Annotated in this window: 97 protein-coding genes (2 of these 97 running past the window's edge); 31 read left to right on the top strand and 66 right to left on the bottom strand. The window is 62.2% G+C overall.

Annotated features, from left to right (window positions below; translation table 11 throughout):
• From AC1DYW_RS07455 to AC1DYW_RS07500, 10 genes are all read right to left on the bottom strand, one after another.
• On the bottom strand, positions 1–872 hold the 5' portion of the coding sequence (locus tag AC1DYW_RS07455; protein ID WP_457155044.1) for an alpha/beta hydrolase family protein. Its footprint begins 706 nt before the window's first position; 872 of the gene's 1,578 nt are visible here — the first part of the coding sequence; the start codon lies at positions 870–872; its stop codon lies off the left edge, out of view.
• Between the two features lie 9 nt (positions 873–881).
• On the bottom strand, positions 882–2,819 hold the full coding sequence (locus tag AC1DYW_RS07460; RefSeq protein ID WP_477225663.1) for a RiPP maturation radical SAM C-methyltransferase: 1,938 nt from the start codon (positions 2,817–2,819) through the stop codon (positions 882–884).
• The gene (locus AC1DYW_RS07465; RefSeq protein ID WP_457152877.1) at positions 2,803–3,375 is read right to left on the bottom strand and encodes a hypothetical protein; all 573 of its coding nucleotides are present in this window, start codon (positions 3,373–3,375) and stop codon (positions 2,803–2,805) included. Before AC1DYW_RS07465 ends, AC1DYW_RS07460 begins: the two co-directional genes overlap by 17 nt.
• A 73-nt stretch (positions 3,376–3,448) precedes the next feature.
• On the bottom strand, positions 3,449–3,994 hold the full coding sequence (locus AC1DYW_RS07470) for a hypothetical protein (protein WP_095080443.1): 546 nt from the start codon (positions 3,992–3,994) through the stop codon (positions 3,449–3,451).
• Positions 3,987–5,072, bottom strand: coding sequence for a hypothetical protein (locus tag AC1DYW_RS07475; RefSeq protein ID WP_477225664.1), 1,086 nt, complete (start codon positions 5,070–5,072; stop codon positions 3,987–3,989). The genes AC1DYW_RS07470 and AC1DYW_RS07475 overlap by 8 nt, the downstream gene beginning before the upstream one ends.
• Positions 5,069–6,112 (bottom strand): hypothetical protein, encoded by a 1,044-nt coding sequence (locus AC1DYW_RS07480; RefSeq protein WP_477225665.1) that lies wholly within the window; start codon positions 6,110–6,112, stop codon positions 5,069–5,071. Before AC1DYW_RS07480 ends, AC1DYW_RS07475 begins: the two co-directional genes overlap by 4 nt.
• A gap of 176 nt (positions 6,113–6,288) precedes the next feature.
• Positions 6,289–7,500: a radical SAM/SPASM domain-containing protein gene (locus tag AC1DYW_RS07485; protein WP_477225666.1), complete on the bottom strand. Its 1,212-nt coding sequence runs from the start codon at positions 7,498–7,500 to the stop codon at positions 6,289–6,291.
• Entirely contained in the window at positions 7,497–8,843 is a 1,347-nt protein-coding gene (locus tag AC1DYW_RS07490) for a radical SAM/SPASM domain-containing protein (RefSeq protein ID WP_095080450.1), read from the bottom strand. Before AC1DYW_RS07490 ends, AC1DYW_RS07485 begins: the two co-directional genes overlap by 4 nt.
• Positions 8,844–8,855: 12 nt before the next feature.
• The gene (locus AC1DYW_RS07495; RefSeq protein WP_477225667.1) at positions 8,856–9,401 is read right to left on the bottom strand and encodes a hypothetical protein; all 546 of its coding nucleotides are present in this window, start codon (positions 9,399–9,401) and stop codon (positions 8,856–8,858) included.
• A gap of 43 nt (positions 9,402–9,444) precedes the next feature.
• On the bottom strand, positions 9,445–9,963 hold the full coding sequence (locus tag AC1DYW_RS07500) for a hypothetical protein (protein ID WP_477225668.1): 519 nt from the start codon (positions 9,961–9,963) through the stop codon (positions 9,445–9,447).
• Between the two features lie 369 nt (positions 9,964–10,332).
• On the opposite strand from AC1DYW_RS07500, the gene AC1DYW_RS07505 reads away from it, so the two are divergent.
• Positions 10,333–10,950: an SdpI family protein gene (locus AC1DYW_RS07505; protein ID WP_477225669.1), complete on the top strand. Its 618-nt coding sequence runs from the start codon at positions 10,333–10,335 to the stop codon at positions 10,948–10,950.
• Between the two features lie 151 nt (positions 10,951–11,101).
• Here the strand turns inward: AC1DYW_RS07505 and AC1DYW_RS07510 are convergent, their stop codons facing one another.
• The 11 genes from AC1DYW_RS07510 to AC1DYW_RS07560 all read right to left on the bottom strand — a co-directional run bounded on the left by AC1DYW_RS07510 (position 11,102) and on the right by AC1DYW_RS07560 (position 23,725).
• Positions 11,102–12,535: an APC family permease gene (locus AC1DYW_RS07510; RefSeq protein WP_477225670.1), complete on the bottom strand. Its 1,434-nt coding sequence runs from the start codon at positions 12,533–12,535 to the stop codon at positions 11,102–11,104.
• A 95-nt stretch (positions 12,536–12,630) separates the two neighbouring features.
• Complete coding sequence (locus tag AC1DYW_RS07515; RefSeq protein WP_477225671.1) at positions 12,631–13,797, bottom strand: LysR substrate-binding domain-containing protein; 1,167 nt, start codon at positions 13,795–13,797, stop codon at positions 12,631–12,633.
• Between the two features lie 6 nt (positions 13,798–13,803).
• Complete coding sequence (locus AC1DYW_RS07520; protein ID WP_477225672.1) at positions 13,804–15,144, bottom strand: glutamine synthetase family protein; 1,341 nt, start codon at positions 15,142–15,144, stop codon at positions 13,804–13,806.
• Positions 15,134–15,823: a TetR/AcrR family transcriptional regulator gene (locus AC1DYW_RS07525; RefSeq protein WP_477225673.1), complete on the bottom strand. Its 690-nt coding sequence runs from the start codon at positions 15,821–15,823 to the stop codon at positions 15,134–15,136. The genes AC1DYW_RS07520 and AC1DYW_RS07525 overlap by 11 nt, the downstream gene beginning before the upstream one ends.
• Entirely contained in the window at positions 15,820–17,109 is a 1,290-nt protein-coding gene (locus AC1DYW_RS07530; RefSeq protein ID WP_477225674.1) for an alpha/beta fold hydrolase, read from the bottom strand. Before AC1DYW_RS07530 ends, AC1DYW_RS07525 begins: the two co-directional genes overlap by 4 nt.
• Positions 17,110–17,115: 6 nt before the next feature.
• The gene (locus tag AC1DYW_RS07535) at positions 17,116–18,426 is read right to left on the bottom strand and encodes an acyl-CoA dehydrogenase family protein (RefSeq protein WP_477225675.1); all 1,311 of its coding nucleotides are present in this window, start codon (positions 18,424–18,426) and stop codon (positions 17,116–17,118) included.
• Positions 18,427–18,443: 17 nt separating this feature from the next.
• On the bottom strand, positions 18,444–19,496 hold the full coding sequence (locus AC1DYW_RS07540; protein WP_457154006.1) for a 2,5-dihydroxypyridine 5,6-dioxygenase NicX family protein: 1,053 nt from the start codon (positions 19,494–19,496) through the stop codon (positions 18,444–18,446).
• A gap of 229 nt (positions 19,497–19,725) precedes the next feature.
• On the bottom strand, positions 19,726–20,478 hold the full coding sequence (locus tag AC1DYW_RS07545) for a maleate cis-trans isomerase family protein (protein WP_477225676.1): 753 nt from the start codon (positions 20,476–20,478) through the stop codon (positions 19,726–19,728).
• 43 nt (positions 20,479–20,521) lie between these two features.
• Entirely contained in the window at positions 20,522–21,553 is a 1,032-nt protein-coding gene (locus AC1DYW_RS07550; protein ID WP_477225677.1) for a carbon-nitrogen hydrolase family protein, read from the bottom strand.
• Between the two features lie 119 nt (positions 21,554–21,672).
• Positions 21,673–22,593: a fumarylacetoacetate hydrolase family protein gene (locus AC1DYW_RS07555; RefSeq protein ID WP_477225678.1), complete on the bottom strand. Its 921-nt coding sequence runs from the start codon at positions 22,591–22,593 to the stop codon at positions 21,673–21,675.
• 10 nt (positions 22,594–22,603) lie between these two features.
• Positions 22,604–23,725 (bottom strand): cupin domain-containing protein, encoded by a 1,122-nt coding sequence (locus AC1DYW_RS07560; RefSeq protein WP_477225679.1) that lies wholly within the window; start codon positions 23,723–23,725, stop codon positions 22,604–22,606.
• 133 nt (positions 23,726–23,858) lie between these two features.
• Between AC1DYW_RS07560 and AC1DYW_RS07565 the strand changes: the two genes are divergently transcribed.
• From AC1DYW_RS07565 to AC1DYW_RS07575, 3 genes are all read left to right on the top strand, one after another.
• Complete coding sequence (locus AC1DYW_RS07565; RefSeq protein ID WP_477225680.1) at positions 23,859–24,533, top strand: GntR family transcriptional regulator; 675 nt, start codon at positions 23,859–23,861, stop codon at positions 24,531–24,533.
• 108 nt (positions 24,534–24,641) lie between these two features.
• Complete coding sequence (locus AC1DYW_RS07570; RefSeq protein WP_477225681.1) at positions 24,642–25,229, top strand: TetR/AcrR family transcriptional regulator; 588 nt, start codon at positions 24,642–24,644, stop codon at positions 25,227–25,229.
• Positions 25,230–25,522: 293 nt separating this feature from the next.
• Complete coding sequence (locus tag AC1DYW_RS07575; RefSeq protein WP_477225682.1) at positions 25,523–26,110, top strand: DUF308 domain-containing protein; 588 nt, start codon at positions 25,523–25,525, stop codon at positions 26,108–26,110.
• Between the two features lie 112 nt (positions 26,111–26,222).
• On the opposite strand, the gene AC1DYW_RS07580 is transcribed toward AC1DYW_RS07575, so the two are convergent.
• A complete protein-coding gene (locus AC1DYW_RS07580; protein ID WP_477225683.1) occupies positions 26,223–26,870 on the bottom strand; it encodes a helix-turn-helix domain-containing protein in 648 nt (215 codons plus the stop codon).
• A 433-nt stretch (positions 26,871–27,303) separates the two neighbouring features.
• Between AC1DYW_RS07580 and AC1DYW_RS07585 the strand changes: the two genes are divergently transcribed.
• On the top strand, positions 27,304–29,727 hold the full coding sequence (locus AC1DYW_RS07585) for a phosphoketolase family protein (RefSeq protein WP_477225684.1): 2,424 nt from the start codon (positions 27,304–27,306) through the stop codon (positions 29,725–29,727).
• A gap of 10 nt (positions 29,728–29,737) precedes the next feature.
• Positions 29,738–30,931, top strand: a complete 1,194-nt coding sequence (locus AC1DYW_RS07590; RefSeq protein ID WP_477225685.1) for an acetate/propionate family kinase — start codon at positions 29,738–29,740, stop codon at positions 30,929–30,931.
• Between the two features lie 98 nt (positions 30,932–31,029).
• On the opposite strand, the gene AC1DYW_RS07595 is transcribed toward AC1DYW_RS07590, so the two are convergent.
• The 6 genes from AC1DYW_RS07595 to AC1DYW_RS07620 form a co-directional block, all read right to left on the bottom strand.
• On the bottom strand, positions 31,030–31,416 hold the full coding sequence (locus tag AC1DYW_RS07595) for a hypothetical protein (protein WP_477225686.1): 387 nt from the start codon (positions 31,414–31,416) through the stop codon (positions 31,030–31,032).
• A gap of 84 nt (positions 31,417–31,500) precedes the next feature.
• A complete protein-coding gene (locus AC1DYW_RS07600; RefSeq protein ID WP_477225687.1) occupies positions 31,501–32,754 on the bottom strand; it encodes an MgtC/SapB family protein in 1,254 nt (417 codons plus the stop codon).
• 10 nt (positions 32,755–32,764) lie between these two features.
• A complete protein-coding gene (locus AC1DYW_RS07605; RefSeq protein WP_477225688.1) occupies positions 32,765–33,211 on the bottom strand; it encodes a pyridoxamine 5'-phosphate oxidase family protein in 447 nt (148 codons plus the stop codon).
• A 12-nt stretch (positions 33,212–33,223) separates the two neighbouring features.
• Positions 33,224–33,958 carry a phosphoribosyltransferase gene (locus AC1DYW_RS07610; RefSeq protein ID WP_477225689.1) on the bottom strand — a complete coding sequence of 245 codons (735 nt, stop codon included), beginning with the start codon at positions 33,956–33,958 and terminating at the stop codon, positions 33,224–33,226.
• Positions 33,959–33,960: 2 nt separating this feature from the next.
• A complete protein-coding gene (locus AC1DYW_RS07615) occupies positions 33,961–34,398 on the bottom strand; it encodes a DUF2267 domain-containing protein (RefSeq protein WP_477225690.1) in 438 nt (145 codons plus the stop codon).
• A 107-nt stretch (positions 34,399–34,505) separates the two neighbouring features.
• Entirely contained in the window at positions 34,506–34,760 is a 255-nt protein-coding gene (locus AC1DYW_RS07620) for a lipoyl domain-containing protein (RefSeq protein ID WP_477225691.1), read from the bottom strand.
• 170 nt (positions 34,761–34,930) lie between these two features.
• Here AC1DYW_RS07620 and AC1DYW_RS07625 point away from each other — a divergent pair, with 170 nt between their 5' ends.
• The gene (locus tag AC1DYW_RS07625) at positions 34,931–35,155 is read left to right on the top strand and encodes a hypothetical protein (protein WP_457155418.1); all 225 of its coding nucleotides are present in this window, start codon (positions 34,931–34,933) and stop codon (positions 35,153–35,155) included.
• Here AC1DYW_RS07625 and fixJ read toward each other — a convergent pair.
• Positions 35,152–35,766 (bottom strand): response regulator FixJ, encoded by a 615-nt coding sequence (fixJ, locus tag AC1DYW_RS07630; protein WP_477225692.1) that lies wholly within the window; start codon positions 35,764–35,766, stop codon positions 35,152–35,154. The two genes, AC1DYW_RS07625 and fixJ, sit on opposite strands and share 4 nt — an antisense overlap.
• Entirely contained in the window at positions 35,753–37,267 is a 1,515-nt protein-coding gene (locus AC1DYW_RS07635) for a PAS domain S-box protein (RefSeq protein ID WP_477226404.1), read from the bottom strand. Before AC1DYW_RS07635 ends, fixJ begins: the two co-directional genes overlap by 14 nt.
• Positions 37,268–37,502: 235 nt before the next feature.
• On the opposite strand from AC1DYW_RS07635, the gene AC1DYW_RS07640 reads away from it, so the two are divergent.
• The 3 genes from AC1DYW_RS07640 (at position 37,503) to AC1DYW_RS07650 (ending at position 39,450) form a co-directional block, all read left to right on the top strand.
• Positions 37,503–38,315: a universal stress protein gene (locus AC1DYW_RS07640; protein WP_477225693.1), complete on the top strand. Its 813-nt coding sequence runs from the start codon at positions 37,503–37,505 to the stop codon at positions 38,313–38,315.
• Between the two features lie 146 nt (positions 38,316–38,461).
• Entirely contained in the window at positions 38,462–38,740 is a 279-nt protein-coding gene (locus AC1DYW_RS07645) for a DUF6455 family protein (protein WP_477225694.1), read from the top strand.
• A gap of 161 nt (positions 38,741–38,901) precedes the next feature.
• Positions 38,902–39,450: a hypothetical protein gene (locus AC1DYW_RS07650; RefSeq protein WP_477225695.1), complete on the top strand. Its 549-nt coding sequence runs from the start codon at positions 38,902–38,904 to the stop codon at positions 39,448–39,450.
• Between the two features lie 70 nt (positions 39,451–39,520).
• Here AC1DYW_RS07650 and AC1DYW_RS07655 read toward each other — a convergent pair whose 3' ends face one another.
• From AC1DYW_RS07655 to ccoN, 9 genes are all read right to left on the bottom strand, one after another.
• On the bottom strand, positions 39,521–40,216 hold the full coding sequence (locus tag AC1DYW_RS07655) for a CBS domain-containing protein (protein ID WP_477225696.1): 696 nt from the start codon (positions 40,214–40,216) through the stop codon (positions 39,521–39,523).
• Positions 40,217–40,304: 88 nt separating this feature from the next.
• Positions 40,305–40,457, bottom strand: coding sequence for a cbb3-type cytochrome oxidase assembly protein CcoS (ccoS, locus tag AC1DYW_RS07660; protein WP_457153287.1), 153 nt, complete (start codon positions 40,455–40,457; stop codon positions 40,305–40,307).
• Entirely contained in the window at positions 40,454–42,742 is a 2,289-nt protein-coding gene (locus tag AC1DYW_RS07665; protein ID WP_477225697.1) for a cation-translocating P-type ATPase, read from the bottom strand. The genes ccoS and AC1DYW_RS07665 overlap by 4 nt, the downstream gene beginning before the upstream one ends.
• Entirely contained in the window at positions 42,739–43,236 is a 498-nt protein-coding gene (locus AC1DYW_RS07670) for a FixH family protein (RefSeq protein ID WP_477225698.1), read from the bottom strand. The genes AC1DYW_RS07665 and AC1DYW_RS07670 overlap by 4 nt, the downstream gene beginning before the upstream one ends.
• Positions 43,233–44,792 (bottom strand): cytochrome c oxidase accessory protein CcoG, encoded by a 1,560-nt coding sequence (ccoG, locus tag AC1DYW_RS07675; protein ID WP_477225699.1) that lies wholly within the window; start codon positions 44,790–44,792, stop codon positions 43,233–43,235. The genes AC1DYW_RS07670 and ccoG overlap by 4 nt, the downstream gene beginning before the upstream one ends.
• Positions 44,793–44,978: 186 nt before the next feature.
• Positions 44,979–45,842: a cytochrome-c oxidase, cbb3-type subunit III gene (gene ccoP, locus AC1DYW_RS07680; protein ID WP_477225700.1), complete on the bottom strand. Its 864-nt coding sequence runs from the start codon at positions 45,840–45,842 to the stop codon at positions 44,979–44,981.
• Between the two features lie 2 nt (positions 45,843–45,844).
• Positions 45,845–45,994: a cbb3-type cytochrome c oxidase subunit 3 gene (locus AC1DYW_RS07685; protein ID WP_477225701.1), complete on the bottom strand. Its 150-nt coding sequence runs from the start codon at positions 45,992–45,994 to the stop codon at positions 45,845–45,847.
• Between the two features lie 12 nt (positions 45,995–46,006).
• Positions 46,007–46,738 (bottom strand): cytochrome-c oxidase, cbb3-type subunit II, encoded by a 732-nt coding sequence (ccoO, locus tag AC1DYW_RS07690; RefSeq protein ID WP_477225702.1) that lies wholly within the window; start codon positions 46,736–46,738, stop codon positions 46,007–46,009.
• Between the two features lie 12 nt (positions 46,739–46,750).
• Positions 46,751–48,361 carry a cytochrome-c oxidase, cbb3-type subunit I gene (gene ccoN / locus AC1DYW_RS07695; protein ID WP_477225703.1) on the bottom strand — a complete coding sequence of 537 codons (1,611 nt, stop codon included), beginning with the start codon at positions 48,359–48,361 and terminating at the stop codon, positions 46,751–46,753.
• Between the two features lie 87 nt (positions 48,362–48,448).
• Between ccoN and AC1DYW_RS07700 the strand changes: the two genes are divergently transcribed.
• A complete protein-coding gene (locus AC1DYW_RS07700; RefSeq protein WP_477225704.1) occupies positions 48,449–49,030 on the top strand; it encodes a hemerythrin domain-containing protein in 582 nt (193 codons plus the stop codon).
• Between the two features lie 104 nt (positions 49,031–49,134).
• On the opposite strand, the gene AC1DYW_RS07705 is transcribed toward AC1DYW_RS07700, so the two are convergent.
• Positions 49,135–49,863: a Crp/Fnr family transcriptional regulator gene (locus tag AC1DYW_RS07705; RefSeq protein WP_477225705.1), complete on the bottom strand. Its 729-nt coding sequence runs from the start codon at positions 49,861–49,863 to the stop codon at positions 49,135–49,137.
• A 158-nt stretch (positions 49,864–50,021) separates the two neighbouring features.
• Here AC1DYW_RS07705 and hemN point away from each other — a divergent pair, with 158 nt between their 5' ends.
• Positions 50,022–51,371, top strand: a complete 1,350-nt coding sequence (gene hemN, locus AC1DYW_RS07710) for an oxygen-independent coproporphyrinogen III oxidase (protein ID WP_477225706.1) — start codon at positions 50,022–50,024, stop codon at positions 51,369–51,371.
• Positions 51,372–51,383: 12 nt separating this feature from the next.
• On the opposite strand, the gene AC1DYW_RS07715 is transcribed toward hemN, so the two are convergent.
• The 5 genes from AC1DYW_RS07715 to AC1DYW_RS07735 form a co-directional block, all read right to left on the bottom strand.
• Positions 51,384–51,815, bottom strand: coding sequence for a potassium channel family protein (locus tag AC1DYW_RS07715; RefSeq protein WP_477225707.1), 432 nt, complete (start codon positions 51,813–51,815; stop codon positions 51,384–51,386).
• 104 nt (positions 51,816–51,919) lie between these two features.
• Positions 51,920–52,177 carry a group III truncated hemoglobin gene (locus tag AC1DYW_RS07720; RefSeq protein WP_477225708.1) on the bottom strand — a complete coding sequence of 86 codons (258 nt, stop codon included), beginning with the start codon at positions 52,175–52,177 and terminating at the stop codon, positions 51,920–51,922.
• 217 nt (positions 52,178–52,394) lie between these two features.
• Positions 52,395–53,267 (bottom strand): SUMF1/EgtB/PvdO family nonheme iron enzyme, encoded by an 873-nt coding sequence (locus AC1DYW_RS07725; RefSeq protein WP_477225709.1) that lies wholly within the window; start codon positions 53,265–53,267, stop codon positions 52,395–52,397.
• A 72-nt stretch (positions 53,268–53,339) separates the two neighbouring features.
• Positions 53,340–54,443 carry a copper-containing nitrite reductase gene (gene nirK / locus AC1DYW_RS07730; RefSeq protein WP_477225710.1) on the bottom strand — a complete coding sequence of 368 codons (1,104 nt, stop codon included), beginning with the start codon at positions 54,441–54,443 and terminating at the stop codon, positions 53,340–53,342.
• Positions 54,444–54,763: 320 nt separating this feature from the next.
• Positions 54,764–55,210 (bottom strand): pseudoazurin, encoded by a 447-nt coding sequence (locus tag AC1DYW_RS07735; RefSeq protein WP_477225711.1) that lies wholly within the window; start codon positions 55,208–55,210, stop codon positions 54,764–54,766.
• A gap of 268 nt (positions 55,211–55,478) precedes the next feature.
• On the opposite strand from AC1DYW_RS07735, the gene AC1DYW_RS07740 reads away from it, so the two are divergent.
• Positions 55,479–56,162: a Crp/Fnr family transcriptional regulator gene (locus AC1DYW_RS07740; RefSeq protein WP_477226405.1), complete on the top strand. Its 684-nt coding sequence runs from the start codon at positions 55,479–55,481 to the stop codon at positions 56,160–56,162.
• Here the strand turns inward: AC1DYW_RS07740 and AC1DYW_RS07745 are convergent.
• From AC1DYW_RS07745 to AC1DYW_RS07765, 5 genes are all read right to left on the bottom strand, one after another.
• On the bottom strand, positions 56,159–56,374 hold the full coding sequence (locus AC1DYW_RS07745) for a DUF1858 domain-containing protein (protein WP_477225712.1): 216 nt from the start codon (positions 56,372–56,374) through the stop codon (positions 56,159–56,161). The genes AC1DYW_RS07740 and AC1DYW_RS07745 overlap by 4 nt on opposite strands.
• A 95-nt stretch (positions 56,375–56,469) precedes the next feature.
• Complete coding sequence (locus AC1DYW_RS07750; protein ID WP_477225713.1) at positions 56,470–56,808, bottom strand: DUF779 domain-containing protein; 339 nt, start codon at positions 56,806–56,808, stop codon at positions 56,470–56,472.
• Positions 56,809–56,874: 66 nt separating this feature from the next.
• Positions 56,875–58,392 (bottom strand): aldehyde dehydrogenase, encoded by a 1,518-nt coding sequence (gene adh / locus AC1DYW_RS07755; protein WP_477225714.1) that lies wholly within the window; start codon positions 58,390–58,392, stop codon positions 56,875–56,877.
• Positions 58,393–58,539: 147 nt separating this feature from the next.
• Entirely contained in the window at positions 58,540–59,508 is a 969-nt protein-coding gene (locus AC1DYW_RS07760) for a helix-turn-helix domain-containing protein (RefSeq protein WP_477225715.1), read from the bottom strand.
• A gap of 453 nt (positions 59,509–59,961) precedes the next feature.
• Positions 59,962–60,930, bottom strand: coding sequence for an alpha/beta fold hydrolase (locus tag AC1DYW_RS07765; RefSeq protein ID WP_477225716.1), 969 nt, complete (start codon positions 60,928–60,930; stop codon positions 59,962–59,964).
• Between the two features lie 175 nt (positions 60,931–61,105).
• Here AC1DYW_RS07765 and AC1DYW_RS07770 point away from each other — a divergent pair, with 175 nt between their 5' ends.
• Together AC1DYW_RS07770 and AC1DYW_RS07775 are read left to right on the top strand one after the other, a co-directional pair.
• Positions 61,106–62,164, top strand: coding sequence for a PdxA family dehydrogenase (locus AC1DYW_RS07770; protein ID WP_477225717.1), 1,059 nt, complete (start codon positions 61,106–61,108; stop codon positions 62,162–62,164).
• A 31-nt stretch (positions 62,165–62,195) separates the two neighbouring features.
• Positions 62,196–63,269: a tartrate dehydrogenase gene (locus AC1DYW_RS07775; RefSeq protein ID WP_477225718.1), complete on the top strand. Its 1,074-nt coding sequence runs from the start codon at positions 62,196–62,198 to the stop codon at positions 63,267–63,269.
• Positions 63,270–63,354: 85 nt separating this feature from the next.
• On the opposite strand, the gene AC1DYW_RS07780 is transcribed toward AC1DYW_RS07775, so the two are convergent.
• The 3 genes from AC1DYW_RS07780 to AC1DYW_RS07790 form a co-directional block, all read right to left on the bottom strand.
• Positions 63,355–64,698 (bottom strand): MmgE/PrpD family protein, encoded by a 1,344-nt coding sequence (locus tag AC1DYW_RS07780; RefSeq protein ID WP_477225719.1) that lies wholly within the window; start codon positions 64,696–64,698, stop codon positions 63,355–63,357.
• A 65-nt stretch (positions 64,699–64,763) separates the two neighbouring features.
• Entirely contained in the window at positions 64,764–65,513 is a 750-nt protein-coding gene (fabG, locus tag AC1DYW_RS07785) for a 3-oxoacyl-ACP reductase FabG (RefSeq protein WP_477225720.1), read from the bottom strand.
• Entirely contained in the window at positions 65,510–66,220 is a 711-nt protein-coding gene (locus tag AC1DYW_RS07790; RefSeq protein ID WP_477225721.1) for an FCD domain-containing protein, read from the bottom strand. Before AC1DYW_RS07790 ends, fabG begins: the two co-directional genes overlap by 4 nt.
• A gap of 106 nt (positions 66,221–66,326) precedes the next feature.
• Here AC1DYW_RS07790 and AC1DYW_RS07795 point away from each other — a divergent pair, with 106 nt between their 5' ends.
• From AC1DYW_RS07795 to AC1DYW_RS07835, 9 genes are all read left to right on the top strand, one after another.
• Positions 66,327–66,911 carry a chromate transporter gene (locus AC1DYW_RS07795; RefSeq protein ID WP_477225722.1) on the top strand — a complete coding sequence of 195 codons (585 nt, stop codon included), beginning with the start codon at positions 66,327–66,329 and terminating at the stop codon, positions 66,909–66,911.
• Positions 66,898–67,437 (top strand): chromate transporter, encoded by a 540-nt coding sequence (locus tag AC1DYW_RS07800; RefSeq protein WP_477225723.1) that lies wholly within the window; start codon positions 66,898–66,900, stop codon positions 67,435–67,437. The genes AC1DYW_RS07795 and AC1DYW_RS07800 overlap by 14 nt, the downstream gene beginning before the upstream one ends.
• A 157-nt stretch (positions 67,438–67,594) precedes the next feature.
• Positions 67,595–68,662 (top strand): ABC transporter ATP-binding protein, encoded by a 1,068-nt coding sequence (locus AC1DYW_RS07805; protein WP_477225724.1) that lies wholly within the window; start codon positions 67,595–67,597, stop codon positions 68,660–68,662.
• Positions 68,663–68,673: 11 nt separating this feature from the next.
• Complete coding sequence (locus AC1DYW_RS07810) at positions 68,674–69,720, top strand: ABC transporter substrate-binding protein (protein WP_477225725.1); 1,047 nt, start codon at positions 68,674–68,676, stop codon at positions 69,718–69,720.
• Between the two features lie 134 nt (positions 69,721–69,854).
• Positions 69,855–71,585, top strand: coding sequence for an ABC transporter permease (locus AC1DYW_RS07815; RefSeq protein ID WP_245330953.1), 1,731 nt, complete (start codon positions 69,855–69,857; stop codon positions 71,583–71,585).
• Between the two features lie 209 nt (positions 71,586–71,794).
• Positions 71,795–72,502, top strand: coding sequence for an FCD domain-containing protein (locus AC1DYW_RS07820; RefSeq protein ID WP_477225726.1), 708 nt, complete (start codon positions 71,795–71,797; stop codon positions 72,500–72,502).
• A gap of 234 nt (positions 72,503–72,736) precedes the next feature.
• On the top strand, positions 72,737–74,146 hold the full coding sequence (locus AC1DYW_RS07825) for an MmgE/PrpD family protein (RefSeq protein ID WP_477225727.1): 1,410 nt from the start codon (positions 72,737–72,739) through the stop codon (positions 74,144–74,146).
• Positions 74,147–74,195: 49 nt separating this feature from the next.
• On the top strand, positions 74,196–75,287 hold the full coding sequence (locus AC1DYW_RS07830; protein WP_477225728.1) for an isocitrate/isopropylmalate dehydrogenase family protein: 1,092 nt from the start codon (positions 74,196–74,198) through the stop codon (positions 75,285–75,287).
• The gene (locus AC1DYW_RS07835) at positions 75,274–76,359 is read left to right on the top strand and encodes a tartrate dehydrogenase (protein WP_477225729.1); all 1,086 of its coding nucleotides are present in this window, start codon (positions 75,274–75,276) and stop codon (positions 76,357–76,359) included. Before AC1DYW_RS07830 ends, AC1DYW_RS07835 begins: the two co-directional genes overlap by 14 nt.
• Positions 76,360–76,402: 43 nt before the next feature.
• Here the strand turns inward: AC1DYW_RS07835 and AC1DYW_RS07840 are convergent, their stop codons facing one another.
• Both AC1DYW_RS07840 and oiaX read right to left on the bottom strand, forming a co-directional pair.
• Positions 76,403–77,737, bottom strand: a complete 1,335-nt coding sequence (locus tag AC1DYW_RS07840; protein ID WP_477226406.1) for a four-carbon acid sugar kinase family protein — start codon at positions 77,735–77,737, stop codon at positions 76,403–76,405.
• 4 nt (positions 77,738–77,741) lie between these two features.
• A complete protein-coding gene (oiaX, locus tag AC1DYW_RS07845) occupies positions 77,742–78,992 on the bottom strand; it encodes a 3-oxo-isoapionate-4-phosphate decarboxylase OiaX (protein WP_477225730.1) in 1,251 nt (416 codons plus the stop codon).
• Positions 78,993–79,176: 184 nt separating this feature from the next.
• On the opposite strand from oiaX, the gene AC1DYW_RS07850 reads away from it, so the two are divergent.
• Positions 79,177–79,890, top strand: a complete 714-nt coding sequence (locus AC1DYW_RS07850; protein WP_457153140.1) for a transcriptional regulator NanR — start codon at positions 79,177–79,179, stop codon at positions 79,888–79,890.
• Between the two features lie 10 nt (positions 79,891–79,900).
• On the opposite strand, the gene apnL is transcribed toward AC1DYW_RS07850, so the two are convergent.
• The 8 genes from apnL to AC1DYW_RS07890 all read right to left on the bottom strand — a co-directional run bounded on the left by apnL (position 79,901) and on the right by AC1DYW_RS07890 (position 89,218).
• On the bottom strand, positions 79,901–81,742 hold the full coding sequence (apnL, locus tag AC1DYW_RS07855) for a D-apionate lactonase (RefSeq protein ID WP_477225731.1): 1,842 nt from the start codon (positions 81,740–81,742) through the stop codon (positions 79,901–79,903).
• Positions 81,739–82,773 carry a Gfo/Idh/MocA family protein gene (locus AC1DYW_RS07860; RefSeq protein WP_477225732.1) on the bottom strand — a complete coding sequence of 345 codons (1,035 nt, stop codon included), beginning with the start codon at positions 82,771–82,773 and terminating at the stop codon, positions 81,739–81,741. The genes apnL and AC1DYW_RS07860 overlap by 4 nt, the downstream gene beginning before the upstream one ends.
• Positions 82,774–82,775: 2 nt before the next feature.
• Positions 82,776–83,840, bottom strand: a complete 1,065-nt coding sequence (locus AC1DYW_RS07865) for an ABC transporter permease (RefSeq protein WP_477225733.1) — start codon at positions 83,838–83,840, stop codon at positions 82,776–82,778.
• A complete protein-coding gene (locus AC1DYW_RS07870) occupies positions 83,833–85,380 on the bottom strand; it encodes a sugar ABC transporter ATP-binding protein (protein ID WP_477225734.1) in 1,548 nt (515 codons plus the stop codon). Before AC1DYW_RS07870 ends, AC1DYW_RS07865 begins: the two co-directional genes overlap by 8 nt.
• The gene (locus tag AC1DYW_RS07875) at positions 85,377–86,018 is read right to left on the bottom strand and encodes a DUF2291 family protein (protein ID WP_477225735.1); all 642 of its coding nucleotides are present in this window, start codon (positions 86,016–86,018) and stop codon (positions 85,377–85,379) included. Before AC1DYW_RS07875 ends, AC1DYW_RS07870 begins: the two co-directional genes overlap by 4 nt.
• A gap of 109 nt (positions 86,019–86,127) precedes the next feature.
• Positions 86,128–87,069, bottom strand: a complete 942-nt coding sequence (locus AC1DYW_RS07880; protein WP_095080533.1) for a D-ribose ABC transporter substrate-binding protein — start codon at positions 87,067–87,069, stop codon at positions 86,128–86,130.
• A 325-nt stretch (positions 87,070–87,394) separates the two neighbouring features.
• Positions 87,395–88,222, bottom strand: a complete 828-nt coding sequence (locus tag AC1DYW_RS07885; RefSeq protein WP_477225736.1) for a phosphogluconate dehydrogenase C-terminal domain-containing protein — start codon at positions 88,220–88,222, stop codon at positions 87,395–87,397.
• 192 nt (positions 88,223–88,414) lie between these two features.
• Positions 88,415–89,218 carry a hypothetical protein gene (locus AC1DYW_RS07890; protein WP_477225737.1) on the bottom strand — a complete coding sequence of 268 codons (804 nt, stop codon included), beginning with the start codon at positions 89,216–89,218 and terminating at the stop codon, positions 88,415–88,417.
• A gap of 132 nt (positions 89,219–89,350) precedes the next feature.
• Here AC1DYW_RS07890 and AC1DYW_RS07895 point away from each other — a divergent pair, with 132 nt between their 5' ends.
• Positions 89,351–90,517, top strand: coding sequence for an FkbM family methyltransferase (locus AC1DYW_RS07895; protein WP_477225738.1), 1,167 nt, complete (start codon positions 89,351–89,353; stop codon positions 90,515–90,517).
• Between the two features lie 94 nt (positions 90,518–90,611).
• Here AC1DYW_RS07895 and AC1DYW_RS07900 read toward each other — a convergent pair whose 3' ends face one another.
• The 3 genes from AC1DYW_RS07900 to AC1DYW_RS07910 all read right to left on the bottom strand — a co-directional run bounded on the left by AC1DYW_RS07900 (position 90,612) and on the right by AC1DYW_RS07910 (position 98,670).
• Positions 90,612–92,144 carry a discoidin domain-containing protein gene (locus tag AC1DYW_RS07900; protein ID WP_477225739.1) on the bottom strand — a complete coding sequence of 511 codons (1,533 nt, stop codon included), beginning with the start codon at positions 92,142–92,144 and terminating at the stop codon, positions 90,612–90,614.
• A 155-nt stretch (positions 92,145–92,299) separates the two neighbouring features.
• The gene (locus tag AC1DYW_RS07905; protein WP_477225740.1) at positions 92,300–94,882 is read right to left on the bottom strand and encodes a tetratricopeptide repeat-containing glycosyltransferase; all 2,583 of its coding nucleotides are present in this window, start codon (positions 94,880–94,882) and stop codon (positions 92,300–92,302) included.
• Between the two features lie 11 nt (positions 94,883–94,893).
• Complete coding sequence (locus AC1DYW_RS07910; RefSeq protein WP_477225741.1) at positions 94,894–98,670, bottom strand: glycosyltransferase; 3,777 nt, start codon at positions 98,668–98,670, stop codon at positions 94,894–94,896.
• A gap of 1,115 nt (positions 98,671–99,785) precedes the next feature.
• Here AC1DYW_RS07910 and AC1DYW_RS07915 point away from each other — a divergent pair.
• The 5 genes from AC1DYW_RS07915 to AC1DYW_RS07935 all read left to right on the top strand — a co-directional run.
• Entirely contained in the window at positions 99,786–100,100 is a 315-nt protein-coding gene (locus AC1DYW_RS07915; protein ID WP_143748632.1) for a hypothetical protein, read from the top strand.
• 94 nt (positions 100,101–100,194) lie between these two features.
• Positions 100,195–105,528 carry a DUF4347 domain-containing protein gene (locus AC1DYW_RS07920; protein WP_477225742.1) on the top strand — a complete coding sequence of 1,778 codons (5,334 nt, stop codon included), beginning with the start codon at positions 100,195–100,197 and terminating at the stop codon, positions 105,526–105,528.
• Positions 105,529–106,370: 842 nt separating this feature from the next.
• A complete protein-coding gene (locus AC1DYW_RS07925) occupies positions 106,371–107,147 on the top strand; it encodes a DUF4347 domain-containing protein (protein WP_477225743.1) in 777 nt (258 codons plus the stop codon).
• 3 nt (positions 107,148–107,150) lie between these two features.
• Positions 107,151–115,028, top strand: a complete 7,878-nt coding sequence (locus AC1DYW_RS07930) for a DUF4347 domain-containing protein (RefSeq protein WP_477225744.1) — start codon at positions 107,151–107,153, stop codon at positions 115,026–115,028.
• A gap of 215 nt (positions 115,029–115,243) precedes the next feature.
• Positions 115,244–115,343, top strand: partial view of a peptidase domain-containing ABC transporter gene (locus AC1DYW_RS07935; protein WP_477225745.1) — the 5' end (the start) only. Its footprint extends 2,207 nt past the window's final position; 100 of the gene's 2,307 nt are visible here — the first part of the coding sequence; it begins with the start codon at positions 115,244–115,246; its stop codon lies beyond the right edge, outside the window.

Consider the following 115,343-nt stretch of genomic DNA (forward strand, 5'->3'; position numbering starts at 1 on the left):
CCGCGCGCATCTATCGCCAGGCTGGCTACGCCGACTTGCGCGAGCGCATCCATCGTCTCGAGTGTCTTCAGGCGCATGCCGGGCGCACCGCCCCAGCGGGTGATGGAGCCCGATCCATTCAGGAACAGGCAGGCCGGACTAGGCCCGGCGGGTTTGCGTCCGTGCACGAACAGGCTGTGCAGCGTGATATCCTCGCTTTCGATCGTAACTTCTTCGCGGTCGATGCCAGGGGGAGGCGGTGGTGGTTCGATGCTTTCCTCGGCGCCGCGAAGGGTCTCAATCGGCGCCGCGTGGAACACCGGCGTGCCCGCCCGCCCGATAAGCGTTCCCTTCTCGTCCATTCCCACGGCGGAGACCAGGGCGCCACTGGCGCTCATGTTGAGCCGTATGCCGATCGACGTCTCCCAGTCCAGCGCTCCGGCGGGCGCGACGTCGAAGTCGCGCACTGCCAGCGCTTCGGGTGAAAAGTAGTGAAGTTTGCGCGGACCTTCATCGCGATCGAGCGCGGCAAGACAGCGCGAAAGCTGAAGAAGTAAATTCTGTTGAAGCACGAGGTCGGGTGCGACAGTCAGCGCCAACTCATGCTCGTTGCCGTCGCGCAAGGTCAGGAGCGCACGGTTCTGACCGAAAACGGCGCGGTGAAGCACGGCGCCGGATGAAAACAGCGAATAGGTCGCAACCTTGCCGTCGTCACCGATTTCAATGACTGCCGCTTCTTGAACAGGCTTGGGTCCGCCAACCTTCTCGGCGTGCGTGGTCCAGTGATATTCGTCGACGGTCGACGCTACCCGCCGCCGCGCCTGTTCGACGAAGAGTTCGCCGCGAAGCAAAATTTGGAAACCCTCCATGAGAGGCAAATCGATTGGCTTCATTGCACCGGCTCAGGTCACCGCCGCTTCGTCTTGTCGGGCAAAGCGCATCGATGGCGCCGCCATATCCACGTGCTCGGCATCCTGGCTCGTGTCGGCGGCAACTTGGATCGCCAGCGCAAGGTAGAGATCGTCCTCCTGGAGAACGAGGTCGTTTTGGATGAAGCCTTGCACCGTTTTGGCCACGGTTTCCTCGTCCCATGCGCGATCGGGCGCAACGCCGCGCAAATTGGCGGTGAGAGAAGCAATGGATTGAATGCTGTCGAGGCCGAGATAGACGAGCCGATCGTCCCCGACCAATATGTAAGGGCGAACCGGGTGATCCGGCCGCAGGTCGATGATGGTAACCAGATCGGTGCCGACGATAGCGCTCAGCGCGGCGTGCCGGTGCTCCTGCTTCCAGTCCTGCGCCTCGCGCCAGGCGCGATTGATCCCCTCCAGCGTCTGCGCGTCGGTGGTCCCGCGGTAGGTGAAGAAATAGGCGATGCGCGCCCGTGCACCTGGTGAAACGCCCGGGTAGCAAAGGTCATAGGATGGGTATGGCTTGATGTCGGAAAGCCCGAAATCGTCCGGCCGGTCGAACATCGGCGAGAATCGGTCCAGCCGAAACGCAGCGAAGGACGACGGCGGGGTCAGGTGACGTATCGACCGCATGAAACGGATGGCTTCCTCATAGTCCTCCGGCCGTTCCCCAGGAAAGCCGCAGAGAACGTTCCAGGTGACCAGCATCTTGTGCTGGCGGACCCATTTCAAGGTCTGCACATTCTGGATGCCGCGAATGCCCTTGTCCATGAGCTTGAGCACATGCGTGTTCAGGTGCTCGATTCCGGGCTGCATCCAGGTCGTTCCCAGGCGTCTGAGAACCCCGATCTGGTCCTTCTTGAGGTTTGCCTTGGTCTCGTAGAACAGCTGCAGCTTGGTGCCGTCCTCCACCAGGGACGGAAACACCGTCGCGAAGTAGCGCATGTCGACAATGTTGTCGGTTGCGAAAAAGGTATGAATCCCCGTGCTGTCCCGCAGATGGCGGAACTCGGCCAGCGCGCGGTCCGCCGACTTTGCTCGGTAGCCGATACCGAGGCCGTTGAGGCCGCAAAAGGTGCAGTGGTGCTTTTCGCCCCACCAGCATCCGCGCGAGGTTTCGATGGTTAGCTCCGGTTCGATGAATTGCGGCGCCGTGGACCGCTCGAACGCGGCGAGGAAATCGCTGTGATCGGGGAAGGGGAGGCTGTCCATGTAGCGGACCGCAGCTTGTGGCACGAGGCTCTCGACGGTTTCGCCTCCCGCGCCACGATAGACGAGGCCGCCAATGGTTGACATGTCCGAACCTTTGCGAACGGCCTCGATCAACTGCGGAAAACTCGTATCGGACTCGCCGCGGCAGACCGCATCGATGAAGCTGAAGCTGCGATGCAGTTCAAGCCCCATCTCACCCTCGCAATTGGCGCCGCCGAACACGACATGCAGGTTTGGCGCGCGCGCCTTGAGCGCCTTGGCCATGGCAAGGCTCGCGAGGTTCTGCTGAAAGGTGCTCGAGAAACCGACAATGTCGACGTCTTGAAGGTCGATCGTTTCCGCCAGAGCGTCGATGTACTGGGGAGCCTGCTCCCGTGCATAGCGGATCTGGCCCAGGAAGGCGTTGGGGTAGTAATCGCCCGGCGTGGTCCTGGCATATCTATCGAAGGCCTCGTCGGGTAGCGCGTCGTGTCTCCAAAGTGCGCGGCTGAACACCCATTCCCCCGGCAGGTCGTGCGTCGGAGCGCTTTGCGCGATCCGCTGATAGAGCGGAAAGCCGATGCGGTCGGCAAAGCGGTGATTGGCGTAGAATACGTCGCATGCAATGCCTTGCTGTCGCAGACGCGCGGCAAACAGGCTTACGCCCAGCGCCGGCCTTTCGATCGGCAGGAACGGCATCACGCACAGCAGCACTTTCGAATTAGCGGCCTTTCGCATTGGCGGCCTCCGAGGCTTGCTGTGTTCGCCGATCCAGTTCGGCGAGGCGGACTTCCAGCCGCGACAGGCTCGCCAACCGGCTCTCCAGAACCGAAATGCGCGCGGCGAGAGGCTCGATCGCCTTGCCAACCGTGCTTCCAGACTTGAAGGAACCGGTGACGGCGATCGCCGTCACCGCAACCGCCACTGCCACGGCTTCGGCAATGATCGCCACGTCGACGTCGACATAGGCAAACGCCCCGGCGAGATCGGTCGGGTTGGCGATGCCGACTTCAGGATGATGCGCAAGGATGTACTCGCGCAGCCGGTCGAGTTCCCCGCGGCTATGCAGCTCGACCACCTGAGGGTCGAAGAACAGCCGGATGATCGCCTTCTCGCGGTCGCCAAGCGCAATCGTCTGGTCGGCGTCCACGCCATAGGTCCGCAACAATGTTCCGGGATGATCGCAGAAACTGTCGAGCACTCTGCGATCGGCAGCGATGTCGTCGCGCAGCCGGGCCAGCCCGACCGGTGGAGGTGCCGTCACAAATTCCCGCAACAGTTCCCTTTGCCGCATACCAGCCCTCCGGTGTCCACACGGACGAAGACACGGGGGTGAACGCTATGGGCGTTCACCCGGTGATGCCGCGTCAGCGAATGCGCTGCTCGAGACGGGTGACCTTCGCATCGAGCTTGTCGACAAGATTGACCCGAGCCTCGAGCGCCGCCACCTTGGCGCTGAGAATTCCCGCCTCGGCCTCGATCGTTGCCAGCTTGGAAAACCTGTCGGCTGCGCCCGCCACAACGATCGCCGCGACGGCCACCGCAACGGCGACGACCTCGACCTCGATAGCCACGTCGAAGTCCGCGACCGCCACTGCGTGGGTGTCGCCGGGATTGGTGATCACGATTTCCCTGTACTTGTCCGTGATGTGGGCGCGCAGGTCGTCGATCTTGCCGCTGTTGTACAATTCGATGACGCGAGGATCGGAGAACATCCGGATCATCGCCTTTTCACGGTCGCCGAGCTTGATATCGCCACTCACCGCAAGGCCGTGATCCTTCAGCACCGCTGACGGTTTGTCGACGAATTTCTCGAGCAGGCTCGGGTCGGACGCAAGTCTTTCTGACAGGTTCCTGACTTTTTCCGGAGGGTTATCGCTGACGAGTTTTCTGATGAGATCGCTATCATGCATGGTCTATGGCCTCCTGCCGGGATGAGGCGATTGGCGTATGCCGGGTGGACTGGTCCGGCCATTCTGCCTCGGGTTTTTGATGAGCCAGCCGATAACGGTAAAGGACGTCGTCGCGCCGCTCGCGCCAATGGTGGGCAAGCACGTCGCGCACCAATGCATCGTCATAGAGCGCGCGGCATGCGTCACAGTGATGATTGAAACGGTTCTCCCAGTCGATGCGTGGATCGATCGTGGAAGCCCAGGCGAGTATGTGCTCCGGCCCCTCTACCGCGAGCCATATCTTCAGGAAATCATTGCCGGCGGCCTCGGCGAGTTCCACGAGCGTAGCCTCTTCAAGCGATCCGATCTGCATTTCGGGAATCTGTTCGCGCGTCAAACCGCAGCAGGCGCCGACCTCGCCGCGCGGATTGACCACCATCGTGTCCAGCACGCTTTCACACGGGGCGCGGCGGTGAATGTTCAGGTGGTTGGTCAGGCTGGCGGGGCCATGCCGCACGGAATCGCGATCCTCCATCGCCATCCAGGGACTGTCGAACACAATGAGGTTGGGATGGTCGCGGATCGCTGCCATCTCCGGGTGAGAGAGCAGTCCCTGGGCATGAAAAGTCCGGTCCATTTCGCGTTCCACCACGACGACGGCATTCATGCCGAGCCTGATCGCTGCGGCTGCGCCATAGGCGATGCGCTCGACCGGTACGAACTGCTGATGGTGGTCGCCGGTGCTCAAGTTGATTTCACGCAGGCCAGCCCTGTAGAGCGGCTCGAGGCGTGCGTGCGCGGCTTGCACCGACTTCGCCCAATAGCCGTTGGTGACACACCGGCTGGCGAGCCCTCGCTCGGTGCAGCGCGCAACCGCCACGACAAGCTCATCTTCCAGCATGAAGCATTCCCCGCCGGAGAAGACCACAAGCCTCATCGACGGCATCTCAGCCGCCTGCTCAATGGCATCGAGCATGCGCCACAACGGCAGTTTCTCCGCGATCCCGGGATGCGACGCGAAGCAGCAGTTCTCGCAGGCCGCCGTGCATTGGTAGGACGTCAGCAAGGTCAGCGTGGTTGGTTTCCTGCCGGCGTTCATGCGTTGCCCTCCCGCATTTGTCTGATGACCGGGTCGAACATTGCGAAATAGGCCGGCTGTGCCTCGGACGCGCCAGCTATCACCAGGGCGATGCGCGCTATCAGCGGACCTGCCTCGAGCACGGTCTGGTCGGACGGCTCGCCGGCCCAGCGCCCGCGCGCGCTCGGCCGCGTCGGAATTGCCGGGTTTGCATCGGGCTGCAGCATGTGGGCAAGGCCGGCCGGAATCAGCACGTCGCGAATTCCGGCCTGGGTGCGGCAAACCTCGGACATCACCGCCTTCCATGGCGCGCTGTAGAGCGCCAGCATCATCAACGCGTCGGCGATATCCAGGCGGTCCAGTCCGTCGACTGCCGTCCGCGCTTCATCCGCCACCTGAGCTGGTTCACAATTCAGCATTTCGGTGACCGCCTCATTGGCGAACACCGTGGCGAGCAATGCCTCAAGACGGCAGCGCCGGTCGACAATGCTCCAGAACAGCCGCTGGGCAAGCGGTCGGCGCGGGGTGGGAAATCCTATGCAAAGCAGCCGCCGGACATGGTGCCGCTCGCTTTTTTCGATCGCATCCAACGCATCGAGCGGCGCCTCGACCGCATTGAGGACGGCGCGATCGCTAAGGAGACAGGATACGAGCCGAGAGACCGAATGGCGGGCAGGGATTAGCGTATCCTCGTCGGCCCCGATATCGATGATCAGCGGTTGGCGCCCCGGCTTTCTTTTCAGTTGCAGATTGATCCGCTCGCGCCCACCCGCGGCAAGCATGATCTCCATCTCCACCGTTTCGTGCCACGGGCTCGCAACATGCAGTCTGAACTTGCCGGGCGGCAAAGCCCTGAACAGCAAACCGTCGAAGGCGCGGGCGTAGCGAAGGATGCGCCATGTGCGTCCGCTGTCGAGATGGGTCAGTACCGGGAACATGTTTCCTTGCGGAAGCCGTCCGTCTTCGTCGCGTATTTCCAGCTCAAGACAGCACGCGACGGTCGACGACGTCGCTTGGTCAACTGGAGAAAGCATACTCATGGGACGCCGCTCCTGCCGCATCGATATAACCACCGATGCTCCGAAAATCCGTCGTGGCCACAGAATTACACCCGCACTAAGAAATACCGACTAAGAGATTCGAGATATATCTGTTGTGTATACAAATATAAATGCCGCACCGACTAAATATCAGCACAGGTTTCAGCACTTTTCAAGATTTTTTTATTATATGTTACTCATATTACATTTTCAAGCGATCCAGTTGAAATTTTCATATCTTCCGGCGCGCCAGGCAGTCGCCGGCCGGTGTCGAAAAAGCCGGCCGCGATCACGCCTTCCTCGTCACGCTCCGCCAGCTCCGACCGCTTCGGTTCGCTCGCGGCCGAGATTTCATCCTTCTCGAGAAATCGCTTGAGCAGCCAATGATCGAGGCGCGCGTCGACTTCCTTCGCGCACAAGCCTTTCGTGGCCGCGACGCAGACGTCGCAAATCGAGGCGTAGCCGTCAGGGTCGGAGGAGCGATCTGGGCTCATTTCCGCAATCGCCTCATGCAGTGCGCGCGGACCGAACTGATTTATGAACCGGAAATGCGTCCGCGTTTGCATCTCGTCAAACAGGTCCGCGAGCGAACGCTCACGCACGTTGCCGACCGTGAAGCTCGCGATCTTGCCGCCGGCGCAGCAGCACGCCTGAAAACTGCCGTCGGGGTAGATGACCGGTCGGTTCACCACTTCTTGGCAAGGCGTGTACGTGTAGGTGGCGAGATCCGAGCGGTAGTGCTCTTCGGGGTATTCGGCGGCGCGTCCGAGGCCGACAAGCCTGCCAAACGAGAGGTTCACCATCTGGCTCAATTCGGGTGGCACTGTATCCGTAGCCACCTGCCTGATGAACTCGTCCTCGTCGAAGAGGCGGATCTTCCCGGTGGGGATGCCGTAAAGTTGCGAGAACAGGGCGACAGGATCGCCCGGCATATTGAGGACCGTGTTGACGATGACTGGAAAGCCTGCTTCCCAGGCGATCTCGATTGCGCGACGGAATACCTCGGCCGGAAGGAATTCCAGGTGAAATTTGTCGGCACTGAAATTGAGGGAATCAAGCCCGGCGAGCTGCAGCCGGTAGAGAAGGCGCCGGCCGGTGGCTTGATTGCGGCCCCAAAAACCGTTGGTGATCACCCGTGTCGCAAATCCCAGCTGGTTGGCCACGCCAAGCAGGCGCTCCAGGTGGTGCGGGTACATCATCGGCTCGCCGCCGGTGAAGACGATCGTCGACGGCCTGGGATCGAGTGAGGCTGCCTCGGTGATGCAGCGCTCCGCCAATTCCATGGCCATGCTGTCGAAATTGTCCGGGCCGGAAAGGATGCCGCAATGGCGGCAGGCGATCGGGCAACGGTGCGTGAACATGATTCCCAGTTCGAGCGGACGTTGAACGTCTGTGCCGATCGCATTCATGGCGCGGCCTCCCGGTGACGGGGCTGCGCCGTCTTTGCCGTCGCCGCCCGCAGCCCGGCGTTCGACCAGACACCGCTGCCGGCCGCGCCCAAGAGCGTCGCGAGCGCGGCAAGCTCCTCGAGCCCGCCTTGATCGCCTTCCTCGCCATCCAGCGGCTCCTCGATGATCTCGAAGCGGCCGTAGTCGAACGGCACGCCGGGGGCACGCTCGACCAGACGGATCCGCTCGCGCAGGCCCTGGCCCGCGAGCGTCAGTGCCCGGTGGTGGCAGAACGGGTTGTTCCCGGGGCGCCCGAACAGCGCATGTGCCGTCCATGTGCAGCCGGCCTTGCAGCGATCGGCGTGTTCGCAGGTGGCGCAGAAACCCCACAGATCGGAGCGCGTCCTGGCGCCGAGGCCGCGTATACGCTCACTCGACCGCCACATGTCCTCGATAGAGCTGGTGCGCACCGAGCCCGCACCATAGTCGGCGCTCGGCAAGGAGGGACAGCCCTTCAATGTGCCATCGGCTTCAAGGCCCAGCGCAGCCTGACCCGCGAGGCAACCGCTCCATGTATGCCCGTCGGCGCCGCCGTAGCGCAGATAGGGCTCGTGCGGACCGAAATAGCCGATGTTGTTGCCAGGGAAGAGCTGGACGCCGCCCGGCTCCAGCACCGTCCGCTTGAGCCTTGCCAGCAGCGGCATCACGTTGAGCATATCGTAGGGCTGCAGCAGAAGGTCCGGGCGGTCTGCCGCGCGGCCGAGCGCGACCGTCAGTTGCACTTGCCAGGCGCTCGCGCCGATCTCGACCAACAGGTCGGCAAGCGCCGGCAATTCCGGCAGGCTAAGCCGGTTGATCTGGGTGTTGACGCTGAGGCCGATCCGGCCAGTGGCCATGATCCGTCTCGCTGCGTCGAGTGCTGCTTCGTAGCTGCCGATGCGGCCGCGAAGGTGGTCGTGCGTCGCGCCGATGCCGTCTATCGACACGCCGATCCGCCTGATGCCGGCCGCGAGCGCTTCCTGGATTCGGAAATCATCAAAGCGATAGCCGCCCGTCACCATGGTGCAGGCCATTCCGGCCTTGGTGACTGCGCTGGCGATATCGACCCAGTCATCCCGCAAATAGGCCTCGCCGCCGATGAGCGTGACCTCGCGAACGCCAAGCGCCGCAAGCTGCTTCACGGTGTCGAGGGCCTCCTCGAGCGTCAGCTCACCAGGGCGTTCAGCGCCAGCCCGCGAACCGCAATGCCGGCATCCGAGATCGCACTTCAGCGTGATTTCCCAGACGCAGACGCGTGGTGGCTCGGACGGGCCGGACCACCAGCGCACCGTCTTCGTCGGATCACCATCGTAGACGTCAAGCATTGGGGCGCACCATCACTTCACACGTGCGAGAAAGGCGGCGAGCATGTCGGCGTTCACGCCCTCGATGGCAACGCCATCCGGCCCGACGATGGAGAAGCTGAGCTTCTCCTTGGGAAAGCGAGCCAGTTCGCGCAGTGACCTCAACTGCTCGACCGATGTCATGGCCAATGATCCGGCTGCCGCCACCTGCGTAGATGAGGACGTCACCACGGAGACGCCGTAGATGACTACCGCCGAGGCAACCGACACGTCGATCCCGGGTTTGCCACCCCCGGCTGCCGAACCCTTCCAGCCGATCACGCCGAACCGCTCCCACAACTCCCCTACCGTCAACGTCTCCGGCTTGGCCCGTGCGAACTCGTCTTGCCACTCTCGCCCCGAAAACACGTGTTCGAGTTTCTTCAGCAGATCCCGCTCGTCGATGCGGTCGGGAAGCGCCAGCACGTCGGGGTTCAGCCCCTCTTCGGACAAAACGTCCTTGGGCGATTGGACAAAGCGGTGGCGAAAGTCCTTGTCCTTGCGCAACCGGTTGATGAAACTCGCCGCTTCGGTTCCCATGACAAGCTCCTTGTATTTCGCATGCTTGCGGGCGTGGGGCCGCTCAGCGCAGGCGGTCGACCAGCGCCTTGATCGCTTCGATGCCGAGGCCGTGCAGTGATCTCCCGTCCGGTCCGCTCACCGCAAAACTGAGGGCACTTGCTGGCAGCCGGGTCAATTTGCGCAACCGGCCGAGACGCGCCAACTCCACATCCGTGCGGGCTGCGCTGCCCTGCGCCGTAACAAGGGATATGACGGAGGTGGTTGCCGTCGTACCGTAGATGATGCTCGTCGCTGGGATCGACGGCGACGCAAGATCATAGTTGACGCGGATGAAATTGAACCTGTCCCACAGTTCCTGTGCCGACGCATGCCTCAGTGTGGCCGCATCCGGCGGAGCGGAGGAAATTTGCGCGTCGATACGCCGTTCCAGCGCGTCGAAATCGATCTTGGAAGGCAGGTCAAGGAGGTCTGGATCGAGCCCGCTCGCGCGAAGAATGCCGCGCGGATCATCGGCGAATGCCTGCCGGAACGCTTTGTCCCTGTGGAGCTTCTTTATGAAATCTGCATAAGGCGACACCATAGGTTCCCCCTACGCTGAGCGCGTTGGCCATGCCTCTAGAATGTGACAATCGTCAGTTTGTCAGCGTAATATTGTTTCCAAATTCGCGGCGGAAACTTAAAGATTACTACCCTATCGCCAGTTTTCAGGCAAGAAAAGTACGTTATTTAACCGTTGCTAATGTGAGTTAAGAAAGGGTTTACATTGGGCTCACATCGAATGCGAGGCCGTGTTTGGCCATGCCGTTGATCCTGGCGCCGATTCGGGGCAGCATTCCTTCGCGGTAACGCGAGCGGACGCGGCGCTGCGAACCGGCCGCCTGAACTGGCAAATGGTCGAACAGGGAGACCTCTCATTCACCGAAGGCTGATTGCGCTCATTGTGATGGTATTGAGCGGCATCGTCGCGGCACTCTTCACGTCGCCGGATGCACGCATTGCGGTTCACTGGTCGGCGTCGGGCGAAGCGGACGTCTTTGCGGGCCGCTGGGTCGCATTGCTTGGTGCGCCGGTGCTGCTCGCCGTGCTGTGGATGGTTCTGCGCCTGTGGCCGGGGCGGCAGGTCGAGAACAGGCAGGCACCCGGCGAACCCGCAAGAAGTCTTGCGCCGGACCATGCGTGGCTCATCGGCCTTTTGCTGCTCATCCTACTGCAGGCCTTCTCGATTGCTTCGGCGCTTGGATTCCAGACGAACCGCCTTCGGCTGATGCCGATCATCCTCGGCGTGATCATGATCGTCGTCGGTGCTCGAATGCCGCTCCTGCAGCCCAACCGATGGTTCGGTATCAGAACACCCTGGACTCTTGCGGATCGGGACGTCTGGACGAGAACTCACCGTTTCGGCGGCCTCGTCTTTCGGGCGGCCGGGCTGCTCACCGTGTCGCTGCCTCTTTTCGGCTTGCCGGACGATCGCGTCGGCCCGGCGGTGCTGGCTATCCTGCTGACCGCAGCACTCGCATGTGTGGCCTATTCGTGGTGGACATCCCGGCGCCAGAACGGCTCAGGGTGATACGCAGTCCAGGCTGGCCCCGATTCAGCAGTCGAAGCCACGCTTGGCTGAGGACGTCTCGCACGGGGTGTCATTCAGACGGATGGTGGCAGCGCGATTATTTCGCGCTGCCACGGTCGTCCGAACGGAATTCGATTCCGTCCATCGTTTCCTAAATCTGGTTTACTCCCATATTGGCGAAGCGGACTGGATCGGCCTTCTCCAACCGCATCGCCAACAAGTATCCCACCACGGCGGCGGCCGGGATCAATGCCGGCAGGATTATCCCGAGCACGCCACCGGTGGTGCCGGTGAGGTCGCCGAAATGCAGGAAGATGTAGACGAACAGTGCGGCCATGATGAGCCCTGACAAGGCGGGCAGGATCACGGTCGACAGCGCCGGCGCGCCGATGTGTTTCTTGCGGAAGAAGACGATGACCGCGAGCGAGGTCACGGTCATCATGCCGAGGACGCCGAGCGTGCCGACCTGGCTGATCCAGGTGAACATGTTGAGCACCGGGTCGAGTCCGAGCCCGGCGAAGATCGCCAGCACGACCAGGGCGCCGATCGTCTGAGCGACCGAGCCGATGTGCGGGCTCTGGTGATCCGCGTGGGTGCGGCCGAAGGCTGCGGGCAGCAGGCCTTCGCGTCCCGCCACGTAGCTGTATCGGGCGATGTAGTTGTGGAAGGCCGACAGCGCGGCAAATAGGCTCGACACCAGCAGAATGCCGGCGATGGTCGGCACTGGACCGCCGACATAGCGCCCCGCGAGATCGAAGAAGAGTGCCGAGGGATCGCCGTAGCCCTGGATGGTCGGCACCAGTTTCTCGGCGCCTATGCCAACGATCATCAGCCAGGTGGTGAAAACGAAGAAGATGCCGATCATCAGCACCGAAAGATAGGTGGCGCGCGGAATGGTCTTCTCCGGGTCGCGGGCTTCCTCGGCGTAGATCGTCGTCGCTTCGAAGCCGATGAAGGATCCCAGGCAAAACAGGATCGCGGCAGTCAGCGAACCTGAAAACATCGCGTTCGGATCGAACAGGTTCAGCGCCAGCCCGTGCGCGCCGCCCTTGCCGAGAATTGCAAAATCCACGATCAGGACGATCAGGTATTCGAGCGCAACGGCCACGACCAGAACCTTTGCCGACAGGTCGACTTGACGGTAGCCGAGTATGCCGACCAGCAGGACGGCGATCAGGCTCCATCCCCACCAGGGCAGGGTCAGCCCGAGTTCGCCGAAGACACCAGCGGCGATGCCCCCCAGGAGGCCGATCAGTCCAAACTGCATGGCGTTGTAGGCAACCACCGCCACGAGCGCCACGGCGCCGGCGACCCGCCCGCCGAGACCGCGCGCGGCATAGGCGTAGAAGGCGCCGGCATTGGTGACATGCCGCGACATCGCCACGTAGCCGACCGAAAAGGCAAGCATCACCAGCGTCACGAAGATGAAGGTCGCCGGAATGCCGGCGCCGTTGCCCAGCATGAACGCGAGCGGCATCGCGCCGGCAACGCCGGTAAGCGGGGCCGCTGCCGAGATGACCATAAAGGTCACTGCGATCAGGCCCAGTGAATTTCTGCGAAGTTGGTTGGTTCCTGCGGTACTCATTTTGGCAGTTCTCCCTCTGTGTTCCCCATGGCCGATTGACCGGTCCATTGTTGGTTGACGTCTGTTTTGTTCAGGCGGCCGTCCGGCCCCGGTCGTCATCGCTCTCCGTTGGCGAGATGCCCGAAGGACCCCCGGCACTTGGCGAGAAAGTGCTCGACCGACTCGCTCCTTTGATTGCCGCGCGGCGTGATCGCGATGACTGCTCCCTCGGGAAAGTCCTCATCCAGAGGTATGGCCAGGATCTCCTTGCCGTCGGGGGCGGTCCTGGTCTGCGGCGCCTGCGGGACGATGGAATATCCAAGCCCCTGGGCGACCAGACCTCGCACCATGGCGAAAGATGGCGACTGGAAGCGGATGAGCGGCTGAAGCTGGGTGCGCTTGAACAAGGCATCCGTGGCCGCGCGGACGGAAGGATAGTCCAGCAGGATCATGGGCAGGTCAGCCAGGTCGGCGAGCCGCAGACGAGACCTTGCTGCTAGCGCGTGACCGGCGCTCAACAACACATGCGGAGCCGGCGGGCAGATGAGTTCGGCGTCGAGATCAGGCTCGTTCACCTGTCCGAAGGTGATGGCAGCCTCTATCCTGCCGGCGCGCATCTGTTCGATAAGATCGTCGTGGTCTGCTTCCAGAAGGCGGATGTCGACATCCGGCTGCTGGCTTGCGAAGCGGGCGACGAGGGCTGGCACGAATTGCGGCCCAAGCGTGATGAAGAAACCGATGCTGAGGTGGTTGGCCGGGTGCGGTGGCCGATGATCGTCCGGAGCGATCGGGATGGCGCGCCGGTAGCCGCGATTGCCGTAAACCAGCGGCGAACGCTGCGCCGAAAGGTCGATGGTCTCGGCCTCCCCGATGAACAGGAAATGGGTCCCCCACAGCAAGGCTGTCTTGAGCTCGCAATCGAGCGAAACGACGGCACCATCGATGACCGGCGCGCCGGTTGCGCCGGGGTGCCAGGCGATCGCGCCGAACCTGTCGTCGTTCAGATTTTTGAGGCGGCCGGAAAAGAGATCCGAGACGAAGCTCTGATTGCCGCTGAGCACATTGGCGCAGAACCGCCTGTTCCTCTTGATCGCCTCGCATGCAGGGCTGAGGTGATGGACGCTGATGAGCAGGGAGGGCCGGCTGGTGTCGGCCGACACCGAGGTCATCGATGAAACGGTCACTCCGAAACGACCTGCCTCGCCGTCCGTGGTCACCACGGTGACGGCGGCGGCAACGCGGCTCATGCCTTCGATGAAACGGGCGCGCAGGTCAGTATCCATGGTCGTTCACCCCAGGTCGAAGAAACGTTCCAGTTCCACGTCCGGAACCTTGCGGCGGAATTCGTCGTGCTGGCACTCTCGGGTCGCCGTGAACGCCTCGACAAAGCGCGGCCCCAGCCAGTCCTTGGCGAAGCTCGATCCGCGCAGCCGTTCGATCGCCTCTGGCATCGAGCGGGCGAAGTCGCGGGCGGGTTTCTGCGCGTAGCCTGACCCGATGGTCTCGGGGTCGGGCTCGATCTCGCCTATGACACCGGCGATCCCGGCGGCGATTGTGGCCGCGGCCGAGAGATAAGGGTTGGAATCGGCGCCCGGCAGGCGATTTTCCACCCGCAGCGTCCCTGCGTCATGGCCGACCAGGCGAAAGCATGTGGTGCGGTTTTCAAAACCCCAGGTCAGGCCGGGCGGCGCGAAGGTGCCCGGTGCGAAGCGGCGGTAGCTGTTCACCGTCGGCTGGAAGACCAGCGTCATGTCGCCGATATAGGCTTGGAGACCGCCAAGGAAGTGGCGGAAGGTGCGGCTGACGCCGTTCTTTTCGTTTGGATCCCAAAACAGCGTCTTGCCGTCCCTGTCCTTCAGGCTGATGTGCAAATGGATCGACTGGCTGTCCGCCTTTTCGTTCCAGCGCGGCATGAAGGTGACGGACCGGCCTTGCCGCAACGCCAGCGCGCGGATGAAGTTCTTCAAGAGGACGAGTTGGTCGGCCGGTTCCGTACCTACGCCTGCTCCGATGCAGGCTTCCATGAAACCTGCGCCGATCTCCTCGTGCATCTTGGCGAGATCGATCTTCAGCGGCTCGCAGATTGCGGCCAGCGCCTCGTACCATTCGGTCTGGACAACCTGATAGAGGATCAGGTCGTGGCTGGCGTGAGCCGTCGCTGTCTTGAGGTTGCGGTAGCCCTTCGCCTTCGCGCTTTCCGGTGTCTCGTCGAAAAGTGTGTATTCCAGCTCCATTCCGTATTTCGGCACCAGCCCCGCTTCGCTGGCGCGGGCCAGAACCGATTTCAGGATCGCCCGCGGACATATCTGTGCCGAGGCGCCGGTGTAGTTGGAGAGGACCAGCAGGTCATGCCCCGGTTTCGACCATGGCAGGCGGCGGCCAGAATTCGGGTCGACCTGCAAGGGGTCATCGTGAAAATCACCCTTGTCGTCGTTGACGCCCGGGATGATGAGCATCACATCGGTCGGGTCCAGCGCCAGTTGCGCGGGAGCCATGCCCATGCCGTTTTTAGCAATGCCTTTCAGGCTGCTGGTCGAGACCATCTGTCCGCGCAGCAGTCCGTTGGTGTCGGTCATCGCGACGGTGGCAAAGCGGCTGGCCGGATCGGCCAGGTAATCGTCAACTGTCATGTTGCACCTGATTGAGGGAATGGGCGCCGATAAGTCGCGCGAGTTCGGTGAGATCGGTCTCGGGCTGTGTAGAATAAGCTTTGAGGAATACGCGCAGGCCGTTGTGCAGATAGCGGGCGACCTCGGCGCGCGACGGGAAACGGTCCGGCATGTAGAGGGCCTGGGTGCGCGGTGCCGAAAGGATCAGGCCCCACAGATCCTGTGCCGCCAGTTCGGCGTCGTCGAAAGCCAGTCGGCCTGCGCGCCGCTGGCTTTCCAGATAGTCCATGATGCCGCGCAGCAGGCGATCCGGGCCCACCTCCTGATAGGCGCGGCCGATCTCCGGAAAGCGCTGCACTTCGCCGATGATGAGCCTAGCCAGGGACAGGAGGTCCGGACGCAGCACCGTGTCAGCATAGTCCCAGGAAAATTCGAGGAGGTCGGCCACCATCCCGCGCGCGGAAGGATGTTCGAAGACGTCCAGCATCTGGTCGCGCTCGCCCAGCATCATGGCCGAGAACAGCGCCTCCTTTGACTGGAAGTACTGGTAAAGTGTCGGCTTCGACAGTCCCGCCTCGACGGCTACGGCATCCATGTTGGCGCCGGAATAACCGGTTTCGGAAAAGACCTTCAGCGCAGCTTCCAGGATGCGCCGCTCGCGCTCGATCTTGTTTTGCTGTCGGCGGGACAAGGCGGTCATCTCGGTAGCTTCCCCAGAAAGTCCAGCAGCATGCGGCTGTAGGCCTCGGGCTGCTCGACATTGCAGACATGGCCGGCATCCGCGATGGTCTCGTAGCGGATATCGGGCCGGGAGACCTGACCCAATATTCGCTCGGCGACACCGCGGATCTCCGATGGCGGAGCCAGCCGGTCATGTTCGCCCGTCATCATCAGCACCGGCATGATCAGGCGCGAGAAATCGAAACGCTCGGACGGATTGGTGAAACAGACGAGCGCATCGCGGTAGGTCGCCGACGGGATCGCCGCCATCGACTGAAGGAGCTGCGTCTTCATCTCATCCGAAGCGTTCGGTCCTGCCAGCACTTTCACCACCGCCGGCGCGAAGTCGGCCGGCGTCTGGCCGGCATCGAGCGGCACCTTGCGGCTGACGCGGAAGGCCTCGCGTTCCTCTGAACTGGCTTCCGACATGCCGGTGCAACCGCCCGACAGGACCAGCCCGGCCAGCATCTGTGGATAACGCATGGCGAAAGAGGTGGCGATCCACGAGCCATAGGAAAGGCCGACCAGAACCAGCCGGTCGGCGCCGAAGTTTTCCTTCACCCGCAAAATATCGGCGCAGTAGTCGTCCACCGTCGACTGGTTTCGCCCGAGCGCGCTGCCGCCATAGCCGCGCAGGTCGAGTGCGGCCGCACGCATCACGCTGCCGGCGGCCGCGAGTTGCTGCAGCCAGTTGCCACGCGATCCGCCTATGCCGTGCAGGAACAGGCAGAGCGGCCCATCGCTGTCCGGCGTCGTTGTCAGCCCGAGGCGGGGATCGCCATCGATGACGATGTCGCGCGTGGCAACAGGGGCGGGTAGAGGCGGCGGCTCCGCGCTGCGGATCTTAAGCGCTTTCTCGGAAAGCTCGGCGATGCCCATCTCGAAGATCGCTTTCGTGCCCTTGCAGATTTCCTGCAATCGCGGGGCGGCGGCGTTTACATCTGCGCTCCAGCGCACGATGCAGCCGCCCCGACCGTCGGCGGCGATGGCGATGCGGCCGTCATAGGCCTCGGCGCCGGCGATGCCTTGGAGATGCGTATAGGCGAGCGTGCGCTCGCTGTCGCTCAGCCAAGTGAGCTGCTCGCGATAGACGGTGTCCTCGCCGTTAACGGTGAAGCTGCGGACCAGCGCACCGCGCTCGTCGCGCTCCGCGCGAATGGTCGCGATGATCGGGTGCCATCGACCGCAGAAATCCGCGACGATGGACCACACCGCCTCCGGTGAGGCGGCGCAGGCGCCGATGACCTCCACCGTTTCGCGCGCCATCGGCGTCTACCGGACCGACCGCAAGGCGCCGTGATCGCCGCGCCACAGCGACATGCGGGCACCGCCTTCGTCGCCCGGAGCGGAATCGATCTCGTCCATGTCATAGAGTGCGAGGACCGAAAGGTAGTCTTCCATGATCTCGGAAGTGTAAGGCAGCATCAGCGCGCCGCAGCGGCTGTCGCGGTACATCCGCTCCAGCGGCAAGGACTTCAGCATCGACTGGCCGCCGCAGGTTCGGATCGCCATCGAGGTCATCTCTGCCGCACCCTCCATGACGTTGTATTGGGCGGCGTACATGCGCAGCACCTCGCCCTTGGTCGGGAAGCCCTTGGCTTCGCTGAAAGCCTGCCACCAGAGCGCGCGCATGTTGGCGAGCCGCGCATACATCTTGCCGACGGCGACGCGCTTGGTCGCATACATGCGCCGGTCGATGGGCGGCTGACCGGGGATCTTGCCCTTCAGGTAATCGACCATGAAGTCGAAGGCGCCTTGCGCCACGCCCATGTAGGTTGGCGACAGCGTGATCATCATATGCGGCCAGTTCGGCAGGGTCTTGCCGAAGATGCCGCGCGGCATCAGCATGTCCTGCTCGGTAACGAAGACATCCTTCAGGATGAGGTCGCGGCTGTTGGTGCCGCGCATGCCGAGCGGATCCCAGTCACCCTTGACGCTGAGGCCCGGCGCGTCCTTGTGGACGACAAACAGCATCGTGTCCTCGTGACGCGGCTCCTGGCCTTCGAACACCTCCGTGCAGACGATGGTGTAATAGTCGCAATAGCCGGCGAGCGAGGCGAACTTCTTGAAGCCGTTGATCTTCCAGCCGCCGTCCACCTTGCGGCACTGCGTCTGGTTCGGCTTCGAAGTCCAGTTCTGTCCGCCCTCGGAGATCGGCTGCGAATAGATCGCCTTTTCGGCTATGGCGCGGCGGAACTGGCGCTCGCGCAACGGCGCGAATGCAGCCTTCTCCTCCGGTGTCAGGTTCGGCATGTCGACCATGAAGCGCGACCAGGCCATGGACGAGTTGTGCATGTTGAAGGTCAGCGCGGTGGCGCCGCAATATTTGCCGATCTCGGCGCCGACCATGGCATATTCGAACATCGAATAGCCCCAGCCGCCGAATTCCTCAGGGATGCAGAGGCCGAGAAAGCCTTCGGCGGCCAGATCCTTGTAGTTCTCGACCGGGAAGGAGGCGTCATCGTCGATCCCCTTGGCGCGTCCCGCGAACTTGTCGCGGCCAAGCTCGTTCACCAGCCGCAGCTTGGCCTGCACCTCGGGACGGATGCGTGAGAGGTCGTAGTAATCAACAATATCGCTCATGGTTTTCTCCGAGGGCGTCAGGACGCCAATTCGCCTTGCAGGACGCCGTCACTGACGACGACTTTCCCGTCCAATGTGATCGTGCAGTTGCGCATCGGCAGATCGAAATGACCGAGCGTGTAGCGGCCGGCATACTGGTTCGCCCCCGTGGACCACAGGAACGATCCCGCCAGGGCGCGGAACTCCACCGCCTGCATGTCACGCTTGTCGTACATGGCGGCCGAGACCCACCTGGCGCGCGGGTGCATGCCCCAGCCGACGTGGCTCATGCCGTAGGCGTTGCGGTCGTTCCAGGCCTCCATGTATTCGCGGAAATGGATGGCATCGACGCCGTCGCCCTTGATGGCGGTGACGAAGTCGTCCTCGACGGTGAAGTCGATGCGGCTCGCAAGCGTCGTCTTGAACGTCAGGTTCATGTCGCCCACGTCCATGACGATCCGGCCGTTGACGCAGTTCTTTCCGGGAAAGGCGAGGCAGAGCCCGCCCGGCCAGTGCGCCACGGCGCCCGGCGTGGTGCCGAAGCCCGGTGTGCCGCCACAGGGCGCGTTGCGCAAATCGATGACGAGATCGGTGCCGGCCGGCGAGGTGACGCGCATCTCGCTTGCCTCGCGCAGCATACGCACGCCCAGCGCCACCTTCGGGCCAAGGTCGGCCGTCGGCTCGGTGCGCTCCAGGATCTCGGGATGCTCGTTGCAGATCACAAGCAGGCGCGTGCCGCCGGCCGCCTCGATCTCGGGCCATTCCGGAGCATGGATAAGCCCTTCGACCGTGCAGTCGACGATGACTTCGACGCGCTTCAGCGCCTCGATAACAGCGCGGTTGCCCTGGATGGCCCAGGAGGTGCCGGTGGATTTCACCGGCACAGGCGCCGTCTGGCGCGGCGTCGGCATCTGGATCATACAGAACTCGGCGCCTTGGTCGTGCAGGGCGAGTTCCGAAAGATGGATCAGCACAGGACGCGACTGCGTCTCGGACAGGATCGCGACCCTCGTCCCCTTGCCGATCGCATTCAGCGCGAAGACGCGCCGGAAGCAGTCCAGCCACCGTCCTTCGATGCGCTCTTGCAACATCGCTAAACTCCCATTGACGATCCGGCTTGTATCGGATTTCTTAACTTGTGAGTTAAGTTTTCAGTTTTGCGACGACTTGTCAACGAAATTTTCGAAGATTTTTGTATTTTCGAGAATCGGATTGAATCCTGGTCTCGGATCCAGTTGGGATCGTCGCTCGCAAATGACAGCTGAGCCGACTGCGGCGCGGCTGGCTGTCAGAGTCGTCTCTGCCAAACTCCGAATTGGTCTAGTAGCGACCGGAGAGCAGTTCGCCGGCACCGGGCGACGCGGCTTTCAAGCCAAGTCTCGACATCAGTTGAAAACCCGTACAGACGGAGGCGCTGACAACTGGAATGCCCAATGCTTGCTGAAGCTTGTCAATGATCGGCAAAGAGGGCATCTGCACACAGGCCGATGCGACAAACGCGTCGATGCCCGTCGTGTCGACTTTCCTGTAGATATCGAGCAGTTTGTCCGGATCGTGCCTGCCGACCTCGATGTTGTCGGGGATTTCAAGCGCGATAAAGTCCCTCACCGCTATTCCCTCATGCTCGATGTAGTCGACCACCAGTTGCGTGAGCGGCTTCATGTAGGGGCATATGAGGGAAATCTTCTTGGCTCCCAGGACCTTGAGGCCGTCGACCAGAGCGCCGGCACTGGTCACAACGGGAGCGGGCGCACCATTGTCCGCGGTACGCTGATGCAGCCGGGCTTCCGAGGTGCGGTGATAACCCTTGCCCATGCTCATGATGGCGACCAGACAGGCGTAGCCGAGGACGTCGACGCGAGCATCCGAAAGTTCGGTCGCGCAGCGGTCGCTGTCGCGATCCATGGCCTCGAGCTCCTCCTTGACCACCTTTTTCATTCGCATTCGGCTGGAATGGAAAGTGAAGCGTTCTGATAGGATTGTCTCGCGGCTACGGAAAATCGCCGGGATTTCCGTCTCCATGGTGGTATTGGAGGAGGGCACGATCTGTCCGATCCGATAGGTCTTCGGCATCCTTATCCGTCCTCTGGCGTGTCGCTGCTGGTGACTGTTCGGCCTATTCCTGATGACCGCGCTGCGATGCTGTTTCGGGCACGCTGGCATCATCACCGTCGAACATCTGCGCCCTTTCGATCAGCGATATCGGCTCCAATCTGCGCCGGTTTACCTTCAGGTCGAAAACGTCGAACCGGTTGTAGTGGCCGGCAATGTCATGCATCTGCTTCGGCTGGATGCAGCGTCCGAGATCAATCTCGGCATAGACGATGCCCTCTTCGTCGATCAGCGGCTTGCCAACCACGCGCCCGTCCGGACCGATCACGCCTGAGAAGGCGCTGGATTTGCGTTGCAAGCGTGCCCGTGCATCCGAAACGACACTCTCCATCGCCGTTATGATTTCCTCCGAGACGGTCGAACAGGAGACGATCGTAAAGAGCTTGCCTTCGAACGAGTGGGCCATGGCGCGCAGCTTTATGGCCTCAGCCATGTCGTAGTCGGGCGGCGCAACGGGCAGCGAAATGTAACTGGCGACATGAACCAGTTCGCCTTGTGCGAGGAGGGTGAAGCGCGCAAGGGTGTTTGTGTTCTCGCCGCAGGCAAGCGCGCCAAGAGGCCCGATTGCAGTGTCGTAAACTCTCAGCCCGGCCCCGTCACCGGGCGCCCAAGTCAGCTTCTCGGCCCAGGTTGGCATCAATTTGCGGTGCTTGCCGAGCAGGGATCCGTCGGGTCCTATGGTCAGAAGCGTGTTGTAGAGAGTGCCAACAGACCTCAGGCTGCGCTCGTTGATGCCGATCACGACATGGATCCCGGCATCGCGTGCAGCGCTGCGCAGGATGTCGACCTCCGGTCCCGGCTCGGTGATGGCGGCGCGCGCCAGTTTGTCGAACCAGGCTCCGCCCGTCACCGGATCGGTGATCCAGCTCCAGTACGGATAGCCCGGGATGAACACTTCCGGGAAGGCGATGATATCCGCCCCGTTGGCCCTTGCCTCGCGGATCAGCTCGACCGCCTTCTCCACCGTCGCTGGCGTATCGAGAAAGACGGGTGCCGCCTGCACCGCCGCGGCAACGAATTTCGGAAGCTTCAGCATGGCAACCTCCTGCTTGTGATCGACCGTCTGGGCGGGCGGTGGTGGGCTCGGCGGTGGCCATCGGATCGCCAGGAACCGAGGCCATCTGGATGACCGCCTTGAATTGCGCATTCGCGTGTCTAGTCCGGTGTCGCATCCACCACGGGGTGCCGCAGAGTGCCGATCCCTTCGACGCACGCTGTGACAACATCGCCGGGCCACATCCATTCCTGCGGGTCGCGCCCGGCGCCAACGCCTTCCGGGGTGCCGCTGGCGATGATATCGCCGGGCTCCAGCGTGATCCCCGACGAGATGTCGGCGATCAGGTGGTCGATTTTGAACAGCATGTGACGCGTGTTGGACCGCTGCTTCTCGACCCCGTTCAGCGTCAGCCACAGGTCGAGCACATGCGGATCGGGGATCTCGTCGGCCGTGACGATGCATGGCCCGAACGGCGCGTAGGTGTCCTGTCCCTTGGAGAAGATCCATTGCCCGGCGCGCCGATTGTCGCGCGCCGAGACGTCGATCATCACTGAATAGCCGAAGACATGGCTCAGCGCATCTTGCTTGCGGACACGACGGGCGGTGGTGCCGATAATGACGGCGAGTTCCACCTCCCAGTCGAGCTGCTGCGTGATCTTCTTGTTGTGCTCGATGCCGTCACCGGGTCCGATCACCGTGGTTGGCGGCTTGGAGAAGACGACCGGCTGCTTCGGCAGGTCTTTCGACGTGTCGAGCGACTTGGCGCTCTCGGCGACATGCTCGACATAGTTGAGGCCGATGCCGAAGATGTTCTTGCGTGGCCGGGGAATAGGGGCCAGCAGCTTCACATTGCCCATCGCGGTGGCGCAGCCGGCGGGGAAGCGTCCGGCGCACGTGTCGAGGCAGTCGCGCAGCGTCTCCAATCCGGCGCGTCCAGCGTCGATCAGGCCGAGCATGGTGTCGGGCAGGAGCTTTCCTTGAGCCGCGGCGAGCGCCCCGACGTCCACCACCAAACCCTCGACCAGCACGCCGAGCCTTGCCGCCCCCTCGACCGAGGCGCGATAGGTTACAAGTTTCATGATCGTTCCTTCAGAGAAGCGGCTGCAGGCCGCCATTGTCGCCGAATGCCTGCTCCCGGTAGAGCCCGAGTGCCCGCATCACCGGCAGGTCGGACAGGCAGAAGAGACAGGCGTCCTCACGATCCGAGCCGTTGACGTGCTCGTGCCAGGCCCAGGAGGGCACGCAAAAGATGTCATGCTCCTGCCAGTCGAAGCGCTGGCCGTTGATGATCGAGTGGCCGCCGCCCTTCGCCACATGGTAGAGGCCGCTGCCGGTGTGCCGGTGTGCCTTGGTGTGCTCGCCGGGCCGCAGCATCTGCATCGACGCCCCGAGCGTCTGCATGACCGGGCCGTTCGTCACCGGGTTCACATACTCCATCAGCACCCCATCGAAGGGCGAGCCGTCGGTGCAACCGGCATATTTCAGCAGCGACTCGTAGGTTGGCGCCCACTCGTATCTGAACATCGGGCTGTAACCCTTGGTCCATGCCTCGCCTGTCGGCTTCAGGCCGGGATTTCCCCAGGTCTTGGTCATGTCGTCGACCGCGTAGCCGACTGCCTGGCTCTGATCCGGATGCACCTCGTAGAAATTGGCTTCCATCGCGTTGACGAAGGGGATGTCCAGTCCGTCCTGCCAGATGCAGGGCGAACCGCTGGCCTCCACGCCGTGCTCGTGCCAGGTGCCGTTGGGTGTCAGCACGAAGTCGTTCGCGCCGAGCGTCATCTTGTGTCCGTCCACCACCGTATAGGCGCCTGAACCCTCGATGATGAAGCGGATCGCCGAGGCCGAATGGCGATGCGCCGATGCGACCTCGCCAGGGTTCATCACCTGAAGCCCGCCATAGATCCAGCCGACCGCTGCAGCCACGTCGGTGCGTCCCGGATTGTTCAGGTAGACCACACGCCGCCCGGCCTTTTCCGGTGTCACCAGTTCGACCGAGCGAAGGACATGCGCGCGCAGGTCGCGATAGCGCCAGACCACAGGCACCGACTGTGACTTCGGTTCCCACGGCTCGATCTTGTTGGCGACGGTCCACAGCGCGCCTGCCTTATGGCGCTCGAGCTCCTCGTAATAGGCAAGCAACTCCGGCGTGTCCTCGACGTTTGCCCGCCCGACGACGTCTTCGCGATGGTTTTCGCGCTCCCGTGCCATGGGATCCTCCTGGTTGGGGCTGTTGGGCTAAGCATGACGCGACATATTTTCGATTGCAATACAAATTTTCGAAAATAATTGAAATTGCCGACAAGTCCATCTATGAGGTAAGGCTGTGCGGTGAGGAACACTGATGACGCTTGCCGAAAAAGCCTACGATGCGCTGCGCCACGACATCATTCGCGGCGAACTCCCGCCTGGCAGGCCGTTGCGCCTTGCCGATCTCGGCGAGCGTTATGGCATGGGCTTCTCGCCGCTGCGCGAGGCACTGAACCGCCTGCAGGCGGAGCGGCTGGTGACGGCAGAGTCGCTGCGCGGTTTCCGCGTGGCGCCGCTGTCGCTCGATGAACTGCACGATGCCGTGTCGCTTCGCATCGTCATCGAAACGGAGGCACTCAAGGCCTCGATCAGCAAGGGCGACGACAGCTGGGCATCAGACATCGTCTCCGCCCTCTATGCCCTGAACGTCCAGGCCGCGCGCACCGGCGCCGAGGCCGATATCTGGACGCTCGAAAAGCGGCATCACGCGTTCCATCGCGCCCTGCTGGCCGCCTGCAACTCGCCCTGGACGCTGGAATTCTTCGAACGGCTCTATGCTGCAACCGAGCGCTACCGCATTCCGGTTCTGCTCGCATCGGCATTGCCGGTGGGTCGTGATGTCCAGGCCGAGCACAGTGCGCTTGCGCAGGCTGCGCTCGACAGGGACGCCGAGAAGGCCTCGGCGCTGCTCAGCCAGCATTACCTTAGAACGGTGGAAGATCTGGCGGCGGTTATGAGCCCTGAGGAAGTCAAGCTGCGCGCCTCGTGATATGGAATACGCCGCGCCAGGCCATCTGCGACAAAGCCCTCAAGGCGGATCGGCTCGCAGGTGCAAAATCCTATTGCCAATGATCCTACTAGAAGGTAGGTAAGGGCGATGAGCAATCTTGTCATGACCTCCGATCAGATCCTCTCGTCCGCGCGGAACTTCATTGTTTCGGGCGGCTACAACGGCTTCAGCTATGCTGATATCGCGGAGGTGGTGGGGATTCGCAAGGCGAGTATCCACCATCATTTCCCCAGCAAAGTCGACCTTGTTCGCACTCTTGTGGCGCGTCATCGCGAGCGTACCGAGGTCAGCATGGCAGATCTAGAAAGTAAACTCCCTGATCCGCTTGCACTGCTTCAAACCTATGCTGGCTACTGGGCAAAATGCATTGAAGACGCGAGCATCCCGTTTTGCGTCTGCGCGCTGCTTGCCAGCGAACTCCCGGCACTCCCGCCTGAGGTTGCCGTCGAGGTGCGGGCCTACTTTCGATTTCTGTCGTCCTGGTTGACCAAGGTCATGGAGCGGGGCGCTGAACAAGGGGTTCTCAAATTCGCCGGCTCTGCGGAACTGGAGGCAGAGACTTTCATGGCGACCGTCCATGGCGCGATGCTGTCTGCGCGTGCCTATGGCAGCCCTGCCATCTTTGGCGCGATCCTGACGTCGACCTTGCAGCGCTTATCGGCGAAGGTTCACTGACAAGTTATTTGCGCGGCATGGCGGCGAGCCGCCGCAACCAAATTCGCATCTCACAGGGACCGTTGAGACCTCCAGTGCATCGGTGCTGATAGTAGCAACTTAGGGTCGGCCATTTCGTATGGCCAATACGGTTCACGATCTCCGCCACCGCTTGGTTGATCGGTCGTGCCGAGCTCCGGTCGCCCAGCCCCTGCCGTCCGGGACGGCGTCGGACCGCCAAGAAAGTGGTTGACGTCACAATATCTACCTACTAGTAGGTAGATATTAATATCAAGTGCGAAGGAGAAATCGAAATGCTTGCTAAGATGACTGAAGCCAACCTGGTCCAATCCTCAACCGCGTGGCTCAAAAGCTACTATTTCACACGCTTTGCCGTTTCGACCGCCTGGGTCCTCCTGGCCTTCACGGTAGCCAAGGCAATGCCTCCCCTGGCAGCCATCATGCTGGTCGCCTATCCGGCTTGGGATGCGCTGGCCAACTTCATCGACGCCCAGCGCACCGGCGGCTTGAACCGCAACAAGACGCAGTTGCTCAACTTCGTCATCAGCATCATCACCACCGTGGCAGTCGCCATTGCTCTCGGCAAAGATATGAATACGGTGCTCGCCGTCTTCGGCGTCTGGGCGGTCCTGTCGGGCCTTTTTCAGCTTGCAACCGCGGTCAGGCGCTGGAAGTCCGGCGCGCAGTGGGCAATGGTGTTGAGCGGCGCTCAGTCGGCACTGGCAGGCATTTTCTTTGTGAAGATGGCGGGCAGTGCGGCGACGATCGACATCACCAACATCGCTCCCTATGCGGCCTTCGGCGCCTTCTACTTCCTCGTTTCCGCTGGCTGGTTGACAGTAAGTGATGCGCGGCGCAAGTCGGCTCAAGCGGCTGGCTGAAGAGCGTCAAACGCTCCTATCCTCCAAGCCCCTCAATCGAAGCGCTGCCCTGCAAGGTCGGCGCTCGCATAATGCGGCGGCGTGTAATGCCTTGTTTTGATGGAAACCGCGATCACTCGCTCATATTCTGAAGCGCATCATGTTTGATTATTTCGACGCAGCGCAGGCTGATCAAGCGGATGATGCCCTTTTCCTTCAGCCTGGTGAATATTCTTGAGACCGTCTCGATGGTGAGGCCGAGATAGTCGCCAATGTCGACGCGCGACATCGGCAGTTCGACCTGCCGAAGCCCGCCTTGGCGCTCTGCCATATCGACCAGGAACGCCGCGACGCGCTCGATGGCGTTCTGGCGACCGAGGACCAGCAGATGCTCCTGCGCCCTGGTCAGCCCCTTGAGCGCCAACGGCAGCAACTGATGAGACATGTCAGCCCCGGCGGCAATGCGGAAGACGCGGACCCCGGTCACGTTGATTGCTTCGGCGAAGAAATGATGCGTCGTGTCTGCTTCGAAGCCAAATGTCTCTCCCGCAAGATGGAAGGCGCTTATCTGCCGGCGACCATCGGCGAGCAGGCGGTAGACACGAACGGCGCCAAACTCGATTTGGTAGAAAGCTCCCGCCTTCTCGCCCTGGGCATAGATTTCCGCACCAGCGGGAAAGAAGCTAAGCGGCTGCACTGGGGCCGGGTCGAATGCCGCCGGCAGGCTCGGCTGGGCAAAATGCGACGGCAGCGAAATTTTGGAGGTCGTGTAGGCGTGCATGGCTGTTTCCCCGGTTGATCCGCGTCACAGCAGTCGCTCGAATCCGCGCCGCGCGAAATTCGGTTATGTCCCTACGGGATACTACCTAGACTCCCCTTGTCGTGACGATTTCGACAGCGTTGTCAGCTGGGAATTTTCGGCAGGGTCGGCCATAGCCAGCGAACGCATTGTGGTCCAGGCGTTCGGCCTTCGGCACCTGATACAAACGCGTTTGCGGTGGATCAAAGCTCGCACTGTTCGTCGCCACTATGAATGGCGCAAACGACCGCTCGCCATACGCCCGGTTGACGGCCACCTCGCTGCAAACTGGTCCGGCGGTCATGAACCGAATGGCGCGCGAATGCGTTGGTCGTCCGTTCACGGCGATTTCGATGAATAGCGGCGCATGTCGCGATCGAGCGGCATTCGCAAATGGGGACTATAGGAGCCAGACATGACCGAGCACACGACGACAGCAACCCCCGGCAGGCGGCTGTCCGAACGCCAGTTGCACGACATCAATGCATACTGGCGCGCCGCCAACTATCTGACGATCGGGCAGATCTACCTGCTCGACAATCCGCTGCTCCGGGAGCCTTTGCGGCTGGAACACGTCAAGCCGCGTCTGCTTGGCCACTGGGGAACATCGCCGGGCCTGAGTTTCATCTATGCCCATCTCAACCGCGCCATCCGGCTGAGGGATGCAAACATGATCTACGTCTGCGGGCCGGGCCACGGCGGTCCGGCGATGGTTGCCAATGCCTATCTCGAAGGCACTTACAGCGAGCTTAGTCCGGACATATCCCTGGACGAACAAGGCATGCGCAAACTGTTCCGGCAGTTCTCCTTTCCGGGCGGAATTCCAAGCCATGCCGCACCCGATGTGCCGGGCTCGATCCACGAGGGTGGCGAACTGGGCTACGCGCTTTCTCATGCCTTTGGCGCAGCCTTCGACAATCCAGACCTTGTCGTTGCCTGCGTTGTCGGCGACGGTGAAGCGGAGACCGGGCCATTGGCTGCCGCGTGGCATTCAAACAAGTTTCTCAACCCGGCGCATGACGGGGCAGTGCTGCCGATCCTGCATCTGAACGGCTACAAGATCGCCAATCCCACTATCCTTGCCCGCATTCCCGAAGAGGAACTGCGCGCGCTGTTCACCGGCTATGGCTACGACCCGCTTTTCGTCGAGGGCGATGACCCGACGTTGATGCACGAGCGGATGGCAACAGTGCTCGACGATGCGCTGGACCGCATCGAAGTGATCCAGAAAGGTGCGCGCGGCGGGTCTGCCGACGCGGGGTTGCGGCCGAAGTGGCCCATGATCGTGCTGCGAAGTCCGAAGGGCTGGACCGGTCCGAAGGAAGTCGACGGGCTGAAGACCGAAGGCTTCTGGCGCGCGCACCAGGTCCCGTTGTCTGGCCTTGCGGAAAATCCGGCGCATCTGACGATGCTCGAGGAGTGGCTGAAAAGCTACCGGCCGGATGAGTTGTTCGATGCCGCTGGTGCCCCTGTCGAGGCGATCCGTGCCACCACGCCGCAAGCCGCGCGGCGCATGAGCGCCAATCCGCATGCCAATGGCGGCCTGCTGCGCCGGACCCTCGATTTGCCCGGGCTGCGGGACCATGCCGTGGCCGTCGCTCGGCCCGGCGCCGTGAAGGCCGAGTCAACACGTGTAATGGGCGGTTTCCTTCGGGCTGTGATGGAGTTGAACGAGGCCGCGAAGAACTTCCGCATCGTCGGCCCTGACGAGACGGCCTCGAACCGCCTTCAGGACGTGTTCGAAGCCACCGAGCGCGCCTGGATGGAAAAGATCCTGCCCGAAGACGTTCATCTCGGCCGCGACGGCAGGGTCATGGAAATCCTCTCCGAGCACACCTGCCAGGGCTGGCTCGAAGGCTATCTTTTGACCGGGCGGCATGGCCTGTTTTCCTGCTACGAGGCGTTTATCCACATCGTCGATTCCATGTTCAACCAGCATGCGAAATGGCTTGATGCCTGCCGTGACATCCCGTGGCGGCGGCCGGTCGCCTCGCTGAACTATCTGCTGTCGAGCCATGTCTGGCACCAGGAACACAATGGCTTCAGCCATCAGGATCCCGGCTTCATCGATGTCGCCCTCAACAAGAAGGCCGACATCGTGCGCGTCTATCTGCCGCCGGATGCCAACACCTTGGTTTGCGTGACCGATCACGTGCTGCAGACATGGAACCGGATCAACGTCATCGTCGCCGGCAAGCCGCCGTCGTGGCAATGGCTGCCGATGGACAAGGCCATCGTCCATTGCCGGGCAGGGATCGGCATATGGGACTGGGCATCGACCGAGAACGGCGACGAGCCAGACGTCGTGATGGCGTGTGCCGGCGACGTTCCGACCCTCGAAACGCTGGCGGCGGTGCAGATCCTGCGGCATCACGTTCCTGAGCTCAGGATCAGGGTGGTCAACGTCGTGGACCTGATGACCCTGCAGCCCAAGGAATATCATCCACACGGCCTGTCGGACCGCGATTTCGATGCATTGTTCACCACCGGCAAGCCTGTCATCTTCGCCTATCACGGCTACCCATGGACCATCCACCGGCTTACCTATCGGCGCACCAATCACGACAACATCCATGTCCGCGGTTACAATGAGGAAGGCACGACCACCACGCCCTTCGACATGACGGTCCTGAACGGCCTCGACCGGTTTCACCTCGTGCAAAGCGTGCTTGACTGGGTTCCGCAGCTCAGGAGCGTGCAGGTTGGCCTGAAGCAGGCAATGGAGAGCAAGTTGCTCGAGCATCGAGCCTATATCCGGGCTCATGGCCAGGACATGCCGGAAATACTCGGCTGGAAGTGGGATCAGGATCCCGGTGCGGCGTCGACCGGTCGCCGCTGAGGACGAACGCATGACAGACGCTATCCTGGTCCTCAATGGCGGCTCCTCCAGCCTGAAGTTCGCCGTCTTCGAGGAACGCGACGCGCTTCCCCTGCTGTTGCGCGGCAACGTCTCGTCGCTGGCGGGGCACGCGCGGCTGCTTGTCGAGGCCACTGCGGGTGAGCCGGCGACAGACAAAAGCCTGGACGACGGACCGATCGACATCGGCAAGGCATTCGCGGCCGTCGCCTCTGTGCTTGCCGATCACGACCTCCTGCGCCGCATAGGCAGGATCGGGCACAGGATCGTCCATGGTGGCCGCAATTTCACCGGAGCGACGCTGCTCGACGGGCCCACACTCGACGCACTGCGCCTGCTCGAGCCGCTCGCGCCAATCCATCAAAGGATCAATCTCGAGCTTGTCGCCCTGGCCGCTGAGTTCCTGCCGCAAGCCCTCCAGGTCGGATGCTTCGACACGGCATTCCATTCGGCCCGGCCGGAGGTCGCCAAAATCTACGGCCTGCCGCGCGCGATGACCGAGACGGGCATCGTTTCCTATGGCTTTCACGGCCTGTCCTACAGCCATATCGCTTCGAAGCTGCGCGACCGCTACGGCGCGCGGGCTGGAGGCCGAGCGATCGTTGCCCATCTGGGCAGTGGTGCCAGCCTCTGCGCCATGGACTCCGGACGAAGTATCGCAACGACGATGGGGTTTTCGACGCTGGACGGCCTGGTGATGAGCACGCGTTGCGGTGCCCTGGACCCAGGGATAATCCTCCATTTGCTGGAGGACGGTAAGCTGTCGCCCGACGAACTGGTCACGCTTCTCTATGAGCAATCCGGCCTGCTCGGAGTGTCGGGGATATCCGGAGACATGCGCACGCTCATCGGTTCCCAGGATCCTGCCGCCGCCGAGGCGATCGATCTCTTCGTCTATCGAATCGGGCGCGAGATCGGGTCGCTGGCGGCTGCCCTCGGAGGTCTGGATACGCTGGTGTTCACGGCCGGCATCGGCGAGAACGCGCCGTTGGTCCGGGAGAAGATCGGTGCCGCGGCCGGTTGGCTCGGCGTCGGCATCGACCATGAGTTGAACCGGAGAGGCGAGGGCGTGATCAGCCTTGCCGATTCCAGCGTCAACGTGCTTGTCATTCCCACTGATGAAGAGAGGGCAGTCGCCGGTGATGTACAGGCTGCATCCCAGGCGGCATCGCTGCGCGGGACCTGACGGCTGGACCTCCCTTGCCGGACAGATGACTTGGCCCGCTCGCCCAGCTTGCGCATTTTGTTCGAGCCGCTCGCCTCGTGCTTCCAGGCGTCATATCTCTAAGGCCGTTCGACCCTTGCCACCTGATAGGTGTGCATGGTGCCGTTGCGTTCGATGGACACGTATTCGCCGGTGACGAAACGTTCGTCGCCGAGGTGGAAGCCGATCTCGTTATCGCGGTCGCCTTCTGCATAGTCGAAGTACCACTGCCCACCGGGCTTGCGCCGCAGAAGGCCGACCAAGTCTTCTTCGTCAGCGCGAAAACGGCGAACGCGGCAGGAACCCTGGTGCGACTTCCACTCGTCGGCGTCGATCCGACCGTCGCTCTTCAACGGGGCGAGCACATCATAGCCCTCTTCGCGATCGCCGCCCGGATGGCCCTTCTCGCGGGCAAGCAGCAGCCGCACATGCCGGAACTTCGGGGTAAGATCTTTCAGATCGGTCATGGCGAACTCCTTGACGAAGTTCATAGCGCGATGACCAGATCTCGCCTTGATCCGGATCAAGAGGGCCTAGTCGTTTCTGCGCGGTCAGAAGGTCGCTAGCAGCACCATGGCGCAATAACCGGCACCTGCAGCGATCAGGGTCGCCGCGGCCAATGGCAACCAGAACCTGACCGGGCCGGCAACGACCGCCAGCGAGACGCGACCGGTCGCGTTCGCCGCCAGCGCCGCCAGCACTGCCTGCCCCACGGTCTCGACAGGGACCGAATGCCTGACCAGGCGCAGCGCGCTGAGCACCGAGACATCGACATCGAACGTTCCGGCAAGCGCCGAGCTCGCCAGCAAGCCGCGCCCGCCGAATTGACCCGCCAGTGCGGCGCTGGCGGTCGAGACCACCGCAAAGAGCAGGGCAAAGAGCAGCAATGGACCAAGTTCGAATGGATTGCGCGTCAGCCCACCACCTTTTTGATCCCCGCCGACGCGCACCAACAGAAATGCGCCGCAGGCCGCGAAAGCGAATGCCGCCGCAATCGCTGGAATGCCGGCTGGGACGAATACGCTTGGCTGGATAATCAAAACCACCACGCAAACGCGCAGCGATGAGACCATCGCTGCCAGCGAAGCTGCCCCTGCCAGCGGTAGCGGATTGCTCGACGACGTCGCGTTGCGGGCAAGCGCCACGGTCACGGCTGTGGAGGAGACGATTGCACCGACGAGCGAGCTGACGAGCAGACCCCGCGTGGTTCCAAGAACGCGAACGGCGACATAGCCAGCGAACGATATCGACGCCATCAGCACCGTAAGGAACCAGACCTCCCAAGGATTGAAACCGCCCCATGGGTCCATGGTCCGGTTCGGCAGCAAGGGCAGGACAATCGCGGTCATTACCGCCAGGATCAACGCCGAACGAAGCTCGATCCAGGTCAGTCGTCGCAACAGGCCGTGCAGGACCTCGCGACTGGCAAGTACCGCCGCGAGCGCGGCCCCTCCAGCGCAAGCAACCCGATAGTCGCCGGCTACACAAAGGGCGCCGAGCGCGAACACGCCCAGGCCGGCCATGACCGAGGTGACGCTGAAATCCTGGTCATGAGCAGCTTCTCGTGCCTTGTACCATGCGAAGATCGCGGCAAAGGCGATAAACCCCCCGACCAGCACCGAAACCGCGTCAACGGCTTCGGCCAGCGCTGCCAGAATGCCACCAAGCAGGCCGGATATGCCGAAGGTTCGAATACCGGCCGTACGGCTGCGATCGGGTGCGTCCCGCTCCCGCCAGCCACGCTCCAGTCCAACGAGCAGGCCGATTGCCAAGGCGAGTCCGAGCCGGGCGATGAGCGGATCCATGGGAGGCAGTTTACTCGCCCGCTTCCCTGCCTGACACCTGCTGAATCAGAATTCGGAAGAACACAGGTGACGCGCTGTCTGAAACGGGAGGTATTGCCGGCTTGAGGGCACCGGGCTCCCACCAGTCCGCGTGCTTGCTGAGCACCGACCATGCATGGTCGCGCTCGACCTTCTGGCCGATCTGATCCGGCAATTCCTCATAGCGGCCGTCGACCACCACGCTTCTCCATCCTCGCCCTTTGCCGCGTTCATCGACCTCAACGCACACCAGCGGGTTGCCGCGCATCCACTCGACCTTCTTGCCTGGCATCGAAAACGCGTAGAGGTGATTGTCTGAATGGGCATAGTGTATCGGCACGACGTAAGGCTGGCCGTCCTTCGCGCATGCCAAACGACCGATCCGGTTGGCGGTCAGCAATTTCGTGCATTCCAAGGCAGAAAGGCTACGGATCAGCATCGGTGCGATCTCCTACTTTTTCGGGGTGGCCCCGTGACGCTGCCGCCCAGTCTCGTCTGTACGGCGGCCGGCGGGCTTCTTGAGATTCTCGCGTTGGCGGGTCGCTTGCCGCAGGGCAGCTTCGTCCATTGCGGCGACAACAGAGCTGTCGGAAAGCTGAGGGAACGACAAGTAGTGGTAGCCCAGTGCACCGAACCGCGCTGGTTGACTAAGGCAAACCACCCGGTCGGCTTCGCCAGCCAATTCCGATATCGTATCGCGCGGTGAAACAGGAACTGCTACGACGACCTCCTTGGGGGCTCGTTTTCTCAGGGCACGAATGGCAACCTTGATCGTCGTTCCTGTTGCCGCGCCGTCATCGACGATGATCGCCGTCTTCCCCGCGATCGATAAGGGTGGATGCTTTGCTCGATAGGCGAGCCGGCGACGTTCAAGCTCGGGTCGTTCCTGCGCGATCAAGGCGCGAAGTGCGTCATCATCGAGCGAGTAGGCTTCGACAATCTCCCGGTTCAGCACGATGTCCGGAGGATCGCCGTCTACGATTGCGGCAATGGCCAGTTCGGGATTTCCCGGCGCGCCTACCTTGCGCACGATAATCAGATCAAGCGGTGCCTTCAGAGCTTTGGCCACTTCGGCGGCGACCGGAACGCCGCCACGCGGCAGCGCGAGCACGACGGGCTGGCGCAATCGAAGCTTGCCCAGTTCGATGCCGAGCTTCTCTCCAGCCTCTTTGCGGTCTCGGAACATCGTCAGTCCGCCGGCCAGAGTTGATGAAGTGACTTCCTCATCGAATTCCTCACCTGGGTGATCTCGCCATGCGATATATGGCGATCGAGGAGCTTGAAAACTGCACCGATCGCAGTGTCGAAATCGACTTCGTCATCGTAGCCGAAACCGCTTCTGACATCGATGATGAAGTCTCGCTTCGTTCGCTTGCAGGCAGGTGCTTTCGTTGGCTGCCAGCCCTCGAAATAGATGCCGCGAACCAAGGCAGGGAGCTGCGCTGCAAGGTCGGCAGTTTCCGCAGGCGACAACCAGTCGCGCAGCGTATGCAGAACGGATTTCAGCAGCCGGTACGCGCTCGGCTCGCTCCAGCAGAGGTCCCTGGCGAGTTCGTTGACCCACTGCTGAGCCTGCTGCGCGGCGTGGGAAAAGCCAGAAAATGATGTGTGAGACATTTGGGTCATGTCAATTGCTCGCTTCCAATCCCGGGAGTGCGTGAGCATCGCGCCGGATCAATTTCCTGCATCCGACCCACTGCCGGCGATGCCCGATCGGTGGTCGGCATGCGCCGTCAGTCGGCCCGGATCGTATCGTCCAATGTTGCCAGAACCGATCCGGGTTCGATCACGGCATTCACGGGGGCCATGATCGTCGCGCGACCGCTTGCCGGCGACACGATCTCATGCAGCGCGTCTTCAATTCGAACCTCGGCTATTCTATCGCCAGCCTTGATCGTGGTGCCGCTGGCAACGAACCATCGTTCCACAATGCCCTCGGGAAGCATGCTGGACGCCCACAGCGCTTCATCGACCTTGATTTCGTGCATCGCGTTTCTCCTTATGAGCGAGGAAAGTAGCCCAACCGCCAAGATGGACATTGATCGCGATCAAAAGGTGCGGTTCGGCAGACGCAGGGCAGCCAGCTCGAGGCTGCATTCGGGTGTCGAAAACTGATTCAAATCAAGGCGAGGCATGCCATCTCGCGCATCCTAGGGGGATGTGGAAGCCGATCCTAAGCGCTCCGTTCGACAGCGATCTCGAACTGGCCGTCCTCGACGAGGATGGCGAGCATGCGCTTGTATTTCCCTGCATGAAGACGCGGAAAGGATGGAGGAACGCCGCGACCGGCGCCTATCTCGACATCCACCCGACCCATTGGCGCGACTGGGTGCCGGACAAGACACCGGCAGATATCGGCAACTCTATCTCTCGGTCGCCCTAGTGCTTGGGATCCACGATGAGTGCCATGCGAACCAGATGCGACAGGCTGCTCGCGGCCATCTTGCTCATGACATTGGCGCGATGGATTTCGACAGTGCGCGGGCTGATCCCCAGATCATAGGCGATTGTCTTGTTCGGCAGACCCGACACAAGTCCATCCAGCACCTGCCGCTCCCGATCCGATAGTGTAGACAGACGCCCGCGGATTTCCGCGGATTGCGGGTGCGTTGCATCTATCCTATTGCGATTGGCCAAGGCGGAGCGGATCGCGTCGATCAGCATCTCGTCGTCGAACGGCTTTTCGATGAAATCAGCAGCGCCTTCCTTCATCGCCTGGACGGCGAGTGCCACATCGGCATGGCCAGTCATGACAATAACCGGAAGCCTATGTCCGCGAGTCCGAAGCTGTCGCAGGAACTCGATGCCGTCGATACCCGGCATGCGCACATCGGTCACGATACAGCCATCAATATTGTCTGTCGTCGCGGCCAGAAAGGCTGTCGCTGATTCATGCAGGCGCACGGCAAAGTCGGCTGTGGCGAGAAGAAACCCAAGCGACTTGCGGACGTCGACGTCGTCGTCCACGACATGCACAAGATCATTGCCGGCCATTGGCGACCTCTTCCTTCTCAACGATGCGCAATGTGAACCGGAATGCTGTTCCTCCGGTGGGCATTGGCTCGGCCCAGATGTGGCCGCCATGCGACTCGACGATGGTACGGCAAATGGAGAGTCCGACCCCCATCCCTTGCTTCTTGGTTGTGACGAAGGGCTGGAAAAGTTGGGCCGAGACTTCTGGCGCAAGGCCGGTGCCTGTATCCGTCACGCTTACCTCGGCCATCCCATCCTCCCGTGCGACGGTCCTCACGTGTAACTCGCGGCGCGGTACACCTTGCATGGCTTCCACCGCGTTGCGCATGAGGTTGAGCAAAACCTGCTGAATCTGGATGCGGTCGGTCAACACCAGCTCGGCGGCGGGATCAAGCTCGTAGCTGACGCGGACATCGATCTCCCTTGCGCCGACCAGGGCGAGCGACGAAGCTTCCTCGATCAGCGCCGGCAGTCGTTCGACCCGACGCTCGCTTTCGCCCCGCGCAACAAAGTCCCTCAGGTGACGAATGACGTTTCCTGCCCGCAGGGCCTGCTCAGCCGCCTTTTCCACGGCATCGCGCAGCATAGGGGCGTTCTCTTCCGTACTCTTCTCGAGCAACCGGCGGCTGCCCTTGAGGTAGTTCGTGATGGCCGTCAGTGGCTGATTGATCTCATGTGCAAGCGTCGAGGCCATTTCGCCGAGCGCGGTAAATCGCGCCATGTGGAGCAATTCCTGCTGCTGCTCCTGTATTCTCGCTTCCGCCCGATGGCGCTCGGTCAGGTCGCGGCAAAAGCCGGTGAAGAAGCGTCCCGTTCCCGGGTGCATCTCGCCGACGGAAAGCTCCATGGGGAAGGTCGAACCGTCCTTGCGCATCCCGGTGACGGTGCGACCAAGCCCGATGATCCGGCGCTCCCCCGTCGTCAGATAGCGGTGCAGGTAGGCATCATGTTCGCCACGATACGGCGCCGGCATCAGCAGGCTGACATTCTGGCCTATGACTTCGCTGGACTTGTAACCGAACAGCGTTTCCGCGGCCGTGCTGAAGGATTGGATGTGGCCTTGTTCGTCGATGACGACCATTGCGTCTGGCACCGTTGCCAGGATCGAGCGCAGATGATCCTCACGCAACCGAAGTGCGGCATTCGCAAAGGACAGTTCGCTGACATCGGTGCCTTCGACGAAGATGGCCGTGATGCGACCATCGTCGGCCTTGATCGGCTGGTAGACGAAATCCAGGATGCGCTCTTCTGCCGGTTCGTCGTTGTTGTTGCGAAGGGCAATCTTCATGCCCTGGCCTCTGTACGGTTCGCCGGTCTTGTACACTTGGTCCAGCTGTTCGAAGAAGCCTTGACCTTCCAACTCTGGAAGGGCCTCGCGCACCGACTTTCCGATCACCCGCCTGTGGCCGATCAGCCGTTGGTAGGCAGCATTGGTCAGTTCGAAGACATGGTCCGGCTCGCGCATCAGAGCCATGAAGCCCGGAGCCTGCTCGAACATTTGCGACAAGACTGATTTCAGCATCGCGCCGCCGGCCGACAAAATAGGCGCTTCGTATTGGCTCACCTGAGATCCCTGGGCTCGATACGCCTGCAAGAGAGGCTAACTATCACTTCTCTCCGTACAGGCAAAACGGATCGAGGCCGACTTTTTTCGCACGGATGCAATTGGCGGGTTCTTTGACACGCATCAAGGCGTCGAGCGCCGATGGATGCCATTTCACCATCGTATTTCACCGGTCCAGCGAAAGGCCTCCATCATGTCCTACAAGTCAATCATCGTGAATCTTGCCGTGGATGCACCTCCGGCGGCCATGGTGAAATTGGGGATCGAGCTTGCGGAACGGTTTGGAGCCCGTCTTATCGGCCTGGCGGCAGCAGATGTCCCGCCACTGGTCGCGACAGGCGACGGCATGGTCTACGAAGGCGAGATCATGCAGATCCAGCGCACGGAGATCGAAAAACGGCTTGCCGAACTGCGTGCCGAATTCGAGGAACTGGTTCCCGCTTCGATCTTTAGCGAATGGGGCCAAGCCGTTTGCAGCCCAACCCGCTTCCTCAGCGCTTCGGCCAGAGCCGCCGATCTTGTCGTTACCGGCAGCGGGAAAGGCGAAAATGTGTTTCGCGCCGTGGATGTCGGCAGCCTCGCACTTGGAATTGGACGGCCGGTCCTGGTCGCCGCGAGCAATGTCGAGCATGTCATGGCGAAAACCGTGCTTGTTGCCTGGAAGGACACCCGGGAAGCGCGACGGGCGATGGTGGATGCATTGCCCTTCCTGGCCAAGGCCAACGAAGTTGTCGTTGCCACCATCGACACCGACCGCGACGAAAGCATTCGCGACAGTCTCGCCGACGTGGCGGTTTTTCTTGAGCATCACGGCATCATGGCACGGACCGAACTGATCGCCGGCGAGGCCGACGGCGACCGGCTGCTGGCATTCGCGCGCTCGATCCATGCGGACCTGATCGTCTCCGGCGCCTATGGTCATAGCCGTTTGCGGGAATGGGCATTCGGCGGCGTCACCCGCTCGCTGATCGAGGACAACGGCATCAATCGCTTGATGTCCTATTGAACGCGTGTCGCGTCAGCTTCTTCAAGTCGCCACACGCAGTCACAAGCTGGAACGATGGCCGAGCGTGCGTCGCGCTGTTGACCGAGATCAATGTAGTGGTCGCCAACATGGCGATGATGGCTGGGAAAGATGGCTGAGAAATAGGAGTGACCGACGTGACCTTTCTCGACTACCTGATTTCAGTGGACGCAAGGACAGCCCTGATGGGCCGTATGATGCGGAAGCTCGGCGTCGACAGACAATTGAAGATCGTCGCGGACCACGCAGCCGTTACAAATCGGGCGGTGGACCGCTGCCGCTCCTGCGGACACCAGGATGAATGCTCGAACTGGCTCGACGAACACCGGCAAGCGGATGATCCGCCGGATTACTGCCGTAACCGCGACCTGATCGCACGGCTGCAGCATGCGGCCGGCCGCCGATAGTGCTTTCAGCGCCAGACACGGGCTGGTGCGTATTTAGTGTCCTATAGCTTGCTTGCAGCAAAGAGGTCTGCGAATGCCGTTCGACGTTTGGGGCTGACGAGAGTCAACGCGTCAAACCGAGTTCTTCTGTGATACATTTGCATCCACGGGACCAGGCAGTTTTGGACACTCTATTTTTCCTGGAAGCATTTCTGCTCTTTATCGCGCCCGGGCCAACCAACGCTCTTCTGATGGCGGGGGCGGTCAAGCGCGAGAAGGCAAATACACTCCTGGTCGCACAGGCCTGCGGCTACGGGATCGCAGCGGCCTGCTGGCTTTTGCTGCGACCCTTGCTGCCGTCCGGCGCCATCCAGGTGCTCAAGCTGGCCGCAGCTGTATGGCTCGTAATTCTTGGCCTGCGTCTGATAGGCACCGACCGGGTCAACGCGTCCGACGGCGGCGATAGCCTTTCGGTTCTCGCAACCACTTCACTCAACCCGAAAGCCTTTATCTATTGTCTGGCAATCGTGCCGGTAGAAGCGGGACCGTACGAACTGGGCCTCTTCTGGATCGCGCTCCTGGTGACCACGGCTGCCACCGGGTCGATGTGGATCTTGCTCGGCAGGCGGCTGAACGGAGGCAAAAAAGTAGCAGACAGAGTCGCGGGCGCGGCGCTTGTTCTATTCGCCCTGTTGCTGCTTCGACCGTTGATAGCGGTAGCCTTGATCTAGGGTCAACGCGGACATTTCGCCTCGAATGTCGGGTCGTGCAATGCGGAGTCCGCGAATTCTTTGGTGCTAACTAAGAGACGAGCACCACCGACAGGGGCCCCGGGCAGAAAAGCCTATCCTTCACTGCCTTTACGCCGGCGACGTTTTCGGCGGCGACAATGGCCGCCTGGCGCTCGCGTTCGTCGAAGATGGCGCCGCTCAGCTCCACCACCCCTTTGTCCACGGTCACGTCGATCATGTCCTTGCCGGCCCATTTCTGCCTCGCAAGCTCGGCGATGATGTCCTGGCGGATCCGTTCGTCGTCCCTGGCTGCCGAAGGGGCCGACAGGACGGTGAGCAGCGCACGCAGGATGTCGGAACGGGTGATGATGCCAACGACTTTCCCGTCGTCGACAACCGGAATGCGTTTCACGCGATGGCACGTCATGAGCTCGACGATCTCGGGCAGCGATACGCCCGGCGATGCCGTTACGACATCCGTCGTCATCACCTCCTCGATACGGCGTCCGTTGGCTTGAACATATTCGTCAGCGGCTCTTCCGGGGCTCACAAGAAACTCCAGCCAGCGTGAGCGTTTGCGGTTGGTGCCCAGTTCTCCCCGGCGGAGGAAATCGCCCTCGCTGACAATGCCCACCAGCGTGCCATCGCTGCGAATGACGGGAAGGCCACTGAACTTCTTGGAGAGCATCAACCCTGCCGCATCGGAGATCGATGCTGTTGGTTCTATTCCGATGACCGGAGCGGTCATTATGGCTGCGGCTTGCATGTCTGCCTCCTCCAACATCTATCGGATCATTATCGGGGCCTTGTGTGAGGCATGCCTTGATCTGCGTCATCTCCGGCGTCGACGGACGTCAATTTGACTTGTCGTCCCTGTCGATGAGTATCCGTTCCGCCGCCCCGTCGAGGTCCTCGTATTGACCGCTCCTCAAGGCCCACAGGAAGCCGGCCAGCCCGAGCGCGCCGAGGAACAGCGCCACAGGTATGAGGTAGACGAGCGTCGTCATGAGGATCGTGCCAGTGCACCAAAGCCGGCGCGCCTGTCGGCCGCGGTGCTTTTTGCTGGAGTGTGCGGCCCAAAGCCCTGCAGCCGTAGCGCGTTTCCAATAACCAGCAGCGAGGAGGCGGACATGGCGATCGCCGCAATCAATGGCGTGACCTGTCCCAGGATTGCGATCGGCACGGCGACGGCATTGTAGACGATCGCGATCGCGATGTTCTGGCGTATCAGCCGCCCGGCTTTCCGCGAGACGTTCAGTGCGAGAGGCACGGCCAGAAGGCTTTCGCGCAGGAATACGAAGTCCGCCGCGTTGCGGCCAATGTCGGCTGCGGTCGCCGGTGCGATCGAGACATGCGCCGCGCTCAGCGCAGGCGTGTCGTTGAGGCCGTCGCCAACCATCAGGACTTTGTGTCCGTCTTTCGCCAGGGTCTCGATGCATTCGACCTTGCCGGACGGCAGCAGGCACGCAACGAAGTCGCCGACACCCAGAATTTTCGAGACTTCGGCGCAGGCCCCTGCGGTATCGCCAGACAGCATTTGCACCGACATCCCGACATCGTTCAATCGCTCGACTGCCGCCCTGGCGTCGGCACGCAGCGCATCCTCGAAATCGAAGGTGGCGACGATGATGCCGTCTTTCGTCAGGACCGTTCCGCCATAGCCATGCTTGCCTTCGCCGCCGGTCCGGGCCTTCCATCCGGCCCATCCGCGTCGGCCCAGCCGCCAGATAGCTCCGGAGTCGGCAGCTTCGATCCCAAACCCGGGATGCTCGGTGACGGCATCGAATTTTTGTTGCCTGCCAGGAGAGGCAAATCCGGCGATGGCCTTCGAAAACGGATGACGCGAATGCGCGGCCATGTCTGCGGCGATTGCCAGCATGGCTGGGTCGATCGACGACGCATTGACGAGCCGGGGCTGTCCAAGCGTGAGCGTTCCGGTCTTGTCGAACACCGCTGTATCGATCATCGCCAGGCGCTCCAGGGCCGAACCGTCCTTGACCATGATGCCGTTCTCGAACAGGCGCCGCGCGGCGACCACCTGAACGATCGGCACGGCGAGGCCGAGCGCGCACGGGCATGTGATGATTAGAACAGCAATGGCGATGGTGCTCGCCCTATGCCAGTCGCCGGTTGCCGCCATCCAGCCAAGGAACGTCACGAAGGCGGTCAGGTGAACCACAGGGGCATAGAGCGCCGAAACGCGATCGGCGATCCGGCGATAATGCGCCCGGCCGCCCTCGGCGGCCTCCATCAGCCGAACCATTTCCGCCAGGAACGAATCCTTCGCGGCGGCTGTCGCTTCGATCGTCAGCGAGCCGGTGAGATTGAGCGTACCGGCCTGAACCCGTTCCCCCGACGCCACCGTTTTCGGCGTGCTCTCGCCGGAAACCAGCGAGCAGTCGAGATCCGACGCCCCCTGAACGATCTTGCCGTCGACGGGTATCCTTTCGCCGGCTGCGATCAGCAGCAGCATGCCTGGTTCGATGTCGCCAACCGGCAGGTAATCGCGTGCACCATCGCTGCGCAGGACCATTGCACCACGCGCCGCCAGCTGCGAGAGGCCTTTCACGGCGGTCCGAGCACGTTCCCGCATGACATGATCCAGCGTGCGGCCGATCAACAGGAAGAACAGCAGCGACACCGACGCATCGAAATAGGCGTGATCGCCATGGTTGATCGTCTCATAGAGGCTCATGGCGTAGGCGAGCGACACCCCGACCGCGATGGGCACGTCCATGTTCATGCGGCCGTGGCGCAACGCATTCCAGGCCGAGCGGAAGAAGATGCCGCCGGCGAAGGCGAGGGCAGGGATGGCGATAAGCGCCGAGACCCAGTGGAACAGGTCGCGGGTCGCGCCTTCGGCACCAGACCAGACAGAGACCGAAAGCAGCATGATGTTGCCCGCCGCGAACCCGGCAACCGCGACGGCGCGGATCAACTCCGAAAGCATCCTGTCCTTCGCGTCGGCCTCGGGAGCGAAGAGATGCGCCTGGTAGCCGAGCCGCCCAATCGCGGCGACGAACGGTGGAACCTCGTCCCCACGCCACCGGACCGAGACCCGTTTCGTCGACAGGTTGACACGAGCGCCCTCGACGCGCTCAAGTTTTCCCAACGCCGTCTCGATCGTCTGGATGCAGGCTGCGCAATGAACCGTCGGCACGGAAAGATCGGTCAGACGAAGGTCATCGCCAAGCGATCGGCTCGCCAGCCGGATCTCCTCGCTAGATGGCAGGACCGATGTGGTGCTCGAGACATCCAGCGCCATTTCAGCGCCCGGCGCACAACAGCTCATTGCAGCGCTCCATGGGAAATCATGATCCTGCGGACGTCGCGATAGGGTTTCGCCAGACCGGCATCGGCGTCGATCTCGACGATCCAGACGCCGTCCTTCGGCATGTGCTGCGCGGCAAACTCCTGGCCGGAGGCGAGCGCGAGCGTGACGGCCTTGTCCTCTTTCTCGTAGGCGGGATGGCGAAACAGCACCTTGACGCCGTGCAAGGGAACAGGCTTGCCTGTGGAGTCGGTGAGCCCGTAGCGAACTTCGCCCCACGCGATGGCAAGCTTGCCGGTCCAGCCGAGCGCTGCCTGCGCGCGACCCTCCTCGGCCTGCTTGTTGAATTGCTGGCTCGCCACATAGGTGTTTTCGACGACAAGGCCGGTCCAGCTCGTGTTGGCGAGCGTCGCCATGGTCAGATTGACCGCGATCACCACCCCGAAAAAGGCAAGGATGATGGCCAACATGTGCCTGCCGGTGAATTCGCGGGATTTCTGCGTATTCGCGCTCATCTGGCGGTCTCCGGCGCGTTGAAAGTGGCCGTGTATTCGTCTGTCTCGAAACTCGCCTTGTCCTCGACACGGAACTTGAAGGTCTGCGCTATGCCGCGGATCTGATCGACCGGCTGGCGCACGAAGACCTTCAGCATCTTCAGGCGGTCGGGCTCGACCGGAATGGCGAAGGAACGACCTGCCGGGATGTCGTCGCCGACCACGCTCATTTCAGCCCCTGGCAAGCCTTGCATGGTGACGACGATCGTCCGTGGCTCGGGGATCATGTTGAGCAGCTTGACGGTGTAGCCGTTGCGGATCGAACCGTCGGACAGCGTGACGAATTGCGGATTGCGGTCATGCAGCACGTTGACTTCGAGCCTGTCGCGCGTCAGCAGCGAATAGAGCAGGCCCAGTCCGATCAGTGACCACAAGCCCATGTAGACATACGTGCGCGGGCGAAAGATCTTGCGAATATGGAAATGGGCCACCTTGTCGGAGAACAGGCCATCAGCGGTCCTGACCAGCGACGGATTGACTGAACCGGAGCCGCCCGCGGTCGCCAGCATCATATTGGCGTTGTAGTCGGAGAGCGTTGCGTAAGAGATCAGCCCGCGCTCCTTGCCAAGCTTGTCCATGACGCCGTCGCAGGCGTCGATGCAAAGCGCGCAGGTGATGCATTCGAGCTGCTGGCCGTCGCGAATGTCGATCCCCATCGGGCAGACAGCGACGCACGCATTGCAGTCGACGCAGTCGCCTACGGGCTGCCCTGCTGCTTGCACCTTCTTGGCGTGACGCGAGCGCGGTTCGCCGCGCCAGTCATTGTAGGTGACGGTGAGCGAACTTTCGTCCAGCATGGCTGCCTGGATGCGCGGCCATGGGCACATATAGGTGCAGACCTGCTCGCGCATCAGCCCGCCGAACGTATAGGTCGTCGCCGTCAGCACGGCGACGGTGATGTAGGCGACGGGTGCCGCAGTGCCGGTGAAAAGCTCGCCGACCAGCGTCGGCGCATCGGCGAAATAGAAGATCCAGGCGCCGCCGGTCGCCGCACCGATGACCAGCCAGATGGCGTGCTTCGATACCCGCAGCACGAGTTTGCGGGCGGTCCACGGCCCGGCATCGAGCTTCATGCGCGCGTTGCGGTCGCCCTCGATGGCCCGCTCGACGACCAGAAACAGATCGACCCATACGGTCTGCGGGCATGTATATCCGCACCAGGCACGGCCAACCGTGGATGTGACCAGGAAAAGACCGACGCCGGCCATGACCAGCAGGCCGGCCACATAGTAGAATTCCTGCGGCCAGATCTCGATGAAGAAGAAGTAGAAGCGGCGGTTGGCGAGATCGAGCAGCACGGCCTGGTCCGGAGCAAACGGACCACGATCCCATCGCAACCACGGGGTCAAATAGTAGATGCCGAGCGTGATCGCCATCACCAGCCATTTGAACTGGCGAAAGCTGCCCGAGGCTCGCTTGGGGAAGATCTTCTTGCGCGCGGCATACATCGGCTGGCGCACTTTGGCGGAGTTGACCGCCTCGGCTTCGAGCCGTTCTACCTGCGTATTGTCCAGCACATGCACCTCCACTCGCGCGGGCGGCAATCTGCCCATGCCTGGGCCGCCAGCGTAGGGAAGTCTTGCCGCAGGGCAGCGCCACGCGCGTTGATGCAAGTCAAACCGGGTTGCCGAAACAAACCGAGGCCCGGACATGCCGGGCCTCGTCGCTCGGGCGGTGAAGGGATGAGAATAGCCCCCCGCTTCCTATTCTCCGCCGCCAAGCGAATGAACGTAGACCGCCAGTTCCTTGACCTTGGTTTCGCCCAGGCGTGCGCCCCAGGCTGGCATTACCCCCTGCTTCGGCGCGCGAACCTGAGCGGCGATGGCTGTTTCGCCGGAGCCATAGAGCCATATTGCGTCGGTCAGATCTGGAGCCCCGAGTTCCTTGTTGCCTTTTGCGTTGTCGCCGTGACAGGAGACGCAGTTTTCGGCAAAGACCTTGGCGCCGGGCGCGATCAGGCTTGCGTCCTGGACCTTGCCGGAAAGGCTGGCCACGTAGGCGCTCACCTGAGCGATCTGGTCAGCGGTTATGATGTCGCCAAAGGCAGGCATTTCCGACAGGCGCGTATCCGGATCGGACGCGAAGCGGATGCCGTGCGTGATCGTCTGCTGGATCTGCTCGGCCTTGCCGCCCCAGAGCCAATCGTCGTCGTTGAGATTGGGAAAGCCCCTGGAGCCCTGGGCGCCGGAGCCATGGCATTGCACGCAATTGACCTTGAATGCGGCGCCACCGGCAGCGACCGCGAACTCGCGCAAGGTGTCGTCCGCGGCAATCTCCGAAACGCTCTTGGACTCCACCGCCGCGACATACTTGCCCTTGGCGGCTTCAGCAGCGGTCAGTTCGTTCTTGACCTCGTTGCGGCTGGAATAGCCAAGCACGCCCTTGGTTGCCGAGTGCAGCAGAGGCCATGCCGGATAGGCGATGGTGTAGCCGATCGCCCAGACGATGGTGACGTAAAATGTGACGACCCACCAGCGCGGAAGCGGGTTGTTCAGCTCCCGGATGCCATCCCATTCGTGGCCGGTGGTCGAGACGCCAGAGATTTCGTCGATGTGCTCGTCGCTCATGATCACTCGTCCTCAAGGGGAATCCGGGCGGCTTCGTCGGCCAGCTTGCGGCTGCCGGGGCGGAGCGCGAAGCCGATAGCGCCGACAAAGAACAGCGCCATCGCGACCAGACCCCAGCTGTCGGCAAACTCTCGCATCAAATTGTAATCCATGGATAAGACTCCTCAGCGGTAGCCGGCGGCTTCGTCGTAGTTCTTGAAATCGACCAGCGTGCCGAGCATCTGCAGATAGGCAACCAGGGCATCCATTTCGGTCACCTGTTGCGGGTTGCCGTCGAAGTCGCCGATCTTGGCTTTGGGATAGCGGGCTTCGAGGCCGGATGTGTCGGCGTTGGGATCGGCCTGCGCCATCAGATCGGCATTGGCGTGAGTGATCATGTCATCGCTGTAGGGGACGCCGACCCGCCTGTTGGCGACCAGATGCGTCGAGAAGTCCTTCACGTCGATCGGCGCGTCTTTGAGGAACGCGTAGCTCGGCATGATCGATTCCGGGACGACCGAACGTGGATCGGCAAGGTGCTCGACGTGCCATAAATTCGAGTAACGGTCGCCAACCCGGGCGAGGTCCGGTCCGGTGCGCTTCGATCCCCATTGGAAAGGGTGATCGTACATCGACTCTGCCGCCAGGCTGTAGTGGCCGTAGCGCTCGACCTCGTCACGGAAAGGCCTGATCATCTGGCTATGGCAGAGGTAGCAGCCCTCGCGCACATAGATGTTGCGTCCCGCAAGTTCGAGCGGCGAGTAAGGCCGCATGCCCTCCACCTTCTCGATCGTGTTGTCGAGATAGAAGAGCGGCGCGATCTCGACGATGCCGCCTACGGTCACCACAAGAAGAGAGCCAACGAGAAGAAGCGTGGCGTTCTTCTCGATGAGTGCATGTCTGTCCATCAGGCTCATTCTCTGGCTTCCTTATTCGGCAGGCTGCAGGGAGGGTGCGGAGCCCGGCATCGGCTCTTCCGCGCGCTGGTATCCGAGGATGGTCATGGTGATGTTCCAGGCCATGATCAGGGCACCGGAGAGGTACATGGCCCCGCCGATGGCGCGCATGACATAATAGGGATGCATGGCGGCGACGGTTTCGGCGAAGGAGTAGACCAGGAAGCCCTGCTCGTCGTATTCGCGCCACATCAGGCCCTGCATGATGCCGGACACCCACATCACCGCCGCGTAGACGACGATGCCGAGCGTCGCCAGCCAGAAGTGCCATGTGACCAGCCGCAGCGAGTAGAGGCGTTCACGGTTCCAGAGCTTCGGCACCATGTAGTAGATCGCGCCGAACGAGATCATGCCGACCCAGCCGAGCGCACCGGAATGGACGTGGCCGATGGTCCAGTCGGTATAGTGCGACAGCGAGTTGACCGTCTTGATCGACATCATCGGCCCCTCGAAGGTCGACATGCCGTAGAAGGCGATGGCCATCACCATCATGCGGATGATCGGATCGGTACGGAGCTTGTCCCAGGCGCCCGACAGCGTCATCAGGCCGTTGATCATGCCGCCCCATGACGGCATCCACAGCATGATCGAGAACACCATGCCGAGCGTCTGCGCCCAGTCGGGCAGGGCGGTATAGTGCAGATGATGCGGACCGGCCCAGATGTAGAGGAAGATGATCGCCCAGAAATGGATGATCGACAGCCGGTAGGAGTAGACCGGCCGGTTCGCCTGCTTGGGCACGAAGTAATACATCATGCCGAGGAACCCAGCGGTGAGGAAGAAGCCGACGGCGTTGTGGCCGTACCACCACTGCGTCAGCGCGTCCTGCACCCCGGAAAAGGCGGAATAGCTCTTGGAGCCCAGGAAGGAGGCCGGCATCGACAGGTTGTTGACCACATGCAGCATCGCGATGGTCACGATGAAGGACAGGTAAAACCAGTTGGCGACGTAGATATGCGGTTCCTTGCGCTTCAGGATCGTGCCGAGGAACAGGACGAGATAGGCGACCCAGACGATGGTCAGCCAGATATCCACGTACCATTCGGGTTCGGCGTATTCGCGGCTCTCGGTGATGCCGAGCAGATAGCCGGTCGCGGCCATGACGATGAAGAGCTGGTAACCCCAGAACACGAACCAGGCGAGATCGCCGCCGAAAAGCCGCGCGCGGCAGGTGCGCTGCACGACATAAAGAGACGTGCAAAGCAGCGCGTTGCCGCCGAAAGCAAAGACCACGCCCGACGTATGCAGCGGCCGCAAACGGCCGAAATTGAACCAGGGCTGGATGTTGAGATCGGGGTAGGCGAGCTGCAGCGCGATGACCACGCCGACCAGCATGCCGACGACGCCCCAGAACATGGTGGCTATGGCGCCGTAACGGACTGGCCCATCCATGTAAGCGGATGCGTCGATGGGAGCGGCAGCTTCAAAACTCGTGTTGCGGATGAGGACGGCGACAAAACCGAGCAGCACAAAAAACAGCACCCACATGTGCTGCCGGAAGGGCTCGTCCACACCGAAGCCAGCGGCCACCAGAGCCGCAAATGTAAAAAGGGCCAAAGCGAAGATTTGTGTGCCGAATTTCATGACATGTCCCCGACCTCGGATTCCGATGCGCGGACGCCAATCCGCCTGGACACCAATTCCTCAGCCGTAGTGTCACCGCCTTGATCCATGTCAAAGCTCAGCGCTTTCGGATTGGGCAGCGTGGTCTTGCAAACCAACCGGGGGCCGCCGTTGAGCCAGACGAAAGGACCGGGAACGTCGCTGTTCGGAGCAGGCGATGAAAATCCCTCACCAGCCGATCGATCCTGCAGAGAAGCGGTCCCGGCCGCGGTGATGAAGCGCGCGCACAGGGAAAAGCTGCAGCTCTGCGATGCCCTGGAGAGAATTGCAGACGCCTTGCCCAGGGTCGATCGTCTGAAATGTCTCGGCACGGCCAACGCGATCGTTCCGCTGCTGCGCAACATTCATCAATACGAAGAGACGGTCATCTTTCCCGCCTACGATGCCGCTTTGACCGGCAGCGGTACGAACCTTGCCACAACCCGGCGATTGCGGGCCGAACATGTGGAAGACGAATGCTTTGCCAGTGAGGTGACCGAAATATTATTGGCCATCGGTCATGGTGAGACAGGCGAGAATCCCGAAACCATCGGCTTCATGTTGCGCGGCCTGTTCGAGAACTTGCGCCGGCACATCGCGTTTGAACGTGAGCACGTCCTGCCGATGATCGGGATCGTCGACCGGGACTAGAGCGTGATGCCGAAAAGTGTGAGGCGGTTTTCGGTCGAAATCCTCTATCGCTTTCATTTAGGGCCGGATGATTTCAGGTCGATTCGACCTGAAATCATCCGGCTCTAGGCGCCAGAGCGGCTCGCCAACCGGGTGAGGCTGTCCACCGTCACATGGCGGTTGTTGTCGATCCGGATCACGCCGTCTGTCCGCAGCCGGGTCAATTGGCGGCTCACGGTTTCGATCGTCAGGCCGAGGAAGTCGGCGATGTCGGCGCGCGTGAGCGGCAGGTCGAAGCTCGTCGCGTTGGTGGCTGGATCGAGCGTGGGATCGATGTTTCTGGCAATCATCAGCAGAAAGCTCGCCACTTTTTCCGCAGCGGTCTTGCGTCCCAGCGTCACCATCCAGTCGCGCGCCTCGTCGAGTTCGTTCAGCGTTTGCTTGAGCAGGCGATGCTCGAGCTCCGGCGATTGCTTCATCATCCGTTCGATCGCCGTCTTCGGAAACGAGCAAAGGGAGACAGCGGTCGCCGCTTCCGCGTTGATCTCGCTTTCCACCTTGAAAGGTCGTCCCAGAAAGTCCGGCGCGAACTGGAGGCCGACGATCTGCTGGCGTCCGTCCGAAAGGCTCTTCGTCAGCTTCACCACCCCGGAAAGCACGTTCGAGTAGCTGTCGACGGTTTCGGCGTCGCCGATCAGTTCGCTGCCCGGCTCGACACTGTGCCTTGACGAGGTCTTGGCGAGCCCAACCAATTGGTCGGGGTCGAGGGCACCGCAAACGCCGCGATGCCTTGCCTCGCATGATTGGCAAAGCACAGGAATGCCGGCGCTATGAATATCCTCACGCACTGTCATCACGATCGTCCGAGGATCCAGAGTATCGGCAAGATAGCATCGGCCAATTGAAAACGCCTTGTGGCAGTTTGTCCGGTGCAAGGGCTTTGACCGAAATCAAGGCATTGGCGTCCCGTCGCGGCCATTTTCCTGGCCATGCAAACACAAGGGATGGCGACATGCGACCGGAACTAGCTGCCAGGCTTGGCGAGAACGTGCCGCGCTACACGAGCTATCCGACCGCGCCGCATTTCCATCCGGGGGTCGATGCCACTGTCTGTCGAGGCTGGCTGGAGGCGCTCGGGAATGGCGATGAGATTTCCCTTTATCTGCATATTCCCTACTGCGACAGGCTCTGCTGGTTCTGCGCCTGCCACACAAAGCAGACACGTCACTATGACCCCGTAGCGGCCTATCTTCGCTCTTTGCATGCCGAGATCGCCACTATCGCCCGCATTGTCGGTGGCAAGGCCGGCGTGCGCGCCGTCCACTTCGGTGGCGGCTCTCCGACGATGCTGAAGCCCGAGGACATGGTGGAGGTAGGGAAAGCATTGCGGGCCAGCTTCGATTTTCTTCCGGACGCCAAGATCAGCGTCGAAATCGATCCCAATGATATGGATGACGCCCGCCTCGATGCGCTTGCCGAGATCGGCATGACTAGGGCGAGCCTCGGGGTCCAGGATTTTGACCCGAAGGTGCAAAAGGCAATTAATCGCGAGCAGAGCTTTTTGCAGACCAAAGCGGTCGTCGACGGCGTTCGCACGCGCGGTGTCGAATCGGTCAATCTGGACCTGCTCTACGGCCTGCCGCACCAGACCAGGGAGAGCGTGTCCTCCACCGTCGCGCAGGCGTTGACCCTGGAACCGGACAGGATGGCATTGTTCGGCTACGCACATGTGCCCTGGTTCAAGAAGCACCAGACGATGATCGACGAGGCATGGTTGCCGGGTCCGGCGGAGCGGTTTGCTCAATCACAACTGGCCGCTTGTCTTATGCTGAACGCGGGATATGAAGCCGTCGGCTTCGACCACTTCGCCAAGCCCAACGATGCGTTGGCCGTAGCGGCCAGAACCGGCTGCTTGCGCCGCAATTTCCAAGGCTACACGGAGGATCGCTGCGAAACACTGATCGGCCTCGGCCCGTCGTCCATCAGTCAATTTCGCCAAGGCTATGCGCAGAACATGCCGTCGACCGCCGAGTATGGGCGCATGGTCTCCGACGGTGGGCTGGCGGCCGTCCGCGGTATCGCACTTTCCGACGACGACCGCGTTCGCGGCTGGATCATCGAGAGGCTGATGTGCGATTTCGCCTTCTCGGCGATCGAACTGGTAGAGCGCTTTGGCGATGCTGGTCAAAGGCTTCTGCTCAAGGCAAGTTCCACTGCTCTTGATGGTCCTGGGCGATTGCTTGAACTCGATGGCGACAGCTTCGTCGTGCCGGCCGAAAGTCGCCCCTTTGTGAGAAGCATTGCGGCGAAGTTCGACAAATATCTTGAAGCCGGCAAGGCCAGGCATTCGGTAGCGGTCTGAGTGTCCACCCGGTCAAAAGTGCTCGCCAGCCCTGAACGGGCCGATGCGCGTTCCGGCCGCGATCAGATAGGCGGTCGACCAGCCGAGCAGAAGAAAGCCGTTCACGCCTTCCAGCGCCGCTAGCACGCGCCAATCATGGGCCGGCACCACGTCGCCATAGCCGACGGTCGAAAAGGTGATGGTTGAAAAATACAGCGCGGTCTCGAAGTCGGGCAGGACGCCGAGCAGGCGGTACACGCCCGCCCACAACCAGACCTCGGCTGTCATGACGGCAAAAAGGCCCATCACCACGCTGATCATTGCAACGACCCGGCTTCGCCGACCATGCATGCGAAATCGCGCCACCAGATGTCCCATCGCACGGGTGACGGCAATGAGGCCGAAGGTGTGAATGACGACCGTCAGGCTTATGACGATCGTGCCGACGAAGAGGTTGAGAGCCATGCGAGGAAACTAGAAGCCGCGAGGGACGCTTTCCTTGCGTAAAATCAAACCTGGCGCTGGCCTTTCGAGCCTTGAAGCAATCGGTCGGGTTTCGCCAAGTTCGCCTATTGGCGTGCGCCTGGCGCGGCGGGACCAATGCGAAAGAACATCGCCAGCTTCAGACTTGCCGCGATCCGCTCGGCTCTGTCGACAAACACCGCCGCCGTTTCCGGGGCGAAGAGTTCGGCCGCCGTCTGGCCGAAGAGGGCCTGCCAGATATCGAAATCGGCCTCGGTGACATCCTTGAGCTTGAGGTGCGCCGGCACCGGGCGTCCGTGATAGTCGCCGCTCTTGAGGACGACAGAACACCAGAAGTCCGTCATTTTCTCGAGATGAGGCTCCCAATCCCCGGTGATTTCGCGCGCGAAAATCGGACCGAGACGCTCGTTCTGTCTGACCTTTGCATAGAATTCGCGGACCAGTTTTCCGATCGAAATTCGATCAACGCCGTTATGGTTCAGAGCCTGTTCCGCGACAGGACGTGCCCGGTCAACCGGAGCGGATTTTGAAGTCATTCGTGCACTCTTGATTCTGCTGCAGTCAGGTCAATCCCAAGCTGCGAATGGTGGTTTGAAAGAAACCTGTCCGGTCGCGTACAAGCCGGAAACCCAGATTGTCGGGTGGCGTTCCTACGGCGCAGCCGCCGCTCTTACCGTCCCGAATGAAGTTCGACATATAGGTGCGGTGGAAGCCCTCCACGGCGTGCACTCCACAATTGTCGATCGAACTCGCGGTGCGCTTGTCATCGCTGCCTATCGTGGCGTGCGAATAGCATGTCGAGGTCCATTCCCAGACATTGCCTGCAATGTCCGACAGGCCCTTTGAATTGGTGCCGAAGGCGCCTTGAGCTCGCGGCTCGGGATCAGGTTTGCGTCCGAGCGCGGCCTCCTGGCGATACTGTGTCAGCCACCGTCGCGCCGGGTTGTTCGGGTCGCTTTCGCCACCGTCGATGTCACCTTTGAACCGTTCGCCGGCGGCGTAAGCCCACTCCACATCCGTGGGCAGCCGCCATGCCTCGCCTGTGCGGGCTGACAGCCAGGTCGCATAGGCCTCGGCATCGATGTGGCTGATGCCGGTGACCGGCACGTTGCCGATCTCGCGCGAGTCGGCGGGCTTGCAGGCACCGTCCGCCACGCAGCGTCCATAGTCCGAAACGCTTACCTGGTATTTCATGATTTCCAACGGCGCATCGATGGTTTCCCGCACGACGGGGGCTGCGACGGAATGGTTCTGCTTGAGGAATTCCCCAGGCTGTGGGTGATCGAACGAGCCGGGTCCCAGGACCACAAGTTCGCTCACGGCGACCGGTGTCGGCAAATCCAAAGGAGCCCTGTCGAGCGCATTGGTTATGCCCAAGCCGATCAGTGCGGCAGCCGCAGTTGTTCCGAATGCGAAGACAGGATCGAAGGGCATGGCACCAAGTCCGGCCGCACGTGCAACCTTTTGGCTCCGCCGCAAGGTTGCACTGAAGATCGGATCTCCCGTTTACGAGGCGATCGGCTTGGGTGCTTCGACCTGCATCATCAGATCGTCGTCCCAGGTTCCGTCGACGACAAAGTGCGCGGTTGCACCAAGTTCCACCGCCTCGATCAAATTGTGGTTCACATACGCGTAGATGCCTGGCTGCCGGAACGTGTAGAGCGCCGACCCAGCCGACCCGCCGCGGATAAACCAGGTTTCCAGGTCCTTGGCCGGAGGGTTGGCGAACTTGCCCTGTTCCCAGACAAAGTCGCCATGGCCGCCGATCAGGTGCGGGCGTGTGTCACGATTGGCCTGCGAATGAACGATCAATATCGTTTCGCCGACCTTCGCCTTCATCGCGTTGTCGCCAGTCAGCGATCCCGCCTTGCCGTTGAACACGACATGGGTGGGGATCAACCCGCGCATGACCTTGACCGTATCATCGTAATTGTCGCCGGCTGTTTCGTATTTCTTGAATTTCCCCCGCTCGTCGCGGGGGACGTAGAAATCGTTCTCGCCGATGTAGAAGATGCGGTCATAGCGAACGGGCTTGCCCTTGTCGTCCTTGAGGCCGTCGCGCGGCAGTATCATCACTGCTCCGCTCATCCCCGACACGACATGCCACGGGATCATCGCGCCGCCAGGCGCACAGTGGTAGACGAACGTCCCCGTGCGCGTCGCCTTGAAGCGCAGCGTGACCTGTTCGCCAGGATTGACCAGGGTCAGGCCGCCGCCGCCAAGCGCGCCGGTGGCGGCGTGGAAATCGATATTATGGGCAAGCGTATTGGTCTCGGGATTGATCAGCGTCAGTTCGATATAGTCGTCTTGATGCACGACCATCAGAGGGCCCGGAATCGATCCGTTGTAAGTCATCGCATTGAGCTGCGTGCCGTCGGCATCGATGATCGTCGGCTTCTCCTCGATCGTCATGGTGAATTGGACGACCTTTGGACCGCCCTTGGCCACTTGGTCATGAGCGTGGACGAACGGCGGCGCGACGAGGGTGACCTTTTCGCGCGGTAAACTTGCAACTTCGGCTGCACTTGCCACAACCGGCATTGCAACAACGGCCGCGGCTGCGGCCGCGGTAAGGACAGAACCTAACAAAGCTTCTCGTCTCGTAAGCATTTCCATCTCCTTTGTTCACCCATCTGATGCCCCAAGAATAGTCTGCTCGCGGGCCACGTCTTTGCGCTGGCGCAAATCCGATTTCATTTGTTGCGTTGCTCGATTGACGGGGCGAGTAGCCGAGCCCGGCCGGCCGAGGTTCACTGACTGCCAGCTCCAGATCAGCAACCTTGGATAAGGCAACCGCTGGGGACGGGAGGATCGTGTCGCGGACTGCCAATCGTGACCCATATGAAATAGGCCGGACCAGACCGCTCCCCTCGGTCTGTCCGGCCTCTGCCTCCGGAAGATCGCCAACCGGAGGGCATCCTGGAAAAGGCTCAGTTCGAAGCAGTCTTGGTCGCTTCGGCAAACAGTCCGGCAAACACGGTTTTGGCTTTGCCGACCTGCTTGACGGCCTGCGCCGCTTCCAGGTTGGCGGGCTTGCCGACCACGATCAGCGCAACCATGCCCATGCCGTAATGTGGAGCACACTTGACGCCATAGACGCCCTCCTTGGTGAGGGTCACGATTACTTCTTCGCTGGGCTTCCCTTTGAAAGCTTCAGCACCGTCCGGGATCATTCCTTTGATGCTCTCGGCATTGTGCGATTTGTCGGTCGGCACAAATTTGATCGTGTCTCCGGGCACTGCCCGAACAAAGGCGGGCTGGAAGACCATCGAACCTTTCTCGCCCTTGTTCAGCATCTGCACGACGTGTTCTTCGGCATTCGCGGCACCGGCGACGGAGAGCAGGGCGATGGCCGCGGCGATCAGTGGCAGTTTCATTTGGAAATCCTTTTCTTGAGTTCGTCACGGCTTCAACCGTTGCCTTCTTCTAGGCCGCCAGGCGGCTTGGCGATTTGCGCTGGCGCAAACTCATGAGCAAAAACATCCTTGGAGCTTCTCGTTTGGCGTGGCGCATGGACGAGAGCCAAAGCATGCGCCCCTTGCCCCGCATCAGGCGTCGTGAGAACACTCTTCGGCAGACCGGCTTGGATGCATTGGCCGCGGTCGAATTCGGGAGGGGACAGAGTTGGTTAGCCTCGATCGCTCGCTGATTGCAGGGCTTTCTGTCTTTGAGGGCGTCGCCGCCACGGATCTCGACCGCATCGTTGGCCAGGCCAGGTCGCTCCGGATCGCCAAGGACCAGCCGGTGTTCGAGCAGGAGCAGGATGCACATTCCTTTTTCCTGCTGCTCGACGGACATGTGCGCGTCGTGAAATCAACCCCGGACGGTCACGAGGTGACTGTGCGGTACATAAGTCCGGGCGAGTTGATGGGCATCGCCCACGCGCTTGGCCGCACCACCTATCCGGCAAATGCAATCGCAGCCGTCGATTGCGTGGTTCTTGCCTGGGCAAGCCATCTATGGCCGACCTTCGCAGCAAATTTCCCGAGCTTCAGTGCCAACACCTACAAAGCCGTGGGCACCAGGCTGCAGGACGCTCATACGCGCGTCATCGAGATGGCCACAGAACAGGTGGAACAGCGCGTCGCCCATGCGATGCTCAAGCTGGTCAAGCAGGCTGGCAGGAAGACAGAGGAAGGAATCCTGATCGACTTCCCGATCTCTCGTCAGGACATTGCTGAGATGACGGGAACAACGCTCCATACGGTGAGCCGGTTGCTCTCGGCCTGGGAAGACCAGGGATTGGTCAAAAGTGGACGCCAGAGGGTGACCGTAGTCGAACCTCACCGGCTCCTTCTGATCGCGGAAGGCCGCGCCGAGAAAAGTTAGTCAGGGTTGGTGCTTTCGATCGCGGCCCGCAAATCGGAGCCGAGTTGTTCCTCGTTCAGATCGTGCTCGCGTGCCGCGTCGGAAACTGTATGGAACGAAGCAATCGGGCAGCCGACGCAAAGCATGCCGTGCTGGAGCACCACCCGGATGGCCGCCGGCGACCGGTGCATGATTTCGTCCATCGTCGCATCGTCGCTGAATTTGCGTTTCATGCCGCTTGCCCACGCTTGGAAGCGGACATGCTGCATCTGATTTCCGGGATGCTCGTTGCGCTGGGACAAAGAGGAAGCAGCCCGATGCACCCTCATCACCTATGAACGGCGCAGATCGTCGACCGCGTCAGGAACCGCTTCTCCCGTCCGTTGTCGAGCGAGAACATGCCGCCGCGACCAGGCACTACGTCGATAATGAGATCGGTATGCTTCCAGGCCTCGAATTGCGAAGCTCCGATGTAGAAGGGCGCGTCTTCGATGTGGCCGAGCAGCACATCATGGTCGCCGACGATGAAACCGGCACGCGGATAACACATAGGCGAAGAACCGTCGCAGCAGCCGCCGGATTGGTGGAACACCACCGGTCCATGCTCGGCAACGATCTCCGCGATCAGTTCAAGGGCTGCCGGCGTCGCCGTGACCTTCGCATGCATGGTCTTTTCCGGATTCAGGATGGGGCGCGGCCCCTCGCGGAGCCGCGCTGTGAGCCAAACAAGGGATCAGAAGAAGCCGAGCTTCTTCGGGCTATAGCTGACCAGCATGTTCTTGGTCTGCTGGTAGTGGTCGAGCATCATCTTGTGGGTCTCTCGGCCGATGCCGGACTGCTTGTAGCCGCCGAAGGCCGCATGCGCGGGATAGGCGTGGTAGCAGTTGGTCCAGACGCGGCCGGCCTGGATCGCACGGCCGAAGCGATAGGCGCGGTTGCCGTCACGCGTCCAGACGCCGGCGCCAAGGCCATAGAGCGTATCGTTGGCTATAGCCAGCGCGTCGTCGTCGTCCTTGAAGGTCGTGACCGAAACCACCGGTCCGAAAATCTCCTCCTGGAAAATGCGCATCTTGTTGTGGCCCTTGAACACCGTCGGTTTGACGTAATAGCCACCCGCCAGATCGCCGGGCAGGACGTTACGTGACCCGCCGGTCAACACCTCGGCGCCTTCCTGGCGGCCTATGTCGATATAGGACAGGATTTTTTCCAGCTGCTCGGACGAGGCCTGGGCACCGATCATCGTCGCCGGGTCAAGCGGATCGCCCTGCACGATCGCCTCGACGCGCTTGAGGGCGCGTTCCATGAAGGTGTCGTAGATCGATTCATGGATGAGCGCACGGCTTGGGCAGGTGCAGACTTCGCCCTGGTTCAGCGCGAACATGACGAAGCCTTCGATCGCCTTGTCGAAGAAGTCATCGTCCTCGGCGACAACATCCTTGAAGAAGATGTTGGGCGACTTGCCGCCCAGTTCCAGCGTGACGGGGATCAGGTTCTGGCTGGCATATTGCATGATCAGCCGGCCCGTCGTGGTCTCGCCGGTAAAGGCTATCTTGGCAATGCGCGGCGAGGACGCGAGCGGCTTGCCGGCCTCGAGGCCGAAACCGTTGACGATGTTGAGCACGCCTGGCGGCAGCAGATCGCCGACAAGATCGGCCCAGAGCAGGATGGCCGCCGGTGTCTGCTCGGCAGGCTTCAGCACGACGCAGTTTCCGGCTGCAAGCGCGGGAGCAAGTTTCCAGCAGGCCATCAGCAGCGGGAAGTTCCACGGGATGATCTGGCCGACCACGCCAAGCGGCTCGTGGAAATGATAGGCGACGGTATCGTCGTCGATCTGGGAAAGGCTGCCTTCCTGGCCGCGCACGGCGCCGGCGAAATAGCGGAAATGGTCGATGGCGAGCGGCAGGTCGGCGGCGGTCGTTTCACGGATCGGCTTGCCGTTGTCCCAGGTTTCGGCGCATGCGAGGAGATCGAGGTTTTCCTCCATGCGATCAGCGATGCGGTTGAGGATAAGCGAGCGCTCGGCGACGCTGGTGCGCCCCCAGGCGTCCTTGGCGGCGTGCGCGGCGTCCAGCGCTGCCTCGATGTCGTGCGCATCCGAACGCGCCACCTCGCACAGCAGCTGGCCGTTCACCGGCGAGTGGTTTTCGAAGTAGCGGCCGGAGCGCGGCTCGGCCCATTTGCCGCCGATGAAATTGCCGTAACGCTTGTCGAAGGGCGCCTTGACCGAGCGTGAGAATTCTACCTTGTTCATGTGTCTTCCTCCCAGAGCTGACGCCGCGGAATGCGACGCTTGGGAAGGGAGACTTGCGATTTCCGTCGCTATTGTCACCGTGCCGAGGACAGCGGGCGGGCGGCATGTGTCGCAGAATTGCGACAGTCATGCGAGGATTTCGGAAGGTCAGTGAGGCCTGTGGACATCCAGGCGGTTGAGCTTGCGGTGCAGCGTCGCCCGGCTGATGCCCAGCGCCTGGGCCGCAGCCGAGACATTTCCGTCTGCTCGCGCTAGCGCCCGCTGCAGCACGCCGCGTTCAGCCTCGGCGAGGACTTTGGGACCGCTCTCGCCCCAACCAAGCAGATCTGCGGCGGGCATCGGCCTGTCGAGACACTGTTGCGTAATTCCAAGCGCCAGGCGGGCCGAACGGGTCGCGCCGACCACAAGGTCGTCCGCATCAACCGCGATCAGCGCGCCCGAACCTCTGTCGGTCACCGGCGCCAGCAGAATTCGCGCCTTCGGGAATGCCATCCTGAAGTTCTCCGCCTCGATCCGACGCACCGCGTCGACCACGGCCACCGAGATAAGATTGGCGAAGGCTTCAGTCAGATCGGCCCGGCAGGAAGACACGTCAAGCGCGGCCACAAGATCCCCCTGGTGATCGTAGATGGGAGCGGTGGTACAACTGAGCCCCGTGTTGCGCGTATGAAAATGCTGGTCGCGATGGATTGTCAGTGCGCGCTGTTCGACCAGGCAGGTGCCGATCCCGTTGGTGCCCTGGCTCTGTTCGTTCCAGACGGAGCCGGTCCACAAGCCCCAGGAATGAAAAGTCTCGTCATCCACCGGGGCGCCGCGCCGTTCGACCGGCACGCCGTCACGATCGGCGAGAAGGACGCAGCACCCGACGCCACCCACGGCAAGATAGAGCCGGTCCAGACTCGATTGGGCAGCACGGACGAGCGGCTCGCTGCGTTGCCGGGCCTCTCCGAATTCCGCCTCTGTAAGATAGCGTGGGGGGCTGCAGTCGGTCGGATCGAGCCGATGCAAATTGGAAGACCGTCGCCAGGAGGCAACCAGAGCGGACTTCGCCGCGGCGTCCGAAGCGATCGCGGCCTGAATGCGGTCGGCATGATGACCGGATAGATCCTCGCCCATGCTTATCCTCCCAAACCTCCCTTTCAGGCCCTGGATCAGGTCAACTGCGAGACAGGGCTAAGCTGTCATTGCGTCCGCTTTTCCGCTTTCGATCGTCACACTGTCAATTCGTCGGAAGAACTAGAAGGGCAAACCACTCCCCACCATGCTTGGCCGAACCGGTGGTCATTCTCGCCCCGAACGTTCGAACAACCTTGTTGAAGCGAACCGTTCAATCGACGTCCTGACAGCGTACTCAAACCAGATTGGGCATTCATTGATCGAGAGCAAAGTCTCACACGGCACGCCGCCTGGCGACATGGGATGGATTTTCTCGATGCTCCGGATCATCTCGATGCTCGGGATCACAAGCCGGACTGGCGAAGATTGGGACGTGGAACCGCGTGGGGGAGAAGCTGCCTTCAGAAGGGCGTCAGAGCAGAAGCTCTGACGCAAGAAGGCCAAGGTGCCGTATCAGGAGCGATATGGGGTCGGCTCAACGCCGTTGAAGAAGGTCCAGAAACTCTCATAGACCAGATCAGGCCGGTGCTCGGCTGGATAGTGACCTGTCGGAATGGCCCAGCCCCTGAGGTCCGGCGCCCAGGGCGTCCAAGCTTCAATAGGCGTCAGGTGACGGCCAACATGGCTGTTGCTGCCCCAGATCACCATGACCGGGCACTGGATCGTCTTCTTGCCGAAATCGGCTGTGTCCATGGCGAGGTCGAGCGTCACGGTCGCGCGGTAGTCCTCGCACACGGCGTGGATCTGCTCAGGCGTGGTGCAGCGGGCATACTCCTTGAAGGCTTCCGGCGTGAATATCTCCAGGCCCACGCCTTTCTTGTTGAGCTTATAGTTGATGTAGTAGTCGAGGTCGGCACAGATCAGCTTCTCGGGGAAGGGCGCCTTCTGCGCCATGAAGAACCAATGATAGCTCTCCAACCCCCATCCAAGGGTGACGTTGGTCAGGAGATGGTAGGTCGGGATGATATCCAGTGCGCAGAAACGGGTGATCCTGGCGGGCTGATCGAGCACCATCCGAAACCCGACGCGGGCACCGCGGTCATGGCCAGCAAGCGCGAACTTTTCAAAGCCAAGCGCGCTCATCACATCGAAGGCGTCTTCGCCCATGGCGCGGAAGCTGTAGGCGGCATGGTCCGCACCGCCGTCGGGTTTCGAGCTGTCGCCATAGCCGCGCAGGTCGATGGCGACCACCGTGAAGGATTTTGCCAGGGAAGGCGCGATGCGATGCCAGCTGACATGCGTCAACGGGTTGCCATGAACAAGCAGCAATGGTGGGCCTGATCCCGCGACGGCGACATTGATCTCGGCGCCCCTGGTCTTGATCCTCCTGTAGGAGAATCCCTCCATCAGGCTTCCATGCTTGCTTTCCAAGGGCGGCATAGAGGATGCGGCGGCGACTTCCGAGGCGTGTTGGCTGTCCATGGTGCTCTCCAGATAAGGTCACCCTTAGCCTCGCCTTCAAATTGAATACTGTCAACAATTTTCAGTTGACTTTTCTTGGATGCGGCGCAACATGGCTTCAAAGCGGTCACGAAGCCAGCCTTGCGCGGCCGATTTCGGGTGGCCTCACCACCGTTGAGCCGAAGGGGGCATGTCCATGGAAAATCCAGATAAATCCTCGCGCAAAACCGCTTCACCCCTGCCTCGTCTGGCCTTGCTGCTTGGTGATATGACCGGTATCGGCCCGGAGCTCGTTGCTCGCGTGCTGTCGGACGGCAGGCTCTCCGACGTGGCGCGCATTGTCGTTCTTGGCGACCGGCGTGTCCTGGAGATGGGCGCGCGCGACGCTGGCGTAGCGCTTTCGCTCAAGACCGTCCCGGATGTTGCATCCATCGACTGGGGTGCAGCCGAAATACCTCTTATCGACCTCGGCAACATCGACCCCGCGGCCTTGCCGCGCGGCGTGGTTTCACCGGAGTCGGGCAAGCTGACAGGGGACACCTTGGCCGAGGCGGTGCGGCTGGCGATGAAAGGCGACGTCGATGGCATCACCTTCGCGCCGCTGAACAAGGCAGCGCTTCATGCCGGCGGCTGGAAATTTCCCGATGAGCACAAGATGTTTGCTCATCTGTTGGGACACAAAGGCTATTTCTCCGAGATGAACGTGCTCGACGGTCAATGGATGTCGCGGGTCACCTCGCACGTGTCGCTGCGCACGGCTCTCGATCAGATCACCCATGACAGCATCATCGAGGCGATCGAACTGGTTAACCGCACCATGCAGCGCGCCGGTATGGACAAACCGCGCATCGCCGTTGCGGCCCTTAACCCTCATGCCGGCGAGAACGGGCTGTTTGGCCGTGAGGAAATCGACCTGATCGGACCGGCGGTCAAGGTCGCCGCGGCAACCGGCATCGACTGCAAGGGGCCTTTCCCGGCCGACACCATCTACATCAAGGCCTTCGCGGGCGAGTATGACAGCGTCGTCGCCATGTACCACGACCAGGGGCAGATCGCGACCAAGCTGCGCGGCTTCAACCGCGGCGTGACCGTCACGGCCGGGCTGGAGACCGTGTTCACCACGCCGGCGCACGGAACCGCCTTCGACATCGTTGGCAAGGGAAGTGCATCGACAGGTGCACTGGAAAACGCAGTCCGCCTCGCGGCCCAGCTTGCGCGCCGCAAGGACACGCAGCGCGAAGAGGCCGCAGCCTGAGCAATTCCCGTCGATCAGCCTGGAAAGCAAAATGACACAATCCAACAGTTTCCGCATCGCGGTCATCCCAGGCGACGGGATCGGCAAGGAGGTCGTACCCGAAGGCGTACGCGTTCTGGAAAAGGTCGCGTCACGCTTCGGCATCGGGCTGTCGTTCGACTGGTTCGATTTCGCCTCTTACGACTACTATGCCCGTCACGGCCGGATGCTGCCGGAAGACTGGAAGGACAAGATCGGATCGCATGACGCGATCTTCTTTGGCGCCGTCGGTTGGCCGGCCGGCGTGCCCGATCACGTGTCGCTGTGGGGGTCGCTTCTCCAGTTCAGGCGCGAGTTCGATCAGTACGTCAATCTGCGGCCGGTGCGCCTGATGCCCGGCGTTCCGAGCCCGCTCGTCGGCCGTGGTCCCGGCGATATCGATTTCTGGGTCGTGCGCGAGAACACCGAAGGCGAGTATTCATCGATCGGCGGTCGTATCTTCCCGGGCACCGAGCGAGAAGTGGTTGTGCAGGAAACGGTCATGACGCGCATCGGTGTCGATCGCGTGCTGAAGTTCGCATTCGAGCTTGCCGCCAAAGGCAAGCGCAAACACCTCACCTCGGCGACCAAGTCGAACGGCATCTCGATCAGCATGCCCTATTGGGACGAACGCGTAGAGGAAATGGCGAAGGCCTTCCCCGACGTGCGCTGGGACAAATATCACATCGACATCCTGACGGCGCAGTTCGTGCTTCACCCCGATTGGTTCGATGTGGTCGTCGCATCGAACCTTTTCGGCGACATTCTTTCCGATCTCGGTCCGGCCTGCACGGGAACGATCGGCATCGCGCCGAGCGCCAACATCAATCCGGACCGCAATTTTCCATCTCTGTTCGAACCGGTCCATGGCTCGGCACCGGATATTGCCGGGCAGGGGATCGCAAATCCGGTGGGGCAGATCTGGTCGGCGGCGATGATGCTTGACCACCTCGGACATGCTGAAGCGGCTGCCGGGATCGTATCGGCCATCGAGACCGTTTTGGCCGAGCCTTCGCTGCGCACGCGCGATCTCGGCGGCGCTGCAAACACCGTCGAGTGCGGCAAGGCGATCGTCGCCGCGCTCTGACTTCCAGATCAATTCTCTCAAGGCCGAGGACGACAGGTCGCCTGCATTGGCCAGGCTGGCCGCTGACGTCGGCGAAACCCGCCTTCTAGGTAACCGGGGTTGCGGCGTGGGCGATCGCAGCGGTGTCTTCGAGGCTCTCGATATCCCAGCACAGGCCGCGCAGACGCGCCGTTGCCTTTGCACCCAGAACCGGTTCGGCCAGTCCGCCGAACTTTGCGTTGAGGTCGTCGTCGGTCATCGGCCGCGCCAGGCTGCCGATCGCATGCTCGACATGCCTCTTGAGCACGCGACCGTCCCTGAGCTTGATCGTGACGTGACATTCGTCTTCAGCGAGGCTTTGCGACGCCACCGCGCTGACGCGATCGCGCAGCGCAATGACCTGCTTATCGCGCACGTTTGCATCGCTGTATTCTGCCTCGCCGGCGCGGCCTTCGATAATGGCGACCGCTGCCGAATGGTAGACGCTGAATTTGCCTTCGAGGCCGACCTGCGGGGTCTTCTTGCCGGTCAATTCCAACACCAACGGGTCGACTTCCAGCGCAATGCTTTCGATCTCATCGGGCTTCAGCCCGAATTCATTGCGCAATTGCACACAGCCGTCGATGATCGGGTGGATGACGATGCCGCAAGCGAACGGCTTGTAGGTGTTGAGAGCGATCTCGAAACTCTCGCCCAGGCCTTTTGTGATCTCATCGAAATTCCGCTCGGTGGACATGACATGGGCAAAACCGCGCGGCGCCTCAAGCACGCGGTTTGACGAGGTGAAATCGCGTTGCGCCAGCACGGCGGAGAGCAGTCCATTTTGCGCGGCGCGGCCGGGATGGAAGCTTTTGCACATGGTTCCGAACATCTCACGAAAACCCGAAGACTGTGTGCCGGCGATGCCGAGCGCCCAGATCATCTGCTGTTCGTTGAGACCGAGCAGGCGGCCTGCCGCGGCGGCGGCTCCGAAAACGCCGGCGGTTCCGGTGATGTGCCAGCCGATGTCGTAGTGCGCGGGATAGACGGCGTTGCCGATGCGGCATTCGACCTCGACGCCGAGGATGAAGGCGTGCAGGAGATCACGCCCGCTCACCGTCTGCATCTGAGCCAGGCTGAGGATCGCGGAGGCGACCGGTCCGGCCGGATGGATGATGGTCCTCAGATGTGTGTCGTCGAAATCGAAGACATGGCTGGCGATGCCGTTGATGAGCGCGGCGTTCAGGGCGTCCAGCCGTTCGCTGCGGCCGAGGATCGCAGCCTGATCGTTGCCGGCGAACGGTGACACCGCCGACAAGGCAATGTCGACGCTTGGATGTTGCGAGCCGCCCACCGCGCAGCCGGTCCAGTTGAGGAAGGAGCGCACCGCTTCGCGCCGGACGTTTGCCGGGACGCTGTCCGCGGATGCCGACACGACATAGCGCGCCAGAATGGCTGTAACGTCCATCATTTGATCTCCCTGGATCGCCGTCGGGCACCGCCCGGTGCATCGGCGTGCTTGCTGATTGGCGTGCATCACGCCATGAAGGCACCGCCATTGACGTGGACGGTCTGGCCGGTGATGTAGCGAGCCGCCGGTCCGCAGAGATAGCGCACGAGCAGTGCAACTTCCTCGGGTGTTCCACGCCGCCCGACAGGCGGCAGTTTCCCGGCATGATGAGAGGGTTCTCCGCCGGCACGTTGAGTGTCGATCATGCCGGGTGAAACGCAATTGACCGTGATGCCTTCACCGGCAAGGTCATGGGCGAGCGCCCGGGTGAATCCGGCCAGGCCCGCCTTGGCCGCGATGACATGGGCGCGACCGCTGGCGCCGGTATGAGCCGACAGACCGCCGATGTTGATTACCACACCTTGTCCTGATTTCTTGAGATGCGGGAGCGCCGCATGGGCGGTGAGGAACGCACCATCGAGGATGATCGAAAGCACTTCGCGCCATTCGGTGAAACTCAGATCCTCGAACGCGGTTTCGCGTCGCACGGCGGCGCTGTTGACGAGAATGTCTATGCCGCCGAACTGCCGGACAGCCGCGCCGACCAGCGCGTCGACGGCATTCGGGTCGACGACGTCGGCCAGGACGGCCGTAGCCCTGCCTCCGGCGGCGGTGATCTCGTTGACGACAGCTTCGGCTTCGGCACGAGATGTGCGTGCGTTCACGACCACCGCGGCTCCGGCTCGAGCCAGTTCCAGCGCCATCACGCGCCCGATGTTGCGTCCTGCACCGGTCACGATGGCGACGCGCCCCTCAAGTTCCCGCGCGCCGTTCATGCGATGTCCGTGGTTTTGGCGGCACCGCCGGTCGAATGCTCCGTGTCGGCTGCAGCCGGCAGGGTCATGCGGCTCTTGCCGCTCAGCACATGCGCAAACGCTGCATCCATGGCTGCTGTGGCGTCGCCCGCTCCCAGCGCTGCCACGATGCGGCGATGCTCGATATTGGATACGGTCAGGCCGCCGCCTTGCAGCAGCGCGCGCTCGCGAAACAGGTGCAGTTCCTTGACGAGCTCGGAATAGGCTTTGTGCAGCCGGCTGTTCCCGGCAAAGCGCAGGATGGAATCGTGGAATTCCAGATTGAGCGGATAGTAGTTGTCGAGCGAATTCGCGAGAACCGCTTCTTCCATGCGATCGAGTAAACTCTGGAGTTCCGAAATCTGCTCCGGCGTGACCTTGGTCGCCAGCAGCCGCGCCGCCGATGCAAACAGGCCTGCTCGCACGTCGTAGAGTTCGGCCGCCTGTTCCTCGCCAATCCTGCGCATGAACACGCCTCGATTGGGCACGAGCTCGAGCAAGCCTTTTTCGGCGAGCGCGCGGCAGACTTCGCGGATCGGACCCCGGCTCACCGAGAAGCGGATTGCCAGCGAATTCTCGTTCAATCGCTCACCAGGGGCAAATTCTCCCGACAGGATGAGGGTTTCCAACTCACGTCGAAGGACGCTCGTCAGGGAGTGGTTCTGGAGAAATTCAAGCTCGGCCCTCATGGGGTAGTGATCGACTATTTACTGCAAACTGTCAACAGAATACAGTGCCACCGACGCAGCGATCGAGCGCATCCCTGGTTTGAAAGCAGGAAGAATCGGAGGTTTCATGGATCAAATGGATGTCCCGCTGGCGCCTGACACGTCGCCCCCACCGAGCCTCCTTGATCTCTTCCTGGCGTTCACCAAGCTCGGCATTACCAGCATTGGCGGTGGTGTGAACGGCATGATGCACACGGAATTCGTAGTGAATCGGCGTTGGTTCAGCGACAAGCAGTTTCTGTCAGGGCTGGCGCTTAGCCAGTCCCTTCCTGGTGTCAATGTTGCAAACCTGGCGCTCTGGCTCGGGTTTCAATGTCGCGGTGTCGTCGGAGCCGTGGTGGCACTGGCGGCGGTGGTGCTGCCCCCCGCGGTCGCAATAGTTCTGATAGGAAATATCGTGCTGAAGCTGAGCGCCGATCCCGTGATCGGCGCTATGCTCGTGGGTCTCGCGGTTGCGGCAGCCGGCTTGTCACTGTCAGTCGGCTACCTTGCCATGCGCTATGCCTGTGTCGACGCGGTTTCAATTGCCCTCTTCACGTGCACGCTGATCGGCGCGACTGTCTTTCATTTCTCGGCTCTCGTCGTTGTGGCGGTGCTTGCACCCATCGGCATCGGCGTCGGCTTTGCAAGAAGCCGCCATGAAAGACGATAATCTGCTTGTCAGCCTGTTTCTGGTGTTCGCGCCTCTGTCCTTGATGGCCATCGGCGGGGGGGCCTCCATTCTGGGCGAACTGCAGCACAGCGTTGTCGACAACCAGCATTGGTTGACCAACAAGACCTTCCTCGACATGTTTGCCATCTCCCGCGTTGCGCCCGGACCGGGAACCCTGATCGTCACGCTGATGGGTTGGCATCTTGCCGGATGGGCGGGCGCGATCGTTGCGACGATTGCGATTTTTGCGCCGTCGTCGTTGCTGGTGATCGTGATCGCGCATTTCTGGCACAGCCGCCCCAATGCGGCATGGCAAGGGGCTTTGGTTTATGGCCTGGCCCCGCTCGCCGCCGGGCTGGTGCTGTCAAGCGTGTTCACTCTCTTGAGCAACGCGAAAGGGGGATGGATTGCCTGGTGCGTGGCAATCGTGGTCGCCGTTGCCGCGCGAACAATTCGTTTGGGTCCACTGACGCTGATGGCCGCAGGATCGTTGGTCTTTTGCGGGCTGTTGTGGGCCGCCGGATAGCGCGCCGCAAAGCCATTTCGATTCAACGCAGATGGCAGCGCTTTGTGATTCGTGCAGATAGTCGTCAGTTAATTGTTGACAATTGACAAAAATAGACCGACCTTTGGTATGAGGCACAGGCGCATCGCGTTTGTGAGGAAATGTTTCGGGAGGACCGATGGCCTTTGTGGAACTCGATAAGCTGACCAAGCGCTACGGCAAGCTGACGGTGGTCAACGCGGTCGATCTCGCTATCGAGAAGGGAAAACTGGTGTGCCTGCTCGGACCTTCGGGCTGCGGCAAGACCACGACCCTGCGCCTGGTTGCCGGCTTCGTTCAGCCGTCGGACGGTCAGATCCGCGTCGGCGGCCGGGTTGTGTCGTCGCCCCACGCCAGCGAACCGCCGGAAGCGCGCAACATGTCGATGATCTTCCAGAGTTATGCGCTCTGGCCGCATATGACGGTGTTCGAGAACATCGCCTACGGCTTGCGGCTTCGTCGCATGGGCAAGGCCGACATTCAGGCAAAGACAGGCCGCATCCTCCAGGCGACCAAGCTCGAAAGTCTGGCCGAGCGCTATCCGGGCGAGTTGTCGGGCGGTCAGCAGCAGCGTGTTTCCTTGGCGAGGGCGCTTGTCATCGAGCCGGAGACGCTGCTGCTCGACGAGCCGCTTTCCAATCTCGATGCCAATCTTCGCGAGGAGATGCGGTTTGAGATCCGCCGCCTCCATGATGAGTTCCGCTACACGACCGTCTATGTCACGCACGATCAGACGGAGGCCATGACCGCTGCCGATGTCATCGTGGTGATGAACCAGGGCAATGTCGAGCAGGCCGGCTCTCCCGAAGACATTTACGAGCGGCCGCGTTCTGAGTTCGTTGCACAGTTCATCGGCGGCACCAACATCTTCAAGGGCAAGCGGGTCGGAACGGACACCGTCGAATGCGGCAACGGTCTGCTGCTGCGCTGTGGCAGCGGCGACTATGCCGCCAACGGCCAGACCGCCGTATCCGTGCGGCATCACGATCTGCATCTCACCAACGAGAAACCGAAGGGCGATCCGAGCAACTGGGCCACCGGACAGGTCGTGCGCCAAGTCTATCTCGGGTCGCATCGCGATTATCTTGTCAATCTATCAGGTGGCGAAACCGTGCGGGCGATCGCGCCTGTCGATGTCGCGGTCCCGGAAAACCAGCAAATTTGGCTTCATTGCCCACCTGATCGTTGCCGGGCGCTCGCACACTAGGGAGAGAGAGAATGTCCAATAAGAAAGTCGCAGCAGGCGCGCTTTTAGCAGCCTTGGCATGGGGTCAATTGGCCTGGGCCGGTCCGCCCGAACCCTACAAAGTTACGGACGACCTGGTTGCCGCGGCAACCAAGGAAGCATCGGTCGTCTACTACACCTCAACCGATGTCCAGGTCGCCGAGAAACTGGGCGCCGCATTCGAGGCGCACTATCCAGGCATCAAGGTCCAGGTGGAAAGGGCCGGTTCGGAGCGCGTCTTTCAGCGCATAGGTCAGGAATATTCGAGCGGCATCCACAACGCCGACATCATCGAAACCTCCGACGCATCCCATTTCCTGACGTTCAAGGAGCAGAACTGGCTGACGCCGGCCGTTCCGGAGGATGTCGCCAAGATGTGGCCGGAAAAGGATCGTGATCCCGATGGCTTCTACGCGGCTTTCCGCGCCACGCTGACGGTGATTGCCTACAGGACAGACCTGGTCAAGGAAGGCGACGCGCCGAAGACCTGGACCGACCTGCTCGATCCCAAATACAAAGGCAAGCTGGTGAAGTCGCATCCCGGCTACAGTGGCAACGTGATGACCGCCACCTACGCACTCAGCCAGCTTCTCGGATGGGACTATTTCGAGAAATTGGGCAAGCAGGGTGTGATGCAGGTTCAGTCCTCGACGGAGCCGCCGAAGGTCCTCGCCCAGGGCGAACGCCCGATCCAGGCGGACGGTAATGAATACAACGTCTTCATCCTCCAGGACAAAGGCGTGCCGATCAAGGCGGTCTATCCGGCGGAGGGAACCTCGATCGCCTACGGCAACGCCGCAATCCTGGCTTATGCTCCCCATCCGAACGCGGCCAAGCTGTTCTATTCCTTCATGTTCTCGCAGGAAGCGCAGCAGTTGAACGACGATTTCGGCGGTTTGCGCTCGGTTCGCCCGGACGTGAAGGAGAAATCCAACCGCACGCCGCTCTCCCAGATCAAGCTTCTCGACTCCGATCCGTCGAACGTTCGGGATGCCGTCGAAGAGATCAAGCAGAAGTACGAAGAGTATTTCGGCACGTAAGCAATGGCTCGGCACCGGCCACGGATCGGTGCCAGAATGAGGATCTTGCGATGTCGTCACCGGCGACATCGCCACGTCCCTGGGCAGATCGGCGGTTGACCCGCCGACGTCGGATCAAACTCAGAGGTGACTAGGTGACCATCGCTGCATTGTCCCCCGATACCGCCAACAGGCGACACCTCGGCAGGTTCGATTTGTCGACACCGCTCTTCGTGCTGCTTGCAGTGGTTCTGTGTGTGCTGGTCCTGCTGCCTTTGTTCTGGCTGGGATACTACGCCCTCACCAACAAGGCCGGTTCACCGACCCTGGCGAACCTGGCCCGTCTCTTTACCGATGCCACAATTCGCCGGGCCTTCCTTATTTCGCTGGGCATGGCTGGTTGCGTGGGCGTGTTCTCTTGCCTTGTGGCCACACCACTCGCCTGGCTCGTCGCGCGCACCGACATGCCGGGGCAGCGCCTGGTCCGCAGCCTGGTGACTGCATCCTTCGTGACGCCGCCATTCCTGGGTGCCATTGCCTGGGCGATGCTGGCCGCGCCCAACAGCGGCATCCTCAACAACATCTACCGCTGGGCATTTGGCCTCGATCAATCGCAGGCGCTGTTCAACATCTACACCTTCACGGGACTGGTGTTCGCGGTCACCTGCTACTCGTTCCCCTTCGTCTTCACGCTCGTTGCCAACGCCTTCGACAAGGTGCCATCGGATCTCGAGGAAGCGTCGGCGATCCTCGGCGGCAAGCCAGGCACCACATTGCGGCGGGTGACCCTGCCGATGGTGCTGCCGGCGATGCTCGCCGGGTCTCTGGTCGCCATCGTCCAGGCCTTCACCATGTTCGGTTCGCCGGCTATCCTGGCGCTGCCTGCCGGGTTCCACGTTCTCACCACCAAGATCTGGAGCTTCTTCCAGTTTCCTCCACGGCTTGATCTCGCGGCAGCAAGCGCGGTGCCTTTGCTTGTGGTCACAATGCTCTTGCTGTGGGGGCAGAGATGGCTGCTTGGGCGCCGTGGCTACACCGTGCTCGGCGGCAAGAGCGGCACCCCCCGGCGTGTGAAGCTGGGCAACTGGAAATGGCTGGCGGGCGCATACGTGCTGTTCATCCTGTGCGTGACGATCCTGTTCCCCTACCTGGCCTTGCTCAAGGTGGCGCTGACCCACAACATTTCCGAACCGCTCAGCTGGAGTTCCTTGACGCTCCATAACTTCAATTTCGTGCTGTTCGAATTCTCCAGCACGCGGCTCGCCATCTGGAACACCCTGATCCTCGGTCTGGCTACGGCAACGATCGCGACCGGCATAGCCCTTGTCGTGTCCTATCTGGTTGCGCGCCGCGCGGTGCCGGGCGCCTCGCTGCTCGGCATGCTGGCGACCGCGCCGATTGCGATTCCGGGCATTGTGCTGGGCGTTGGTCTTTTCCTGGCCTACGCCAATCCGACTTTCGGCCTCTACGGCACGCTGTGGATCCTGCTGATCGCATTCCTGACGATTGAGCTTCCGGCTGGTTACCAGCAACTGTCATCGGCCTTCCATGGCGTGCATCCGGAACTAGAGGAAGCCAGTCGGATTCTCGGCGCCACCCGCCTGAAGACCCTTTGGCAGATCACCGCGCCATTGTTGCGCACCAGCCTGATCGCGGCCTGGTGTTTCGTCTTCATCGGCACCATCCGGGAATTGTCGGCGACGGTCCTGCTGACGACGGCGCAGACCAAGCTGGTCTCGGTCATCATCTACGACCTCAACGAAAGCGGCGACTACGGCGCGATTTCGGTGCTTGGTATTCTGCTGCTGGTGGTTTCGTTCACTGTCGTCTTCATAGCCAACAAGGTTCCGGTTCTCGGCGGCGCGGCGCCCAGGAGTGGCAGTTGATAGGATACAGCTTGGTTCCACAGCAATTATCGGCGTTTCGCTTGACAAGAGGAAGTATCGTCTCAGTCATGGGCCCGATTGGACGCGTCGGCATCAATTCGATGAGGGAGACCAAACCATGGATGATGCGCAGGCAACGCGTTGGCGCCCATCAGGGCCGGACCAGGCAAGCGGCATATCCCGTGACGCATTGAACGGAATTCAGGCCCATGGCTAACGAAACCGAGAACATGCAGGGATTTTCGCCAATCGACTTTTTGCGCACGCGCTCGCTTGCCAATGTCGTGCAGCACGAAATCGAGCGAATGATTGTCGAGGGGGAATTCACACCCAACGAGAGGATCAACGAAAACGCCCTGGCCCAGCAACTCAAGGTCAGCCGTGGACCGATCCGCGAGGCGTGCAGCGCGCTGGCCGCTCTTGGGCTGATCCAGGTTATTCCCAATCGCGGGTTTTTCGTGCGAGAACTCAGCGAAGACGAAGCCCGTGATGTCTCGGAGGCCCGTGCCTACATCTTCGCCTGCATGACCATGAGCGTTGCCGAGAGGATCACCGACCCCGAGGTCGCCAGGCTGCGCGCGCTCGTCGACCGCATGGACGCGCTGGCCAAGACCGGTGAGGTGAGCCAGTACTACCCGGTCAATCTGGAATTCCATTCCGAACTGGCCAGGATGTGTGGCAACGCACGCCTGGCGCAGATCTATCTCGGCCTCGCTCGAGAGCTTCATATCCAGCGCTATCGAGCATTGGCGAGTGGCGACGTGCTCGACATATCCAACCGCGAGCATCGGGCAATAGTTGAGGCTGTTGCCGCCCGCGACCCGCAACGGGCTTTCACGGCCGGGCGGGAGCATATCGTCAATGGCACCTCGCGCACGCGCAGGGCCAGCGTCGCTTTGCGCCACGGCTCCGACTGACGCTCACCCATTCCTGTAGTCGAGGTCCGAGGACAGATACCGCGGCAGCATTTGCGTGCCTGCGGTAGCGGCTGTCCGACGAACTGAAAACTTGGTTGCCCTGTCGACAAAAAATTGTTGACAGTTTACCAAAACTGCCTTCCTACTCCTCTGCATCAGGCGGCCATGACATGGAGTCGAGCTTGAACTCGATGCCTGGTTGGCCCGCTACAATTTCGACAGAGAGGACTATCAATGCACGACACCGCACCTGCAGGTCTCACGAATTATGTGGCGGAATTCGTCGCGTCGGCCACTCCGGAAGATCTGCCGGACGACGTCGTGGCCCTTGGCAAGAAGTCGATACTGGACGGCATTGGGCTGGCTCTTTCAGGCTCGGTCGCGCAAAGCGGCGACCTCGTCCGCCGCCATCTCGATGAGCTTGGACTGATGCCGGGCGCCGCGACCGTAATCGGAGCGGGCCGCAAGGTTGCACCGCGCTTTGCGGCATTCGCGAATGGTGTCGGCATCCATGCCGATGACTATGACGACACCCAGCTGGCCGTCGCCACGGATCGCGTCTACGGCTTGCTGACCCATCCCACGGCGCCGGCATTGCCCGCGGCTCTGGCCATTGGCGAACAGGTGGGCGCCTCGGGCAAGCAGGTCATGCTGGCGTATCATCTCGGCGTCGAGGTCGAGTGCAAGATCGCCGAAGCCATCGCCCCCCGCCACTATCAGACGGGATTTCACGCGACGGCCACTTGCGGAACGTTTGCCGCGGCCGCGGCTGCGGCCTGGCTTCTGCGTTTCGACGCGAAAACCACGGCTCGCGCGCTTTCGATCGCAGGCAGCCAGTCGGCTGGCTTGCGTGAGAATTTCGGCACGATGACCAAGCCGTTCCATGCCGGGCGCGCATCGGAAAGCGGTGTCGCCGCCGCACAGTTCGCCGCCCATGGATGGACTGCCACCGACAAGATACTGGAGGCCCCGCGCGGGTTCTTCCAGGCGGCCGGCGGCGGCTACGATGAGAACGCAATTCGCGGACGCCTCGGCGCTCCCTGGACGTTCGCCAACCCAGGCATCTCGATCAAGCCGCATCCCTCGGGGTCGTTGACCCATCCCGGCATGACTGAGATGGCGCGCCTCATCCGTGAGAATGACATCAAGGCCGGGGATGTGAAGCACGTGCGCATCGGCACCAATTCCAACATGCCGAACGCCCTGATCCATCACCATCCGCATGATGAGTTGCAGGCCAAGTTCTCCATGGAATTCTGCATGGCCATCCTGCTGCTCGACGGCAAGGCCGGGCTTGGCGAGTTTACGGATGCAGCAACCCAACGCGACGACGTCAAGGCCATGATCGACAAGGTGGATTTCGTCATCGACGAAAAGGCCGAGAAGGCAGGCTATCACAAGATGACGACGATCATCGACGTCACGCTCAATGATGGCCGCGTCATCCATGGCGAAGCCGATTTCGGCAAAGGCAGCCCCGCCAATCCGATGAGTTATGAAGAGGTTGCCGACAAGTTCCGGGACAACGCGGCTCATGCCCGCCTTGCCCGTTCGGCGGCTGACGAGGTCGTCGCGCTGGTGCGCGACCTCGAAGAACAGCCCTCGCTCGAGCGGTTGATGGCCCTGGTCGCCAAGGCCGGCTGACGGTCTTCGTGGCGCTGCGCCGCAGCCGGCATTCAGAAAGGTTGGTTCGATGGCCCATCTCACGATCGGCATCCTCAATGGCGATGATATCGGACACGAAATCGTGCCTGCTGCCGTGCGCATCGCCCGGGCCGCCGCGGCGCGAACGGGTCTCGACATCGACTGGCGACCGATGCCGATTGGCCGCTCGGCGCTCGACACACACGGCTCGACGATGCCCGAAGGCACGCTCGAGACGCTTTCGACACTCGATGGCTTCATACTCGGTCCGATCGGACATCGCGCCTATCCAAAGGTGATTGGCGCGATCAACCCGCATCCCATCTTGCGCAAGCACTTCGGCCTTTTCGCCAACGTCCGTCCGACGCGCTCGTTTCCCGGACTTGGCGCGCTGTTCGACGATGTCGATCTCGTCATCGTTCGGGAAAACAATGAGGGCTTCCAGCCGGATCGCAATGTGGTTGCCGGTTCGGGAGAATTTCGTCCAACGCACGATACGACCATTTCGGTCCGCGTCATCACCCGTGCTGGCAGCTATCGCGTGGCCAAGGCCGCACTCGAACTTGCCAGAACCCGGCGCAGGAAGCTGACGATCGTTCACAAGGACACCGTGTTCAAGCTCGGCTGCGGTATGTTCGTGGAGGAGTGCTACCGGGCCGCCGAGCAGTTCCCTGACGTCGCTGTCGACGAGGTGATCGTCGACACCTTTGCCATGCGGTTGCTTCGCGATCCCCAGACATTCGATGTCGTCGTCACCACAAACATGTTCGGCGACATACTGAGCGACGAGGCAGCAGGCCTCGTCGGCGGGCTCGGCATGGCGCCCGGCCTGTGTATCGGCGAAGGCAACATAGCCATGGCGCAGGCGGCGCACGGGTCTGCTCCCGATATTGCCGGAAAGGGCATCGTCAATCCCTATGCGATGGTCGAATCCACCCGCATGCTGCTGGAGTGGCTTGGCCACAACCGCGAGATTGCAGAGGCGCTCGCCGCGGCGTCGATCATCGCGCAAGCCACCATTGCCGCGCTCTCGCGGCCCGAAACGCGCACGGGCGACATACGCGGAACCACCAACACCGAAGGAATGACCAGCGCCATCGTCGCTGCCATCGAGAAGGAATCTGAAAATGTCCTTGCATAAGATCGCTGTCATCGGCGGCGATGGTATCGGCCCGGAGGTGGTTGAGGCCGGCGTCAAGGTGCTGGAAACGCTAGCCGACGTCGAGCCAGGCCTTGCCTTCGATTTCAAGCGCTTTGACTGGGGCTCGGACTATTATCGCCGCAACGGCCGCATGATGCCGCAAGATGGTCTGGCTCAGATCGAGGGCTTCGATGCCATCTATTTCGGTTCGGTCGGCGATCCGAACCTTCCCGACGACATCACGCTCTGGGGTCTGCGCCTGGCGATCTGCCAGGGGTTCGACCAATACGCCAATGTGCGGCCGACGCGTCTGCTGCCCGGTCTGACCGGTCCGCTGCGCCCCGAACTCGGCAAGCAGATAGACTGGGTTATCGTCCGCGAAAACAGCGAGGGCGAATATGCCGGCGTCGGCGGTCGCGCACATCGCGGCCTGCCGATCGAGGTCGGCATGGATGTCGCCGTCTTTACCCGCACCGGCATCGAACGGATCGCCCGCTTTGCCTGCGACCTTGCCATGTCGCGCCCCCGCAAGCTGCTGACAGTGGTGACAAAGTCGAATGCACAGCGCCATGGCATGGTGCTCTGGGACGAAGTCGTGCGCGAAGTGGTTCGCGACCACCCTGGTCTGACTGTCGACTGGATGCTGGTCGACGCGATGACGCAGCGCATGGTCAACAAGCCTGGCAGCATCGACACGGTTCTGGCGACCAACCTCCACGCGGACATCCTTTCCGACCTGGCTGCGGCACTTGGCGGGTCGCTCGGCATCGGCTCGACATCGAACATCGATCCGGCGCGCAATCGTCCGTCCATGTTCGAACCCATCCATGGTTCGGCCTTCGACATTACCGGGAAGGGTGTTGCCAATCCGCTTGGATCGTTCTGGACGGCGAGCTTGATGCTGGACCATCTGGGTGAGCAGGCTGCATCGCGACGTCTCATGGTTGCGATCGAAACCGTTACCGGTAGAGGAGAATATCTTAGCCCGGATCTTGGTGGCGCAGCCAACACCGCCGAAGTAACGGCCGCTGTGATTGCCGCGCTTTCGGGCGTGAACAGTCCAGGATCCTGAGGCTTACCCGCACAGATGTGTTGTGGGCGCGGCGACTGTCCCGTCAACCACCGAGGCCGTCGCGGATCGCGCTGAAATAGCGGTCGGTTCCGACCTGTCCGCCCTTAAGCGCAACCTCCAGTCCGTCGATCACCGCAAAGCGCGAATGGGCGACGCATAGCGGGGAGCCTGGCGAGGCAGGCAGCGGCATCCGCACCGTCAGCGCGTCGATGCCCATCTGGCCGAGCGCATGGCTCGAGGTATCGCCGCCGGCGATGACCACGCGCCGCAGTTTCTGTTCGATCGTCAGCGCGCGAAGCAGTTCGCCCAGACCGCGGCCGAGCTTGTGGCGGGCGCCTTCCTGCCGGTCGATTTCGCCGCCCCTGTCGGCGGCGGGGCCAAGCGCGGTGTAGAGGATGACGCTGCGCCCGGCTTGCAAGCTGGCGCGGCCGCTTGCCGCCGCACGCGCGATCACCTGCTCGGAAGCCTCCGAAACCAGTTCGACAGGATCGACCTCGATGCCGTCGAAACCGTCGCTCAGGGCATACCGGATCTGTCGTTCGGTGGTCGGCGAGCAACTGCCCGATACGACGGCGATCCGGTCGGCAGCACCCGGCGGTGTGAAGCCTGGTCCAGTGCTGACGATGTCATTCGAAGCCCATTCGGCCAGCAACGCGTATTCGATGCCGGACGAGCCAACGACAAAGGAGCCGCCTGGCTTGCGGATGCGCCAGATCTCTTTGCCGGCCAGTGCCTGGGTCCCGTGGCTATCGACGTCGACAAGCACGATAGCCGCGCCATTCGCCACGAGGCGATCGAATGCCTGCGACCGTGACGCAGATTGCAGGGTCGCCAGATCCAGTAATCCCGAGGCAAGCCCGGTCTGCCGCGACAGGTGGATCAGCAGGTCGGATTCATCCATTGGCGTCGTTGGGTGGCGGCTCATCACCGGATGGCGGTCGACGCGGAAATATTGGTCTCGATAGGCGGCGAACAGATGTCCAAAGGCGGTGTAGCGCTTGAGCTGCGGCGCGCCGACCAGCAGCGGCACGCTGTCCTGACTGAACACCGAGCGGCCGATCTCGATCGCCCGGCCGATGCTGCCGGTCGTCGGGCTGGAATCGAAGGTCGAGCAGACCTTGTAGTGACAGATCGCGGCGTTCAGCGTCTTCAGCCAGGTGAAAGCGTCCTTGAGATGCGTGTCCATCCAGTGCGGCGTCTCGCTGCGGCTGGTGCCGGCCAATCCGATGGCCTGGCAATGTGAGAAACGCGAAAGTTGGGCCTTGTCGGGCTGGCGCATGAACAGCACCGTCTGCACGCCGCCGAGCTCGAGCGCTTCCATGACGTCGGTCGAGCCGGTGAGATCGTCGCCATAGTAGCTGAGCAGCAGGTTCTGCATGGCGTCAGGCCGCCCTGCCATCGCCGAATTTTTCGATCGACCGTGCCAATTCGGGATGAGTCAGGGCGAAGTCTGCCAGCGGAATGCCGTCTACCGCCGCTTGCCAGGCTTGCTGCACTGCGCGGACGCCGGCGCCCGGCCCGTCCGGATGGCTGACGATGCCGCCGCCGCAGAGATAGAGCAGATCGACCGTGCGGCCGGTTCGCTGGTAGGTCTCCGGCGCCTGCCCACCCCATTGGCCCGAGCCCGCCACGGGCAGAGCGCAATCATCGGGCGAGAAGATCGGCGTGGTCACCGCCTTGAAGGATTCGACGAAGGATGCATCCGGCTCCCAGTATTTCGAGGCGATGCCGTTGATCTGGAACTGGTCGACGCCGAGCAGCCGCCAGAATTGCTGCCAGACCTTGAAGTCCATCCCGAGGCCGGGGTGGCGGGTGAGGATGTCCCAGCCATTGCGGTGGGCGTGCAGCACCAGGCTGGAGCGTTTTCTCAGGAACGCCATGCCGCCGAAGCCGATCGAATTGATGTTGACCACCGCGCAATTGCCGCCGGCCATCGCCACCAGATCGTGGTTGCGCATCATCTCGTCCGGGTCGGCATGCGAAATGCCGAAGGCATACATCACCTTCTTGCCGGACTTCTGCTCGTGGTCGAGGATCAGCGGCATGATCGCCTTCACCCGCTCGGCCAGTGGCGAATAGGCCGGGCTCATCAGCTTCTCGTCGTCCTTGATGAAATCGACGTCAGCTTCGATCAGCTCGCCCACCATCGCCGCCGTCTCGTGCGGCCGCAGCCCCAGCGCCGGCTTGACGATGGTGCCGATGATCGGGCGCTCCTCGACACCAGTCAACCGGCGGCTGCCGGCGACGCCGAACTGCGGGCCTGGGTGCGCGCCGCGGAATTGCTCCGGCAGCTTCATGTCGACGATGCGAATGCCGGACAGCCCTTTGATCGAATAGGTACCGCCGATGGCGATGGTCATCAGCGCCGCAAGGTCTGTGCCGATCGCGTCGAGCGGAAATGCGATGTCGACATCGGCGCGCTTGAACGGCCCATCGCCGGCTTCCGGAATGGAGGGCTGCATGGCGTCGGGCAGATGCCGGATCGCCAGGACGCGCGCAGCCACCCTGGCCTTCAGCTCCTCGGTCTCGCCGGGCAGCGCAACGAAGGTGCCGGTCGATTGGTCGCTGGCGATCTTGGCCGCCAGCACCTCGATGCTGTCTGATGTTTCGATGCGATAGGTGAGGGTGATCATGGTCCGCCGTCTCAAGCCCGGGCGTTCGAAAAAGGTTCACCGATGCTCGAAATCTGGTATAATGAGTACATAAGTATTGCAAGAGATATCCGAGTGGAAGTTTGGTCGGGTCGACCCGACCGCAATTTCCGGGAATTGTGGCGGCAGTGTTAGATAGGCCGGATCAAGGGAGTGATTCGTGACGATGAACCGTTCCGAACCGATTGTCCGGCGCAAGCTTTCCGACGAGGTCTTCTTGCGGCTGAAGCGCCTGATCACCAGCGGCGAACTGATGCCGGGCGATGACATGCCCTCGGAGCGCGAACTGATGGAACGCTTCGAGGTCGGCCGTCCGGCGATCCGCGAGGCGATGCAGGCGCTGAGCAATATGGGGCTGGTGGCGATCTCGCATGGCGAGCGCGCCAAGGTGCTGCAGCTTACCGCCAAGTCGATCATCAGGCAGGTCGACGGCGCAGCCAAGATCATCCTGTCGTCGTCGAAAGACACGCTAGAGCACCTCAAGAACGCCCGCATCTTCTTCGAGCGAGGCATGGTCAGGGAAGCAGCCGAAAAAGCCACCGCCGAGGATGTGCAGCGGTTGCGCGCAACCGTCGCCGAGCAGCGCAGCTTTCGCGGTGATTCCGAAGCCTTCATATCCGCCGACATGAAGTTTCATACCCAGATCGCGGCGATTTCGGGCAACCCGATCTACGTCGCCGTCAGCGAGGCGATGCTGGGCTGGCTGAAGGAATATCACACCGAAATGCTAATCTGGACCGGCAAGGAAAAGTTCACGCTGACTGAGCATGAAGAGATCATTGGCCGCATCGAGAAGAAGGATGCCGACGGCGCCGAGAAGGCGATGATCAAGCACCTCGAGCGCTCGCGTGCGCTCTATGTGATGAACGCCGAAAAGTGAATCCGCAGTGTCAGCCGAACCGGGTGATCGCGTAGGGCGTCATGACCAGGTGGCCTCTGCCCAGCGCTGAAATGTCGACCGGTACGTCCTCCGCTGTCAGGTTCGCCAGCCACACGATGGTCTGACCGGAAGCGGAGCGCCCGGCCAGCGCCAGCACCTTGGTCTCATCGCTCGTCGTTGCCGCAACATGTGCGAGGCCGGCCAGTTCGCAAAGCCCCTTGATAGCCCTGAAGATCGGCCGAGGTGATCCTTCCGCGGCTGGCTCGCCCGGTCCCGCCAGCACGCCGAACGGTCCTGTGAAGCCGGAGAGCGTCAGCATCTCAAGCCCCGCCGGTGCGACGCGTGCCGCATAGCCGATCGTCCATGCGGCCCCGAACAGGCCGGCATGGCGCGGATCGCGGTCGGCCATGGCAATGCGCTGTCCCCCGGGATTGGCCTTGGTCGCGCCACCATAGGGGTTCTGGCGCATGGCGATCGTCGACGGGCCGATCCGGTAGGGTGTTTCTCCGAAGATCGCCCGCACCGATTGGGTGATGAAGGGCAGCGCCCCCAGAGATTGCATGACGCTGAGATCGTCGGCCGCGTGCACGATCGGGCAGGTGCAATGAGTGACGAAGTCGAGCAGGTCCGCCGGCACGCGTTTGCGGTTGAGTTCGGTGAAATAGCTGAACATGCCGCCGCCGAGACGGATGTCGGGGAAGGCGCGGCGGGCGGCGGCATAGACGGTTTCCAGCGGCGGACACTCCGGCCATGCGCTCCCCGGCGGCGTCGACTGCCGGTCGACCGAAGGCGAGACGGCGATGGCCGAAAGTTCTAGCCCTGCCTCGTGCACCAAGCTGGCGACAGCTGAAAATTCAGCCTCGAGATCGCCCACGCCGGCAACAACGCATTCGAGCGTCGTCCGGGCCGGGTAGGCTGCCGCGACCCGGGCAAAGGATCGCAAGGCGTCGAGCCCATGGCCGCGCGTTGGATCGTAGTGGAGGACCAGCTGTTGCGGGCCAAGCGCCGACAGCAGCGGCAGGTTCGCCAGTGCCGTCTCGACATCCTCGGGATAGATGATCACGCCGACATCGGGCAGCTTCCTCGGTCCGGCCTCGCCGAGCTTAACGCGGACCGGTCCGTTGGCCACGGAGGCAGCCGGTGCTCTGCCCTCACCAGTGATCAGCAGGCTGATTGTCTGGCGCAGGGGCTGGCCGGCCGGCAGCATATAGGGCCACGGCAAAGCGAGCGGCCGCACATAGGTCTTGTAAGAGGCATCCGACCAGTTGCGCTGGTCCTCCATTTCGAACACATCGCCTTCCATCCGGCATTCGGCTCTGACGCCAGGCCGCACCTCATGCGTGATCGCACGCAAATCCCTGAAAGGCTGCCACGGGTCGATCAGCAGCGGAAGCTTGGTCGCGACCGTGCTGCCGTCGGTGTGCTCCACCGTCACCGGGCTGCCGGCGAGGCCGGCGATCGGATGCAGGACGCAGAAGCCGCAGCGGTTGGTTTCGAAATCGCTTTCGGGAAGGGCGCTGACGTCGAAGACCAGTTGGCCATCGGAGGAGCCCTTGATGGTGGCGCGGAATCCGAGCCGGCTTGCGTCCGGCCCGGTGCAGCTTGCCGAATAGCGGATCGAGAAAGTGTCATCGCCCTGGTCAATGACAAGGTCGGTCAGTTCGGGCTCGTAAGTGCCCCAGTCGCGATCCCTGACGATGTAGGCGATGGCCCGCAGCACTTCGGTACCGCCATGGCGGATGGTGCGCAGATTGCCGTTGACGAAGTCGGCACTGAGCGCACCGGCGCTCAGCCTGAACGGCTCGACCTCGGTCGCATCCGTGCCGTAGAGGTGAAAGGTGTCGGCGGTCATCTGAGCAAAGTGTCGAGCTGCACCGGCTCGCGGCTTGCAGCACCGGCATAGGCAGCCTCGACCAGTGCGAAGGTCTTGAGGTTGTCGGCGCCCGAGGTAGCGGGCTCCGTTCCCTTCGCCAGGCAGTCGACCCAGTGCCGCTGGATGGCAACGACGCTTTCCTGGATGTTGTGCCAGGGACGCGATGCCCAGGGCAGCAGCGGCGGCGAGACGTCGCTGACCGCCGTGCCGCTTTTGCCGGTGACGGTGAGCCGATACCCCTGTGCCAGTCGGATCGTGCCGTCGCTTCCGTCGATCTCGATCAGCGTTTCGGGAAACGGTTCTACGGCAAGCGTCGTGGCGTAGCTGCAGTCGACCACCGAGGTTGCGCCACTGGCGTGGTCCATCAGCATGGTCGCCACGTCCTCGCCTGCGATAGCAGGGTTGATGCGCGCCGTTCGCGTCGTGATCGTCGAGACGTCGCCCAGCAGGAAGCGGGCTATGTCGAGGATGTGGATGCCGAGATCCTCGACGATGAAGCGCTTTCCCGTTGCCAGATAGGGCTGGCCGGAAAACACGTCATAGGCGGAGCGGAACGAGATGCGGCCGAAGAACGGCGTGCCGATCTCGTTGCTGTCGAGTACGGCGCGCACCGCCTGGATTGGCGACTGCCAGCGAAAATTCTCATGCACCATCAGCGGCACGCCGGCATCGGTGCATGCCTTCACCATCGCCTTGGCATCGGCAAGCGTTGGCGCGAACGGTTTTTGACAGATCGTCGGCACGCGGTGTTGCGCCGCCATCTCGACCAGCGCACGATGGCTGGGCGCCGTGGTGGCGATATCGACGAAATCCAGGTTCTCGCCATCAAACAGGGCCATCGCGTCGGTGTAGCGCCTGGTAATGCCGAACTGGTCGCCGACGATCCGCAGCCGGTCGGGATCGCGGTCGCAAATGGCGACGATCGTGGCGCCAGCGATGTCGCGCCAGGCATGCATCTGATTGACGGCGAAGAAGCCACAGCCGATCAGCGCTCCGCGCAATTCCACCATGCTCAGCCTGCCTTTGCCATCTGCATCAATGTCACGCGACTCTGCAGCCGGCGCTGCGCCTGGTCGACGACGACGGCGACAATGATGACCAGGCCCTTGATCACCATTTGCCAGAAAGAACTCACCCCCATCATCACCAACCCGTCCGAAAGAATGCCGATGACGAAGGCACCGACTATGGTCCCGCCGATCGTGCCGCGACCGCCCGACATCGAGGTGCCGCCGAGCACCGCCGCCGCGATGGCATTGAGCTCGAAACTTTCGCCCGTCGCCGGATGCGAGGCCATCAGCTCGGACGAGATGATCAGGCCGACGATTGCCGCGCAGAAACCGGAGAACATATAGACGAACATCTTCACAGTGTTGACACGGACGCCCGAAATTCGCGACGCCCGTTCGTTGCCGCCAACTGCGAAGATATGGCGGCCAAGCGGCGTGTATTTGGCGAGATAGGCCGCCGCAAGCGCAACGATGATCAGGATCCAGATCGCCACCGGCAGGCCGAGCAGCCGGCCGGCGCCGAGGAAGCCGAACCCGGTGGTGCCCAGTTCCGGCTTGCCGACAAGGTTGGGGAAGGTGCGTCCATCCGACGACAGCAGCGCCAGGCCGCGCGCGACATAGAGCACGCCGAGCGTGGCGATGAATGGCGCGACGTTGAGTCTCGTGATCAGCAATCCGTTGACGGCGCCGATCAGGATGCCGACCGCCAGCGTGATCAGCGCGATCTCGACGACATTGAAATAGATGGTGTAGCCGATCTGCAGGTCGATACCGTTGAGCACGAGATAGCCGGCCACCATGCCGCACAGGCCGACGATCGAGCCGACCGACAGGTCGATGCCGCCGGTGATGATCACGAAGGTCATGCCCATGGCCAGGAACGCATTCAGCGCTACGTGCTTCGACATCAGGATCAGGTTGGCGGTCGACAGGAAATTCGGTGCCGCGATCGAGAAGAAGACCAGCACGGCGATCAGTGCGATGAAGGTCCTCGCCTTCATCAGTGTCAGCAGCAGCGAGCCGCTCGATGCCGAGGGAATAGCCGCCTTGGCCGGGATGTCAGTCATGAGCGGTGTACTCCTTGTGCGGGACCGGGCCGTGGCCAAGCGCCGAGGCGGCGACAAGGGCGGCCTCCGTCGCCTCGGCGCGATCGAACATGCCGGTCAGTTTTCCATTGCTCATCACCGCGATCCGGTCGGACAGCGCCATCACCTCGTCGAGGTCCGAGGTGGCGAACAGGATGCCCAATCCGTCGCGCGACAGTCTGCGCATCGTGCGGAAGACGTCGGCCTTGGCGCCCACATCGATGCCACGGCTGGGCTCGTCCATCAGCAGCACCTTCGGGCCGGTGAGCAGTGCCTTGCCGATCACCACCTTTTGCTGGTTGCCGCCGGACAGCGACGAGACCTCCTGTGCCGGATCGGCAACCTTGATCGCCAGTTCCCGCACCATCTGCACCACCGCCTGCCTTTCGGGGCCGCCGCGGATATGAAACAGGCGGACAAACCGCGACAGGCTGGCCAGCGTCAGATTGCTGGCAACGGAGAGGATCGACACCAGCCCTTCGCGCTGGCGGTCTTCGGGGATCAGCGCCAGCCCGCGCCGGATGCGCCGCGTCGTGTCGCGCTCCTTGACCTGTTTGCCGGAAATGAAGATCGCTCCTGTGGCCTGGCCATGGCGGCCCATGATGCAGTCGAACAGCTCGCTGCGTCCTGCGCCCATCAGGCCGTAGATGCCGAGGATCTCGCCGGCGCGCAGCGAGAGCGAGACGTGGTCGACCGCAAGACCGCCGGTCGCACGCGGCAGGCAGATGTCCTCGGTGCGGAATATTTCTTCGCCTGGAACATGGCCATCGGCCTTGGCGAAATCCTTGGCGTCGGACCCAATCATCTGCCGTACGATCCAACGGGTGTCGACGTTTCTCATTTCCTCCTGGCCGGTGATGTGCCCGTCGCGCAGCACGGTGATGTAGTCGCCGATGCGGATCAGCTCCTCGAGCCGGTGCGAGATGTAGACGATGGCCACACCGCGCGCCTTGAGGTCGGCAATCACCTTGAACAGGATCTCGACTTCCGCGGAACTCAATGCCGAAGTGGGTTCGTCCATGATCAGGATGCGCGCATCGAGCGAAACCGCCTTGGCGATCTCGACCAACTGCTGCTGGCCGATGCGCAGATCCTCGACCAGCATGTCGGGCCGGATTCCGGCCTGCAGGCGTTCGAGAAATTGCGCGGCGCGGCGCTCCTGTTGCTTGCGGTCGATCTTGCGGAACCGGTTGGTGATCTCGCGGGTGGCGAAAATGTTTTCGGCGACGGTCAAATTGCCGAACAGGTTCAACTCCTGGAACACCATGCCGATGCCGCGGTTCACGGCGTCGGCGGACGACGAGAAGGAAACTTCTTCCCCTTCCAGGAGGATCCGGCCGGCAGTAGGTCGTTCTACACCGGCGATGATCTTCATCAGCGTCGATTTGCCTGCGCCGTTTTCGCCGACCAGCACATTGACCGCGCCCTTGCGCACCTCGAAATTCGCTCGCTTGACCGCAACCGTGCCGGAATAGACCTTGGAGACGTCTTCCAGCTTCAGAATAACATCGTGATCGCTCATGGCCGCGGCCCGATTTCTGCCTCCGCCGGCGTCACCAGCGGCAGGTCTTGGCTGCCTTCGAGCGTATAGGCGCCGAGAACCTTGGCGGTGCGGCCTTCCAGTGCTTCACGCGGCAGCTTCGAAAGCACGGTCTTGTCGGCATACGCGTTGAACGCCTTGCCGAACTGGGCGAAGTCGATCTGGTTGGTGAAGTCGTTGAACTGGACGAAGTCGAGGCTGTCGCGCAGCGCCGTACCGCGCATGGCGGGACCGATCTGCACGCGTGCATCCGCCTTGCCGTCGCCGTCGACATCGATATCCATCGTCGCCGCGCGCGAGCCCGTGTTTGCGGCAACGATCTTGCCGTCAACACGAACCGCGAAGGTCCACGGCGAATTCGCCTGCTTGTTCGGATTGCCGTATTTGGCGCCGGCAGCCGCCGGGTCGGCTTTCGCCAGGGCATGAACCTCGGGAAACGGTCCGGCTTTTTGCTTGAGATAGGGCACCACCTTCGCCGCCCACAACGCCTCGACCATCTTGTCCGGATTGAAGGCGGCAGCGCCGCCGCTATCACCCGAGGGGGTCGGCAGAACCTTGCAGCTGGCAAGGCTGATGCCGAGTGTCACGGCAAGGATCGGCCAGGTCGGCTTGTTCAGCATGGCGGTTTGTTGTTCAGCATGGCGGCCTCGGCATGATGGTCGGCATCCGCAGAAAATGGCGGCGAGGGACGAACCGAGATTCGCCCCTCGCTATTCATGTCACGCCGGCTCAGTTGGTCAGCGCGAAGGTTTCCAGCTTGGGGGCGTTGTCGCCATTGACCAGGAGGCAGTCCATCAGCTGCTTTTCCTTGGCCGGCGACTTCTTGTTCTTGATGAAGTCGTTGGCCTGCTCGACCGCCATCTGCGCCTGCGCAAAGGCCGGCTGCAGGACTGTGGCCTTGATGCCGCCCGCGGTGATCGAATCGCGCACGTCGTTCGATCCGTCGAAGCCGACGACAATGACGTCCTTGCGGTTTGCCGCGACCAGCGCCGCATAGGCGCCCATCGCCATCGTGTCGTTGCCGGAGATGACGCCCTTGATGTCCGGATTGGCCTGCAGGATCGATTCCATCTTGGCGTAGGCTTCGGTCTGGCTCCAGTTGGCCGACTGCTGGGCAACCATCTTCAGATCTGGATAGTCGTCGATGACGTCGTGATAACCCTTGGAGCGAATGCCGGCATTGGTGTCGGATTCCTTGCCGACGAGTTCGACGAAATTGCCCTTCTCTCCCATCAGCTTGACGAATTCCTGCGCGCCGAGCTGGGCGCCCTGGTAATTGTTGGAAACGATCTGCGCGACGGCAACGCCGGTGGCATTGATCTCACGATCTATCAGGAACGAAGGCACGCCCGCGTCCTTGGCCTTCTGCACGGCGGCAACGGTGGCGTCGGCACCGGCATTGTCGAGGATGATCGCCTTGGCACCGCGGCCGATCGCCGTGTCGATCAGCTCGGACTGCTTGTTGGCGTCGTCATCATGGACGAGCACCAGCGCCTCATAGCCTAGTTCCTTGGCCTTGGCCTCCGCGCCGACAGCTTCCGCCTTGAAGAACGGGTTGTCGTGCGAGGGTGTGATGATGGCAATGAGATCGGCCGCATAGGCGGGGGCGGCCGTGCCAAGCGCCAGCATGCCGGCAAAAGCCGCCAGTGTCATTCTGCGTGTCAGTTTCATGAAGTCCTCCCGTTTGAAAAACAATTCAGGCCGCTGTCTGCATTTCAGACCGCGGATCGTCTCAGTTTCAAAAACCGTTTGTTTGCCGGCATCACCCGGCCGTCGTGCCCCGTCCTCCGCTCGTCCAGGCCACGAATTCCCTGCGAAGCCTTGGCCTGAGCTTAAGAAATAGCTAAGCCAACTGGTATGATGAGTCAATCACAAATTCAGATGATATGTACCTGATGAGCGCGTTTTCATGAGGGCGTCGACGGCCCAAACTCTCGCAAGCGCGGGTTTCATCTAAGGGTCTCGGTCCTTCCGGCCGTTCCGCCTGAACTTCGCTTCAGGTGATGCGCTGAATGCTGGCGGCAATCTCCTCCGGCTCGAAGACCCGCTTCCAGTCGTCGCGCATCAGCACCGGCTTACCGAATTCAATCGCCTTGTTGCAGGCGTCGGAAAAGACGCCCTTGGTTTCGCCGAAGATGACAGCGCCGAGGACGTTCATATGGCCGAGCAGGAAATCGAGAGCCGCCTGTTTGTCGACGCCGCGCGCAACGACTTCATCCACGGCTTCCTTCATGACGACGAGCAGCGAGGCGCAGACGGTCTCCGAAAGACCCGGCTCGAGCAGCGCCATCTGATCGACAGTGACGCGGTGCGAGCGCATCACCGGCGCCCAGATGATCTTGGCGATCGCCTCACCCTTGGCATAGTCCTCTTCCGGGCCCTGCATCAGCGCACTAACCATGTGCTGCTTGGCTTTGACGCCGCCGAAATAGTCCTTCTTGGCCGCCATGTCGGTTTCGTCGTTGAAGATCGGCGGATGACAGGGATGGGTGACGAAATAGGTCAGGTCCGGCCGCTTGGGCAGATGGCCGGCGAAAGGTGCCGCGGCGTCGAGCACCACCACCATCGTACCTGGCACGAGTTTGCTCTCGATGCTCGCCGCGACCTTGCCGATATGTGTATCCGGAACGGCCAGGATCACAACATCGGCGCCTTTGAGCGCGTCATCGGCACTGACGGCATCGAAACCCAGCCCCGACTTCAGTCGCTCGCGGCCGGCCTCGCTGACCTCGACATGGCGTATCGTGTAAGGCGAGCCGCGAAAATTGGTCGACAGGCGGTAACCCATTTTCCCGCCGGCACCGAACAGTGCAATCGTCGTCATGTATCACTACTCCCGATGTCCAACGATCGACCAACCAATCGTCATGTTATCAACTGGTATAATCACTCTACCAAAATTTGGCAATCTGGATCGGGATGGAATGCCGATGATTCATGCCGGACCATCCTTGGCCTGCATGTCTGGCGCTGGTCGAAGCTCGCTAGTCAGCGAGACAAGACATCGAGATGCTATTCACTTGGTCCATTGCGGAACGTGCAGCAGCTCACGCAGGCGGATTGGCAATCCGGGCGAAGCGCGCAATTCGGCACAGCTGGCCTCCCATCGCCCGAGGTATTCCGCGATCGGTAGACCGGTGCGGCCGGGCCAGCGGTTGAGTGCACCCAGTGCCTCGACGCAGTCCGGCGCTCGGTCGTATTCGGCGAGGATGGTCACGGACATCGCCTGGGCGAATAGATTGAGGCCGGGTATTTCGATCTCGCTGCGATGGCCGGCGAACCACGCCGCGGCGTCGCTGGTGAGCCCCTGGCTGTCGGCAAGCGCGGTATAGCCTCGGATGATGTTTTCGCGATACTTGGCAATGGCATCGCCGAAGGCGTTGTCGCCGGCGAAGGGCGGGGCCTCCTTCCAGCTTTTCGCCAGACGCCCGAGCCCGCGCAGCGAATGGGCCTCCACCATTGCTTCCTCGAGCCACTGGCAGGGCGCCGCCGGCTTGGCGTCCGCCTGCCAGCTGTTGCAGAGTACATGGCCGAGCTCGTGGCCGAACTGGTAGGCGAGCTTCGACCAGTCACGCTCGCCGATATCGACGATGATCCAGGCCATGCTGGTGCCGTCCGGATGCAGCCAGATCGCCGGCGTGCCGGAAGTGTGCTCGTCGACACGCAGCCGCGTCGGCTGGCGGTCGGAGAGCAGCCGGACGCCGTCAAGGCATGCATGCCGCATGCGCTCGACGACCTGATCTGCCGCGCCTTCCAGCATGCGGCCCCAGTCGCCGGCAAGCTCGATGGGTGCGGTGAGGAGGGTGGAGGGAGCGGCCATTGCAGGAGTAACGCCCCAGCAGGTCAACTTGGGCTGAGCAAATAGCATTGGTGCGCTTCCTGCGCCAAGGATGAAATCACGCCGTTTCATATTCGCTCTGCCCTCCAAGCCCTTCTGATATCGCCTTTCAGCATGACGCTCGTCTTTGGCAAAATTCGGAAAGTCGCTTACCTTGCGATGGAACCAAGAGAGGCTATCGTCATGAATGCGGATCCTGATCGTATCGGCTCAGCCAGCCGCCTTTTCACCTCACATGGTACGACGTTGTTCGTCGATCCGAGCTCAAACGAACTCCGACATGGACCCTTTGAGGTCACTCCTTTCAATACTGTATTGATGCCAGAGGGCGGAGAATCAGATCCAAAAATCTCCGACGCATACTTCAATCAAGATATATTTATACTTTCTTCATACTCAAATGGGTTTTCCTTCAAAAAGAATGATGGCAGTAACTATGACGATAGTATCAACTCATTTGCCCTCGTAAATTTTAACAAGAAGGAATTCGGGCTGAAGAAAAGTGGATTGTTCCTCAGCGCTGAACCGGATGGCCGCGTTTCGCTCTCGAGAACGGAGTGCAAAAGCTGGGAGCTGTTCCATTTTCGGCATGATGCTTCCGAGGTAAGCGGATCGATAGTTAGGCATCGGATTGACGGTCAGATAGTGAATTTCTTTATATCGAACCGAGCCGATTACATTCAATCGTTGCTGCTACGTGGAGATTTTTATGATCGTGAGGCGCTCAATCTCATCAGGCGTCAATGTCTACCGGAAAAAACATTCGTCGACATAGGTGCCAATATTGGCAATCACTGCATTTTCCTCTCAAAATTTTGTAATCCATCCGAGGTGATCGCGTTCGAGCCCAATCCAGCTGCGATAGCCATACTTAGGATAAACATGTCACTCAACGGATGTTCGAAAGTCAATTTGGACCATCTTGGTTTGGCGCTGTCGTCAAAATCTGGGACAATGCGCGTACATTATCCATCAATCGGAAATATTGGTGGCGCTCAAATGTTGCCAGACGACCTTGGGGACGTGAAATGCATTCCGGGCGACGATCTTCTGTATCAGAAGCCGATTGGATTCATCAAAATTGACGTCGAAGGTGCTGAATTTGAAGTGCTCAAGGGATTGAAGAATACAATCGAGCTCCGGCGGCCAAATCTGCTTGTCGAGGTTTGGCCTCAGGCTCGCAAGGAGCTCGAGGCCTGGTGCAGCGCTTTTCACTATATGATCCAGGAATCCCTGCCTATGGATGACAACTACTTCTTGGTGCCCAAGGAAAGGACTTGACCGCGGGAGTCGCATGGCAACGACCGCCGCCCGAATTGCATTTTTTGTTCCACTTCAGACCGACGACTGATCTGCCGGGCGCGGAAACCGCGTGTCATTCACCTGTCCGGCGGATTGTGCGTTGTTGAAGACCGTAGATCTCCACCTCGGAAAGATGGAGATACTCCTTGCGAGGGATCGAAATCCGAACGTAGCGTGCTTCCACAGGTGAGGCAGAGGACCACACCAGTGGCATTCCTGCGCTATATCCGCCGAAGATTTGACCGGGCTCAGTGCTGAATATCAGCTTCCAGAGCTCGCCGTCATTCGAGCCTTCGACTACAATGGGCGACGTTCGGCGCTGCATCCATTCGGGAATGCGGTCTCGGTTGAATATGCGAATGGCGAACACTTGAGAGGGTTCTTCAAGGTCTACCATCCACCACGGGGTTTCGATATTTTCAGTATGAAATCCAAGCGCTTTTGCTGGATTGCCATTTACTGCATTCCCGGCGTCTTCCTCCAGGGTCGATCCAACGGACCACTGGCTCAACGAACTTTGTGTCGCTCGCTTTTTGAGCGCCAGGTTGGGCATCGAAAGATCTATGGGAGGATGTCCATCGAATTGGCGAACCGGCTGGTAGCCCCGCAGCCTACCAACTTCGAGATAGTGGTGCAGTGGATCCTCGAACCACCCTTCGCTTATCTCCATTGCAGCGTCGATGTATCGATGTGCGTACCAGATGGAATCGAAGGTGATGGCAGACCCCTGCGCGGTTCTCGACGGCAAGCCGCTGTCGTAATTTTCTCTCGGCACACGCAGGAATGGAGCGGAAGTCTTCAGTAGAGCAACCTGATTGCGCGATATCTCTTTCCATCTACCTGATATCCGGCGATGGTATTCCAGGCTCTGTTCCTCCGGAATTCCATAGTTCAACGGAAATAGAAAGTATCTATAACGAGGATCATCGATCGGCAGCAGATCGACCTCGCGATGATGCGCCGGGTTGTAGAAACCACTGAGCGGAAGGAAGATCGTTTGCGCTTGGGAAAGCCATGCCGCTAACCAGGAGAACGTGCTGACCGCAACGACAATGTTCTTTGCTGAACGAATCAAATCAAAGTCGGCCCTGGCTCCTTGGCTGTCGTAGAAGACAGCTTTTGGGAAACGAGATCTAAGTTGTCGTACATACTCTGAATCACCGAGCTGTCCGACAAACACCGGATTCAGTCCCGTCGAAGCGACCACATCCTCATAGAAGTCTATCGGAAGAAGCGGATAGTGAGCTATGCCTTGTAGGATTTCGGCAGTTCGAATATTGATTAGTAGATCACCCTCGCCAATTTTCCGTTCTGGAGAACTGTATGGGAAAAGTGATTGATAAGCTTGAGGTGGGTCAAGGAATTCCATCCTTTGCAGATGGTCAGCCATCATTATTCGTACCGACTCGCTTCTGTTCGCAAGACGGCAAATCTCACCAACGTGAGGCCGAAAGGCATCCCAAGTCCACAAATCTATGTTGTCAAGAAAAATTTGACTTTGCGTATCGTCTGGAATTTCAATGCCCCATTCCGGGATCGAAACGCCAACAACTCTGCATTGTTCAATGCGCTTAGACATTGCCAAAGCGCCAATATACTGAATCATCTTGTTCGCTACATTACCTCGATGCCTTAAGGCGATAACGCGCCTACGCGCAAAGTGGTGTTCTGGCGGAATCTGACTCATCTCGTTACACTTTCTGCGAAAATAGTAGTTTCTCTTCTCCACTTCAGTAAAAAATTGGGAAAATTTCGCATAGATTATCTTGGTTGATCAACAGTTCCGGCACCAAGCAGATAATAATTGACCAAATTGTCGATCTGAAGCGCGCGATGCCGCGTCATATGCCTTGCTTTAACAAGGCGCATTCCGGCGGATCTGATCTCGTCCACAGCGGGCCGGTTGCGGTCGTCCAGAATCCAATCCACCTTTTCCAGAAGATCCTCTCTCGCAGCAAAAATGCATGTTTCGTGATCCACGAAACCGAGTTCGTTCATTTCCTTTTCGATCAAGCGATCGGTCAAAAGCAATGAACCTGCCGATGCGATTTCAAAATTCTTGAGATGAATGTAGCGATAAGAATGGCCATCGCAAAAGCAGCAAAGGTATTTTGAGAGTTCCTCGTAGTATCGTACTCTAACAATGGCCGGGCTGTCGTCGTTGTATTTTCCTGCGTAGCCAGGATGATCCAATACGGCCACCTTGCTGGAGTCGAGACCGGCCGCATATTTCCTCAGAGGTCGATCCGCCGCGATGCTCCCCGAGACGAGAACCCTGGAAATCGGGGTTTCATTGAACACGATACGCTCGAAGCCTTTGCAACCTTCCATCGCCGACGAATATGGAACCCAGTTCACTGCACGATGGGTGAAGTGGTTCTGAAACTCGTACGCATATGGGCTTATGACGACATCGGATGAAGCGACAAGGGAGCGCAGCAAAGTGTCATAGCTTGGATTGTAACTTACAAGGTCGTCTATTTTCAAAAACTTAAGTGCTGAAAAAGCATCGAGAGGTATGGATGTGCCACCCTGGTAGGCTATCAAGAGAGCCGAATATGAGTTCAGGCGCTCTATTGTGCTTTCGGCGGCAAAGTCCGTCGATCTGCAATCTATGATGTCGAAGTCATAGTCTTCATTCAATAGCCGAACCAAATAGAAGTGCTCGTCTGCAAGATAGGACGATAGCCAGCCGATGTCGCAGATGACGGCCTTACGGGGAGCGCGGGACAGCGTGTCTGCGGCAGCTCGAATGGTGGGATGGACGACGTGGCTTTGAATCCGGCTCTTGTCGAAATCGGCGTGGTCGGTTCGCCATCGGATGGTCTCCCCGCTGCTTTCCGTGCACCAGTTTTCCGAAGCGATGAACAATTCCCAAGTGCTGCAAACAGGAGCCCTGAGTTCCACGTGGCCGTTAGGTATGGCCGACAGAAACAGGCCACCGGATCTCAGCGCCAGCAAACCACGTTCGAGGGGGATCAATTCGAGTGCGTCCGCATCTGCCGGCCGATTCTGCCGTTTCGCCTGTGAGGCGGTCAAACAGGCGTCATGAAAGCAAAGGACCGGTTCGGGCAAACCGATGCCGGCATTGAGCAACCGACCCTGCCGGTATGCGCCTGCCAAACTCATCTCCGGTTCAAAGAAAACGTTTGCCGGGACGCTTTCGACGGGGCCGTGTCGCAGCTCGCCTGTAGGTTGGTCGACATACAGCACAGTGCCGAACGCTGTGAACAACCGCGCGGGTTTGAAAGACGGACCGCTCGTGTGGCTGCGCGCAAGCCGCAGTCGGTGTTTGATGAAGAAATCCACATTGTTCTTGAGCCGCTGATTGCCGGCATCCAGTTCGACCGCCTTTTGCCCCCATTCCACAGCTTGATCCATCGAATTGAGTTTCCATGCTGCCGTGGCGCCAAGCTCGTACAGCCGAGCCCCCCAGCAATGCGCTTCGTCCAGATAACTGCCGGTGCGGCGCGTCTTCTCGATCCCATTGCTGCAGGCCCAGAGCAGGTTCAGCCAGTCGGCCTTGCCATGGAACTCTTCGGCCATGTCCAGCCAGATTTCGCGCCGATGGGGGGCCTCCATCCGTGCTTTGTCCAGCCAGGACAATTTCTGCTCCGGTTGCATGCGCGCGATGTAGCGCATTGCCTCGGAGCGTTCTTCGCCCCATGTGCTTGTCGGCAATGCAAGGTAGTGCTCGAGCAGTTGGACGGCCCGCTCTGGCTGGTTGGCCCACATCAAGTCCCGTCCGAGCCAGAAGCATATTTGAGCGTCGCCGGGGTCCTCCTTATGTGCCACTTCCATCAGCGGCAGGTAGTTGCTCCTTGTTGGCTTGGCGAGGTCCTGCACCTCGAACATGACGATCTCACTGCTGTTCGTGGTGACTTCCCTGTCTCCGGTGAAGACCAGAGCCTCGTGGACGGGCCGCTTGAAGCGATATCCCCAGCGATGGTGAAAGTTCTTCGCCGGCCAGCTTCGCAGCGGTGTCGGGTCCTCGACACTCGATCTGTAGATCGTCTGGCAGTAAAGGGCTGTCGTCTCGGGGGTCCAGGCAGCCTCAAGCTTCGCCCGCCAGCCAGGCGCAAGAAACCGGTCCATGTCCATCGTACAGCATACATCAACGTCAGGCGGGATCAGGGCCATGGCGGCGTTGCGGGCGTCGTCGAAGCGCCAAGGGCGGACTGCTATCCTGTATACTGTCACCCCCGCCTCGGTTAGTCGCTCCACTGTGCCGTCCGTGCTGCCGGTGTCGACCACAATGCGATAGTCGGCGTCGACGGCCGAATTGGCCCAGCGCTCCGCGTTTGCGGCTTCGTTCAAGGCGATGGTGTAGACCGCAACTTTCAAATCAAGCCCCTTCACTCAACGTGCGATGATACACCTCGCCTGGTGGACAGGCCCGACGCGCCCTTGCGGATAGCCACCAGGCCACCGAGCAGCCTTGCCCGATTCAGCTCATAGTGACTGTCGAAGAACAGGATCTCGGCGAACTGATCGGCAAGCGCGTTCACACCCAGCGGATCGAGCGAGCGCGCGCTGCCATGCTGCTGGATCTCCCGCAGCAGGTTCTTGGTAAGCGTGATCTTGCCGGCGTCCTCGCCCGGCGGCTGCCAATCGAGGTCCTCGATGAAGTACCAGCCACCCTCGGCGAGCAGCGGGAAGAACTCGCGGAGCGTCAACTGCTCGTCGAACGAGGCGTGGCTGCCGTCGTCGATGATCACGTCGAGCGATCCCGGTTCGAGCTTCGCAGCGACGCCGCGCAGATCGTCCAGCTTGGACTGGTTGCAGACGAATGATTTGAATCTTTCGTCGTTGAGCTGCGAAAAATTCGTCAAGTCGACGCCGATCACCTGACAGAACGGAAAATAGCTCTGCCACAGGCTGACTGAAGGCATCTCGGTCTGGCTGCCTTCCCTGAAAACATTGTATAGGCCGATTTCCATCAGCCGCCGCATGGACAGCCGTCGGGCCGACAGCAGGCGATCGTAAATCCTTGCGTAGCAATGGCGGTTGCCGGTGTGCCGGTTCTTGTCGGTGTTGAAGCGGTCGGCGAGACTTGTGAATGTGGGGAAACTGTCGAGCGGGCTGATCAGCTGAGAGATCAGCGGCGCCCCTTCGCCGCCCGGTTGAGCGTCGTTTCGCGCCGTCCAAAGATGGAGGCCGACTACGCGATCATCGTTCAGATAGTCAGCCAGTTCCGCTATTGGCTTCTCGAACCGGTCGATCTCAGTCCAATCGATCGTGTTGAAGAACATCGGGCTGAACACCCATTCTTGCAGTTCGGATCCCCTATCGGAGGCAACATAGTCAGACAGCAGCTTGGGGCCGATATCTCCAAACTCCTTGCCGTCGGCATGATGGAAACGTTCGATCGAAATCTCGTAGAGCGCCCTCAGGTGGCGGCTGTAGGGCTGGGCATACATGACGTTGCCGCAGATGAAGTGGCCCTTGTGCGCTCCCCGCCATTGCAGATTGAAGAAATGATCGCCGCGGAAGGGGAAGGGCCGCAGCATGACGACATCGCAATCCATCCATAGCCCGCCATGCTCGTACAGCACGGCGTAGCGGAAGACGTCGCTGAAATACCTGATCTCGGAGCCGGCGACGATCCGCTCGAACATGGCGCGCGGCATGACGTCGTCGGCATTGCGGATTTCGATCCCATGCGGGATGAGGAATTCGAGCTTCTCCGGTGCATAGCTCCACACCCGCACCGGATGACCCGCCGCTCGCATCGACGCTGTGGCGGCAATCAGGGTACGATGCTCGCCCTTGTCGGACATCACCTGATAGAAGCAGTTGATCTGGGGAAGTGCGGTGTCGTCGCTGCCAAGGAAGGGATTGATCCGCGCGTCGAACTGGCGCGATCGTTCCCGCCGTTCCCGCGGAGAATCGACGTCGCGCAGAAACGGCGCAAGCTCATAGAAGAACTCCTCCGTTGACTTCACGCGGCCGAAGGCGATGGCTTCGACCTGCACCCCGCTTCTGTCCCCCGCCGCGCCATCTCGAGCAGGCTTCATCCGCGTTTCCGTTGGAGGAGCGGTATGCGCTGAATAATTTGGCTGGAGCCGCGAGGCCGGCGACGACAGCGTCAGCCTGGACGCTGTGTCAGCCACACCTGATGGCAGGCTATCCACATCCTCCAGCAAGGCCTGGACCTCACCCGCATCGACGGTCGCGATCCAGGACTCGCTGTCGGCCACGCTGTAAGAAATCAGCAAACGCGCGTCATCCGGATGCCAGGCTAGACCCGCAGCGAGTTCAGGGCCCTTTTTGTTGAAGAAGAACGGACGGCTCACTTTTCGCAGAACGCTTGTTTCGTCGAACCAGACGAACCGATGCATGCACCAATGGAGCTTCTCCGCAAACCTCCATTGCACTTCTTGAATCAATGTCAGCCAACCGCCGGCGAAAGCGATCAGTTGGGTTCCTCCCCCGAACTTATGGGTCGCGATCGCGGGAGACGTCTCAAGGACGGTCGCAGCATGCTCGTCCACTATCCTGACGGAGTCACCGAAACAGATGAATTGCAGCTTCTCGCCGCCTGCGGCAGGCTTGACTTGCGGCATCCAGTTCTTCTCGTGCACCCGCGGTCCTGCCGGATGGAGCACGCGCCAGTCGGTCAGCCGGCTGGCACCACCCTCGTCGATGCGCGCGATGACCTGTTCGCACTGACCGTCCGGTTTCAGTTCGCGCACGCACGAGACGCCCCACAGCGCATCGCGCCAGGCGAACAGGCGCATATCCTCAAGAACCCGGTCGCGCGCGAGTTCCGGCATGTCGGCCGGCGGCAAAATCTCGCTCGCGGACTGGATGGCGAGTTCATCGCTCAATCGGAGCAGGAAATTGCGCGTGTGAACCGGCACTCCGTCCGGCGTGTCGTATCGAAGGTTGTTTTCGGTCCGGGTGAAATTCACCGTCCGCTGCAACAGCACGATCTGGCCGCCCCACAGGGTCACCGACGGGTTTGACAGCCGATAGCCGTCGGGCGCCATGAAACCGACCGGACGCGCGCTGAAGGACGGCATCACCGTCTTGGCGGGCTGCACATAGAAGAACAGGTTCGACCACGCCAGTTCCCTGGGGCCATCGGCGATGGTCCGGTTCAGCGCCAGCCAGTTGCACGCCGCGAAGCCGCGGTCCTTGCGCACGGGATCGCGCGCGTAGTTTGCCGCGATCGCGTACTCCTCCAGCAGGCCTGTCGTGTAGGCGTAATCCTCGATAAACAGGATGTCCTGGTCGGGTCGCCTAATCGCCAGCCCGGCTTCCGAAAACAGCACGCTGGCGTCATTCATCCCCTTCTCGCGGTAGAACCGCGCCAGGTCATAGAGCGGCTCGGCACGTTGCGGCCGCTGATTGAAGGCGGCAAGCGCCTGGCCGATGAAGCCAGCCTCGTCGCCGAGCGTGCGCAGACAGCGCGCCTCTTGCAGCCGGGCGTTCCACGCCTCCTCGTCCCAGCCGCCCATCGCGGCGCGCTTGGCGTATGCCACCGCGGCCTCCGCCGTCCGCCCGGCGTCGCGGTAGGATTGCGCCAGGTAGAACCAGTAGCGCTGATTATCCGGATCCTTTTCAAGCGCCTCCAGCAAAAGCCTGGCATCGCGCTCGAATTTGTCCACCCGGTTCGAGCCGCTGGCGTGGTCCTTGTACCAGGCGCTGCGTAGTTCCTGCACGCCGCCGGGCACGTCGAGATATTCGTGGGTTACACCACGGTAGCGTGCGCCCGCGTCGCGCCTGACAATGCGCGTGTTCCAGTAGGCGAGGCCGGAATCCGAGCGTTGCAGCAGCCGGTAGCCTGGACCGTCGAGCCCCTCGCGGAAGCCCGTATCCTCGACCATCAGTTCCATGTCGGCGTCGTCGAACAGCAGATAGTCATAAGCGAGCGGCGAGGCATAGGCGTGATCGAGCGCGGCGTTGCGCGCCTGCTCGAAATTGTGGAATGGAAATTCGTGCAGCTCGCCCGGCAGGTTGCGGGCGGCGAAGAACGATTTGACGAAATCCTGTGTCCCGTCGGTCGAGCCGGTATCGCCGATGATCCAGCAGTCGATGTGGCTGGCAACTGCGCCGAGACAGCGCTCGAGATTTGCCATCTCGTTCTTGACGATCATGTTGAGACAGAGGCGCTTGCCGCTTGTCATATGCTGACTGTCTGCTCCCCGGATAACTGCGGGCCGAGGCGGTCACTTTTATGCCGTCGTGTTGTCTGGGGCAGCGATCCGCTCCGATGCGGATTTGTCCGACCTTCATGCCCCATGTGCAATACCCCCCTGCCTCGGCCATTCGCATGACCCGTGTGCAAAGGGTAGCTCGTCCCTTCCTTTGCAAACGCGACCCCCACGCTATCCATTGTTAGCTAGCGCTGTCCGCCGCTGCAAGGGTCTCGCCGTCCCGCTGAACCAGCCTTCGGCGAACCACCGCTCCCTTCGGCTCGATTGCTCGCGCCAACCCCACCGTGATATCGAGGGCACGACGCGAACCAGGGGGGCACTACCCTTAAGCCTCGGATTTTTCGACGCGTTTGGCCCATGCGCGCCATCTCGATGTCGATCGAAAAGTAGTTACTTGTGATCAACAATTAACAAATTGTTAACTGGGTTATTTACAACTTGCTAATTTTAGATTTTACTAATGTCTTGTGCATGGGAGGGTAGCCGTGGACCGGGCAGGAGGCCTGTCGGTCTGCGCAGTCTGTCAGCCTGGAGAGTGTCTGGAGCAAGTCACTTCGTGCGTGAGAGCGCACAGAGTGTGCGGTGGCGTGCAAGTGAAGACGTCGTGACGCCTTGAACTCAAGGCCAGCGTTTTCCCAACCTGATGTTCCCTCGCTAGCAGTCGGATCCCTCGCAAGTCGTCGTCGAGAAATCGAGACACGCGTTACGGGAGTTGGCTGTGGTAGGTGTGATACCGCGTATGAAACGATGCGGCCGCGACGCGGGCGCCCGCTTCGATCAACCCCTCAATCATCCGCAGCTGGCCGCCGGCAGGGAACGCCCAAGTGCCTGCGGGCTCCTCAATCACCTCAGCGAAGACAAGTGGCGCGCCGTTCGATCGAGCGTGACGAAGAGGCAGTCAAGCCTTGCCCGCCCGCCTCGTAGACCTGCTGCCCGTCATACGCGGATGCGCACGGGGCCGATAGCAGCGGCGAACGGCTTCGGCGAGCGCGTGCGCTGGGCGGCGATTGAAACCAGCGATTGAACCTAAGGGTACGAACAAGAGAAGCAGGTGGCCCAGCCGCCGCCGACCGAGGAGAACAACGATGAGCTACATAGCAGGGTTTGCGGTCATGGAAGTCGCCGTTAGAGGCGTCTTGCCTATCGGCGATACGACCGAAAACGTGCCTTATTTTATTCTGGACACGGCCAAGAACGCCATCGTCGGTCAGGTCGTTCTTCCCAAAGCCGTCAAGCGAAGCCTCGCCGTCGCTCTCACTGTCAAGGTTCCGGCCGCAGCCGGCTCATTTGCGATTGGCACGTTTGAAGATGGCGGAAACTTCCAGGCCTGCAGCTTCCTCCGCGTAGAGAGCCCCGCTGTCAAACATCCCGACGGCGCCGTCGGCCCGTCCGGAAGATGACGGCGCCCGTGCTCCTTCTCCCTACGACCGCTCGCCGGCCAAGCCGGTGGGCGGTTTCCCCTTGAATCGAATTCGAAGCCAACAGGAGCCAGTCATGGCCCGTGCCTCTGAAATTCTCTTCGTGGATCCTTCAGTCTCCGACCTCGAGACGGTTCTCGGCAACGTGCGACCGCAAGTCCAGGCTGTCGTGCTCGATGGCCGCCGGCCGGCCGCACAACAGATCGCTGCCGCGCTCGCAGGGCACGAAAGCCTCGATGCGATCCATATCATGGCACATGGCGCACCTGGCCGGGTTGGCTTCACTTCAGGAGAGTGGTCGGCCGGGACGTTGAAGGAAGCGGCTGACGATTTTGCCGCGATCGGCAGGGCGCTTGCCGCGGACGGCGAGCTGCGGCTGTGGAGCTGCGAGACGGCGTCGGGGGATGCGGGCGAGACCTTCGTGGCGGCGCTGGAAGAGGCCGTCGGCGCGGATGTCCGTGCATCAAGATCGCTGGTTGGTGCAGCCGCCCTGGGCGGCTCCTGGGAACTGTCCGCACGTGCAAGCGCGCCCACGCCGCCGCCGCTGACCCCGGATGGAATGGCAAGTTACGCCGGGGTGCTGGCGGTTGATCTGACACTCACTGGCAACTTGACTGTTCAGAATGGCTCCGCAACCATTAACACCTACTATTTAATAGATACAACAGCAAATCCTGATGTGTTGGTTGGYAGCTTTCCACTGCCTCAATCGGGTAATGGGGTTGTCAGCGAATTTGCGGTAACTATTTCAATACCAAATGAAACTCATACTTATGTGATTTACGACGCCGGCTTCAATTTATACGGCACACTTACTCCAGGCGCCGGTAATACTTACAATTTCGCAGCGGGTCCCTCCAATGGATCCGGGGGCAATCTATTTGATGTTGGGAGCTTCAGCACCAGTACAGTTGGCGCGACGGGCCCGGCGGGCCCGACCGGCGCTACGGGAGCGACCGGCGCGGGTGCGACCGGAGCCACGGGTGCAACCGGAGCGACAGGCGCCACGGGTGCTACCGGCACAGGTGTGACCGGAGCCACAGGTGCGACTGGCGCAAGCGGCCCGACGGGTGCGACTGGCGCAAGCGGTCCGACCGGTGCGACAGGCGCAAGCGGCCCGACCGGTGCAACAGGCGCGAGCGGCCCGACCGGTGCGACTGGCGCGAGCGGCCCAACCGGTGCCACTGGCGCGAGCGGCCCGACCGGTGCGACTGGCGCAAGCGGCCCGACGGGTGCGACTGGCGCAAGCGGCCCGACGGGTGCGACTGGCGCAGGCGGACCCACAGGTGATACCGGCGCTACGGGTGCAACAGGTTCGACTGGCGCAGGCGGCTCGACCGGAGCCACGGGCGCGAGTGGCTCGACGGGAGCGACTGGCGCAGGCGGAGCCACAGGTGATACCGGCGCCGCAGGTTCCACTGGCGCCACGGGCTCTACAGGTGCGACCGGCTCGACTGGCGCGACGGGCGACACCGGAGCCGCGGGCTCCACTGGAGCAACCGGAGCCACAGGTGCGACCGGCGCCACGGGTGATACCGGAGCGACTGGCTCGACCGGCGCGTCCGGTTCGACCGGAGCGACGGGTTCAACAGGTGCGACTGGCGACACTGGTGCAACAGGAACCACGGGTGCTACGGGCTCTACCGGAGCGACCGGCTCGACTGGTGCCACCGGTGATACCGGAGCCGCGGGCTCCACCGGCGCAACCGGAGCCACAGGTGCGACCGGCGCCACGGGTGATACCGGAACGACTGGCTCGACCGGCGCCTCCGGTTCGACAGGTGCGACTGGCGGCACTGGTGCAACTGGAACCACGGGTGCAACGGGCTCTACCGGAGCGACCGGCTCAACTGGTGCCTCCGGTTCGACCGGAGCAACTGGTTCGACAGGTGCGACTGGCGACACTGGTGCAACAGGAACCACGGGTGCAACGGGCTCTACCGGAGCGACTGGCTCAACTGGTGCCACGGGTGATACCGGAGCGACTGGCTCGACCGGCGCCTCCGGTTCGACCGGAGCGACTGGTTCGACAGGTGCGACTGGCGACACCGGTGCAACAGGAACCACGGGTGCAACGGGCTCGACCGGAGCGACTGGCTCGACCGGCGCAACCGGTGATACCGGAGCGACTGGCTCGACCGGCGCCACCGGTTCGACCGGAGCGACAGGCTCGACCGGCTCGACCGGAGCAACTGGCTCGACAGGTGCGACTGGTGATACCGGCTCGACCGGAGCGACGGGCTCGACTGGTGCGACTGGCGACACTGGTGCAACGGGTTCGACTGGCTCGACTGGCGCCACCGGTTCGACCGGAGCGACAGGCTCGACCGGCTCGACCGGCGCAACTGGCTCGACAGGTGCGACTGGCTCGACAGGTGCAACTGGTGATACCGGCTCGACCGGCGCCACCGGTTCGACCGGAGCGACAGGCTCGACCGGCTCGACTGGAGCAACCGGCTCGACCGGAGCGACAGGCTCGACGGGTGCGACTGGCTCGACCGGCTCGACTGGAGCAACCGGCTCGACCGGGGCCACCGGCTCGACGGGTGCGACTGGCTCGACTGGTTCGACCGGCGCAACTGGCTCGACAGGTGCCACTGGCGACACTGGTGCAACGGGTTCGACCGGCTCGACTGGAGCAACTGGCTCGACTGGTGCCACCGGCTCGACTGGTGCAACGGGTTCGACTGGCTCGACTGGCGACACTGGTTCGACCGGAGCGACTGGCTCGACTGGTTCGACCGGCGCAACTGGCTCGACGGGTGCCACTGGCGACACTGGTGCAACGGGTTCGACCGGTTCGACTGGAGCAACTGGCTCGACTGGAGCCACCGGCTCGACTGGCGCGACTGGCTCGACTGGTGCGACGGGTGCCACTGGCTCGACCGGCGCAACTGGCTCGACGGGTGCGACTGGCTCGACAGGTGCAACTGGCGATACCGGCTCGACCGGAGCCACTGGCTCGACTGGTGCGACTGGCTCGACTGGGTCGACTGGAGCAACCGGCTCGACCGGGGCCACCGGCTCGACTGGTTCGACCGGAGCGACAGGCTCGACCGGTGCCACTGGCTCGACCGGCGCAACTGGCTCGACAGGTGCAACTGGTGATACCGGCTCGACCGGGGCCACAGGCTCGACAGGTGCGACGGGCTCGACCGGCTCGACTGGAGCAACCGGCTCGACCGGGGCCACCGGCTCGACGGGTGCGACGGGTTCGACTGGTTCGACCGGCGCAACTGGCTCGACGGGTGCCACTGGCGACACTGGTGCAACGGGCTCGACCGGCTCGACTGGAGCAACCGGCTCGACTGGAGCCACCGGCTCGACAGGTGCAACTGGTGATACTGGTTCGACCGGCGCAACCGGCTCGACTGGTGCCACCGGCTCGACTGGTGCAACGGGTTCGACTGGCTCGACTGGCGACACCGGTTCGACCGGAGCGACAGGCTCAACCGGCTCGACTGGAGCGACAGGCTCGACGGGTGCCACTGGCTCGACCGGCGCAACTGGCTCGACAGGTGCAACTGGTGACACCGGCTCGACCGGGGCAACCGGCTCGACTGGAGCCACCGGCTCGACTGGTGCGACGGGTTCGACTGGTTCGACCGGCGCAACTGGCTCGACGGGTGCCACTGGCGACACTGGTGCAACCGGTTCGACCGGCTCGACTGGAGCAGCTGGCTCGACTGGTGCCACCGGCTCGACTGGTGCAACGGGTTCGACCGGCTCGACTGGCGATACCGGCTCGACCGGAGCCACCGGCTCGACTGGTGCGACGGGCTCGACCGGCTCGACTGGAGCAACCGGCTCGACGGGTGCCACTGGCTCGACTGGTGCAACGGGTTCGACTGGCTCGACTGGCGACACCGGTTCGACCGGAGCGACAGGCTCAACCGGCTCGACCGGAGCGACAGGCTCGACGGGTGCCACTGGCTCGACAGGCGCAACTGGCTCGACAGGTGCAACTGGCTCAACCGGCTCGACCGGGGCCACCGGCTCGACTGGTGCGACGGGCTCGACAGGTGCAACTGGTGATACCGGCCCGACCGGGGCCACCGGCTCGACGGGTGCGACGGGCTCGACAGGTGCAACTGGCGATACCGGCTCGACCGGAGCCACCGGCTCGACGGGTGCGACGGGCGATACCGGAGCGACTGGAGCGACCGGAGCGACTGGCGACACTGGAGCCACAGGTGCAACGGGCTCGACCGGTGCAACCGGCGCCACAGGTGATACCGGAGCGACTGGAGCAACCGGAGCCACGGGTGCGACTGGCGATACCGGAGCGACGGGCTCGACTGGCGCCACCGGTGATACCGGAGCGACTGGCGCCACCGGTGATACCGGAGCGACTGGAGCAACCGGAGCCACGGGTGCGACCGGCGATACCGGAGCGACGGGCTCGACTGGCGCCACCGGTGATACCGGAGCGACTGGAGCAACCGGAGCCACGGGTGCGACCGGCGATACCGGAGCGACGGGCTCGACTGGCGCCACCGGTGATACCGGAGCAACTGGAGCCACGGGTGCAACGGGCGATACCGGAGCGACTGGCTCGACTGGAGCCACGGGTGCGACCGGCGATACCGGAGCGACGGGTTCGACCGGCGCCACCGGCGACACCGGAGCGACTGGAGCAACCGGAGCCACGGGTGCGACCGGCGATACCGGAGCGACAGGCTCGACTGGCGCCACCGGCGACACCGGAGCGACTGGAGCAACCGGAGCCACGGGTGCGACCGGCGATACCGGAGCGACGGGTTCGACCGGCGCCACGGGTGATACCGGAGCAACTGGAGCCACGGGTGCGACCGGCGATACCGGAGCGACCGGTTCGACCGGAGCGACTGGCGACACTGGTGCAACGGGCTCGACAGGAGCCACCGGTTCGACCGGTGCTACTGGTTCAACAGGTGCGACTGGCTCGACCGGGGCAACAGGTACGGCTGGTTCGACAGGTGCTACCGGAGCCACGGGCTCGGGCGGTGGAACAGGTGATCATGACCACAATGGCAATAACGGCTTTGGCAATGGAGATCAGGATGCACCTGGTGGTTCCGGGAACCACAACAATGCCGAAAACGGCCCTGGTCACAAAGCCAGCGTCACCTCCACCTCGCTCGGCCTCAAGGACACTGCAAAATTCCTGCAGTCGGGCTCGACACATGGCAACAGTGATCACGACAGCCATGCGTCGTTCCGCAACCTGATCGGCCTGGCGTCCACATCGGTGTCGACAGACCTGCTCAATGTCCTCAAGACGATGAGCGGATTTGGTCAGAACCACAACAAGCCGTCGGGGGCGAGCTCGGATCTCACCTCGGACCAGACCAAGCATGGCGCCGGCTACGCCAGCGACGATCATTCCATCAAGACGACCCTGAAGGATCTCTTGAAGCCGCATGAGTAAGTAAGGAAAGTTAAATGGACCACGTCCGGAGACTGGTCCAGGTTTGAAAAAGGGGCGCGCGGACTTCGCTGGAAGTTCGCGCGTTTCCACTTCTTGTCGGTGCGGCATCGTCTTGCGGAAAACCCTCCGCCGGCCATCTCTGGCTTCCAGCGAGGGCTGCGGATCGGCCTGGCGAGTCGATTATTTTTAGTAAGTCGGCGCAAACGGAAATGAAGCCGCCAAGCCTGCGATTTTCAAAAAGAATCTGCGCGGCTTCGGCTCTTCGATACTGACCAAGTTCGGCCATCTTGTTCCTGGCCATTCACCAAATCTCCACTTTATAGTTTACAAATCCCTAATTTTCGATTTTACTAATGTGTGACACGGGGTGTGTCCGCAGGTCGCGCGGTAGGGTTGCCGACGTCCTGCGAAGTTTTGGGGAAGGATCTGGGGGTCGTTAAGCCACATCGCGGGCGATGATGGAGGCGCGTTCTTTGAGCGCGCCTTGAAAGCCGCGTCAACGTTGCCCGCCCACGGAGGCGGACAGGTTTCCCGTTCCAGAGTTCCCTCGCGTTTGGACGCCGATCCGTCGGCGTGACCAGTGGCGGGAGTGTGTCGTGGGTGGGGTGAGATTGCGTGCGAGTTGGGCCCGGCGCGGAGCGATTTCCGGCGTCGATAGGCCCGCAATCCGACAGCGGCGACGGACCGCCGCAGCCGGCGGCTGGCAGCTTGGCCGCCGCTGTTCCGCCCTCCATGAAAGCCTCAGCACCGCGCGGCCTGCCCGCGCGCCCGACCCCGTCGTGCCGGGCGTCGCCGGCGGATGCTCTCAGCTTGAACCCAGTTGGAACCAACGGGATCTCGCCATGGCCAGCGCCACCGAACTCGTTTTCGTCGATCCCTCGGTATCCGATCTAGGCACGATCCTCGGCAATTTGAGGCCAAGGGTCGAGGCGATCGTGCTTGATGCCAAATCCCCGGCCGCGCGCCAGATGGCACGGGCGCTCGAAGCTCGTGACGGCCTCGACGCCGTGCACGTGATCGCGCACGGCGCGCCCGGGCGGGTGTGCTTTGCGGCCGGCGACTGGTCGGCGCGCACGCTGCAGCACGATGAGGCCGATCTCGCCACGATCGGCCAGGCATTGGGTGGCTCCGGCGAGCTGCTTCTGTGGAGCTGTGACGCGGGCGCCGGCGCTGCCGGAGCCGATTTTGTCGATGCGCTGGCGCGCGCGGCGGGGGCGCCGGTTGCGGCCGCCACCGACCTGGTTGGGTCGCCGACGCTCGGCGCACGATGGAAACTGACAAGGAACACCGCGGCGCGGGCGCCGCTGACGGAGGAGGGTATCATGGGCTACGCAGCAGTGCTTGCCGCGATCGAGATCACGATCTCCGGCTTGATCCCAACCGGCATGACCGGCGGCTCGACGACCTACTTCGTGGTCGACAGGGACCACGGCACGATTGTTGGCAACCTCAATCTGCCGAACATAGCGAACAACGCCTTCCGGATCGCCGTCAGGGTGCCGGGTGGAGCGACGAGCCTCGACGTCGGCGTCTTTGACGAAAGCGGCAAGTTCACCTCGGCTGGCTTCACTGTGGATGTGCCCGCGCGTCCATCCGGCGCCGTCGGGCCGAAGGGGTGAGCCATGCTGAAGGACCTCACCTCGGATCCCTTCCATAGCCCGGCCGCCGCGCTGGGCCTTTACGCATCGACACACAAGGTTTCGCCCGCATACCCTCAGAGCGGGCGAGCCATGACGTTCGAGCCCGAAGTCCTGTTCATCGATCCCGCCGTCGCCGACATACCCGCCATCCTTGCCGGGCTGCGGGCCGGCGTGCAGCCGGTGCTCCTCGACGCGGCGCGGCCGGCGGCCGCACAGATGGCGGCGGCGCTGGCCGGCCGCCAAGGCCTTGCGGCAGTGCACATCATCGCCCACGGCGCGCCTGGGCGCGTCGCCTTCGCGGCCGGCGAATGGTCGCGCGAAACGCTGGCGCGCGACGCCGGCGACCTGGCCGCGATCGGCCGGGCCCTGGCCGAAGACGGCGACCTGCGGCTGTGGAGCTGCGAGACGGGTCGCGGCGCGGCGGGTGAGGCGTTTGTCGAGGGCCTCGAGGATGCTACCGGGGTGTATGTCGGCGCCGCCAACGCTTTGGTCGGCGCGGCGTCCCTGGGTGGACAATGGGAGCTGGCGGGCGGGCAAACGGCGCCGCTGACGACGGCGGGGGTCGCGAGCTATTCGGGCATCTTGAGCGTGGAAGTTACCCTTAATGGGACGCTTGATACAACCGGTGCAGTCTTTGCTGTTGAATACTATGTCACCACTTCTACCGGCGTTATTGTTGGCAGCTTCTCGCTTCCGTCTAGGGCGGTCGGTGGCTCTCCTCCTGTCTTCTCGTCAGTTGCGATTTTAATAAACGTTCCTTCGACTGGAGTGGCGACAACATATACAATTACTGCGCTCGTCCCACAGTCGGGTAACAACTCCAATCAGGATTTTACCCAAGTTGCGGCAGGAACCTTTACGGTTCCGGCTTCTGGCGTTGGTGCGGTTACGGTTGCCGGTGCGGACGCCATTGCCGGCAACGGTGTCTTTGCGGTAACCCCTTCATCTGCCGGAACAAACATTGGCCCGACCGGCGCCACAGGTGCGACGGGTGCGGGCGCGACAGGTGCGACCGGCGCCACGGGCGCTACAGGATCGACCGGCGCCACAGGTGCGACTGGTGCCACGGGTTCGACTGGCGCCACCGGAGCCACAGGTGCGACCGGCAATACGGGCGCCACTGGTTCCACGGGCGCCACTGGTTCCACAGGCGCGACTGGTGATACGGGCGCCACAGGTTCGACCGGAGCAACCGGAGCCACAGGTGCGACCGGCGATACGGGCGCCACGGGTTCCACAGGCGCGACTGGTGATACGGGCGCCACAGGTTCGACTGGAGCAACCGGAGCCACAGGTGCAACCGGCGATACCGGTGCCACAGGTTCGACTGGCGCCACGGGCGATACTGGCGCTACGGGTGCGACCGGCGCAACCGGAGCCACAGGTGCGACCGGCGATACCGGAGCGACGGGCTCAACAGGTTCGACCGGCGCGACCGGCGATACGGGCGCCACGGGTTCTACTGGCGCGACTGGCGATACCGGCGCTACGGGTTCGACTGGAGCAACCGGAGCCACAGGTGCGACCGGCGATACGGGCGCCACAGGTTCGACTGGAGCTACTGGCTCGACTGGCGCCACGGGCGATACTGGCGCCACGGGTGCGACCGGCGCAACCGGACCCACAGGTGCGACTGGCGATACGGGCGCAACGGGTTCGACAGGCGCCGCTGGCAATACTGGCGATACCGGCGCAACTGGCTCGACCGGTGATACCGGCGCCACAGGTTCAACTGGAGCCACGGGCGCAACCGGTGATACGGGCGCGACTGGTGATACGGGCGCCACAGGTTCGACTGGAGCAACCGGAGCCACAGGCGCGACCGGCGATACCGGCGCCACGGGTTCAACCGGCGCCACAGGCGATACGGGCTCGACTGGTGCAACCGGCGATACCGGAGCCACGGGCTCTACCGGTGCCACAGGTTCGACTGGGGCAACTGGAGCCACAGGTGCGACCGGCGATACCGGCGCCACGGGTTCAACCGGCGCCACTGGCGATACGGGCGCCACGGGTTCGACTGGAGCAACCGGAGCCACAGGTGCGACCGGCGATACCGGCGCCACGGGTTCGACAGGCGCCACTGGCGATACGGGAGCTACAGGTTCGACTGGAGCAACCGGAGCCACAGGTGCGACCGGCGATACCGGCGCCACGGGTTCGACCGGCGCAACCGGCGATACGGGAGCTACGGGTTCGACGGGAGCAACCGGAGCCACAGGTGCGACCGGCGATACGGGCGCCACGGGTTCGACTGGCGCCGCTGGTGATACGGGCGCCACGGGTTCGACTGGCGCAACCGGGGATACAGGCGCCACGGGTGCAACCGGAGCCACAGGCGCAACCGGCGATACCGGAGCGACGGGCTCAACAGGTTCGACCGGCGCAACCGGCGATACCGGTGCCACGGGTTCGACTGGCGCAACTGGCGATACCGGAGCTACTGGCTCGACCGGTTCAACCGGAGCCACAGGTTCGACCGGCGATACGGGCGCCACCGGCTCGACCGGAGCCACAGGTGCGACCGGCGATACCGGCGCCACGGGTTCGACAGGCGCCACTGGCGATACGGGAGCCACAGGTTCGACTGGAGCAACCGGAGCCACAGGTGCGACCGGCGATACCGGCGCCACGGGTTCGACAGGCGCCACTGGCGATACGGGAGCCACAGGTTCGACTGGAGCAACCGGAGCCACAGGTGCGACCGGCGATACCGGCGCAACGGGTTCGACTGGTACCACCGGCGCGACCGGCGATACTGGCGCCACTGGTTCAACCGGCGCAACCGGCGATACTGGAGCGACGGGCTCTACCGGTGCAACAGGTTCGACTGGAGCAACCGGAGCCACAGGCGCGACCGGCGATACCGGCGCAACGGGTTCGACCGGTGCAACCGGAGCGACAGGCTCGACGGGTGCCACTGGCTCGACCGGAGCCACCGGCTCGACTGGTGCGACGGGCTCGACCGGCGCAACTGGCACGACAGGTGCGACTGGCGATACCGGTGCAACTGGCTCGACCGGCGCAACTGGCACGACAGGTGCGACTGGCGATACCGGTGCAACTGGCTCGACGGGAGCAACTGGCTCGACAGGCGCCACTGGCGATACTGGAGCCACAGGTTCGACTGGAGCAACCGGCGCCACCGGTGCGACCGGCGATACCGGCGCCACGGGTTCCACAGGCGATACCGGCGCGACTGGCTCGACCGGAGCCACTGGCTCTACAGGTGCCACGGGTTCGACTGGGGCAACTGGAGCCACAGGTGCGACTGGCGATACCGGAGCTACTGGCTCGACCGGTGCAACCGGAGCCACAGGTGCTACGGGTTCCACCGGCGCGACTGGTGATACCGGCGCGACGGGCTCTACGGGTTCAACCGGAGCGACGGGCGATACCGGAGCGACGGGCTCTACCGGCGCCACTGGCGATACCGGAGCGACGGGCTCTACCGGAGCAACCGGCGACACGGGTTCGACTGGAGCAACCGGAGCCACAGGCGCGACTGGCGATACGGGCGCAACTGGCGCAACCGGCGATACCGGAGCTACAGGGTCTACAGGTGCAACCGGAGCCACAGGTGCGACTGGCGATACGGGTGCCACAGGTGCGACGGGCGATACGGGTTCCACTGGCGATACCGGCTCGACAGGCGCAACTGGCGACACTGGTGCGACGGGTTCGACCGGCTCGACCGGAGCAACTGGCTCGACGGGTGCGACTGGCTCGACAGGTGCAACTGGCGACACTGGTGCAACGGGTTCGACCGGAGCGACAGGCTCGACCGGAGCGACAGGCTCGACGGGTGCGACCGGCTCTACAGGCGCCACGGGTTCGACCGGTGCAACCGGCGCGACGGGAGCAACTGGCTCGACAGGTGCCACTGGCGATACTGGAGCCACAGGTTCGACTGGAGCAACCGGTGCCACAGGTGCGACCGGCGATACCGGCTCGACTGGAGCCACCGGCTCGACGGGTGCGACTGGCTCGACTGGTTCGACCGGCGCAACCGGCTCGACCGGGGCCACCGGCTCGACAGGCGCCACTGGCGATACTGGAGCCACAGGTTCGACTGGAGCTACTGGCTCGACCGGTGCAACCGGCGAGACCGGAGCTACTGGCTCGACTGGAGCAACTGGCGCTACGGGTTCGACTGGGGCAACTGGAGCCACAGGTGCGACTGGCGACACTGGTACAACGGGTTCGACTGGCTCGACTGGCGCCACCGGTTCGACAGGCTCGACCGGCTCGACGGGGGCCACTGGCTCGACCGGAGCCACTGGCTCTACAGGCGCCACGGGTTCAACCGGCGCTACGGGAGCAACGGGTGATACCGGAGCCACTGGAGCCACCGGCGCGACGGGAGATCCAGGCGCTACGGGTTCGACTGGTGCGACCGGCTCTACCGGCGCTGCGGGCTCGACCGGTGCAACTGGCTCTACAGGTGCCACGGGTGCAACGGGTCATACTGGCGCTACGGGTTCGACGGGCGCGACCGGCCATACCGGCGCGACGGGCTCGACTGGAGCAACGGGTCATACCGGTGCGACGGGCGCCACGGGTTCGACGGGCGCCACCGGCCATACCGGCGCGACGGGTTCGACTGGTCATACCGGCTCTACCGGCTCAACCGGCTCGACTGGAGCAACGGGTCATACCGGTTCGACGGGCGCTACGGGTTCGACGGGCGCGACCGGAGCAACTGGTGCGACTGGCTCGACAGGTGCAACTGGCGATACCGGCTCGACTGGCGCCACCGGTTCGACCGGAGCGACTGGCTCGACCGGCTCGACTGGAGCAACCGGCGCGACTGGTTCGACCGGCGCAACTGGCTCGACGGGTGCGACTGGCGACACTGGTGCAACGGGTTCGACCGGCTCGACCGGCGACACCGGTTCGACCGGAGCGACAGGCTCAACCGGCTCGACTGGTGCGACTGGCTCGACCGGAGCAACTGGCTCGACCGGAGCAACTGGCTCGACAGGTGCAACTGGTGATACCGGCTCGACCGGAGCGACGGGCTCGACGGGAGCGACTGGCTCGACTGGTGCGACTGGCGATACCGGCTCGACCGGAGCCACCGGCTCGACTGGTTCGACCGGCGCAACTGGCTCGACGGGTGCGACTGGCGACACTGGTGCAACGGGTTCGACCGGCTCGACTGGCGACACCGGTTCGACCGGAGCGACAGGCTCAACCGGCTCGACTGGAGCAACCGGCTCGACTGGTGCCACGGGCGATACCGGAGCGACCGGTTCGACCGGGGCGACTGGCGACACTGGAGCAACAGGTGCGACCGGCGATACGGGTGCCACGGGTTCGACCGGGGCAACTGGAGCCACAGGTGCCACAGGCGCAACTGGCGATACCGGAGCAACCGGCTCGACTGGAGCGACTGGCTCTACAGGCGCCACGGGTTCAACCGGCGATACCGGCGCAACGGGAGCTACAGGTGCGACCGGCGATACCGGCGCCACAGGTGCGACTGGCGCAACCGGCGATACCGGAGCTACTGGCTCGACCGGTGCAACCGGAGCCACAGGTGCTACGGGTTCCACCGGCGCAACTGGTGATACAGGAGCAACCGGCTCGACTGGAGCTACTGGCTCCACAGGCGCCACGGGTTCGACTGGTGCCACAGGTGCGACTGGCGATACCGGAGCGACGGGCTCGACTGGAGCAACTGGCTCTACCGGTGCCACGGGTTCGACTGGCGCAACAGGTTCGACCGGGGCAACTGGAGCCACAGGTGCTACGGGTTCGACCGGAGCAACCGGCTCGACCGGCGCCACTGGTTCGACGGGCTCGACCGGCGCCACTGGTTCGACCGGAGCAACCGGCTCGACCGGAGCAACGGGTTCGACCGGCGCCACGGGTTCGACGGGTGCGACCGGCCATACCGGCTCGACCGGCTCTACCGGTGCGACTGGCTCTACCGGGGCAACCGGAGCAACGGGTCATACTGGTTCGACCGGCGCCACTGGTTCGACGGGTGCGACTGGTCATACCGGAGCAACCGGCTCGACCGGAGCAACGGGTTCGACGGGTGCGACCGGCCATACCGGCTCGACAGGCTCTACCGGTGCGACTGGCTCTACCGGGGCAACCGGAGCAACGGGTCATACTGGTTCGACCGGCGCCACGGGTTCGACGGGTGCGACCGGCCATACCGGCTCGACAGGCTCTACCGGTGCGACTGGCTCTACCGGGGCAACCGGAGCAACGGGTCATACTGGTTCGACCGGAGCAACGGGTTCGACGGGCGCGACCGGCCATACCGGCTCGACAGGATCTACCGGTGCGACTGGCTCTACCGGGGCAACCGGAGCAACGGGTCATACTGGTTCGACCGGCGCCACGGGTTCGACGGGTGCGACTGGTCATACCGGCTCTACCGGTGCAACCGGCTCGACCGGCGCCACTGGTTCGACGGGTGCGACTGGCCATACCGGCTCTACCGGTGCAACCGGCTCGACCGGAGCAACGGGTTCGACGGGTGCGACCGGCCATACCGGCTCGACCGGTGCAACCGGCTCGACCGGAGCAACGGGTTCGACTGGTGCGACGGGTCATACCGGCTCGACCGGAGCAACCGGCTCGACCGGCGCCACTGGTTCGACTGGTGCGACTGGTCATACCGGCTCTACCGGAGCAACCGGCTCTACCGGAGCAACGGGTTCGACGGGTGCGACCGGCCATACCGGCTCGACAGGCTCTACCGGTGCGACGGGCTCTACCGGGGCAACCGGAGCAACGGGTCATACTGGTTCCACTGGCGCCACTGGTTCGACTGGTGCGACTGGTCATACCGGCTCTACCGGAGCAACCGGCTCTACCGGAGCAACGGGTTCGACGGGTGCGACCGGCCATACCGGCTCGACAGGCTCTACCGGTGCGACGGGCTCTACCGGGGCAACCGGAGCAACGGGTCATACTGGTTCCACTGGCGCCACTGGTTCGACGGGTGCGACTGGTCATACCGGCTCTACCGGTGCAACCGGCTCGACCGGCGCCACTGGTTCGACGGGTGCGACTGGCCATACCGGCTCTACCGGTGCAACCGGCTCGACCGGAGCAACGGGTTCGACGGGTGCGACTGGTCATACCGGCTCTACCGGTGCAACCGGCTCGACCGGAGCAACGGGTTCGACGGGCTCGACCGGCCATACAGGCTCGACAGGCTCTACCGGTGCGACTGGCTCTACCGGGGCAACCGGCTCGACCGGGGCAACCGGCGCAACTGGAGCAACGGGAGATCCAGGCGCCACGGGTTCGACGGGTGCGACCGGCCATACCGGGGCAACCGGCTCGACCGGAGCGGCGGGCTCGACCGGTTCCACAGGTGCGCCTGGTCCGACTGGTGCGACCGGTTGGGGCGGTGATCATGACAAGTACGACCAGCATGGTCACCATGGCCATCATGGCAACAACGGCAACGGCAACAACGGCAATGGCAACGGCCACGGCCACGACAACGACCACAAGAACAGCAGCAATTCAGGGAAGGGACACAAGCATGACCACGATGGCAAGCCGGGTAACGGTCACGCCGGCAAGGTCACGTTCGAGTCGCTCGGGCTCAAGGACGCTGCGAAATTCCTGCAGTCGGGCTCGACACATGGCAACAGTGATCACGGCAGCCATGCGTCGTTCCGCAACCTGATCGGCCTGGCGTCCACATCTGTGACGACAGACCTGCTCAATGTCCTCAAGACGATTAGCGGATTTGGCCAGAACCAGAACAAGTCGTCGGGGGCGAGCACGGATCTCAGCTCGGACCAGACAAAGCATGGCGCCGGCTTCGCCAGCAACGACCACACCGCCAAGACCCTGAAGGATCTCTTGAAGCCGCACGAGTGAGCAAGAACCTTGAAGAGAGACGACCGACAGAAAAACGTGCGCGCGGATCTCGCGGGAGAGCGGATTCGCGCGTTCATCATCTCAAGACAAGGAGTGGCATGAGAGTCGCGCGGCCGATCAGTTCGGAGTACAGTGGGGCATTGCGGGAAACCGAGGCTGAAACGCCTCGGCCCGGGCATTGTTGAACCTCGCCCTGCGTACCGGATGAGAAGTCTATGGTGAACGTCCCTGTGAATGCCGAAAACCAGCCGGTCCCGATCCGTGCCGGCACCGAAGCCGAAGTCGCGACGGGCAGGGCGGACGGCGAAAACGCGG

It is taken from the genome of Mesorhizobium sp. P2_D5, assembly GCF_056404355.1.

What these genes read in the sequence shown, in the direction of transcription:
- AC1DYW_RS07460 (WP_477225663.1), bottom strand. Translation starts at nt 2,819, where the DNA reads ATGCGAAAGGCCGCTAATTCGAAAGTGCTGCTGTGCGTGATGCCGTTC.
- AC1DYW_RS07465 (WP_457152877.1), bottom strand. Translation starts at nt 3,375, where the DNA reads ATGCGGCAAAGGGAACTGTTGCGGGAATTTGTGACGGCACCTCCACCG.
- AC1DYW_RS07470 (WP_095080443.1), bottom strand. Translation starts at nt 3,994, where the DNA reads ATGCATGATAGCGATCTCATCAGAAAACTCGTCAGCGATAACCCTCCG.
- AC1DYW_RS07475 (WP_477225664.1), bottom strand. Translation starts at nt 5,072, where the DNA reads ATGAACGCCGGCAGGAAACCAACCACGCTGACCTTGCTGACGTCCTAC.
- AC1DYW_RS07480 (WP_477225665.1), bottom strand. Translation starts at nt 6,112, where the DNA reads ATGCGGCAGGAGCGGCGTCCCATGAGTATGCTTTCTCCAGTTGACCAA.
- AC1DYW_RS07485 (WP_477225666.1), bottom strand. Translation starts at nt 7,500, where the DNA reads ATGAATGCGATCGGCACAGACGTTCAACGTCCGCTCGAACTGGGAATC.
- AC1DYW_RS07490 (WP_095080450.1), bottom strand. Translation starts at nt 8,843, where the DNA reads ATGCTTGACGTCTACGATGGTGATCCGACGAAGACGGTGCGCTGGTGG.
- AC1DYW_RS07495 (WP_477225667.1), bottom strand. Translation starts at nt 9,401, where the DNA reads ATGGGAACCGAAGCGGCGAGTTTCATCAACCGGTTGCGCAAGGACAAG.
- AC1DYW_RS07500 (WP_477225668.1), bottom strand. Translation starts at nt 9,963, where the DNA reads ATGGTGTCGCCTTATGCAGATTTCATAAAGAAGCTCCACAGGGACAAA.
- AC1DYW_RS07510 (WP_477225670.1), bottom strand. Translation starts at nt 12,535, where the DNA reads ATGAGTACCGCAGGAACCAACCAACTTCGCAGAAATTCACTGGGCCTG.
- AC1DYW_RS07515 (WP_477225671.1), bottom strand. Translation starts at nt 13,797, where the DNA reads ATGGATACTGACCTGCGCGCCCGTTTCATCGAAGGCATGAGCCGCGTT.
- AC1DYW_RS07520 (WP_477225672.1), bottom strand. Translation starts at nt 15,144, where the DNA reads ATGACAGTTGACGATTACCTGGCCGATCCGGCCAGCCGCTTTGCCACC.
- AC1DYW_RS07525 (WP_477225673.1), bottom strand. Translation starts at nt 15,823, where the DNA reads ATGACCGCCTTGTCCCGCCGACAGCAAAACAAGATCGAGCGCGAGCGG.
- AC1DYW_RS07530 (WP_477225674.1), bottom strand. Translation starts at nt 17,109, where the DNA reads ATGGCGCGCGAAACGGTGGAGGTCATCGGCGCCTGCGCCGCCTCACCG.
- AC1DYW_RS07535 (WP_477225675.1), bottom strand. Translation starts at nt 18,426, where the DNA reads ATGAGCGATATTGTTGATTACTACGACCTCTCACGCATCCGTCCCGAG.
- AC1DYW_RS07540 (WP_457154006.1), bottom strand. Translation starts at nt 19,496, where the DNA reads ATGTTGCAAGAGCGCATCGAAGGACGGTGGCTGGACTGCTTCCGGCGC.
- AC1DYW_RS07545 (WP_477225676.1), bottom strand. Translation starts at nt 20,478, where the DNA reads ATGCCGAAGACCTATCGGATCGGACAGATCGTGCCCTCCTCCAATACC.
- AC1DYW_RS07550 (WP_477225677.1), bottom strand. Translation starts at nt 21,553, where the DNA reads ATGCTGAAGCTTCCGAAATTCGTTGCCGCGGCGGTGCAGGCGGCACCC.
- AC1DYW_RS07555 (WP_477225678.1), bottom strand. Translation starts at nt 22,593, where the DNA reads ATGAAACTTGTAACCTATCGCGCCTCGGTCGAGGGGGCGGCAAGGCTC.
- AC1DYW_RS07560 (WP_477225679.1), bottom strand. Translation starts at nt 23,725, where the DNA reads ATGGCACGGGAGCGCGAAAACCATCGCGAAGACGTCGTCGGGCGGGCA.
- AC1DYW_RS07565 (WP_477225680.1), top strand. Translation starts at nt 23,859, where the DNA reads ATGACGCTTGCCGAAAAAGCCTACGATGCGCTGCGCCACGACATCATT.
- AC1DYW_RS07570 (WP_477225681.1), top strand. Translation starts at nt 24,642, where the DNA reads ATGAGCAATCTTGTCATGACCTCCGATCAGATCCTCTCGTCCGCGCGG.
- AC1DYW_RS07575 (WP_477225682.1), top strand. Translation starts at nt 25,523, where the DNA reads ATGCTTGCTAAGATGACTGAAGCCAACCTGGTCCAATCCTCAACCGCG.
- AC1DYW_RS07580 (WP_477225683.1), bottom strand. Translation starts at nt 26,870, where the DNA reads ATGCACGCCTACACGACCTCCAAAATTTCGCTGCCGTCGCATTTTGCC.
- AC1DYW_RS07585 (WP_477225684.1), top strand. Translation starts at nt 27,304, where the DNA reads ATGACCGAGCACACGACGACAGCAACCCCCGGCAGGCGGCTGTCCGAA.
- AC1DYW_RS07590 (WP_477225685.1), top strand. Translation starts at nt 29,738, where the DNA reads ATGACAGACGCTATCCTGGTCCTCAATGGCGGCTCCTCCAGCCTGAAG.
- AC1DYW_RS07595 (WP_477225686.1), bottom strand. Translation starts at nt 31,416, where the DNA reads ATGACCGATCTGAAAGATCTTACCCCGAAGTTCCGGCATGTGCGGCTG.
- AC1DYW_RS07600 (WP_477225687.1), bottom strand. Translation starts at nt 32,754, where the DNA reads ATGGATCCGCTCATCGCCCGGCTCGGACTCGCCTTGGCAATCGGCCTG.
- AC1DYW_RS07605 (WP_477225688.1), bottom strand. Translation starts at nt 33,211, where the DNA reads ATGCTGATCCGTAGCCTTTCTGCCTTGGAATGCACGAAATTGCTGACC.
- AC1DYW_RS07610 (WP_477225689.1), bottom strand. Translation starts at nt 33,958, where the DNA reads ATGTTCCGAGACCGCAAAGAGGCTGGAGAGAAGCTCGGCATCGAACTG.
- AC1DYW_RS07615 (WP_477225690.1), bottom strand. Translation starts at nt 34,398, where the DNA reads ATGACCCAAATGTCTCACACATCATTTTCTGGCTTTTCCCACGCCGCG.
- AC1DYW_RS07620 (WP_477225691.1), bottom strand. Translation starts at nt 34,760, where the DNA reads ATGCACGAAATCAAGGTCGATGAAGCGCTGTGGGCGTCCAGCATGCTT.
- AC1DYW_RS07625 (WP_457155418.1), top strand. Translation starts at nt 34,931, where the DNA reads ATGTGGAAGCCGATCCTAAGCGCTCCGTTCGACAGCGATCTCGAACTG.
- fixJ (WP_477225692.1), bottom strand. Translation starts at nt 35,766, where the DNA reads ATGGCCGGCAATGATCTTGTGCATGTCGTGGACGACGACGTCGACGTC.
- AC1DYW_RS07635 (WP_477226404.1), bottom strand. Translation starts at nt 37,267, where the DNA reads ATGCTGAAATCAGTCTTGTCGCAAATGTTCGAGCAGGCTCCGGGCTTC.
- AC1DYW_RS07640 (WP_477225693.1), top strand. Translation starts at nt 37,503, where the DNA reads ATGTCCTACAAGTCAATCATCGTGAATCTTGCCGTGGATGCACCTCCG.
- AC1DYW_RS07655 (WP_477225696.1), bottom strand. Translation starts at nt 40,216, where the DNA reads ATGCAAGCCGCAGCCATAATGACCGCTCCGGTCATCGGAATAGAACCA.
- ccoS (WP_457153287.1), bottom strand. Translation starts at nt 40,457, where the DNA reads ATGACGACGCTCGTCTACCTCATACCTGTGGCGCTGTTCCTCGGCGCG.
- AC1DYW_RS07665 (WP_477225697.1), bottom strand. Translation starts at nt 42,742, where the DNA reads ATGAGCTGTTGTGCGCCGGGCGCTGAAATGGCGCTGGATGTCTCGAGC.
- AC1DYW_RS07670 (WP_477225698.1), bottom strand. Translation starts at nt 43,236, where the DNA reads ATGAGCGCGAATACGCAGAAATCCCGCGAATTCACCGGCAGGCACATG.
- ccoP (WP_477225700.1), bottom strand. Translation starts at nt 45,842, where the DNA reads ATGAGCGACGAGCACATCGACGAAATCTCTGGCGTCTCGACCACCGGC.
- AC1DYW_RS07685 (WP_477225701.1), bottom strand. Translation starts at nt 45,994, where the DNA reads ATGGATTACAATTTGATGCGAGAGTTTGCCGACAGCTGGGGTCTGGTC.
- ccoO (WP_477225702.1), bottom strand. Translation starts at nt 46,738, where the DNA reads ATGAGCCTGATGGACAGACATGCACTCATCGAGAAGAACGCCACGCTT.
- ccoN (WP_477225703.1), bottom strand. Translation starts at nt 48,361, where the DNA reads ATGAAATTCGGCACACAAATCTTCGCTTTGGCCCTTTTTACATTTGCG.
- AC1DYW_RS07700 (WP_477225704.1), top strand. Translation starts at nt 48,449, where the DNA reads ATGTCAAAGCTCAGCGCTTTCGGATTGGGCAGCGTGGTCTTGCAAACC.
- AC1DYW_RS07705 (WP_477225705.1), bottom strand. Translation starts at nt 49,863, where the DNA reads ATGACAGTGCGTGAGGATATTCATAGCGCCGGCATTCCTGTGCTTTGC.
- hemN (WP_477225706.1), top strand. Translation starts at nt 50,022, where the DNA reads ATGCGACCGGAACTAGCTGCCAGGCTTGGCGAGAACGTGCCGCGCTAC.
- AC1DYW_RS07715 (WP_477225707.1), bottom strand. Translation starts at nt 51,815, where the DNA reads ATGGCTCTCAACCTCTTCGTCGGCACGATCGTCATAAGCCTGACGGTC.
- AC1DYW_RS07720 (WP_477225708.1), bottom strand. Translation starts at nt 52,177, where the DNA reads ATGACGGACTTCTGGTGTTCTGTCGTCCTCAAGAGCGGCGACTATCAC.
- AC1DYW_RS07725 (WP_477225709.1), bottom strand. Translation starts at nt 53,267, where the DNA reads ATGCCCTTCGATCCTGTCTTCGCATTCGGAACAACTGCGGCTGCCGCA.
- nirK (WP_477225710.1), bottom strand. Translation starts at nt 54,443, where the DNA reads ATGCTTACGAGACGAGAAGCTTTGTTAGGTTCTGTCCTTACCGCGGCC.
- AC1DYW_RS07735 (WP_477225711.1), bottom strand. Translation starts at nt 55,210, where the DNA reads ATGAAACTGCCACTGATCGCCGCGGCCATCGCCCTGCTCTCCGTCGCC.
- AC1DYW_RS07745 (WP_477225712.1), bottom strand. Translation starts at nt 56,374, where the DNA reads ATGAAACGCAAATTCAGCGACGATGCGACGATGGACGAAATCATGCAC.
- AC1DYW_RS07750 (WP_477225713.1), bottom strand. Translation starts at nt 56,808, where the DNA reads ATGCATGCGAAGGTCACGGCGACGCCGGCAGCCCTTGAACTGATCGCG.
- adh (WP_477225714.1), bottom strand. Translation starts at nt 58,392, where the DNA reads ATGAACAAGGTAGAATTCTCACGCTCGGTCAAGGCGCCCTTCGACAAG.
- AC1DYW_RS07760 (WP_477225715.1), bottom strand. Translation starts at nt 59,508, where the DNA reads ATGGGCGAGGATCTATCCGGTCATCATGCCGACCGCATTCAGGCCGCG.
- AC1DYW_RS07765 (WP_477225716.1), bottom strand. Translation starts at nt 60,930, where the DNA reads ATGGACAGCCAACACGCCTCGGAAGTCGCCGCCGCATCCTCTATGCCG.
- AC1DYW_RS07770 (WP_477225717.1), top strand. Translation starts at nt 61,106, where the DNA reads ATGGAAAATCCAGATAAATCCTCGCGCAAAACCGCTTCACCCCTGCCT.
- AC1DYW_RS07775 (WP_477225718.1), top strand. Translation starts at nt 62,196, where the DNA reads ATGACACAATCCAACAGTTTCCGCATCGCGGTCATCCCAGGCGACGGG.
- AC1DYW_RS07780 (WP_477225719.1), bottom strand. Translation starts at nt 64,698, where the DNA reads ATGATGGACGTTACAGCCATTCTGGCGCGCTATGTCGTGTCGGCATCC.
- fabG (WP_477225720.1), bottom strand. Translation starts at nt 65,513, where the DNA reads ATGAACGGCGCGCGGGAACTTGAGGGGCGCGTCGCCATCGTGACCGGT.
- AC1DYW_RS07790 (WP_477225721.1), bottom strand. Translation starts at nt 66,220, where the DNA reads ATGAGGGCCGAGCTTGAATTTCTCCAGAACCACTCCCTGACGAGCGTC.
- AC1DYW_RS07795 (WP_477225722.1), top strand. Translation starts at nt 66,327, where the DNA reads ATGGATCAAATGGATGTCCCGCTGGCGCCTGACACGTCGCCCCCACCG.
- AC1DYW_RS07800 (WP_477225723.1), top strand. Translation starts at nt 66,898, where the DNA reads ATGAAAGACGATAATCTGCTTGTCAGCCTGTTTCTGGTGTTCGCGCCT.
- AC1DYW_RS07805 (WP_477225724.1), top strand. Translation starts at nt 67,595, where the DNA reads ATGGCCTTTGTGGAACTCGATAAGCTGACCAAGCGCTACGGCAAGCTG.
- AC1DYW_RS07810 (WP_477225725.1), top strand. Translation starts at nt 68,674, where the DNA reads ATGTCCAATAAGAAAGTCGCAGCAGGCGCGCTTTTAGCAGCCTTGGCA.
- AC1DYW_RS07820 (WP_477225726.1), top strand. Translation starts at nt 71,795, where the DNA reads ATGGCTAACGAAACCGAGAACATGCAGGGATTTTCGCCAATCGACTTT.
- AC1DYW_RS07825 (WP_477225727.1), top strand. Translation starts at nt 72,737, where the DNA reads ATGCACGACACCGCACCTGCAGGTCTCACGAATTATGTGGCGGAATTC.
- AC1DYW_RS07830 (WP_477225728.1), top strand. Translation starts at nt 74,196, where the DNA reads ATGGCCCATCTCACGATCGGCATCCTCAATGGCGATGATATCGGACAC.
- AC1DYW_RS07835 (WP_477225729.1), top strand. Translation starts at nt 75,274, where the DNA reads ATGTCCTTGCATAAGATCGCTGTCATCGGCGGCGATGGTATCGGCCCG.
- AC1DYW_RS07840 (WP_477226406.1), bottom strand. Translation starts at nt 77,737, where the DNA reads ATGCAGAACCTGCTGCTCAGCTACTATGGCGACGATCTCACCGGCTCG.
- oiaX (WP_477225730.1), bottom strand. Translation starts at nt 78,992, where the DNA reads ATGATCACCCTCACCTATCGCATCGAAACATCAGACAGCATCGAGGTG.
- AC1DYW_RS07850 (WP_457153140.1), top strand. Translation starts at nt 79,177, where the DNA reads ATGAACCGTTCCGAACCGATTGTCCGGCGCAAGCTTTCCGACGAGGTC.
- apnL (WP_477225731.1), bottom strand. Translation starts at nt 81,742, where the DNA reads ATGACCGCCGACACCTTTCACCTCTACGGCACGGATGCGACCGAGGTC.
- AC1DYW_RS07860 (WP_477225732.1), bottom strand. Translation starts at nt 82,773, where the DNA reads ATGGTGGAATTGCGCGGAGCGCTGATCGGCTGTGGCTTCTTCGCCGTC.
- AC1DYW_RS07865 (WP_477225733.1), bottom strand. Translation starts at nt 83,840, where the DNA reads ATGACTGACATCCCGGCCAAGGCGGCTATTCCCTCGGCATCGAGCGGC.
- AC1DYW_RS07870 (WP_477225734.1), bottom strand. Translation starts at nt 85,380, where the DNA reads ATGAGCGATCACGATGTTATTCTGAAGCTGGAAGACGTCTCCAAGGTC.
- AC1DYW_RS07875 (WP_477225735.1), bottom strand. Translation starts at nt 86,018, where the DNA reads ATGCTGAACAAGCCGACCTGGCCGATCCTTGCCGTGACACTCGGCATC.
- AC1DYW_RS07880 (WP_095080533.1), bottom strand. Translation starts at nt 87,069, where the DNA reads ATGAAACTGACACGCAGAATGACACTGGCGGCTTTTGCCGGCATGCTG.
- AC1DYW_RS07885 (WP_477225736.1), bottom strand. Translation starts at nt 88,222, where the DNA reads ATGACGACGATTGCACTGTTCGGTGCCGGCGGGAAAATGGGTTACCGC.
- AC1DYW_RS07890 (WP_477225737.1), bottom strand. Translation starts at nt 89,218, where the DNA reads ATGGCCGCTCCCTCCACCCTCCTCACCGCACCCATCGAGCTTGCCGGC.
- AC1DYW_RS07895 (WP_477225738.1), top strand. Translation starts at nt 89,351, where the DNA reads ATGACGCTCGTCTTTGGCAAAATTCGGAAAGTCGCTTACCTTGCGATG.
- AC1DYW_RS07900 (WP_477225739.1), bottom strand. Translation starts at nt 92,144, where the DNA reads ATGATTCAGTATATTGGCGCTTTGGCAATGTCTAAGCGCATTGAACAA.
- AC1DYW_RS07910 (WP_477225741.1), bottom strand. Translation starts at nt 98,670, where the DNA reads ATGACAAGCGGCAAGCGCCTCTGTCTCAACATGATCGTCAAGAACGAG.
- AC1DYW_RS07915 (WP_143748632.1), top strand. Translation starts at nt 99,786, where the DNA reads ATGAGCTACATAGCAGGGTTTGCGGTCATGGAAGTCGCCGTTAGAGGC.
- AC1DYW_RS07925 (WP_477225743.1), top strand. Translation starts at nt 106,371, where the DNA reads ATGGCCAGCGCCACCGAACTCGTTTTCGTCGATCCCTCGGTATCCGAT.
- AC1DYW_RS07930 (WP_477225744.1), top strand. Translation starts at nt 107,151, where the DNA reads ATGCTGAAGGACCTCACCTCGGATCCCTTCCATAGCCCGGCCGCCGCG.